Source organism: Thermostichus sp. MS-CIW-30, assembly GCF_054058015.1.
On the sequence record NZ_JBSRZW010000004.1, the window covers coordinates 1 to 115,343 of the forward strand.

The 115,343-nt window shown below is 57.6% G+C and carries 98 protein-coding genes, 1 tRNA gene, 1 rRNA gene, 2 pseudogenes, 1 CRISPR repeat array and 1 riboswitch (1 of these 104 running past the window's edge); of the genes and pseudogenes, 55 read left to right on the forward strand and 47 right to left on the reverse strand.

The features are described from left to right. Positions 1-211 (reverse strand): 16S ribosomal RNA (locus ACVWXW_RS02565); the annotation flags it as partial. Positions 212-496: 285 nt separating this feature from the next. Between ACVWXW_RS02565 and ACVWXW_RS02570 the strand changes: the two genes are divergently transcribed. Beyond that, the gene (locus ACVWXW_RS02570; RefSeq protein ID WP_011432999.1) at positions 497-964 is read left to right on the forward strand and encodes a peroxiredoxin family protein; all 468 of its coding nucleotides are present in this window, start codon (positions 497-499) and stop codon (positions 962-964) included. A gap of 223 nt (positions 965-1,187) precedes the next feature. Here ACVWXW_RS02570 and ACVWXW_RS02575 read toward each other — a convergent pair whose 3' ends face one another. Further along, on the reverse strand, positions 1,188-3,650 hold the full coding sequence (locus ACVWXW_RS02575) for a glycoside hydrolase family 31 protein (protein ID WP_457402615.1): 2,463 nt from the start codon (positions 3,648-3,650) through the stop codon (positions 1,188-1,190). 214 nt (positions 3,651-3,864) lie between these two features. Between ACVWXW_RS02575 and ACVWXW_RS02580 the strand changes: the two genes are divergently transcribed. After that, positions 3,865-4,953, forward strand: coding sequence for a PQQ-dependent sugar dehydrogenase (locus ACVWXW_RS02580; RefSeq protein WP_457402735.1), 1,089 nt, complete (start codon positions 3,865-3,867; stop codon positions 4,951-4,953). A gap of 94 nt (positions 4,954-5,047) precedes the next feature. On the opposite strand, the gene psbH is transcribed toward ACVWXW_RS02580, so the two are convergent. Continuing rightward, positions 5,048-5,251, reverse strand: a complete 204-nt coding sequence (gene psbH, locus ACVWXW_RS02585; RefSeq protein ID WP_414331336.1) for a photosystem II reaction center phosphoprotein PsbH — start codon at positions 5,249-5,251, stop codon at positions 5,048-5,050. A gap of 210 nt (positions 5,252-5,461) precedes the next feature. Between psbH and psbN the strand changes: the two genes are divergently transcribed. Together psbN and dapF are read left to right on the forward strand one after the other, a co-directional pair. Beyond that, entirely contained in the window at positions 5,462-5,593 is a 132-nt protein-coding gene (psbN, locus tag ACVWXW_RS02590; RefSeq protein ID WP_011432995.1) for a photosystem II reaction center protein PsbN, read from the forward strand. A gap of 26 nt (positions 5,594-5,619) precedes the next feature. Next, the gene (gene dapF / locus ACVWXW_RS02595) at positions 5,620-6,489 is read left to right on the forward strand and encodes a diaminopimelate epimerase (RefSeq protein ID WP_457402617.1); all 870 of its coding nucleotides are present in this window, start codon (positions 5,620-5,622) and stop codon (positions 6,487-6,489) included. Between the two features lie 3 nt (positions 6,490-6,492). Here the strand turns inward: dapF and ACVWXW_RS02600 are convergent, their stop codons facing one another. Then, positions 6,493-7,137, reverse strand: coding sequence for a hypothetical protein (locus ACVWXW_RS02600; protein ID WP_414375245.1), 645 nt, complete (start codon positions 7,135-7,137; stop codon positions 6,493-6,495). A gap of 130 nt (positions 7,138-7,267) precedes the next feature. Then, positions 7,268-7,900, reverse strand: a complete 633-nt coding sequence (locus ACVWXW_RS02605; RefSeq protein ID WP_457402619.1) for a hypothetical protein — start codon at positions 7,898-7,900, stop codon at positions 7,268-7,270. Between the two features lie 132 nt (positions 7,901-8,032). On the opposite strand from ACVWXW_RS02605, the gene pcrA reads away from it, so the two are divergent. Continuing rightward, positions 8,033-10,393: a DNA helicase PcrA gene (gene pcrA / locus ACVWXW_RS02610; RefSeq protein WP_457402621.1), complete on the forward strand. Its 2,361-nt coding sequence runs from the start codon at positions 8,033-8,035 to the stop codon at positions 10,391-10,393. Positions 10,394-10,644: 251 nt separating this feature from the next. Here pcrA and ACVWXW_RS02615 read toward each other — a convergent pair whose 3' ends face one another. Continuing rightward, entirely contained in the window at positions 10,645-10,959 is a 315-nt protein-coding gene (locus tag ACVWXW_RS02615; protein WP_457402623.1) for a hypothetical protein, read from the reverse strand. A 519-nt stretch (positions 10,960-11,478) separates the two neighbouring features. Between ACVWXW_RS02615 and ACVWXW_RS02620 the strand changes: the two genes are divergently transcribed. Beyond that, on the forward strand, positions 11,479-11,970 hold the full coding sequence (locus ACVWXW_RS02620) for a cytochrome c oxidase assembly factor Coa1 family protein (RefSeq protein ID WP_457391947.1): 492 nt from the start codon (positions 11,479-11,481) through the stop codon (positions 11,968-11,970). 83 nt (positions 11,971-12,053) lie between these two features. After that, on the forward strand, positions 12,054-13,601 hold the full coding sequence (locus ACVWXW_RS02625) for a YcjF family protein (protein ID WP_457402624.1): 1,548 nt from the start codon (positions 12,054-12,056) through the stop codon (positions 13,599-13,601). Here ACVWXW_RS02625 and ACVWXW_RS02630 read toward each other — a convergent pair. Further along, positions 13,598-13,912: a hypothetical protein gene (locus ACVWXW_RS02630; protein WP_414344672.1), complete on the reverse strand. Its 315-nt coding sequence runs from the start codon at positions 13,910-13,912 to the stop codon at positions 13,598-13,600. The genes ACVWXW_RS02625 and ACVWXW_RS02630 overlap by 4 nt on opposite strands. A 196-nt stretch (positions 13,913-14,108) precedes the next feature. Between ACVWXW_RS02630 and rpsN the strand changes: the two genes are divergently transcribed. From rpsN to ACVWXW_RS02650, 4 genes are all read left to right on the forward strand, one after another. Continuing rightward, complete coding sequence (rpsN, locus tag ACVWXW_RS02635; RefSeq protein ID WP_011432985.1) at positions 14,109-14,414, forward strand: 30S ribosomal protein S14; 306 nt, start codon at positions 14,109-14,111, stop codon at positions 14,412-14,414. Positions 14,415-14,471: 57 nt separating this feature from the next. Then, the gene (locus tag ACVWXW_RS02640) at positions 14,472-15,104 is read left to right on the forward strand and encodes a ribonuclease D (RefSeq protein WP_457402626.1); all 633 of its coding nucleotides are present in this window, start codon (positions 14,472-14,474) and stop codon (positions 15,102-15,104) included. Positions 15,105-15,542: 438 nt separating this feature from the next. Next, positions 15,543-16,379, forward strand: coding sequence for an ABC transporter ATP-binding protein (locus ACVWXW_RS02645; RefSeq protein WP_049749636.1), 837 nt, complete (start codon positions 15,543-15,545; stop codon positions 16,377-16,379). A 76-nt stretch (positions 16,380-16,455) separates the two neighbouring features. Next, positions 16,456-17,229 carry an ABC transporter permease gene (locus tag ACVWXW_RS02650; RefSeq protein ID WP_414356055.1) on the forward strand — a complete coding sequence of 258 codons (774 nt, stop codon included), beginning with the start codon at positions 16,456-16,458 and terminating at the stop codon, positions 17,227-17,229. A gap of 37 nt (positions 17,230-17,266) precedes the next feature. On the opposite strand, the gene ald is transcribed toward ACVWXW_RS02650, so the two are convergent. From ald to ACVWXW_RS02665, 3 genes are all read right to left on the reverse strand, one after another. Further along, the gene (gene ald / locus ACVWXW_RS02655) at positions 17,267-18,355 is read right to left on the reverse strand and encodes an alanine dehydrogenase (protein ID WP_457402629.1); all 1,089 of its coding nucleotides are present in this window, start codon (positions 18,353-18,355) and stop codon (positions 17,267-17,269) included. Positions 18,356-18,690: 335 nt separating this feature from the next. Further along, positions 18,691-20,316: a CRISPR direct-repeat array (repeat unit 37 nt; unit sequence GTTGATCCCTACCTTTTCCCCGCAAGGGGACGGAAAC). A gap of 100 nt (positions 20,317-20,416) precedes the next feature. Further along, a complete protein-coding gene (locus ACVWXW_RS02660) occupies positions 20,417-21,529 on the reverse strand; it encodes an LptF/LptG family permease (protein WP_457402631.1) in 1,113 nt (370 codons plus the stop codon). A 108-nt stretch (positions 21,530-21,637) separates the two neighbouring features. Further along, positions 21,638-22,861: a pentapeptide repeat-containing protein gene (locus ACVWXW_RS02665; protein WP_457402633.1), complete on the reverse strand. Its 1,224-nt coding sequence runs from the start codon at positions 22,859-22,861 to the stop codon at positions 21,638-21,640. Between the two features lie 165 nt (positions 22,862-23,026). Here ACVWXW_RS02665 and ACVWXW_RS02670 point away from each other — a divergent pair, with 165 nt between their 5' ends. After that, positions 23,027-24,856 carry a DUF1565 domain-containing protein gene (locus ACVWXW_RS02670; RefSeq protein WP_457402635.1) on the forward strand — a complete coding sequence of 610 codons (1,830 nt, stop codon included), beginning with the start codon at positions 23,027-23,029 and terminating at the stop codon, positions 24,854-24,856. A gap of 166 nt (positions 24,857-25,022) precedes the next feature. Here ACVWXW_RS02670 and ACVWXW_RS02675 read toward each other — a convergent pair whose 3' ends face one another. Then, complete coding sequence (locus ACVWXW_RS02675; protein WP_414343332.1) at positions 25,023-25,766, reverse strand: response regulator; 744 nt, start codon at positions 25,764-25,766, stop codon at positions 25,023-25,025. A 254-nt stretch (positions 25,767-26,020) separates the two neighbouring features. Further along, a complete protein-coding gene (rbsK, locus tag ACVWXW_RS02680; protein ID WP_457402637.1) occupies positions 26,021-26,938 on the reverse strand; it encodes a ribokinase in 918 nt (305 codons plus the stop codon). Positions 26,939-27,326: 388 nt separating this feature from the next. Between rbsK and ACVWXW_RS02685 the strand changes: the two genes are divergently transcribed. Next, positions 27,327-27,638 carry a YbjQ family protein gene (locus ACVWXW_RS02685; RefSeq protein ID WP_011431068.1) on the forward strand — a complete coding sequence of 104 codons (312 nt, stop codon included), beginning with the start codon at positions 27,327-27,329 and terminating at the stop codon, positions 27,636-27,638. A 5-nt stretch (positions 27,639-27,643) separates the two neighbouring features. Here ACVWXW_RS02685 and ACVWXW_RS02690 read toward each other — a convergent pair whose 3' ends face one another. Beyond that, on the reverse strand, positions 27,644-28,393 hold the full coding sequence (locus ACVWXW_RS02690; protein WP_457402639.1) for a YebC/PmpR family DNA-binding transcriptional regulator: 750 nt from the start codon (positions 28,391-28,393) through the stop codon (positions 27,644-27,646). 302 nt (positions 28,394-28,695) lie between these two features. Continuing rightward, entirely contained in the window at positions 28,696-29,448 is a 753-nt protein-coding gene (locus ACVWXW_RS02695; RefSeq protein WP_457402640.1) for a hypothetical protein, read from the reverse strand. 319 nt (positions 29,449-29,767) lie between these two features. On the opposite strand from ACVWXW_RS02695, the gene ACVWXW_RS02700 reads away from it, so the two are divergent. The 6 genes from ACVWXW_RS02700 (at position 29,768) to ACVWXW_RS02725 (ending at position 37,110) form a co-directional block, all read left to right on the forward strand. After that, on the forward strand, positions 29,768-30,685 hold the full coding sequence (locus tag ACVWXW_RS02700) for a CoB--CoM heterodisulfide reductase iron-sulfur subunit B family protein (protein ID WP_457402642.1): 918 nt from the start codon (positions 29,768-29,770) through the stop codon (positions 30,683-30,685). Between the two features lie 156 nt (positions 30,686-30,841). Further along, positions 30,842-32,401: a hypothetical protein gene (locus ACVWXW_RS02705; protein ID WP_457402643.1), complete on the forward strand. Its 1,560-nt coding sequence runs from the start codon at positions 30,842-30,844 to the stop codon at positions 32,399-32,401. 419 nt (positions 32,402-32,820) lie between these two features. Next, positions 32,821-33,807 (forward strand): pentapeptide repeat-containing protein, encoded by a 987-nt coding sequence (locus ACVWXW_RS02710; RefSeq protein ID WP_414407181.1) that lies wholly within the window; start codon positions 32,821-32,823, stop codon positions 33,805-33,807. A gap of 144 nt (positions 33,808-33,951) precedes the next feature. Then, positions 33,952-35,430, forward strand: a complete 1,479-nt coding sequence (locus tag ACVWXW_RS02715; RefSeq protein ID WP_414407180.1) for a sensor histidine kinase — start codon at positions 33,952-33,954, stop codon at positions 35,428-35,430. A gap of 109 nt (positions 35,431-35,539) precedes the next feature. Then, positions 35,540-36,298 (forward strand): sensor histidine kinase, encoded by a 759-nt coding sequence (locus tag ACVWXW_RS02720; protein WP_414400573.1) that lies wholly within the window; start codon positions 35,540-35,542, stop codon positions 36,296-36,298. Between the two features lie 68 nt (positions 36,299-36,366). Beyond that, positions 36,367-37,110: a response regulator gene (locus ACVWXW_RS02725; RefSeq protein ID WP_457402646.1), complete on the forward strand. Its 744-nt coding sequence runs from the start codon at positions 36,367-36,369 to the stop codon at positions 37,108-37,110. A gap of 45 nt (positions 37,111-37,155) precedes the next feature. Here ACVWXW_RS02725 and ACVWXW_RS02730 read toward each other — a convergent pair whose 3' ends face one another. Further along, positions 37,156-38,802 (reverse strand): DUF3352 domain-containing protein, encoded by a 1,647-nt coding sequence (locus ACVWXW_RS02730; RefSeq protein ID WP_457402648.1) that lies wholly within the window; start codon positions 38,800-38,802, stop codon positions 37,156-37,158. Positions 38,803-39,674: 872 nt separating this feature from the next. Between ACVWXW_RS02730 and ACVWXW_RS02735 the strand changes: the two genes are divergently transcribed. After that, complete coding sequence (locus ACVWXW_RS02735; protein WP_457402650.1) at positions 39,675-42,398, forward strand: glycosyltransferase; 2,724 nt, start codon at positions 39,675-39,677, stop codon at positions 42,396-42,398. Between the two features lie 60 nt (positions 42,399-42,458). Here ACVWXW_RS02735 and ACVWXW_RS02740 read toward each other — a convergent pair whose 3' ends face one another. From ACVWXW_RS02740 to rsmH, 15 genes are all read right to left on the reverse strand, one after another. Further along, on the reverse strand, positions 42,459-42,986 hold the full coding sequence (locus ACVWXW_RS02740) for a ribonuclease H family protein (protein WP_457402651.1): 528 nt from the start codon (positions 42,984-42,986) through the stop codon (positions 42,459-42,461). Between the two features lie 465 nt (positions 42,987-43,451). Continuing rightward, positions 43,452-44,558, reverse strand: a complete 1,107-nt coding sequence (locus tag ACVWXW_RS02745; RefSeq protein WP_414343695.1) for a phosphotransacetylase family protein — start codon at positions 44,556-44,558, stop codon at positions 43,452-43,454. Positions 44,559-44,636: 78 nt separating this feature from the next. Next, entirely contained in the window at positions 44,637-46,109 is a 1,473-nt protein-coding gene (locus ACVWXW_RS02750; RefSeq protein ID WP_457402653.1) for a TrkH family potassium uptake protein, read from the reverse strand. 11 nt (positions 46,110-46,120) lie between these two features. After that, on the reverse strand, positions 46,121-46,810 hold the full coding sequence (locus ACVWXW_RS02755; RefSeq protein WP_414356515.1) for a potassium channel family protein: 690 nt from the start codon (positions 46,808-46,810) through the stop codon (positions 46,121-46,123). Positions 46,811-46,880: 70 nt separating this feature from the next. Beyond that, positions 46,881-48,227 (reverse strand): ATP-dependent protease ATP-binding subunit ClpX, encoded by a 1,347-nt coding sequence (clpX, locus tag ACVWXW_RS02760; protein ID WP_457402654.1) that lies wholly within the window; start codon positions 48,225-48,227, stop codon positions 46,881-46,883. 794 nt (positions 48,228-49,021) lie between these two features. Continuing rightward, a complete protein-coding gene (ligA, locus tag ACVWXW_RS02765; protein WP_457402656.1) occupies positions 49,022-51,082 on the reverse strand; it encodes an NAD-dependent DNA ligase LigA in 2,061 nt (686 codons plus the stop codon). A gap of 32 nt (positions 51,083-51,114) precedes the next feature. Further along, complete coding sequence (locus ACVWXW_RS02770; RefSeq protein ID WP_457402658.1) at positions 51,115-53,130, reverse strand: ArsA family ATPase; 2,016 nt, start codon at positions 53,128-53,130, stop codon at positions 51,115-51,117. Beyond that, on the reverse strand, positions 53,131-54,330 hold the full coding sequence (locus tag ACVWXW_RS02775) for an RNA-guided endonuclease InsQ/TnpB family protein (RefSeq protein ID WP_457402737.1): 1,200 nt from the start codon (positions 54,328-54,330) through the stop codon (positions 53,131-53,133). Beyond that, complete coding sequence (locus tag ACVWXW_RS02780) at positions 54,218-54,811, reverse strand: IS607 family transposase (RefSeq protein ID WP_011431697.1); 594 nt, start codon at positions 54,809-54,811, stop codon at positions 54,218-54,220. The genes ACVWXW_RS02775 and ACVWXW_RS02780 overlap by 113 nt, the downstream gene beginning before the upstream one ends. Before the next feature lie 221 nt (positions 54,812-55,032). Continuing rightward, the gene (locus ACVWXW_RS02785) at positions 55,033-55,440 is read right to left on the reverse strand and encodes a hypothetical protein (protein WP_457402660.1); all 408 of its coding nucleotides are present in this window, start codon (positions 55,438-55,440) and stop codon (positions 55,033-55,035) included. A 237-nt stretch (positions 55,441-55,677) separates the two neighbouring features. After that, complete coding sequence (locus ACVWXW_RS02790; RefSeq protein ID WP_457402662.1) at positions 55,678-56,547, reverse strand: (2Fe-2S) ferredoxin domain-containing protein; 870 nt, start codon at positions 56,545-56,547, stop codon at positions 55,678-55,680. A gap of 11 nt (positions 56,548-56,558) precedes the next feature. Continuing rightward, positions 56,559-56,966: a DUF1636 domain-containing protein gene (locus ACVWXW_RS02795; RefSeq protein WP_414358364.1), complete on the reverse strand. Its 408-nt coding sequence runs from the start codon at positions 56,964-56,966 to the stop codon at positions 56,559-56,561. Positions 56,967-57,094: 128 nt separating this feature from the next. Then, positions 57,095-59,065: a TonB-dependent receptor plug domain-containing protein gene (locus tag ACVWXW_RS02800; protein WP_457402664.1), complete on the reverse strand. Its 1,971-nt coding sequence runs from the start codon at positions 59,063-59,065 to the stop codon at positions 57,095-57,097. A 42-nt stretch (positions 59,066-59,107) separates the two neighbouring features. Further along, positions 59,108-59,260: riboswitch (cobalamin riboswitch) on the reverse strand. Positions 59,261-59,604: 344 nt separating this feature from the next. After that, positions 59,605-60,129, reverse strand: coding sequence for a hypothetical protein (locus ACVWXW_RS02805; RefSeq protein ID WP_457384511.1), 525 nt, complete (start codon positions 60,127-60,129; stop codon positions 59,605-59,607). A gap of 176 nt (positions 60,130-60,305) precedes the next feature. Next, the gene (gene rsmH, locus ACVWXW_RS02810; RefSeq protein ID WP_457402665.1) at positions 60,306-61,217 is read right to left on the reverse strand and encodes a 16S rRNA (cytosine(1402)-N(4))-methyltransferase RsmH; all 912 of its coding nucleotides are present in this window, start codon (positions 61,215-61,217) and stop codon (positions 60,306-60,308) included. A 236-nt stretch (positions 61,218-61,453) separates the two neighbouring features. On the opposite strand from rsmH, the gene aroA reads away from it, so the two are divergent. Next, a complete protein-coding gene (gene aroA / locus ACVWXW_RS02815) occupies positions 61,454-62,788 on the forward strand; it encodes a 3-phosphoshikimate 1-carboxyvinyltransferase (protein WP_457402666.1) in 1,335 nt (444 codons plus the stop codon). A gap of 35 nt (positions 62,789-62,823) precedes the next feature. Then, positions 62,824-63,174, forward strand: a complete 351-nt coding sequence (locus tag ACVWXW_RS02820) for a TIGR03792 family protein (RefSeq protein WP_414417226.1) — start codon at positions 62,824-62,826, stop codon at positions 63,172-63,174. Here ACVWXW_RS02820 and ACVWXW_RS02825 read toward each other — a convergent pair. Continuing rightward, entirely contained in the window at positions 63,171-63,947 is a 777-nt protein-coding gene (locus ACVWXW_RS02825; protein ID WP_238376947.1) for a DUF502 domain-containing protein, read from the reverse strand. The genes ACVWXW_RS02820 and ACVWXW_RS02825 overlap by 4 nt on opposite strands. Before the next feature lie 294 nt (positions 63,948-64,241). On the opposite strand from ACVWXW_RS02825, the gene ACVWXW_RS02830 reads away from it, so the two are divergent. From ACVWXW_RS02830 to ACVWXW_RS02840, 3 genes are all read left to right on the forward strand, one after another. Further along, complete coding sequence (locus tag ACVWXW_RS02830; protein ID WP_414522411.1) at positions 64,242-64,709, forward strand: SRPBCC family protein; 468 nt, start codon at positions 64,242-64,244, stop codon at positions 64,707-64,709. 73 nt (positions 64,710-64,782) lie between these two features. Beyond that, positions 64,783-65,286 (forward strand): GNAT family N-acetyltransferase, encoded by a 504-nt coding sequence (locus ACVWXW_RS02835; RefSeq protein WP_457402668.1) that lies wholly within the window; start codon positions 64,783-64,785, stop codon positions 65,284-65,286. 106 nt (positions 65,287-65,392) lie between these two features. Further along, positions 65,393-67,498 (forward strand): thioredoxin domain-containing protein, encoded by a 2,106-nt coding sequence (locus ACVWXW_RS02840; protein ID WP_457402669.1) that lies wholly within the window; start codon positions 65,393-65,395, stop codon positions 67,496-67,498. Positions 67,499-67,545: 47 nt separating this feature from the next. Here the strand turns inward: ACVWXW_RS02840 and ACVWXW_RS02845 are convergent, their stop codons facing one another. Then, entirely contained in the window at positions 67,546-67,980 is a 435-nt protein-coding gene (locus ACVWXW_RS02845) for a Fur family transcriptional regulator (protein WP_414331897.1), read from the reverse strand. Positions 67,981-68,199: 219 nt separating this feature from the next. Between ACVWXW_RS02845 and ACVWXW_RS02850 the strand changes: the two genes are divergently transcribed. From ACVWXW_RS02850 to ACVWXW_RS02885, 8 genes and pseudogenes are all read left to right on the forward strand, one after another. Further along, on the forward strand, positions 68,200-69,393 hold the full coding sequence (locus ACVWXW_RS02850; RefSeq protein WP_041437268.1) for a metallophosphoesterase: 1,194 nt from the start codon (positions 68,200-68,202) through the stop codon (positions 69,391-69,393). A gap of 207 nt (positions 69,394-69,600) precedes the next feature. After that, positions 69,601-69,911, forward strand: a pseudogene (locus ACVWXW_RS02855) (zinc ribbon domain-containing protein); the annotation flags it as partial. A gap of 5 nt (positions 69,912-69,916) precedes the next feature. Continuing rightward, positions 69,917-70,120 carry a hypothetical protein gene (locus ACVWXW_RS02860; protein ID WP_414408983.1) on the forward strand — a complete coding sequence of 68 codons (204 nt, stop codon included), beginning with the start codon at positions 69,917-69,919 and terminating at the stop codon, positions 70,118-70,120. A gap of 93 nt (positions 70,121-70,213) precedes the next feature. Then, positions 70,214-70,558, forward strand: coding sequence for an ArsR/SmtB family transcription factor (locus ACVWXW_RS02865; RefSeq protein WP_414330075.1), 345 nt, complete (start codon positions 70,214-70,216; stop codon positions 70,556-70,558). A gap of 247 nt (positions 70,559-70,805) precedes the next feature. Continuing rightward, a complete protein-coding gene (locus ACVWXW_RS02870; RefSeq protein WP_457402671.1) occupies positions 70,806-71,057 on the forward strand; it encodes a hypothetical protein in 252 nt (83 codons plus the stop codon). Positions 71,058-71,170: 113 nt separating this feature from the next. Next, on the forward strand, positions 71,171-71,716 hold the full coding sequence (locus ACVWXW_RS02875) for a DUF3110 domain-containing protein (RefSeq protein WP_457402673.1): 546 nt from the start codon (positions 71,171-71,173) through the stop codon (positions 71,714-71,716). A gap of 41 nt (positions 71,717-71,757) precedes the next feature. Next, entirely contained in the window at positions 71,758-72,483 is a 726-nt protein-coding gene (locus ACVWXW_RS02880) for a hypothetical protein (RefSeq protein WP_457402675.1), read from the forward strand. A 31-nt stretch (positions 72,484-72,514) separates the two neighbouring features. After that, positions 72,515-72,904 (forward strand): hypothetical protein, encoded by a 390-nt coding sequence (locus ACVWXW_RS02885; RefSeq protein ID WP_414357066.1) that lies wholly within the window; start codon positions 72,515-72,517, stop codon positions 72,902-72,904. Between the two features lie 24 nt (positions 72,905-72,928). On the opposite strand, the gene ACVWXW_RS02890 is transcribed toward ACVWXW_RS02885, so the two are convergent. From ACVWXW_RS02890 to larE, 3 genes are all read right to left on the reverse strand, one after another. Then, positions 72,929-73,213 (reverse strand): DUF1830 domain-containing protein, encoded by a 285-nt coding sequence (locus ACVWXW_RS02890; protein ID WP_457402739.1) that lies wholly within the window; start codon positions 73,211-73,213, stop codon positions 72,929-72,931. A 278-nt stretch (positions 73,214-73,491) separates the two neighbouring features. After that, entirely contained in the window at positions 73,492-75,324 is a 1,833-nt protein-coding gene (locus ACVWXW_RS02895; protein ID WP_457402677.1) for a DUF3769 domain-containing protein, read from the reverse strand. A gap of 52 nt (positions 75,325-75,376) precedes the next feature. After that, positions 75,377-76,297 carry an ATP-dependent sacrificial sulfur transferase LarE gene (larE, locus tag ACVWXW_RS02900; protein WP_457402679.1) on the reverse strand — a complete coding sequence of 307 codons (921 nt, stop codon included), beginning with the start codon at positions 76,295-76,297 and terminating at the stop codon, positions 75,377-75,379. A gap of 468 nt (positions 76,298-76,765) precedes the next feature. Here larE and ebsA point away from each other — a divergent pair, with 468 nt between their 5' ends. The 9 genes from ebsA (at position 76,766) to ACVWXW_RS02945 (ending at position 86,872) form a co-directional block, all read left to right on the forward strand. Further along, complete coding sequence (ebsA, locus tag ACVWXW_RS02905; RefSeq protein WP_414343182.1) at positions 76,766-77,137, forward strand: type IV pilus biogenesis protein EbsA; 372 nt, start codon at positions 76,766-76,768, stop codon at positions 77,135-77,137. Beyond that, the gene (gene cimA / locus ACVWXW_RS02910) at positions 77,127-78,845 is read left to right on the forward strand and encodes a citramalate synthase (RefSeq protein WP_457402681.1); all 1,719 of its coding nucleotides are present in this window, start codon (positions 77,127-77,129) and stop codon (positions 78,843-78,845) included. The genes ebsA and cimA overlap by 11 nt, the downstream gene beginning before the upstream one ends. 17 nt (positions 78,846-78,862) lie before the next feature. Then, the gene (gene coaE, locus ACVWXW_RS02915; RefSeq protein WP_457402741.1) at positions 78,863-79,579 is read left to right on the forward strand and encodes a dephospho-CoA kinase; all 717 of its coding nucleotides are present in this window, start codon (positions 78,863-78,865) and stop codon (positions 79,577-79,579) included. Between the two features lie 36 nt (positions 79,580-79,615). Continuing rightward, positions 79,616-80,119: a hypothetical protein gene (locus ACVWXW_RS02920; protein ID WP_457402682.1), complete on the forward strand. Its 504-nt coding sequence runs from the start codon at positions 79,616-79,618 to the stop codon at positions 80,117-80,119. 122 nt (positions 80,120-80,241) lie between these two features. Beyond that, positions 80,242-82,575 carry a DNA polymerase III subunit gamma/tau gene (locus ACVWXW_RS02925; RefSeq protein ID WP_457402743.1) on the forward strand — a complete coding sequence of 778 codons (2,334 nt, stop codon included), beginning with the start codon at positions 80,242-80,244 and terminating at the stop codon, positions 82,573-82,575. Between the two features lie 53 nt (positions 82,576-82,628). Further along, a complete protein-coding gene (locus ACVWXW_RS02930) occupies positions 82,629-83,168 on the forward strand; it encodes a hypothetical protein (protein ID WP_457402684.1) in 540 nt (179 codons plus the stop codon). Between the two features lie 541 nt (positions 83,169-83,709). Then, positions 83,710-84,564, forward strand: a complete 855-nt coding sequence (locus ACVWXW_RS02935) for a PD-(D/E)XK nuclease family protein (protein WP_457402686.1) — start codon at positions 83,710-83,712, stop codon at positions 84,562-84,564. Between the two features lie 209 nt (positions 84,565-84,773). After that, entirely contained in the window at positions 84,774-85,928 is a 1,155-nt protein-coding gene (locus ACVWXW_RS02940) for an ABC transporter ATP-binding protein (RefSeq protein ID WP_457402687.1), read from the forward strand. Continuing rightward, entirely contained in the window at positions 85,922-86,872 is a 951-nt protein-coding gene (locus tag ACVWXW_RS02945; RefSeq protein WP_457402689.1) for an ABC transporter permease, read from the forward strand. The genes ACVWXW_RS02940 and ACVWXW_RS02945 overlap by 7 nt, the downstream gene beginning before the upstream one ends. On the opposite strand, the gene ACVWXW_RS02950 is transcribed toward ACVWXW_RS02945, so the two are convergent. Next, entirely contained in the window at positions 86,855-87,874 is a 1,020-nt protein-coding gene (locus tag ACVWXW_RS02950; protein WP_457402691.1) for an aromatic ring-hydroxylating dioxygenase subunit alpha, read from the reverse strand. The two genes, ACVWXW_RS02945 and ACVWXW_RS02950, sit on opposite strands and share 18 nt — an antisense overlap. Before the next feature lie 203 nt (positions 87,875-88,077). On the opposite strand from ACVWXW_RS02950, the gene crtH reads away from it, so the two are divergent. The 4 genes from crtH (at position 88,078) to ACVWXW_RS02970 (ending at position 95,935) form a co-directional block, all read left to right on the forward strand. Beyond that, complete coding sequence (gene crtH, locus ACVWXW_RS02955; RefSeq protein ID WP_457402692.1) at positions 88,078-89,634, forward strand: carotenoid isomerase; 1,557 nt, start codon at positions 88,078-88,080, stop codon at positions 89,632-89,634. 564 nt (positions 89,635-90,198) lie between these two features. After that, positions 90,199-90,894, forward strand: coding sequence for a hypothetical protein (locus ACVWXW_RS02960; protein ID WP_457402693.1), 696 nt, complete (start codon positions 90,199-90,201; stop codon positions 90,892-90,894). 216 nt (positions 90,895-91,110) lie between these two features. Then, entirely contained in the window at positions 91,111-93,243 is a 2,133-nt protein-coding gene (locus ACVWXW_RS02965; protein WP_457402695.1) for a glycosyltransferase family protein, read from the forward strand. Between the two features lie 4 nt (positions 93,244-93,247). Next, on the forward strand, positions 93,248-95,935 hold the full coding sequence (locus tag ACVWXW_RS02970; RefSeq protein WP_457402697.1) for a TylF/MycF/NovP-related O-methyltransferase: 2,688 nt from the start codon (positions 93,248-93,250) through the stop codon (positions 95,933-95,935). Between the two features lie 369 nt (positions 95,936-96,304). Here the strand turns inward: ACVWXW_RS02970 and ACVWXW_RS02975 are convergent, their stop codons facing one another. Further along, positions 96,305-97,030: a Uma2 family endonuclease gene (locus ACVWXW_RS02975; protein ID WP_457402699.1), complete on the reverse strand. Its 726-nt coding sequence runs from the start codon at positions 97,028-97,030 to the stop codon at positions 96,305-96,307. Positions 97,031-97,500: 470 nt separating this feature from the next. On the opposite strand from ACVWXW_RS02975, the gene ACVWXW_RS02980 reads away from it, so the two are divergent. Beyond that, a complete protein-coding gene (locus ACVWXW_RS02980; RefSeq protein ID WP_457402701.1) occupies positions 97,501-99,639 on the forward strand; it encodes an FkbM family methyltransferase in 2,139 nt (712 codons plus the stop codon). A 53-nt stretch (positions 99,640-99,692) separates the two neighbouring features. Here the strand turns inward: ACVWXW_RS02980 and lpxD are convergent, their stop codons facing one another. The 4 genes from lpxD to ACVWXW_RS03000 all read right to left on the reverse strand — a co-directional run bounded on the left by lpxD (position 99,693) and on the right by ACVWXW_RS03000 (position 104,508). Beyond that, the gene (lpxD, locus tag ACVWXW_RS02985; protein ID WP_457402744.1) at positions 99,693-100,784 is read right to left on the reverse strand and encodes a UDP-3-O-(3-hydroxymyristoyl)glucosamine N-acyltransferase; all 1,092 of its coding nucleotides are present in this window, start codon (positions 100,782-100,784) and stop codon (positions 99,693-99,695) included. Positions 100,785-101,078: 294 nt separating this feature from the next. Next, positions 101,079-101,597, reverse strand: a complete 519-nt coding sequence (locus ACVWXW_RS02990; protein WP_414421748.1) for a DUF4330 domain-containing protein — start codon at positions 101,595-101,597, stop codon at positions 101,079-101,081. A gap of 66 nt (positions 101,598-101,663) precedes the next feature. Continuing rightward, a complete protein-coding gene (locus ACVWXW_RS02995; protein WP_457402703.1) occupies positions 101,664-103,187 on the reverse strand; it encodes a hypothetical protein in 1,524 nt (507 codons plus the stop codon). Between the two features lie 58 nt (positions 103,188-103,245). Continuing rightward, positions 103,246-104,508, reverse strand: coding sequence for a class I SAM-dependent methyltransferase (locus ACVWXW_RS03000; protein WP_457402704.1), 1,263 nt, complete (start codon positions 104,506-104,508; stop codon positions 103,246-103,248). Positions 104,509-104,593: 85 nt separating this feature from the next. Here ACVWXW_RS03000 and ACVWXW_RS03005 point away from each other — a divergent pair, with 85 nt between their 5' ends. Next, on the forward strand, positions 104,594-105,412 hold the full coding sequence (locus tag ACVWXW_RS03005) for a hypothetical protein (protein WP_457402706.1): 819 nt from the start codon (positions 104,594-104,596) through the stop codon (positions 105,410-105,412). A gap of 327 nt (positions 105,413-105,739) precedes the next feature. Beyond that, entirely contained in the window at positions 105,740-106,717 is a 978-nt protein-coding gene (locus tag ACVWXW_RS03010) for a PspA/IM30 family protein (RefSeq protein ID WP_011432908.1), read from the forward strand. A gap of 70 nt (positions 106,718-106,787) precedes the next feature. On the opposite strand, the gene ACVWXW_RS03015 is transcribed toward ACVWXW_RS03010, so the two are convergent. After that, the gene (locus ACVWXW_RS03015; protein WP_457402708.1) at positions 106,788-107,543 is read right to left on the reverse strand and encodes a 5'-methylthioadenosine/adenosylhomocysteine nucleosidase; all 756 of its coding nucleotides are present in this window, start codon (positions 107,541-107,543) and stop codon (positions 106,788-106,790) included. A gap of 221 nt (positions 107,544-107,764) precedes the next feature. Here ACVWXW_RS03015 and ACVWXW_RS03020 point away from each other — a divergent pair, with 221 nt between their 5' ends. From ACVWXW_RS03020 to nuoK, 5 genes are all read left to right on the forward strand, one after another. Beyond that, entirely contained in the window at positions 107,765-108,229 is a 465-nt protein-coding gene (locus tag ACVWXW_RS03020) for a YbjN domain-containing protein (RefSeq protein WP_414328810.1), read from the forward strand. Positions 108,230-108,246: 17 nt separating this feature from the next. Next, positions 108,247-108,978: a lipoyl protein ligase domain-containing protein gene (locus ACVWXW_RS03025; RefSeq protein WP_457402709.1), complete on the forward strand. Its 732-nt coding sequence runs from the start codon at positions 108,247-108,249 to the stop codon at positions 108,976-108,978. A gap of 145 nt (positions 108,979-109,123) precedes the next feature. Continuing rightward, positions 109,124-110,482 carry a TPM domain-containing protein gene (locus ACVWXW_RS03030; RefSeq protein WP_457402711.1) on the forward strand — a complete coding sequence of 453 codons (1,359 nt, stop codon included), beginning with the start codon at positions 109,124-109,126 and terminating at the stop codon, positions 110,480-110,482. A gap of 119 nt (positions 110,483-110,601) precedes the next feature. Beyond that, positions 110,602-111,210 (forward strand): NADH-quinone oxidoreductase subunit J, encoded by a 609-nt coding sequence (locus tag ACVWXW_RS03035; RefSeq protein ID WP_414342577.1) that lies wholly within the window; start codon positions 110,602-110,604, stop codon positions 111,208-111,210. Between the two features lie 81 nt (positions 111,211-111,291). Continuing rightward, complete coding sequence (gene nuoK / locus ACVWXW_RS03040) at positions 111,292-111,597, forward strand: NADH-quinone oxidoreductase subunit NuoK (protein WP_041437244.1); 306 nt, start codon at positions 111,292-111,294, stop codon at positions 111,595-111,597. Between the two features lie 452 nt (positions 111,598-112,049). Here the strand turns inward: nuoK and ACVWXW_RS03045 are convergent, their stop codons facing one another. Continuing rightward, on the reverse strand, positions 112,050-112,484 hold the full coding sequence (locus tag ACVWXW_RS03045; RefSeq protein WP_011432900.1) for a hypothetical protein: 435 nt from the start codon (positions 112,482-112,484) through the stop codon (positions 112,050-112,052). A gap of 201 nt (positions 112,485-112,685) precedes the next feature. On the opposite strand from ACVWXW_RS03045, the gene ACVWXW_RS03050 reads away from it, so the two are divergent. Then, positions 112,686-112,759: transfer RNA gene (locus ACVWXW_RS03050), tRNA-Arg, on the forward strand. Between the two features lie 34 nt (positions 112,760-112,793). Here the strand turns inward: ACVWXW_RS03050 and ACVWXW_RS03055 are convergent. From ACVWXW_RS03055 to ACVWXW_RS03070, 4 genes and pseudogenes are all read right to left on the reverse strand, one after another. Then, positions 112,794-113,303 carry a type IV pilin protein gene (locus ACVWXW_RS03055; protein ID WP_457398702.1) on the reverse strand — a complete coding sequence of 170 codons (510 nt, stop codon included), beginning with the start codon at positions 113,301-113,303 and terminating at the stop codon, positions 112,794-112,796. 536 nt (positions 113,304-113,839) lie between these two features. Beyond that, positions 113,840-114,604, reverse strand: coding sequence for an FAD binding domain-containing protein (locus ACVWXW_RS03060; protein WP_457402713.1), 765 nt, complete (start codon positions 114,602-114,604; stop codon positions 113,840-113,842). An 89-nt stretch (positions 114,605-114,693) separates the two neighbouring features. Continuing rightward, positions 114,694-115,125: a DUF1818 family protein gene (locus ACVWXW_RS03065; protein ID WP_457402715.1), complete on the reverse strand. Its 432-nt coding sequence runs from the start codon at positions 115,123-115,125 to the stop codon at positions 114,694-114,696. A 46-nt stretch (positions 115,126-115,171) separates the two neighbouring features. Continuing rightward, positions 115,172-115,343 (reverse strand): annotated as a pseudogene (locus ACVWXW_RS03070) (hypothetical protein) (its annotated part continues 12 nt past the right edge of the window); the annotation flags it as partial.

Below are 115,343 nucleotides of genomic sequence, written 5' to 3' on the forward strand. Positions count from 1 at the left end.
ACGCAGGCTCATCCTCAGGTGGATTGCTCCTTTCAGCTTCCGCCTGTATGGGGTATTAGCAGCCGTTTCCAGCTGTTATCCCCCGCCTGAGGGTAGATTCCTACGTGTTACTCACCCGTCCGCCACTAACACCCGAAGGTGTCCGTGCGACTTGCATGTGTTAAGCATACCGCCAGCGTTCATCCTGAGCCAGGATCAAACTCTCCGTGTCAATTCAAGAGCTTGTCTCTGGAAAAATGGAAACTTGACAGGGTTGAATGAGCAGCCACCAGCCGACTCAGGGAGCCTGCTGTGCTGCTTGGCGATGGTTGACTGAACGAGTTACTTGTCAAGGTTCTGGGGCGCCGGGGCTGGGTGGCCTCATCAGCGCTTTACTACCCTATCCCCACCACCACTCCCACGTCAAGATATCCAACCCAAAATTTTTTGAAGCCAGAAGGGATCCGGATCCACCGTTAGACTGTTGAAGTGAGCTCAGATTGGGTTAGACGGGTCTATGGGGATTGTGATTGGGGCTGTTGCTCCTGACTTTAGCTTGCCTGCGGTGGGGAAAGGGATCCAAAAGGGAGCCCAGATTTCACTGGCGGCCTACCGGGGCAAGAGCAAGGTGTTGCTGGCCTTTTACCCGGCGGATTTTTCCCCGGTATGCACGAGCGAGATGCGTTGCTTTCGGGAGGATTGGGAAGCTTTCCGGGCCGCGGGCTGCGAGATCTTGGGGATCAGCAGCGATCCCCTCTCCAGGCACCAAGCCTTTGCCGAGCAGCTTAAGCTGGAGTTTCCTTTGCTGAGCGATGTGGACAGAACCGTGAGCCAGCAGTACGGGGTGGACAGCCTGCTGGGGACGCGGCGGGCCTATTTTTTGGTGGATAGCCAAGGGATCCTACGCTACCAGCATGTGGAGTGGCTGCCCTTGTTCAAGCGAGACAACCGGGAGCTGCTGGAGGCCGTGAGGGCGATTAGCTAGCTCGCCGGGAAGCCCCGCACTCTCTGCAACAGCAGGAGGGTCGGGATGAAAGGCGGATATATTCTGTACTATAATCAACATGGTTGTACAAAACGGCGTTGCCGGAATCTGGTGCAACTACGCGGTGGGGCATCCCGTGTCTGCTCGCAGAGGGTTCTTGCAGTAGCTCCCCGATGAAGCGAGAAGCCCACGCTGTACCTGTAGGGTCAGTGATGGGAGTATGTCACCTAAACGGGGGATCCTCTGGGGTGGGCCAGAGAACCCGTTGCGGCTGTCCGGTGTCCGGCAGGGAGAGGGGAGTGTGGCCAAGGGGCTCCAGAAGCCAGCTACGCTGGGGCGGGCTCCAGTTGCCCTGGCGGGCCTCGATCTCCAGAATGAGCTGGCCATTTTGCTGTCGCAAGCGGAAGAGGGTGGTGGCCCAGGCTCCTGCTCGATGGGCGAGGGTTTCCCCGTCGTCTTCGTAGAGGGTGAAGCTGCCGTTGCCGGGGTAGAGTTTGAGGTGCGGTTGGTCACGGCGCAGGTGGGCGGTGGACGGGCAGGGGGGAGCTAAAGGCAGAACGGAGCCACCCCGCACAAACAGCGGCAGTTGTTCGAGAGGGGCAGGGACGAGAATGTAGCGGGGGCCGGTGTGGGCCTGACCTGTCCACCAATCAAACCAAGTGCCCTGGGGTAGGTAAACAGCGCGGCACCGCACGCCAGGCCGAACCACAGGGGCAGCTAGGAGGGCGGATCCCAGCATGGCTTGATCTGAGATCTCGTAGGTTTGCGGATCGTCGGGAAACTCGTAGAGAAGGGGGCGCAAGATGGGGGATCCGGTTTGGCTGGACTCCCAAAAGAGGCTGTAGAGGTAGGGCAGCAGCTGGTAACGCAACTGAATGGCCTGCCGGCAGATGGTTTCCACTTCGAGGCCAAAGCTCCAGGGCTCGTGGGGGCGGGTGCCCAGGGCGCTGTGGCCGCGCATGAGGGGGTAAAGAATTCCCATTTGCATCCAACGGGCAAACAGCTCGGGAGTGGCATTGCCACCGAAGCCGCCGATGTCCGCGCCGACAAAGCTAACTCCCGACAGGCCCAGGTTTAGGAGCATGGGCAGGGACATCTCCAGGTGTTCCCAGGAGGATTGGTTGTCGCCTGTCCAGACGGCAGCCCAGCGCTGGATCCCAGCAAAGCCGGAGCGGGTCAGCACGAAGGGGCGCCGGTTGGGGTTGAGCTGTTCCAAGCCTTCACGGGAAGCGCGTGTCATCAGCAGGCCGTACAGGTTGTGAACTTCGGCGTGGGTGGTGGGTTCGTCGGGTGGGCCTTGGGGGGCATCGAGGGGGATATCGACGATCTGGCCGCCGTCTCCAAAGGGGCGGTCGTTGAGGGCCGGCTCGTTCATGTCGTTCCAGATGCCATCCACACCGGCTTGGGTGAGAACCCGTTGCCAGGATCCCCACCACTGCCGCACTCCGGGGCGCAAGAAGTCGGGAAAGAGGACTTTGCCTGGCCAAACGTAGCCATGGAAGAGGTGGCCGTCGGCGCGGCGGATAAAGAAATCCTGGGCCAAGCCCTCGTCGAAGACGGCGTAGTCGGCTTCGGGCTCGAACTTGACGCCGGGATCCACAATGGCTACCACCCGGAAGCCAGCCTCGTGGAGTTGGGCCATGAGCCGGGCCGGTTCGGGGAAGCGGCGGGGATCCCAGGTGAAGACGCGGTAGCCGCGCATGTAGTCGATATCCAAGTAAATGACGTCGCAGGGGATCTGCCGCTGGCGAAATTGCTGCGCAACGGTTTGAACCTGAGCGGCGCTGGCGTAGCTCCAGCGGCACTGTTGGTAGCCCAAGGCCCAGAGGGGAGGAAGGGGAGGCCGCCCAGTGAGTTGGGTGTAGGTCTCGAGCACCAAGGCCGGGGTGGGGCCGTAGATCAGGTAGTAATCCAGCTCGGGGGCGCGCACCTCGATGGCCCACTGCTCGGGATCGATCTGGCCCAGGTCGAACTGGCTCCAGTGGGTGCAGTGCAGGAAGAGCCCGTAGCAGAGGTTGGGGCGAAGAAACAGGGCGAAGGGAATGGCCTGGTAGAGATTGTCGCTGTGGGCGTCGTAGTTCCAGCAGTCGCGAGTCCAGTGGCTGTAGCGCCGACCCCGTTTGTTGAGTAGCCCCGCCCGTTCCCCTAGGCCATAGATGTGCTCGGCAGGGTGGAGGTGTTTGACCAGGCGGATGCTATCGGATCCCCAGGTAAGCCCAGAGGAGACATCGGCGCAAAACTCTTGCCCTTGAGAGTCTTGAAAACTGAACCGGAGGGGATCCCGATCGATCTGAACTTGCACCTGGGAGGTGGACAGGTGGATTTGGGTGGAGCTTTCCTGCAGTTCAAAGGGAGCCGGCGGCCACTCTTCATCGGCTGGAGCCACATCCCAGGAACGACGGGGCAAAAACGCTCCGCTGGGGCTAAAGCGCAGCCGAAACAGACGGGGGGTGAGCACCTGCATAGACCAGCGGCCCTGGGCACAGATGAGGTGGATCCCTCTGGAGTGGGGCTGGAGCTGCTGCAGGGATCCGCAGGTTGGCCTTTGGGGCGGGCGGGCGGGGGATTGGCCGTTCGCGCCCGCGGGATCGAGTCCCAAGATCTCGCCAGGTTCCAGCATGCTTTGGAGACAGATTGCTGCTCTCAAGGCTAGCCTATGGCCGGGAGGGGACAGGGGGTTGCCCACTCTGGTCCGCAGTGGGTTTTACCCTCATCGGTACCCATCTCCAGAAGAGCAGCGGTAATAATCGACTAGCTCAGACCCCAGAATCCATCGCGAAAACGAGGCGGCAATGGCCATGAGGATCCCGGCGATCAAGCTTCTCTCCTCACTGCTGCTTTTTGGGGGGGTGTCCGTCCCCGCTGTCGTGGCGGCCTACCCGGTCAGCCCGGAGATGGTGATGACCCTGCAACAGGGGGATCATGCCCAAGCCTTGCCCAGGGCCAGAACGGAGCAAGCGTTTCGGGTGGTTACTTTGGCCCAGGGTTTGGAGCACCCTTGGGGGATGGCCTTTTTGCCGGATGGAACTCTCTTGGTTACCGAACGCCCAGGGCGGCTGCGCCGAGTTACCCCCCAGGGATTGGATCCCCAGCCCATAGCCGGTGTGCCAGAAGTATTTGCCCGCGGACAGGGGGGCCTGCTGGACATTGCCTTGCACCCTAATTACGCGGAGAACGGCTGGATTTACCTGTCCTATGCCGCTCCTGGGCCGGGCGGCGGGGGAACCCGAGTGGCGCGGGCCCGCTTGGGGGAGAAGGGACTCCAGGATCTGGAGGTGATTTTCGACATGGAGCGCAAGACCCCCGCTCAACAGCACTTTGGCTCCCGCCTGGCCTTTGATGAACAGGGATTTCTCTACATCAGCACCGGCGACCGGGGAGAACGGGATCGAGCCCAAGATTTGGGGGATTCTGCCGGTAAAGTGTTGCGCATTACGGATGCGGGCGGGATCCCGGCGGACAACCCATTTGTCGGCCAAGCAGGGGCTTTGCCGGAAACTTTTACCTATGGCCACCGCAACATTCAGGGAATGGCCCGCCACCCTGAAACAGGGGCAATTTGGTCCCATGAACATGGGCCGCAGGGTGGGGACGAGATCAACATCTTGGCCCCCGGCGTCAACTACGGCTGGCCCTTGATCACCCACGGTCGAGAATATACGGGGGAACCTATCGGCCAAGGACTGGCGGCAGCTCCTGGATTGGCTTCGCCCCTGCTGCACTGGACACCCTCAATTGCCCCTTCCGGCATGACTTTCTACACAGGGGAGGCTTTCCCCGAATGGCGGGGCAACCTATTTGTGGGGGCGCTGGCCGGGCAACACCTGGCGCGCTTGGTACTGGATGGAGAGCGCGTGGTGGCAGAAGAGCGTCTCTTAGAGGGGGCGGTGGGCCGCATTCGCGATGTGCGGCAGGGGCCGGATGGACTCCTTTACCTGTTGACGGACGCCCCGAATGGATCCCTGCTGCGCCTGGAGCCAGCACCCTGAAGGCATCGGCTTAGGAGATGACGGAAACTATCCTGCTCCCGCTGGGCAGCTCTTTGGCGGGACAGGGACTTTCCCCAGAGTAGGGCTGGGGAACTCAGAAGCTGAGGCTCTCCCAAGAAACGTTGATGTCTTCCAAAAGCAGCGACTTGTTGTAAATCTGCAGGATGATCAACAGGAAGACGGCGAATAGGGCCATGAAGACCGCCATCAGGGGCGTGGTGCCCCAGCCGGGAGCCACTTTACCGTATTCCGAGTTGAGGGGACGCAGCAGATCGCCCAGTTTGGTACGAATGGCCATAGGTTCTCGCTTAGAAACCGAACACGTTGACGAAGTCGAAGATAGCAGGCTCGAAGGCGGATCCCTGGTGCTCGGCACCGCCCAGACAGCCACCCCATTAAAATCACGCTATCAGAATCTGGCCAACCCCTTTTGCCTTGAGCAATGAATTGTAAACTTGTGTAATACTGTAGTCGAACGCTCTCAGGATCTGAGGACTCAGACTTAGATATGGAACCCACCTTTTCCCTAATTGTGGCGATTGCGGCAGTCACCATCTGCATCACCGCGTTTGCCATCTACACGGCCTTTGGCCCCCCTTCCAAGGACTTGCAGGATCCCTACGAGATGCACGAGGATTAAAGCTTGTCGTTGGGATATCTGGGTAAATGTCTGCTCGGCTGATCCCCCGTCTCTCCTTTCACAAGTACCAGGGATTGGGGAACGATTTTATCTTGGTGGACAACCGCCGGCAGTCTCAGCCCTGCTTGAGCCCAGAAGAGGCCGTTGCCCTTTGCAATCGCCGCTTTGGGGTGGGAGCCGATGGGGTTATCTTCCTGCTGCCAGGGCAGGAGGGGGCAGATTTCAGCATGCGCCTCTTCAACAGCGACGGTTCCGAGGCGGAGATGTGCGGCAATGGGATCCGCTGTTTGGCCCGCTTTCTGCAGGACTTGGGGATCCCAGGTCGGGATGGCGCCTACCAGATCCACACCTTGGCGGGGCGAATCGTGCCGCAGGTGCGGGCAGATGGGCTGGTCACAGTGGACATGGGGATCCCTCGCCTTTTGGCCAGGCAGATCCCCACCACCTTGGCCGAACCCGAGGAGAAGGTCATTCGGCAGCCGCTTGCAGTGGCCGGGCGAGAGTGGCGGGTGACGGCGGTGAGCATGGGCAACCCCCATTGTGTGGTCTTCCTGGAAGGAGAGGGATCCCTGGAGGAGCTGGACTTGGCAGCTGTGGGCCCCCTGTTTGAGCATCATCCGGCCTTTCCTGAGCGCACCAACACCGAATTTGTGCAGGTGCTCAGCCCGACTCGTCTGCGCCTACGGGTTTGGGAGCGGGGAGCGGGGGCAACGCTGGCTTGTGGGACGGGTGCCTGTGCTGTTTTGGTGGCTGCTGTTTTGGAGGAGCGCGCAGAATCGCAAGCTACAGTAGAACTGCCGGGAGGAAATCTGGAAATTCGCTGGGATCCGAGCACACAGCACGTGTGGATGACCGGCCCTGCCCTACACGTCTTCAGCGGCACCACTGCCGGTTGAGAACTAGGCTCCCAGACCCAACAGGAGGATGGCCAGGAGGCCGAGGATCCCATAGGCAACGCTCCAGCCCTGCCGCCAGATCAGCGCCACTGCCAGGCCCAATAAGACCAAGCCCAAGCCCAGGCCAAGGCGGAGAAATAGAGGGTGTACAAACTGGCTGAGGGAGCGTTTGAGCCAGGGGAAGATCACCCCCAAGGCGAAGGCCAGTCCTACGGGGATCCAATCGATCCAACCTGTCTGCTCCCAGCCCCCCAACAGGTAAAAGCCGCCCAGACAAAGGCCCAGGCAGAAAAACAGCACCCGCATGCCGGGATAGTCTTGTCGATAGTTGAAAGCAAGGCTTCGGAGCTCCTTGGGGTGGGCCAAGACCAATGGCTCTACAGCAAAGCTTTCGCTCCACTCCGGCGCTTCTTCAGTTTGTCCGCGGCACCAAAGGTAAACGTTGACCTTGCGCAACCCTTGCAGCAGAGAGGCTTCCACCGCACTGCGCACCACCTCCATCACCTGCAGGGTATCCACCACATCGCCCGGCAGCCGTTCCAGCAGCACGTTGAGAACAGGCCCCTTCAGCTCGGCTCGGCCAAACAGCCGCAAGTTGGCAAGCTTGTAATCGAGGATTTGGTTCAAGATTTTGAGCTGGCGGCGCATGGGATCCCGCGAACAGAGAGCCGTCGTTCGACCGGTTGACTCAAAGCTTCAACATGACCGGTATGACCAGTCTAACGGTTGGGCCAGAGCGGCAGAAAAGAGACGTTCCCGGTGTGAAAAGGAGGTGGGACTATCCGATGAGGGTGCGAATGCACCGGCGAATGCTGAGGTTGGATCGCTCCAAGTCGGCAAATCCGCTCAGAAGAGTTCCCTGGCCGTCCAAAAGCAGCAAAGCGGCCTGTTGGCGAAAATTGATCCCAGGCAAGGTTGCAGCGGCTATTTCTTGCAGCTTCTGGATGGTTTCTCCCTCAAAATCGACCGAGACATACACAAACGGAGAAACCAGGCGGGGATCCGTCGGTACACTCTCCCGGATGGCCTGCAAAACCAAGTGGCGCACCAGCAGCAGCCCCCTGCCATCCACCAGCACGATCTGGCGCAGCCGAGGGTTTTGCCCAAACTCCAGGGCCAAACTTTTGGAGAGGGCTTCCGATTGCGAGCGGGTTTGGCTGTTGGTCAAGATCAACGCTTGAATGCCCTCATACCGACTTAGGTCAAGCTGCCCTCCGAAAACGCTCTCCACTTTGAAAGCCAGAGATTCATCACGGTTACCATTGCTGGGGCAGTTGCCGGCTTGAACGGGATCGAACGCACCTTGAGAAAGCAGGGCAAGGGTGGCAAACCCCAAAGCCACAAGTCTCTTTTGAACGCAAAGCCAGCAGCGGTTAGCCGGGGCACAGCAGCAGGACAGCACTCGGTTCATGGCGGGGAGCTCTGGAGCGGGCCGGCCAAATCTTAACCGATCTTCATCTTTGGTGCTCCAAAATGCCCTCTGGGCTTCTCATCCCCATTGGGTTGGTGCCCATAATGGAAGGCAGTTTCTGGTTTGCTGGCCATGACTCACGCCTCTTTGCTGGATGCCCTCAACCCTTCTCAACGGCAAGCGGTGCAACACTTTTGTGGCCCGCTGCTAGTGGTGGCGGGGGCAGGTTCCGGCAAGACGCGCGCCCTCACCCACCGCATTGCCTACCTGGTTCGCCACTATCGGGTGGATCCAGGAGAAATTTTGGCCGTGACCTTCACCAACAAGGCCGCCCGTGAGATGAAAGAGCGCATTGAGCAGCTCTTTGCCGAACAAGAAGCTCAAGAACAATTTGGGATCCCCTTAGAGGAATTGGAGCCGGCCCAGGCAACGCGACTAAAATCTGCTGTTTACCACCGCTGGATTAAGCCTCTTTGGATTGGCACGTTCCACAGCTTATTTGCCCAGATCCTGCGCCTGGAGATCGAAAAATATCAGGATCCCAAGGGGCGCAAGTGGACTCGCCACTTCTCGATCTTCGATGAATCAGATGCCCAATCTCTGGTGAAGGAGATTGTAACCAAGCAACTGAACTTGGATGAGCGCAAGTTTGACCCAAGGTCGGTACGCTACGCCATTAGCAATGCCAAAAACCAAGGTTGGACTCCTGCCGACCTGGAGCGCAATCAGCCCAACTTCCGTGGCCGTACCATTGCCCAAGTTTACGAAATCTATGAAGACCAACTGGCAGCCAACAATGCTCTGGACTTTGATAACTTGATTTGGATACCAGTGCAGCTTTTTCGACAAAACGAGCAGGTGTTGGCTTACTGGCACCAACGATTTCGACACATTTTGGTGGATGAATACCAAGACACCAACCGCACTCAGTATGAGTTGATTCGTCTGTTGGCCACCAACGGCGAGACCTGCAGATCTCGGTTGGATTGGAGAAACCGATCGATCTTTGTGGTGGGAGATGCCGATCAAAGCATCTATCGGTTTCGCGGGGCAGATTTTACCATCTTGCTGGAGTTTCAAGAGACCTTTGGCGATGGTCTTCCGGACGATGATACCCGCACCATGATCAAGCTGGAGGAGAACTATCGCTCTACAGCTACCATTCTGCAGGCGGCCAACGCCCTCATCGAGAAAAATACAGAGCGCATTGATAAAGTTCTCAGGCCAACCCGTCAGCAAGGAAATCCGATTTTTCTTCATCAGGCGGATGATGAGATTGCAGAGGCCGAGTTTGTTGTCAATACCATCCGACGATTACACGGCCAAAATGCCAATGCTTTTTCCTGGGGAGATTTTGCCATTCTCTACCGCATCAACGCTCAATCCCGTCCTTTTGAAGAGGTCTTGCTGCGGTGGGGGATCCCTTACACGGTGGTGGGCGGACTGCGATTTTACGACCGCAAAGAAATTAAGGATGTCCTAGCCTATTTACGGGTTGTGGCTAACCCTGCCGACTCCTTTAGCCTGCTGCGAATTATTAACGTGCCGCGCCGTGGCATTGGCAAATCCACCCTGGACAAGCTGACCGAAGCGGCGGCGGCTCTCAACGTGCCTTTGTGGGCAATTCTCAGCGACGAAACCTCTGTAAGTAGCTTGGTGGGTCGTTTGGCTAGGCCTGTCATTCAGTTTGCTCAGCTGATTCAGCATTGGCATCGACAGGCTTCTCAGACTTCAGCCGCCACCCTTATCGAAGGGTTGCTAAGGGATTCCGGCTATTTGGAGGATCTCAAGGCGCAGGGTACAGACGAAGCCGAAGAAAGAGCGGCCAACGTGATGGAACTTTACAATGCCGCTCGCCAATTCGAGGAAGAACAGGAGGATCCCAGCCTTGAGGCTTTTTTGAGCAATGTGTCTTTGGCTTCCGACTTAGATAACCTTCAGGAAGGCGCTGAGAAAGTTTCGCTAATGACGTTGCACTCTTCCAAAGGTTTGGAGTTTCCTGTTGTGTTCTTGGTGGGGGTAGAGCAGGGTCTGTTTCCCAATTTCCGGGCTTTGGAGGATCCCGCTGCCTTGGAAGAAGAACGACGCCTTTGCTATGTGGGCATTACCCGTGCCCGTGAGCAGTTGTATATCAGCCACGCCAGGGAAAGGATGCTCTACGGCAACCGCGAACCAGCTATTCCTTCGGTATTTTTAAGTGAACTGCCCCAAGAGTTAATCGAATTCGACAGACGCGGAGCCGTTTCTCGACAGCTCTCCCACGGCAGTGGACTGTCCCTTTCAGATGCACCCAAGGCCAGGCCCAATCGCCGCCAAAGCCGTTCAGAACAGTGGGCGATTGGAGATCGTTTGCAACATCCCCAATTCGGACAAGGCCAGATTACCCATGTGTTCGGCAGTGGTGAACGGGTCACGATTGCGGTGAGGTTTCCCGCTATCGGTCAACAGAAAATCTTGGATCCCCGTATCGCTCCTATTCAAAAGCTCAGCTAAGCGGCTGAACTCGGAAGGGCTCCAGCGATGAAGAGAGGCAAAGGGAAGTGCTGTAGAAGTCCGTAGCTCATTCGAGATTGCCTTGCCGTTGACGTCGTTGGTGATCCCTTGCTTTATATGTGTTTGCTTTATATGTGTTGCTGCACGACGGGGAAAGCAAAACCTCAGCTCCTCCTTTCCCTGATTTGACCGTTGCCCAACCCTCGACCTTACCTCTGCCCCCTCGTCACTAATTGCTTGTAATTGCTTGACTACCCGGTCTTGGGATCCCTCGCCAGGCTTAACCCAGTCGGCTGGGACTGAGTTGTCTCGGCTCTGTCCGGTACCAGGCGCAGGGGCGGGCCAAAGCGGCCAACCGCTATGGTGTTGTGCAAAGCCGGGATCTGGCGGATGGATCCCTGGCGTAGGCAGCGGTGTAGACGGCGCAGCAGGAAGAGGTCGGCTTCGGAGCACTCCTCTCGAAATAGCCTTACGTTAAGTTCGTGTTCCTGAGCAGCGGTGAGCAAACCGGTCATCATGGCGGTTTGAATGACCTGCTGCACGGTTATGGTTGTCGCTTCATCCATAGGTTTAGGCGATTGGATTGAGACCTTTTGCTGCTCTTATTCTCGACAAATCCCCCTGATATTGACTCCGCCAAATAGCGGATTCGATATGCGCGCTTTGTCATCTTTCCCAATGTTCAGGAAATAGGGCTTTCCAGGTATCCATTGACTTTCTGATCCATCCAGATCCTATTCAGGCGAAAAGCTTGAAATCCTTGCTTCACAAGCCTTTCTAATCGAAGTGGGAGCAGAGCTAACAATTGGATACGTAGGGATCCCATCCTCACTGCAGTACAAAATTAGACTCAACAGTGAGTTGCTTGAACTTGCCAAAGAGGTGCTGATCCCATGATTTTTCGAGCTGTTGTTTGAGGCCGTAACAGATATCTGTGGCAATACGGAACTGAGAAGCGATGTTCGTCACCGACAAATGGCGTAGGGTTGCTTGGCTTTTTGTCTGTACCTCGTCGGCAATGAAGGCATAGAGGATGAGCAACAGCCTTGTGTTAGGGTGGGGGCATTCTAGGGTGGCAATGGGCTGTGTCAGAAACTCCACAAAAAGTCGGCTGTGCTGTCCCTCTGGGCTGCTGTGGCTGCGGCTGTTTGGGCCTGCTGGCGGTGTTGGGCTTGGGGCTGGCGGGGGCAGGGATCCTAGTCTGGAATGGGATCCGTGCCTCAGGAGCCTATCGCACCTACCAATTGGCGGTGGAGCAGCTCGAACAAAATGCCGTGGTGGTGGAACGTTTGGGAGAGCCCCTGAGGCCGGGATGGCCCTCGCGGCTGCGTTTTCAGGAAGATGAGGAAGCCGGTTGGGTGTGTCTGTTCTTTTTGATTACAGGGGCCCAGCGCACCGGCGATGTGGTGGTGGAATCGGAGCGGGGCATGGCCGGCTCGGCATGGCAGTTGCGCCATCTGCAAGTGAAAGTTGACGGGGATCCGCAGGCCATTCAGGTCATCGAGGGGGAATCTCGGTGTGAAAAGGAAGAGTCGGATAGAGAAGCCCTGCCCCTGCAGCCAGAAGGCGACATCTAGGTAGCCGGATATGCTCAGCCGCGGGTAGAGTCAAAAGGACTCCGTCCCGCTGACGCGAACGGTTGTGGCCTTGTTGGATCCCTATGCGGTCGCTCCCTTACCTGCGCTTGCTGCTGTTGTTGGCGCTGTTGGCCTCGTTCACCGGGCTGATCGTCTGGCTGATCCAATCGTTTCTCGATCTGTACTACGCCACCCGCTACCACCCGATTTTGGGGGGGCTGTTGATTGGGGTGCTGCTGCTGCTGCTGCTGGTGTTTTTGGCCGCTGCCATCTACTACTTGTTTCTGTTTCGCCAACCCGCCCCCAGCAGGAGGGAAATTACCCAACCCCTTGCCTTGCCGGAGACGGCTTTGGAAAAGCGGAAAGCGGCGCAACAGAACTTGGCTCAACTGGAGGCGCAGCTAGCGCAAATCCAGGATGAAGTGGCGCGGGCAGCGCTGGCGGAGCGGTCGGCTCTGCTGGCCCAACAGTTGGCCCAGCCCCAGCTGAAGGTGGTGGTCTTCGGCACTGGGTCGGCGGGCAAGACTTCTTTGGTCAACGCGCTGCTGGGGCGGCGGGCGGGGGCGGTGGCGGCCACTCTGGGCACCACCCAGGCGGTGGCTTGTTACGATTGGAACTTGCCTGGGATCCCGCAGCCGGTGCAGATCCTGGATTGCCCCGGCATTTTGGAGATCGGCCCGGCAGGGGTGATGCGGGAACAGGAGGCGCAAGCCCAAGCCCAAGCTGCCGATCTGCTGCTGGTGGTGGTGGATGGGGATCTGCGCCAGTCAGAGGTGGATCCCTTGCGCCGGTTGATCGCCCTGGGCAAGCGGGCCCTGCTGATCCTGAACAAAGCGGATCGCTACACCTCAGAAGAACGGCAGATCCTCTTGCAACGCCTGCGGGAGCGGGTCTACCCCCTGATTCCACCTCAGGATGTGTTGATAGCTGCCGCTGCTCCAGCCCCTGTGCGGGTGGGATCCCAAACCTGGCGACCGGAGCCGGAGGTGGCGGCGGTGCGGGATCGCGTGCAGGCGGTGCTCTATGCCGAGGGGGGATCCCTGGCCTTGGACAATGCCCTGCTGCAATCGCAACAGTTGGGGGAAGAGGCCAAACGGATTCTCCAAGCCCAACTGCGCCGGCAGGCGGAGGAGGTGATCGATCGCTTTCAGTGGATTGTTACAGGAGTGGTGTTCGCCAACCCCATCCCGGCGGTGGATCTGCTGGCCATTGCCGCCATCAACGCCCAGATGGTGGTGGAACTGGGATCCCTTTACGGCTGCAAAATGAACCTGCAGCAGGGGCGGGAGCTGGCCTTGTCTCTGGCCAAAACCCTAGCGGGCTTGGGCTTGGTGGAAGGGGCGATCCAACTGACCACGGGGATCTTGGCCACCGTTGCCGAAGTGAGCGTCGTCGGTTTTCTGGCGACAGCCCCCATTCAGGCAGCCAGTGCTGGCTATCTCACCCGCATTGCCGGCAAGAGCTTCATTGAGTATTTCCAGCACAACCAAAGCTGGGGAGAAGGGGGGATGCAGGCGGTGGTCAAAGCCCAGGTGCAAAATACCCAAAAATCCGGTTGGCTCAAAGAGTTTGTCCGCGAGGCTTCCCGGCGCATCTTCCGAAATGGGATGGCCAACCCAAGGGATCCCTAATGGCCGCTCAGGGCAATATCCGTCGGCATGAAGGCCAGCTTCAGTTGCGCCACATAATCGGCGTAGCTCAGTGCCGGCCCAGTGTCCCAATCCGCCAAGCCATGCATGCACTTCGACCATTGAATGAAGGCGGCAGGATAGATATAGGCCAAACTGGGATCCTGCAAAACCTCTTTGGGCAGTGGAGAGGCCGACTTCAGCACTGCCAACAGAGCCGGCGGCTTGTGGAGAATCACGCGCGTGGCCTCAATCTGCTCTGGGGAAACCCTAAACTTGGTGGCGATAAACGGGATCACTCTGGAAATGGCCATCACCCAACACCAACCTCGCCTGTAGAGGTAGGTTGCCCCCAAGCCGAGGGGCTGGCCTCAGGGATCCTACGGAGAGCGGAAAAGGAGTGATGAACATTGGCGAGGATAGCCGTGGGCGGGCCTGGGATCCCCTTGCTTGGGGCCGCTGCTCCCCGTTATTCTAGTAAAGTTGAAAAATCTGGGGAAACAGTGAGCCGTGGCTAAAAAGAGCATGATCGAGCGGGAGAAAAAGCGCCAACGCTTGGTCGAGAAGTATCGGGAGAAGCGCCAACAACTGAAAGCGGCCATGGCCGATCCCAACATCGACCAGGCCACCCGCATGGAGCTGCACGCCCAACTGCAAAAACTCCCTCGGGCCAGCTCGCCCACACGCCTGCGCAACCGCTGCTGGAAAACCGGGCGTCCCCGGGGTTACTTCCGCGATTTCGGCCTGTGCCGCAACAGCCTGCGGGAAATGGCCCACAGAGGCTTATTGCCAGGTGTGGTCAAGTCTAGCTGGTAGTTGCCTGGCCTTCGCCGCTTGGTTATGCAGCCAAAACACCCTTTTGAGAGATCCTGAGTGGGCCTGCAACCTTTCCAGCTCTGCGACGAAGATCTCACCCCTGCAATGGCAAAGGCCCTGGCCGGGGAACCCCACTTGGCCGTGGATACGGAGACGATGGGGTTGATCCCGCAGCGGGACAGGCTCTGCGTGGTGCAAATCGCCAACCCTGCCGGCGAGGTGGTGTTGTTGCGGTTGAGCCGTGGAGTAAAGCAGGCCCCCCTTCTGGCGGGGCTGCTGACGGATCCCAACATTGAAAAGATTTTCCACTACGCCCGCTTTGACCTGGCGATGCTGCGCTATCACCTGGGAATCCGGGCGTGGCCCGTCTTTTGCACCAAAATTGCCAGCAAACTGGCCCGCACCTACACCAGCAAGCATGGCCTCAAAGATGTGGTGAGCGAGCTGTGCGGGGTCGAACTCAACAAAGCTGCCCAAAGCTCCGACTGGGGGGCCGTCCACGCGCTATCCGCCGAACAGCTGGAATATGCCGCCAACGATGTTCGCTATTTGATCCCGGTGCGCCACAAGTTGGCGGAGATGTTACGGCGGGAAGAACGCTGGGAGTTGGCGCAGCAGTGTTTCCAACATTTGCCTACTTTGGTAGAGCTGGATCTGTTGGGCTTCAGTAACGTCTTCGAACATCAGTAGTCGGAGTCTTATTTGATAGATAGTTATAGATAGTTATAGTCGTTTCAGGTTAGGTTGAGACGCCAGGGCTACTGAGAAAGGCTTTCTGGCTTCGTGCATTATTGCTCCGCAACGCTGGCGCGACGACGCGACCAACGTTTTAGTGTGGGTGCAGTGTCTTAGTTTGCATCGAAATGACCATATTCTTTTGGATGACCGGATTCTCAGGGATCCCCCCTCTCCCGAAGCTGAAAATGGGGATACGTCACCGGCGCATAAAGTATCTGCCAACACAGTTGGCCGCCCTTCTCTTTGATGTAGTGAGGATGGGGCTGGTCGTACCAATGGGCTTCTCGAGATAAACCGGCTTGCAGCCCCCATCGCTCCGGCCATCATCTGTCTGGATCAGGGGGATCAGCCCTCACTTGGGCCACTATGAAAATCATTGGAGTTGAGTCAATGTTGGAGTCGCAGAGGGTGGTTCAAAGTGGGTTATCTTCCCCCGCTGTTTCGGGCAAGCCCGTTCTGGAGTTGCGCCACGTCTCGCTGCAGTACCCCACCAAGGGATCCCCAGTCACGATCATCCGCGACGTCAGCTTTTCTGTTGCCCACTCGGAGTTTGTCTCCATTGTTGGGCCGAGCGGCTGTGGCAAGACTTCTCTTTTGAAGATGATGGCCGGCCTGAACACTGACCATGGCGGCACCCTCTACTTTCAGTTGCAGCCCATCGCCGGCCCCCTGAAGAGTGTGGGCATGGCCTTTCAAAACCCGGTGCTGCTGCCCTGGCGCACAACCCTGGAGAACGTGTTGCTGCCGTTGGAGGTGGTAGAGCCCTACAAGCGCACCTTCAAGCAAAACCTGGCCCAGCACGAGAAGTCGGCGCTGGAGCTGCTGGCCACCGTGGGCTTGGAGGGTTTTCAGAAAGCCTATCCTTGGCAGCTTTCTGGGGGAATGCGGCAGCGGGCTTCCCTGTGCCGCGCTTTGATCCATCAGCCGGAGCTGTTGTTGTTGGACGAACCTTTTGCCGCTTTGGATGCCTTTACCCGCGAGGATATGTGGGAAATGTTGCAGCGGCTGTGGCTGCGCACCGGCTGCACCGCCATTTTGATCACTCACGATTTGCGGGAGGCGGTTTTCCTCTCCGATACCATTTATGTGATGGGGCCACGGCCTAGCGAGATCATCTTTTCCCTCAAAGTGGATCTGCCCCGTCCACGCCCGCTGGAGATCTGCCTGACGGACGAGTTTCACCGCTTGGTCTCGGAAGTGCGCCAGCACATTCGGCGCAGCTATTAGGCCAAAGAGCCCTTGATCCAAAAAATCTGGAAAGGTTTGCTGGACAGGTTACCACGCATCTCTGCCGAGGGATCCCATGAAAAAATCATTTGACCGATTTTTGCAGACCCAAACGGCTTCTGTGGTCTTGCCCGCTGTCACCATCGTTTTGACCCTTGTGCTCTGGCAGGTGGGGGTGGGGCTGTTCAACGTTCCTCGCTTCATTCTGCCGGCGCCCACCCAGATCCTCGCAGCCATGAACCAGTGGAGCCCGGTGATTCTGCGTCACTCCCTAACCACCCTCACTTCGACGCTGCTGGCCTTTGCGCTGGCTTTGGTGGGGGGGATATTGCTGGGATCGATCATCGGCAGCTCCCGCCTGGCCCATCTGTGTTTGTACCCGCTGCTGGTGGGGTTTAACACCATCCCGAAGGTGGCTTTGGTGCCGCTGCTGGCGATTTGGTTTGGCTTGGGCCTGATCCCGGCGGTGATCACGGCCTTTTTGCTGGCCTTTTTCCCCATTGCGGTCAATGTGGCGGTGGGGCTGGAGACGGTGGAAGCCGAAATGCGGGATGTGCTGCGCTCGTTGGGGGCCAGCTCTTGGGAGATTTTCACCAAGGTGGGGCTACCCCACAGCATGCCCTACCTGTTTGCCTCGTTGAAGGTGGCCATCTCCTTTGCTTTTGTCGGCTCGGTGATCTCGGAGACGGTGGCTTCCAACCAGGGGCTGGGCTACCTGATCGTGTCGGCCAGCTCTTCTTTTGATGTGCCTTTGGCCTTTGCGGGTTTGGTTGCCCTCGGCATTATGGGCATTTTGCTCTACACCTTTTTTGCGGCTTTGGAGCGCTATGTCCTGTCCTGGCGACAGTAGCATCTGCTCCAGGGGATCCCACCGATGCCTGAACAAGCTAGCCCAAATCTGGAAAAGTGGCCCGCACTGCCGGGTGGACGATCTTTCCTGCCCTGATGTTGAGCCCTTTGGCCAAGGCCGAGTCTTGTTCCAAAGCAGCGGCCAGGCCAAGGTTGGCCAGCTTGAGGATGTAGGGGAGTGTGGCGTTGACCAGCGCTTGGGTCGAAGTCCAGGGAACGGCTCCGGGCATGTTGGGAACGCCGTAGTGCAACACCCCGTGGGCTTCGTAAACCGGCTGGGCATGGGTGGTAACCCGCGTGGTGGCGATGCACCCCCCCTGATCCACCGCCACATCCACAATGAGGGAGCGAGGACGCATTTGGGCCACCAGCTCTTCTCCCACCAAGACCGGGGCCCGCCTTCCCGGCACCAACACTGCCCCTACCACCAGGTCGGCCTCGCGAACACACTCTTCCACGCTTTGGGCCGTGCTGTAGAGCAGCTCTACCCGCGAGCCAAAAATCAGCTCCAGCTCGTTCAGCCGCTGCAGGTTGATGTCCAAAATCTGCACCCGCGCCCCCAAGCCTACGGCCATTTTGGCCGCCTCGGTGCCCACGGTTCCCCCGCCCAGGATCACCACCCGCCCCGGCGGCACCCCCGGGATCCCGCCCAGCAACACGCCCCGCCCCCCCTGCTGTCGGGTGAGGTAATGGGCGCCAAATTGCACCGAGAGCCGCCCGGCAATCATGCTCATGGGCATCAACAAGGGCAGGGATCCATCCGCCAATTCCACCGTTTCATAGGCAAGGCAGGTGGCCCCCGATTGCAACAGCGCCTGGGTCAGCTCGCGGCTGGCGGCCAAGTGCAAATAGGTAAACAGGATGAGGTCGGGATGGAGCAGAGAATACTCAGCCGGCAGGGGCTCCTTGACCTTCACCACCAACTGCTGCCGGTAGATCTCCTCAGGAGTGACAGCCAGCTTGGCCCCCGCTTTTTGGTAGTCCTCATCCGTGAAGCCCGCCCCCTGGCCTGCTTGGGTTTCCACCCACACCTGATGCCCCTGTTCGGTTAAGGCCCGCACCGCCGCCGGTGTCAGCCCGACACGGAACTCTTGCTCTTTGATCTCTTTGGGCACGCCAATTCGCATAGGGATCCCCGTAGGGCTGCTTTCCAGTCTAGACAGACTCTCTCCCCGATGGGATCCCTGGCCTGAGCAGGAGAGCGAAAATTGTAAAGTTTTGTGCGCGATCTGTCGGGGCAAGCAATCGCCAGGCTAATTTTGTTAGCTCAAGATTTCAAGGGCAAACCTAGATCTCTTGCCATGATTGGCACGAAAACAAGACATAACAGCCTCAGAAAGCCCAATTTTCTTGCTTGCGCTTATCCCCAAGAGCAATGTTAATATCTATGTCACGAAGTCTCCGTACTCCCTCGCGAACGCACCTTGAAAACTGCATGGATTCAAGCTTTTCCGGGGGTAGGGTTGATCCCTACCTTTTCCCCGCAAGGGGACGGAAACTTCGATCTCCGCGAGATCGATGAGATCTTCCAGACTGGTTGATCCCTACCTTTTCCCCGCAAGGGGACGGAAACGTTTTGTGGACAGATAGATGGCGTCGCCGCTTACCCGTTGATCCCTACCTTTTCCCCGCAAGGGGACGGAAACAGCTCCCCGGACTGCGTTTGGTTTAAGCGGGATAGGTTGATCCCTACCTTTTCCCCGCAAGGGGACGGAAACTGCTTTGCGTACAGCCCGGTTGAACCGCGAGCGTTTCGTTGATCCCTACCTTTTCCCCGCAAGGGGACGGAAACCCCTTCTCCAAAATCAACCAGTATCCACGATACTTGTGGTTTGATCCCTACCTTTTCCCCGCAAGGGGACGGAAACCCATCATATCCTTCGGGTATTTCAGGGCAGTCTAACTGTTGATCCCTACCTTTTCCCCGCAAGGGGACGGAAACAGCTCCTCCAGCAACTTAATGGAGAAATTGTAAGTGGAGTTGATCCCTACCTTTTCCCCGCAAGGGGACGGAAACCCGCAACGCAGCCAGGATCCGGTTCTTTAAGCTCTCGGAGTGTTGATCCCTACCTTTTCCCCGCAAGGGGACGGAAACTGTAGCGAATCACGTCGGACTTATTGAAAAGCTTGTTGGCGTTGATCCCTACCTTTTCCCCGCAAGGGGACGGAAACACGAGAGTTGATCTAGCTGGTTGATTTGTTCTTTTGTTGTTGATCCCTACCTTTTCCCCGCAAGGGGACGGAAACTAGAGGTATTGGACGACGGTGTCGTACCAACCTTCTTCGGTTGATCCCTACCTTTTCCCCGCAAGGGGACGGAAACCGCTGAATAGTTGCACGTGCAATGTGCTCCCAAGAAGTTGATCCCTACCTTTTCCCCGCAAGGGGACGGAAACGAGCATCCAGGATGTAGTTGAAGAACTCATCGTCCCCACAGTTGATCCCTACCTTTTCCCCGCAAGGGGACGGAAACTTGTACTGGTGATCATTGCTGGGATTTAAGACTGTAAGTTGATCCCTACCTTTTCCCCGCAAGGGGACAGAAACGGACCCGGGGTGGGCCTTACGGGTTTTGGCAACAAGGCAGGAAGTTGATCCCTACCTTTTCCCCGCAAGGGGACGGAAACTTATCCGTTGGACCAATGATCCAACGGTAACCCACTTTGTTGATCCCTACCTTTTCCCCGCAAGGGGACGGAAACAGTCCAGCTCTTCCACGGCTGCTTCATAGTTAAGTTCGGGCGGTTGATCCCTACCTTTTCCCCGCAAGGGGACGGAAACGTGGTACCAAACCCTACCTTTGACGTTATCATAGGCATGTTGATCCCTACCTTTTCCCCGCAAGGGGACGGAAACACGAAGATATACCCAACACCTCCTGGAATTGCGTACCAGTCCGTTGATCCCTACCTTTTCCCCGCAAGGGGACGGAAACGCCCTCAGGGATTTTGATACCAGTTAGGCTTTCATCATGTTGATCCCTACCTTTTCCCCGCAAGGGGACGGAAACCGTGGGATATCGCCTTTAGACCGAACGGTTTAGATAGGTTCGTTGATCCCTACCTTTTCCCCGCAAGGGGACGGAAACCTGAGCTACGCGAGGCGAGAGGAGAGAGAAAGGAAAGTTGATCCCTGCCTTCTTCGAGACATCCTTGAGAACTGAGACTGGCGGATTCTAGGGTGGATCCCTAGCGCAGGAAACGGGCCAGCAGCACCAGTCCGATGCCGCCGAACAAGATGTTGAAGCTCCAGGCTGCCGCCCAAGGGGGAAGGGCTCCCACTTCTCCCAAGCTGCGAGACACGCTGAGCACCACGTAGTAGCCAAACACCAACAGGATCCCGAAGACGACGCCCCCGTAGCGTCCCACCCGCCGGGCAGTGCTGGATCCCAGGGGTAGCGAAATCAGCACGGCAAAAAAGCTGGCCAAGGGCAGGGAGAAGCGCATGTGGAACTCGGTGCGCAGAGCCTGAGTATTGAGATTGGAGCGGGCCAGGCGGGAAATCCGCTCTGCCAGCTCCGGCAAGCTCAACTCGCTGGGGGGAACCGGCGGCTGCATCAGGGCAGCCAGATCCTGAGAAACTTGCAACGGCTTGCGATGAAACGTTTGCTCGGCAATGCTGAGGCCGGTGGGGCCGTAAAGGTGGGTCGCTCCTTCGCTGAGGCTCCACTCCAGTCCATTCCACACTGCCTGAGCGGCCAAGGTCACTTCCGCCAACTGGTATTTGCCCCCCGGCAAGGGATCCACCCGCAAAATCGTAACATCTTGCATCGTATTTAACCGGGGATCCACTTGGCGGATGAAGAACCAGAGGTTGTCTTCGGTTTTGAAAAAGACATCGTATTGCACTGGGGTGGCGGTCTGGGCCAGCAAAGCTTGCTGATCGATCTGGCGGATTTGCTGTTTACTGGCTGGCAGCAGCACGTTGCTAATGAAAAAAGCGCTCAAGCTCATGGCCAACCCCACCAGCAGCAGGGGCCGGAAAATCCGGCTAAACGGGATCCCGGCTGCCCGCATAGCGGTGATCTCACTGTTGCCGCTCAGCTTGCCCAAGGTGAGCATGGTGGCAAAGAAGGCGGCAATGGGCATACCCAGCACCACCATCTCCGGCAGATCCAAAACCAAGAGGCGCAACACCGTCAGGGGGGGGACGGATCCCTCGACCAGCCGCTCGGCCAGGGTAAACAGTCGGCCCACCAGCAGCAGCAGGGTTCCCCCCGCAACACCGGTCAGCACCGGGGTGAGCATCTGCCCAAATAGATAGCGCTCCAGCAGCCAGAACTTGGTGAGCAACCGTGCCATGTTTGAGAATCGAAGGGGATCGCCCTTCTCCCCAAGGGAGAGGCGAGTTGCAATAGCCGAAGAATCGGCGGCAAAAGCCCTGAACCAGGCTTATCGATTTATTCTCGCTCAAGGGCTTGGGGCAGGTGGGGGAAACGACTCCGTTTTGTCGGCAGGATCCAAACGCGGCTGAGGAGAGTTGAGGGGAGGTTCGGACGCGGGATCCAGCTCGGCCCCCCAGGCGGCCAGGTAGGCCCGTTGTTCGGGGGAAAGGCGGCGAGCCTGGCGGAAATCTGCTCCTGCCACGATAGCTCCGGTGTAGGCTCCGGTCTTAAAATCCGGCTTTTGCCCCGGCTGAGCGGGGGAAGCTGTCTGAGGGGATCCCACAAACAGCAAAGCGCGGTAAAGGTCTGCTCCCCGCAAATCGGCATCCCGCAAGTTAGCTCCGCACAGATTGGTGTGGCTGAGATCGCAGCCGCTCAGGTTGGCTCTCTCCAGGCTGGCTTCGCTGAAATCCACCGCTCGCAACAGGGTGCCATGCAGGTCGGCTCCCTCCAGCATCGTGCCCAGGTTGACCACTCGGATGCCGTTCACGCGATCCCGCTGGTAACCCCCTTTGCCGTCCAGAATGGGTCGGCCCAGGTGTTGATCCCGCCGCAGAGGGCTGAGCAGATTGGCAGTGGAGAGAAAGCGCAGGATCTTGGCTTTGCCGAAGCGATCCACCCCATTCAACAGAGCAGCCGTGCGCCCGGTAGCAATGGCCCGCTCCAGGGGCCAATCGTCCAACTGCCCATCGGGAGACAAGACCAAGTTGGAAATGCCTTCAAAGTAGGCGTCGATGGTCTGCTGCTGGGTGATGATATTCTGCTGAATGGTGAGATCGCGGGAGATAATGTACTGCCGCCAGGCAATGTAGGCAGCCAGGATGGCGATCAAGATCTGGCCTGTGGCCCCAAACACTTCTCCCAAAGCCCCAATCGCCTCCCAACTCAGGGATCCCAAGGCAGAAAACAGCCCGCTCCCGGCAATCCCTCCCATCACGGCCAAGCTGAGGGCCACTCCCGCCCAGGCCAATTGAGGCCAAGTGGTCAGCCACTGCCAAAGACGGCGTCCGATCTGAGCCCAAAGCGATCGCCCCCACCAGCCCGCCAGGCCCAGCCAAGCCAGCACCGCCCCCCAGCCCAAGACCGGCTGAGCCATCAGCTTTCCCAAGAGCAGCAAGAAGGCCGGGATCCCCAACAGCAGCAGATGAATCAGGGGTTGCCACGGTGAGACCGGAGACAGCAGGATCTCGGATTCAACCAGCGGCGGCTCTTGGGGCAGATGTTCGGGGACAAGGGTTTTGTAGGTCATGGCGCAAGCAGGGAGGTTACTCTAGGGCTAGTGTTAGACTTGCAAAAAAAGCCTGCGTTAGTCCGTATTTGGAGTTGGCGGATAGGGCAGGATCCCGCCTACTCAGTTTGGTAGGATAACCTCGGCCTTTCTTCTCTAGCCCAGCCTGGTGTGGGGATAACCACTATGATCTCTTCCTTACTGTTCATATTGCCTATTAGCCTGCAGCAATGTGGCGAACACCAATCTACAGCAGTCCTGCCCGGCTTGCGGGTGCAGCGTTACCGCTGGGCAATGCTGGTGCGGCTGGCGTCCTCTCTGCTACTCGGCACCACCTTACTGCTAGCAGCCAAATTGGATCCTGGCTGGGCGCAAACTTCCCTGGACACCGGCATTACCGGTGAGCAGACCCTGCCTCAAGCTCCCCCTCTCCCGGACAATCGCCCGGCTATTTTTGTGGATGCGGCCAACGGCAGCGATACCCGTGGGGATGGATCCCGCAATAACCCCTTCAAGACGATTACTTATGCCATTCAGCGGGCTGAGGCTGGCAGCGTCATTCAGCTTTTTCCCGGGGTATATAGCGAGGAGAGCGGCGAAACCTTCCCCATCCGTCTGAAAGCCGGCCTCACCTTGCGTGGGGACGAGTCCACCTTGGGAGAGGGCTATCTCATCACCGGCGGCGGTACCTACATGAGCCCGACCCTAGGCCGACAAAATGTTGCTCTGCTGGCAGAAACCGGCGCAGAAGTGCGAGGAGTTACCCTGCGCAACCAAGGGCGGCGCGGCTATGCCCTCTGGGTCGAATCGGCCTCCCCGCGCATTCTCAACAACAGCTTTGTGGGCAGCATCCACGATGGGATCTTCATCGCTGGCGCTTCCAATCCCTGGGTGGAGGGCAACCGCTTCTATAAAAACGGGGCCAACGGCATTTCCGTTTTGGGCACCTCCCAGCCCACCATCGTCAATAACCTGTTCCAAGAAACCGGCTTTGGCATCACCATCGACCAACGCTCGGCGCCTGTTGTGCGCAACAACCGCATTCTGCAGAACCGTACCGGCGTGATCGTCGGGGGCAGCTCCAGGCCCATCCTGCGCAACAATCTCATCGCCCAGAACTTGGAGACCGGCCTCACCGCCATCACCACTGCCCAGCCGGATTTGGGCACGGCCACGGATCCCGGCAACAACATCTTTGAGGGCAACGGCCAATACGATATCAACAACGCCACCCGCGGCCTGCGCATCAATGCCAACGGCAACCAACTGCGGGGCAAAGCCAAAGGGGATCTGGATCTGTCCGGTCAAACCACCGTTGCCGCCCTTCCCGACAGCGCTCCCCGCCCCATTGCCCCTGGCACTTTGGCTCTGCCCAGCGCTCCGGCCCAGCCGGCTACTCCCAGGGATCCCCGGCCAGCCGCTGAGACCCCCTCCACCTTACCGGTTGTGACGGTGCCGCAATCGACGGATCCCAGCCCAGTTGCCTCTCTATCGGGATCGGGGGGGCGCGTTTTGCCCAACGTTCCTGCCCAGCCGGCGGACACTCAACCCCAAGCGCAGGAGTTTGTTGCCGTCCCCTTCACGCCAGATGGCTCTACCGCACCTGCTCAGCCGGTTGGCCCTGCCCCCGCAGCTCCTGTTCCCAGGCCACCGTCGGCTCCCCTCACAGATATCACCACCCTTCTGCCCCCGCCGGCCCGTCGCTCATCGGCAGGGATCCCGGCCACTCCCTCTGCTCCCACTACAACTCCAGTTGCCCCCCCTGTGGTTGCTGTGGGTAACGACTCCGTTTCGCCAACGCGAACGGCAACTCAATTTCGCGTGTTGGTGACCCCCAAGAGCAGCGATGACTTGAACCGATTGCGGCAGCTCATCCCCGAGGCGGTGGAAACGGTTTTCAACGGCAGAACAGTGTTGCAGGCTGGCCTCTACGACAGTCGCAGCCAGGCCCAGTCGGTGTTGGATCAGCTGTTGGATGCCGGCTTTGAGGCGGTTGCCGAGATGATTTTCCGCTAGCGACCCTCCACACTGCCGGCTTGCTTCTCCATAGCGGTACGAGGGAGCTTTGATCCCAGTTCTTTGGCGGGGTGGCCAGCCATTGAGCCCAAGTCTCCTTGGTCGCTGGCAAGGGAATTGACTACAAGTGCTTGCCAAGAGCGATGACGGCTCGAACACCCCCTCTCTAGTCCAGCGGATCCAGTCGGTAGCGGCTGAGCCAGTGATCCAAATGCACTTCCTCCTCGTCCAGCAGTTGGGCGTTAATCAACCCCCGTTTGAAGGCAAGACGGATGGCTCGCGCCCGCAAGCTGAAGGTGGTTCCCCACTCGTCGCTCTCAATTTGGTCGTTGCTCACCTCTAGTTTGTCGTAGAGGTTGCGCAGACGGTTGGTTACCCCTCGGCGGGACAAAAAGCGCCGTGCAGCAATGGCCTGGTCGGTGAGGCCAAGGGCAATGTCGATCAGCACTTCGTACTCGGCATCGCTGAGACCGGTAATTTTGTTTTGTGAACGGGAATCGACCCCGCGCACCTCTCGGTCGATCACGCATTGCTCATCCTGCACCACCGCTTGGATGGCGCTGACCAATTTTTCATCGGTGCAATTTTTCAAAAGGTAGCCATAGACAGTTTGCGGAGGCACGATCTTGTGCAGCTCCCGCACATAGACTTCATCGGCAAAATGCGACCAAAAAATGATGCGCGTGCTGGGGCACTCTGACCAAACCTGTCGTGCTACCTCGATCCCGGTCATCTCAGGCATGCGAATGTCCATCAACACAAAGTTGGGGTGGTGCTGGCGGTAGAGTTCCAACGCCTCTCTACCATTCGAGGCTATATACACCGGGCCGAACTCAGGCAAATGTTGTGTTAGCAGGCTATGAACATGCTGACGGTAGAGAGCGTCATCTTCAGCAAGGAGGGTACTCACGGGCCTTTATCAGAATTACCGAATACTCTCTTTTCACTACCTAACTCTAAAGACACCCACAAGGGAAGACAAGGCACTATTGAGCAGTACTCAATGGAGCAAGGGATCCCCTCCGCCGGCGATGAGTAGCGGCTCAGGAAAAGGAGTTCGTCCCGCTCTCGTCCTGTGGAGGTTGCGGTTTCCCCATAGCGCTCACGCAAACGGCCAATGAACTTCTCCACCGCAGACGTCGAAAACTTTTGATAAGCAGCAGTCTATGCTGTTTCTACGGCAGAGGCCAAAAATGCCTCAATCTCAGAGCGCTGGGGCAAGCTAGGTTGGGCTCCCGCACGGGTTACGGCCAAAGCAGCGGCGGCATTGGCAAAACGCAGGGCTTCCCTCAGGGATCTGCCGGCAGCCAAACAGGCAGCTAAGGCCCCACAAAACCCATCTCCGGCAGCGGTGGTATCCACCACTTCCACAGGATGAGCTGGCCAATGGCCACTTTCTTCCCCATCTGCCCAGACCAGCCCTGCCCCTCCCAAGGTGAGGATAACGGCTGGGATCCCGTGCTTCTGGAGCTCCTGAGCGATCTTTTGGGCTTGTTCCGGCGTTTCCACAGGGGATTGGGCAAGGGCAGCCGCTTCGCTTTCGTTGAGCACCAAGTAGCGAACCCGGCGCAACAGGGATCCCGGCAATGGCGCGATGGGGGCGGGATTGAGCAAAATCGGGATCCCTTGGGCAAAGGCTTGTTCTGCTGCAGCCTGCACAGTGGGCAGGGGGATTTCCAGCTGCAGCAGGAGCAGGGCCGCTGGGGTAAAGGGAGGCAAATGCTCCGGCAGATAGCGACCATTGGCTCCAGGGCTGACCACAATTCTGTTTTGCCCGCCGGGATCCACTGTGATCAAAGCTAGGCCGCTGGGCCCCTCCAACTGCCTCAGGTGGCGGGTATCCACGCCGTTGTGCTCCAGGTTCTCTTGGAGCAGACGCCCAAACTCATCGGATCCCACTGCCCCCCACATCTCCACCTGGGCTCCCGCCCGTGCCGCTGCCACCGCTTGATTGGCTCCCTTACCGCCAGGGTAGGTGGCGTAGTCGGATCCCAGCACCGTTTCCCCAGGGCCGGGATGATGGGGCACCTGCACCACCAAATCCATGTTCAAGCTACCCACCACTCGGATCGGGCCTGCCATCGGGCTTGTGGGGAAATCCTGTTGGAAAAGCAGAGATCTAGAGATCTTTGGTTTGGATCCCTGGGCAGCTATTGTATCAGCCGCCGGTCTTGGCCAGGGATCCCCTTGAGCGCCCTACCACGCGGCAAGGGCTGATAGCAGTCGTGGTTTTTATTACCATCTATTTCAACTGATCGCGCTAGCGGGCCGGAGGCCTTAGCAGGAAGCAACCGGTCGTTTGTTTCACCTCAACGGTGAGATAAATGACTATGCGTTGTGGAACGGTTATCTGTAGGGATTGGTCGCCCTTCGACATATCGCCACTCTGCTGAAAACACAGGGCAAGAACCCGATTCCAAAGGTTGAGGATCCCGACTATCTTGGTGGGTGTTGACCCAGGAAGCAAGCCATGCTGCTGACCACTACAGACGTGCTCCAAGGTAGAGAGGTTGAGCGTTACTTGGGCATTGTTACCGCCGAGGTAGTTTATGGCACCAATGTTCTACGGGACTTCCTTGCTAGCCTCCGCAACATCATCGGGGGACGCACAAGAACCTATGAAGAAGTTCTCGAGAATGCCCAGAAAAAGGTTTTGGAAGAGTTGGAGCAGCGAGCCAAACGTTTGGGAGCAAATGGCATCCTAGGCGTTAGCATTCATACCAACATGAGCGCGACAATGATCCTCGTTACCGCCGCCGGCACCGCCGTCAAGCTGCGCTAGAACCTTTAGGCCAGGCTCTCCATCAATGCCTCGTCGATCTCAAAGTTGGCGTAGACATTTTGCACATCATCCAAGTGGTCCAGCCGCTCCATGAGGGTCAGTACCAGCTTGGCTGTCTCGGGGTCCTCCACATGCACCTCCGTAGAGGGGATCCAGCGGATGGCCGCATCTTGCACTGGGTAGCCCTCTTTTTTCAGGTAGGTGGCCACCTGCTCCAGCAAAGAGTAGTCGCAGTACACCTCTGCTCCTGTGCCTTCCACCTTGAAGTCGTCTCCTCCCGCTTCCGCCACCGCCAGCAACAGGGCTTCGGGATCCAACACCTCCTCCAGGCTGATCACCCCTTTTTGCCGGAACAGCCAGCTCACGCAGCCGGCTTCTCCCAAGCTGCCGCCGGTTTTGCTGAAGGCTTCTCGCACCTCGGCAGCCGTGCGGTTGCGGTTGTCGGTCATGGCCTCGATCAACACAGCCACCCCACCGGGGCCGTAGCCCTCGTAGCGAACTTCTTCCAGGGGGCTGTCGTCGCTCCAGTTGCCGGCTCCCTTGGCAATGGCTCGTTCAATGTTTTCGCTGGGCATCCCCGCTGCTTTGGCTTTTTCCACTGCCGCCCGCAACTGAAAATTCCCATCCGGATCTGGCAAGCCGTTGCGAGCTGCCACGATGATGGCCCGCGAGAGTTTGGTAAAGAGGCTGCCCTTTTTGGCATCTACACGGGCCTTTTGCCGTTTAATGTTGGCCCACTTGCTGTGTCCTGCCATGCCGCCACACACCAGTCAAGCAATGAATTGGAGGGATCCCTCCACTTTTGAAGCCTAGATCACCTCGGCTCAGGACTCAACCCCACGGCAACTGGGAGGGTACCGGCCTGGTCACAAATTATAGTTAGTTATTTCAAACAGCAGTGAAACGGTTCGTTATGTCGATTCCTAACTCCCTCTCCCAGAGAGAAACTGGGGGTAAGGGCAGCGGCGCGGAGCGCTTGGGGAGTATCTCAATCTGGTTTGAAATGACTATAACGAGGGATCCTTCACAACCCAGACTCAGCTACCCAACAAACCCATCAGGGCTGAATCGGCTGCCGCTGGATCACATCCCCTTGGGGCGGAGGCGGAGGGGCTGGGGTTTCTTGAGGGGTAGGCGTTGCCTCTATGGGAGGAGTTTCCCCAGGAGGCGGGGGCAGAGGGGGCACAGCTTCTCCAGGCACAGGCCCAGGTGTAGGCGTGGGGGTTGGAGATGGAGCTAGAAAGGGTGTCACCTGTCTCAACAGCTCGGCATAGAAAATCCCATCTTGCTCCGGCCCAAAGCGGCCCACTTCCCAACGGTGACGAGGCACAAACATTGTTTGCAGCAGCACTTCCCGGCTGACAAAAGCGGGAGTACCCGAGAAGACGTAGCCATCGACAATGACTCGATTCAAATCGGGCCGAGTTTGAAACACCCGATCCACCTCCCGCAGCATCTCCGTATCCAGCCGCCCCAGCAGAGTTTCCAGAGTGTCTTCAGGTCTGATCAGTACCCGCACCGAAAAGCGGTAATCTTCGCAACGATAGTCCCCACAGATCTTGACCAGCTCGTTACGCACCCGGATTTGTGCCCCAGGATCCAAATTGCGCCCTGGCACTAAGACTTCCTCCTGGGGTTGCTGTTCGACCGGCTGGGCCCACAGTTGGAGTTGACTTGCCCATCCTGCCCAAACTAGGGATCCGAAAAACAAGCCAAATCCCCAACCTTTTAGAGGAAGGCTCCAACCCAGACTGCCCTGCTTAGAGCGGGGTGAAAAGGGGAAATCGCGATCCTGGATCGGGCTGTTCATAAGGCGTTGACCGATTCCTCAGCGATGGCTACCGCCAAATCTACCCGACATCGGCCAGAGAGGCACTAGGCAGGGAGAAAAATAGGGTATCGGCTCCGAATGGTTTCAAAATAGGGGCAGATAAATAGGGAAGCTTTGACAAACTCCCTGTCCTGGGCAGCAACGGATGTGCTGTGGCAGCGCATGGGTGTAGGATCTTAAGCTCTGGGTTCCCGCTCTGCAGGCAGGCCAGTGCTCTGCTGTGTGGGCAATGGATCCATGGATTGTTATTACCGTTGAGATCGCAAACCCAATTCTCTTCTTCTTCTCACGTCTTCTCATGACCGCGGTTGTTCCTTCACCTTTGCGCTACGCCTACTACCCCGGCTGTGTGGCCCAGGGGGCCTGTCGTGAGCTGTATGACTCCACCGACCAGATTGCGCGGCATCTGGGCATTGAACTGGTGGAGCTGGAAGCCGCTTCCTGCTGTGGTTCGGGCACCTTCAAAGAAGAATCGGAGCTGCTGGAAGATACGGTGAATGCCCGCAACCTGGCTTTGGCGGAAGCGCTGGGGCTGCCGATGCTTACCCACTGCAGCACCTGTCAGGGAGTGCTGGGCCGCGTGAATGAAAAGTTGAAGGCTGCGAAAACCGCGAGTCCAGAGTACTTTCACCAGGTGCAGGCCCTGTGCCAGAAAGGAGGCTGCGAGAGCTGCTACCAGGGCACAGGCGATGTGCGCCATTTGCTGTGGGTGCTGGCTCATGACTACGGCCTGGAGCGATTGGCCCAACAGGTCAAACGGCCTCTCCTGGGACTGCGCTGCGCTGCCTTCTACGGGTGTTATCTGTTGCGGGCCTACGACATCTCCCGCTTCGATGTGGCACGGGATCCCCGTTTGATGGAGGATCTCTTCGAGCGTTTGGGGGCCACCCCTGTTTGGTATCGCGGGCGCACCCAGTGTTGCGGTTGGCCCATTTCCAGCTATGCCCCGCAGCAGTCTTTCTCGATGGCAGGCCGGCATCTCGTAGAGGCAATAGAGGCGGGAGCGGATTGTTTGGTCACCCCCTGTCCCCTGTGTCACCTCAACTTGGACTCTCGGCAGCCGGAGGTGGAAGAGGTGATCGGGCGCAAGCTGGGGATCCCGATCCTGCATTTGCCACAATTGGTGGGCCTGGCCCTGGGGATCCCAGCGGAAAACTTGGGACTGAACCGCCATGTAGTACAGGTGGAAAGAGCCCTGCAAAAAATAGGCCGCTAAATCCCACTTGATGGCTGGGGGATCCCTGGGCAAACATCAGGTGGGTTCTGCCTGGGAAGGATATGCTATTCTGCCCAGCAAGGTGCCCGTCCTTGTTCAAAAACCGCAAAGATCCTCGTAAGCTTAGATCCACCTACTCCTGCTTAGCAGCTCCCTATGGTTGTCTCGGATCCCTTTAGCCTTGTTGTGCAAGAAGTGCAGCAGGGCGGGTACGCAGACCGAGTGAAAAAGCTGGTTTACTTTGCCTGCACCAGCACTTGGGAAAGCGATGTCAGCAAGTTGAACCAAATAGACCTGAAAGCTCTGCTGGAGCAGCTCTGCCGCCAGCACGCTACCCTTGATGCTTTGGGCCAGCGCTTTCGAGATGCCATTAGCCGCATCAACAAAAAAGCCGAGTATGCTCGCATCGCCAAGATGCTGCTAAGCAAGCTACAGCCCCTGTATCAACAGCCCCAAGCGGATCCCTCTAGCCCACTCATGCCCTCGACCAAGGAGCCATCAGCTTGGGCCGCACCCTCGCCTATCTTGTCCTTGGAGTATGGAAGCCCACGACTGCAAAAGCAAGACTACGATCCCTTCGAGCTGCGGGCAGGGGTGATGCGGCAAACCAGCCCTTTGCGGGCCAAGCTGGTTCTGTTCACGGCTTTGTACCACAAAGTAGAGCCTACTCTGCAGGGGTTGGCGGCCCTGCGGCGCTACAGCCTGGACGAGCTGCTCAGAGCCCTCTACGATGCCTGCGCCTCCCCCCAAGAACTGGAAGCCCGGCTGAAGGAGGCGGTGCAGCAGTTGCAGGAGCCGGATCAGGATGGCCAAGCCGCCAATGCTGTGCTGCAGATGCTGAAGCCTCTTTACGTTGACGTGCCCCCAGCGACCCTCCCCGGCGGAGGATTGGCTGCTGAGCCTCTCTCCGCCAATCTGGATTGGCTGAATACCGAAGATGCCGCTCGCGCGGGCGAGGCAGAGTCCCTGGCCAGCCCCATGACTTGGATTGACGCTGGGATCCCAGAAGATGAGGAAGAACCTGCAGATCCTCTGGCTTTTGCAACCTGGACAACACCACCCGGCCCCTCTTCTGACCTGCGACAGGAGATCCCAGAGTCCTGCCGCCAACTGCTTCATCACAGCGCCGGATCCTTGATGGTTGCCATCGAGAACACCCTAAGCGAGTTGGGCAACGCCCTGGACGAAGGTCTGCAGGATGAGGATCCCGTCCAATATCTGACCCTCAAACACCAGGTGCTGCGCGGCTTCTTGAGGGATGTCGAGGGATCCGCTGCGATGTTCATGGGGATCTTGAAAAAGCTAGAACAATCGGAGTGGCGCCTGGTGCAGCCCCTGCGCGTCAGCAGTGGGGAATACGCTTTGCCGGAGGCGATCACTGAGGTGCCCACCAACCTTGCGGATCCCTATGCTTCCCTAAGACAGGTGTTGGCCAGCAGCGAGCTGGCCCAGCAAAAGCCGCAGTTGGAGCAGGAGGTGATGCGCTTGGTGCGGCGCAGCGTCGGCTCTGTCAAAACTGCTATCGAACAGGCCCTGAGCGAGTTGGGCAAGGCGTTGGATGAGCAGTTCCAAACCTGCACCCTAGAGGAAGCCTTGGTTCTCAAGTACCAAACACTACGCGCCTTTTTGCAGGAAGTGGGGGAGATCTCCACCAAATTTGCTGCTTTCTTGGATCGCATGGAGGAGGCAGAGCGCCGTCTGTTCGGGCTGGTTTGAAGCTCAAACCCGCTGTTTGGGGATCTCGTTCAACACTGGCGATCAGCTGCGCAGAGTGCTGGGGAAACGCCCGGATCCTTATCTAGAATAACCACCAGTGCAGCTCCTCTCTCACTTCTCTGAGCTGATACATTTACGCTGAACACTGCTGAACATCACTGTTCAACTATGCAGCGATAGCATTCTGTTTGTTTCCAAACAGAATGGCGGTATCCCGCAAAGCTTTGAGTAGAATACCCAAAGCGCAGTTTCCGTGTCGTCTTACTACCAATTTTCTGCTTTGCTTTGGCTACCATGTTGGCAGACTCGAAAGTAAACAGAAAGATCAACTGGTAGTAATCCGTACTGAACATATTATACATTATTTTCAGTATAGTTGAGCTTATTATTGACTAGAGTCATGCTCTCCCCTCTCTTCTATGGATGCCAAGGATCTGCTTCGGCTTTACCGGGCAGGACGGATCAACTTTGCCGGCGAGAACCTGGCCGCCCTTGACCTGAGCCGGGCCGATTTGATCGGGGTGGATCTCTCCCAAGCAAACCTGCACAGTGCCAATTTGATCTTCGCCTTCTTGGGGCGGGCCAAGCTGCAGAAGGCCAACCTCGTCGGGGCTAACCTTGGTGGGGCCAACCTCAGCCAGGCGGACTTGAGCGAGGCGGATCTCAGAGATGCCCAGTTGCACGGCGCCACCCTACAAGGAGCAGATTTGCATGGGGCCAACCTGACGCTGGCTCTGTTGATCGATGCCAACCTGCTGGATGCGGATTTGCGTTGGGCCAACCTCACCAGTGCCAACTTGGGGGGAGCTTGCTTGCGGGGGGCTAATCTCCGTTTCGATAGCCGCCGGGGAGCGGTACTGCGCAACGCCAACCTCAGCCGCGCCGATCTCAGCGGAGCCAACCTGTCGGGAGCGGATTTGACGCGGGCCGACCTGAGCGGGGCCAACCTAAAAGAGGCCAGTTTGATCAAGGCCAACTTGCAAGGGGCCAGCCTGCAGCAAGCCCGTTTGCAGGGAGCCATCCTGAGCGAGACCGACCTGAGGGGGGTTTCTTTTTTGGGGGCAGACCTGCAAGGGGTGCAGATGGCGCGGGCCAACTTGAAGGAGGCGATACTTCGCCAGGTGAATCTGACAGAGGCCAACTTGAGCGAGGCGGATCTGGCCGCAGCCGATCTTTCCGCCAGTTGTCTGTGCTCGGCCAAACTGGCGCGGGCAGATCTGAGTCGGGCCAATCTGGCCGGGGCCGATTTGCGGTGTGCCAACCTGGTGGATGCCTATTTGGGCCGCACCAACCTGGAAAATGCCGATCTCGGCGAGGCAATCCTAACCCGAGCCGATCTGAGCACAGCCAACCTCAGCGGGGCCAATTTGCGCGGGGCAACTCTGCCGGATGGACGGGTAGGCTGATTGGACAGACTCGCTACCGTATGAGGACGAGGATTCTTGTCCCTGAGTGAGACGGGGATCCGCCCCGGAAAAGGTGAGGTTTTCCCCTGCCCCAGAGGGGCCACAACCGCTACCCTACAAGGGAAGGATGGGTCAAAGAGATCCGTGAACAGCCGCCGATTTCTGTCCTTGATGGAAGCTTTGTGGGCCGATCTGCCCTTGCCGGAATGGTTGCCGGGGGCAGGAGAGCGCTCCTGGCAGCAGACGGTGGCAGCCCTGCTCCAGCTATGGCAAGAAGTTGGACAGTTTGGGGTGGTGATCGGTGGGCCGGTGTCTTGGTGGCCCCCCTGGGTGGTTCGGGATCCGCTGCCTCAACTGCCGTCGCCCATTGACGCTCCAGAACCGAACCTGAAGCTGCGGGAGCTGGCCCGTGAAGATCCCTGGCTGTTTACCCCTGACTTGTCCCCTGAGTCGATTCTGACCCCTGGCCAGACGGTGATCCCTCTCCTGCCGCAGGATCCCCTGGTGGAGGAGCCTTTTTTGCTGGTGCTCACCCCTGTTTTTTCGGCGGTGGCCGCCCAAGGGCATCACCCCCACACGCGGCAGAGGGGGATGATGGTGTCTTTTGAGCCGGAAGTGGTGCATCGGGCTTGGCAGATCCTAGAGCAGCGGGTTCAACAGGGTAGGCCGGATCGCTTGCCCTTCTGGCAGGAGCTGATCAAGCACCATCCCCTCATGGAGCCTCATGTGCGGGTGCTGGCCCGCTTCAGCAGCCTTCTCCTGCTGGGAAACCTGGCCGAGTCGGGATCCCCGCCCGCTCGCTTACCCCCCGCCAGAGCCGAGAACTCCCCTGCGCCCACAACCCGGCCAGAAGATTGGCAGAAGCGGCGGTCTCCTCCTTCCCATGGCCAGCCTGCCGGTCAAGGCCAACAGAACAGCCTTTCGGAGGCAGAACTGTTGCGGGCTCTCATCCACGAGATCCAGACGCCCCTCAGCACCATCCGCACCTTGGTTAGTCTCATCCTGAAGCGGCACGATCTGCCGTCGCGGGTACGGGAATACGTGGAGAAAATTGACCGCGAATGTACCGAGCAAATCAACCGCTTCGGGCTGTTTTTCCAGGCTACAGAAACGGTGATGCCCGCTGCTACCCCACAGGAGGGGCGTCGGCTTCAGCTAGAGCCCATTGCGCTGGTGGACTTGGTGCGGCAAAACCTGCCTCGCTGGCAGGAGCAGGTGGAACGGCGGGGATCCCAACTGGAGTTGGAGATTCCCGATGAGCTGCCGGATGTGGTCAGCGATCCCAAGGCGCTGGAAGCGGTGCTGTTTGGCATGGTCGACCGCATTGCCCGCAGCACGCCGGCTGGCAGCCACATTCGCGCCCAGTTGGTCAGCGCAGGGGAGCTGGTCAAACTTCAGTTTCAGGTCAACACACCTGAGGGCAGCGACGCCACTGTTGCCTCAGAGCCCAAATCCCCTCAGGCGATTGGGCAGTTGTTGGTCGTGCAGCCGGATACCGGTGCAGTGAGCCTCAGCCTTCCCGTCACCCAAACTCTGTTCCGCGCCTTGGGGGGCTACCTCACCGTGCGCCACCGCGCCCGTCGGGGGGAAGTTCTCAACATCTACCTGCCCCGCCAGCTATAAGCCACCCGGTTGGGATCCCGATAGCGTCTCAGGATTGATATGGCGGATTGCAGGGGAGGTAGGGCTAGGATCGATCTGCCAGCGCCGGGAGAGTCTAGAGATTGGATCCATGCCGAGAGCCAGAAAAGTTGCTGAACACCATCCAGAGCCTGAACCCGTCTGCGGAGCCGGAGAACCCAAGGTTAAGGGGGTCACTCTTTCTGCCCAGCAGCTTTCCACTTTGCTTCACGAAATGCGCAATCCTCTCACCGCCCTGAGCACGCTGGCCAAGTTATTGCAAAAACGCTTGCCCCCCGAGGATCGCAACCACTGGATTGGCCTGAGCATTGAACAGGAGTGCAAGCATTTGCAGGAGCTGCTGGCGGAGTTCGAGCGTTTGGACGGGATCCCGGCCCCCCTCCAGCTTCAGCCCCTCTCCTTGGCCGACCTGCTGCGGGAGTGGATTCCCATCTATCAAGCCTTGGCCGAAACCCAGGGACACCACTTTCAAGCCGTTCTGCCCCCTTCCCTACCCCCTGTACAAGCCGATCCGCGTGCCCTGCGCCAGGTGCTTGATAACCTGATCGACAACGCCTGCAAGTACACCCCGCCCCCGGGTGAGATCCGGCTGAGGGTGGAGTTGGGTGAAGATCCCTCAACTGCTTCGCAACGGGAAGTGTTCGTTGCCGTCTGTGACAACGGCCCCGGCATCCACCCTGAGAACCTGGAGCGGATCTTCGACCCCTTTTTTCGGGCAGATCTTTCTAAGCCGGGGCAGGGGCTGGGGTTGGCCATCAGCCGCGACTTGGCCACCCGGATGGGCGGAGATCTCCAGGTGGAAAGCTCCCCCCAAGGCTCCTGTTTTTGCCTGAGATTGCCCACAGGTTAGTAGGAAGATTGTAGAGATGTGGGATGGCAGGTGCCGCCAAACGCTTGAACGCTACCCAGGAGCTCCAGATGGCCTCTTCTCCCCAAGCCAAACCCGAACCCCCTGCTGCCAGTCCAGCAGCCTGCATTCTGCTAGTAGATGATGAACCCGGCTTACGGGAAGCGGTGCAAGCCTACCTCGAGGACAGCGGCTTTGAGGTGATCCCGGCGGCCAACGCCCAGCAGGCTCTGCAACTGCTCAGCACGGCCCAGCCTCAGTTGATCATCTCCGACATCATGATGCCGGGCATGGATGGCTATCAATTTTTGGCCCAACTGCGAAAACTCGAGCCCTACAGCCATCTGCCGGTGGTGTTCCTCACCGCCAAGGGGATGACCGCCGACCGCATCCAGGGTTACCGGGCCGGTGTCGATGCCTATTTGCCCAAGCCCTTCGATCCGGAGGAGCTGGTGGCCATCGTCTCCAATCTCATTGAGCGATCCCGCGCTGCCAGCCCTTCGGAGGTGGTGGCCCGCGAGCTGGCCTCGATTCGCGCCCTGCTGTCGGAGCGCACCCTTGCCACAGCCACGCCTGCCCAGACCTCTGCCCCCACCCCCCTGCCCCCACCCATCAAGGTAGAGCTGACGCCGCGGGAACAACAGGTGTTGGAGAAGGTGGCAGAAGGGCTGATGAACAAGGAGATTGCCAAGCAGCTGCAAACCAGCGTGCGCAACGTGGAAAAATACGTCACCCGCCTGCTGAACAAGACAGGCACCAGCAGCCGCACCGAGCTGGTGCGCTATGCTCTCACCTATGGCTTGATTCGGCTGTAGCTCTCACCCCCAGCCCCTCTCCCCAAGGGAGAAGGGGGAAAGAGCTTACGGCTGTGGCTTGGGCGGCACGGTGACCAGCAGCTCCACCCCAAAGGCGTGATCCCCGGCAGGGTAGCTGGTAATCCCCAGCCCATCGATGCGGGTCAGCAGCTCACGGGCCTCCGGCTCCAAGCCTGCCAAACCACCCGGTAGTGTGGCCTCCAGCACTGTTCGGATCCCTTGCCAATTCAGCAAAAAGTAGCCGTAGTTGGGCTTGGGCAACTGATCGTAGAGGGTTTTCAGCGGCTCGGTTTGGGGAAGCAAATTGCCCTGGCGTTGGGCGAGGGTTTGCAGCGCCGCCGTGCTGCTGGTCACGATCAAATAGTTGCCTTCCCAGGCGCGGGTCAAAAGCGGGCGGTTAAACAAGGGATCCGCCCACGTCACCTGTCCACCCGCCTCCGTTACCCCTACTCCCGATTCTTGGGCCAGCCGATCCAACTGAGTCAGGGCCGCGTTGGCCTTGTCTTTTTGGCTGGTCTCGATCACCAAGGCTGCTCCCATGCCCTGCAACAGGGGATGGGCCTGGGCATCCGGTGCCACCAGCAAGGCCATCTCCCCATCCATCCAAGCCAGCAGATCTTTTTCCAAGTCCAAACGGGTATTGGCGCGAAACTCAGCCCGCAGCTCCTCTAACGACTCTTTGACCGGCGGATCTTTTTCCAGCTCAGGCATAACGGCTTGCCAGCGCTGGGCAATCTGTTGGGTGGTCAGCACCGCCAAGGCATTGCCGGGCAGCCGCTGAATGAGTTCGCCGCGAGCCGTTTGCCACCCCCCCTGCACCTGGGTTTTCGGATCGGTCTGGGTCAACATGCGCAGCCGCAGGCCCTGCTCCTGCCAGTGGGCAGCCATGGCCAAAGAGCGCAGGGGTTGCAGGGATCCCAGCGTCGCCGGATCCAAATCCTGCATCCAGTCTTGGAAAGACTCGGGATCCTCCTGCAAAGCCTGGAAGTTGAAGTAGGCAAAGGCCAGCGTGCCGCTCTTCTTGTAGAGATTGCCAACGGCGGTGCGGAAACTTTCGGAGCGGCCAATCGGCTCTGCTTCGCCGCGATACACAGCAATCGCCTGCTGCATCACCCTCGGGTCGTTGGCCACCGCCACAAAGCGGTTGCCAAACTCAGCAGTCACCCACCGCTCGCCCGGCTCTCCGTTGGTTTGCACATACAAGGTGACCCCTTGCTCCTGGCGCTGCTCGAAGTTCGCCCCTTCTGCTGCTGCCTGTTGCCGCACCTGGGCCAAGAATTGCCCAGACAAATCAGCGTTGCGGGTGCTGGCTCCAAACAGGATCCCAGGCACCGGCTCGGCAGCTCCGGGCACCAGATTGGGAATCACCACTGCCATCGTGAATTGCTCGCCGGCCCAGGCTTGCATCTCTTCCCGAGAGAACTCCTTGCCGGTTTCAGCCAAAGCTTCTGCCGTCCAGCTCTCCCACTGGGCCAAAAGGTCAGGGTGAGTGCGAAAAGATTCTTCCGGTTGGGTAGAAAAAGTCAGCACCAAGGGTGCCGACTGAGGAACCAGCACGGTTTCCGGCATAACATCGCCGGGCAACTGCACTTGTGGCCCTCTGAGTTGGCAGGATCCCAGAAGCCAAGAGCCCCCCACCGCCATCAACGTCAGAGAGAGAGGGCGCAGCCGAGAATGAAGCTGGACTTGCATGGCGGCTACCTAAGCAGCTAGTGGATATAGCCAATCGTAGCATCTAGGCATGAGCCTGCAAACCCAAATTTTCTGTAAGTGAAAAAATAGCCCACTCTAGCACAAGTCAAGATAGTCTAACAAGATAGTCTAAATTGTGAGTAAACCTACGGCCTGTTCACAGATCAAGGGATACAAAACGTCGTGTTTCTGAGGCTTGATTCCGATGAGTCCAGAACAGGCAGGCTTACAGCTGTATCCTGTAGCCTCTTAATAGGCTGTAGCGTAATAAGATCCCAAACTCGGCCTGGAGGAGCTGTAGTGAACCAAAGTCCACGAAATGCTTGCCCCGCGGCGATAGCAGCCAAGACAGGAATAGTTATCAGTTGAACATTTCCTGCAACAAACTTGAAGCTTTCCTGTACATGTTGCTTTTCCCCAGGCAATGACACTTCTCCCTTTGACAGAAGTTGCAATTCTTGCTATGCTTGAGCTTAAGCAGAGCTACTCCTTCTCTCTAGCAGGAAGAGCAATGGGGGTCATTAGCTGTGACGCAAGCCACCAACTTTGAACAGCTGGGAACTTTATTTTGGCAAGGATCCTACTCTGCCTTTTTTGCCCAGGCCGAACAAGAAAGTATTCCCTCAATTCTCCTAGAGACCATTGCTCTTTCCATCGCTCCTGAGTTTGCAGAAAGGTACAGGGGTGGATCTCTAGAAGGGTTATTGTGGCCACAGACAAAGCGACTTTTGCAAGTTCTGTCGATTGTCTATCAACCTGTTGCAGAACGCATGCGGGAGGAAGCCCTAAAGCTTCCTGTACACCACCACCATAGACTTCAGCTGCTGGCGCACAGCCTTGACTGCTTCGCTAGAGCTGGGGAAGAGGATTGGGTGTGGTTAGTATTGAAGCAAATTCTAGAAGATTGGCCTCCAAATGCCTTTATCAACTCTCTTTACGATCCCCAGACAGGCGAGGAAGTGGCGCGCCTGTGGCTATTTCAGGTTACTCAATACCTTCGTGACCTCTCTCAGGAGGAGGCTGATGCCTTTTTACCCACAGCCAGTTCCTTCTATCATCGAGAAGCTGCTGCTGCGTATGGCCGCTGGGTCAATCAGAAACGGAACGGCGACTCCGCCTGGCCAGAGTGGTATATCCCACCAGAAATCCGGCTAGATGAGCCTTTTGGAGCAGCTCTTGCAGAAATTTGCAGGGATCCCTCCCTGCGGGTGGTGGTCGAGGTAGGGGCCAGTAGTGGAGAAGGATCCACAGCTGTTTTGCGCTACGCCCTTCCCAACTCTGTTCGCATCTACAGCATAGAAGCTCATCCTGAGCGCTACAAAGAGCTGGCTAGAAGGGTAAGCAAGGATCCCCGCTGTATCCCCATTCACGCTGCTGCCCAACCTAGGATCGCTACAGTGGAGGAGGTGGAAGAATGGCTGAAATCTTGCTCCAGCTTTTGGGCCCCCTATAGCCGAGAGCAGGCTCTGGAATGGCACCAGGAGGGACAAGATTTACTCAAGTCTGTTCCCACAGATGGGGCAAGCCGAGTTCCCGACCCCGACCTTCTTCTCATTGACGGCGGCGAGTTTACGGGCTGGTATGACCTCCAAGCTTTTTTGGAACAGGGCGCTCGCCCCAAGTATATTGCCCTGGATGACATCTTCGCTTTTAAGAACAGCCGTTGCTTGACGGAGCTCTCCAGCTATGGCTACCGACTCATTTGCTGGGGAAATGTCCGCAAAGGCTTTGCCATCTTTAAAGACAGCAGAGCCACTCTTCCCATTCACTTCTTCACCATTGTTTTAGACGGGGAGCCGTACATTGAGCGCCACTACTCCACCCTCTGCGAGTTGGATAAGCTAGGGATCCCCTGGCAGTGGGTGGTGGTCGAGGGCGTTGCTGCCTTACGCCATGACACAGGGTGGAGCTTAGCCAACGGCGGCCGCATCCCTGAGGAATACTCCCAGGGGCACAGCTTGGATGGTACGGTCGAATACTTGAGGGACTTGGCAGCCAAAGACAGCCGTGTTCGGCTTGTTCAGAAGCCCGATGGCCAGTTTTGGGATGGCAAAATTGAAATGGTCAGGGCAGCCCAACCTGACTATCCCTGCTTGCTGTGGCAGTTGGATGCAGACGAAATTTGGACAGTCGAACAAATCCGGCGGGTTCATCGACGCTTTGAAGCAGATCCCACTCTAGAGGCGGCCCAGTTCTACTGTCGTTACTTCGTGGGCCCCAATCTTGTCCTGGACAACAAAGGTAAGTGGGGCAACAACCCCCAGATGGAGTGGTGGCGGGTCTGGAGATGGGATCCCTCTGAGTGCGAGTGGCAAACTCACGAGCCACCTGTATTGATCCGAAAGGGACGACTTCCCGAGAGGGTTCTGACCGCAGACCAAACGGAAGCAGAGGGCTTAGTGTTTGACCACTATGCCTATGCATTGCGAAAGCAGGTGGAGTTTAAGGAATCCTACTACGGCTACCAAGGAGCTGTCAGAGCTTGGGAAGAGTTGCAAAAAGCGGAAAAGCCCTGCTCCCTGCAGCCCTTTTTCCCCTGGGCATACGGGGATCCCTTGGTGGTAGAGGTGCGGCAACGTCTTCACCTATTTGTGGACGGGGTGTTCTTCCAGATGCACCAAACTGGTATTGCTACAGTTTGGCGCAACTTACTGCGGGAATTGCCTCAGCTGGGGATTCGCATCACTTTCTACGATCGGGGTGGCATGGGAGAGCTACCCCAGGGTGTCGAGAGAATGCAGGGTCACCCCTTTAGCTACGCCCGCTGGGATGATCCTGAGTTGAGACAAGCTTTTATTTGGTCAGGGGCTGATGTTTTTATGAGCACCTACCATACATACCTGCCCTCTGACATTCCGCAGGTGCTCCTGCTCCATGACATGATCCCAGAAGTGCTGGGTTGGGATCTCTCAGATCCCATGTGGCGCCAAAAGCACGCAGCCCTTGAAGCAGCCGCTCGCATTGTAGCTGTTAGCCAAAACACGGCCTGTGACTTGCTGCGTCTAACTGGCAAAGAGGCAGTAGTAGCTTACCCTGGGGTTGACACCAGTGTATTCAAGCCGGATCCCTCAGCTATTCCCAAGCACTGGCTGCTGATTGGATGCCACCAAGGCGCTTACAAACGACAGGAGTTATTTTTTGAAGCTTATCAGCAGTGGTCCTATAAGCCTTTCCCTGTCCTTTGCACTCATTCCTGGTCGACTCCAGAGGCTTATCGACAGGCGGCAGCTCCGCAACCTGTTATGAATGCTTATCTAGATCTGCAGCAGTTGGTTCAAGCCTACCAGAATGCCGTGGCGCTGGTTTACCCAAGTGCATATGAGGGATTCGGGCTACCCGTATTGGAGGCCATGGCCTGTGGGACCCCTGTCATTATCTATCCCAACTCTGCCTTAGTGGAAGTAGGAGGAGAAGCTGCATTTTATGTAGAGGACTCTTTGTCGGACACCCTGGTTCAGGTTCTGGATCCCAAGTTGCGCGCTGAGAAAGTCAGGAAAGGCTTAGAGTGGGTTAAGTCTTTTACCTGGGAGCGCATGGCTAAAACCATCCAGGAAGTTCTGCACCTTGCAGTCAAGCCAAGCCTAACAGCCTTGTAGTCTTGGCAAGCATCTTGCTGCTAACCAGTTTCACAGTGCCCCCACTGCCGGTGTGGAACCTCAACCCCTAACTTCTGGAGGAACGGTCACTCTGGCTCGAGCCTGGGCAACCAACCCATCCACGTACTCGTTCCAGCGCAGACCTTGGTGGGCTGGGATCCAAACCACCTGCACCTGAGGGCACTGCTGCTTTAGTTGATACAGTTCCTGAACCAGATCCAAGTTTTCCACCGGCCCGGTGCGCCGCCGCCACCCCTGCGCTGCCCAGCGATCCATCCAGTCGTTGTAGGTCTGTACGCAAAGGTGGGAGTCGCTGTAGATGGTATCTACGCCGTTGCCCTGGGTGTGGCGGCAATATTGCAAGGCCCGGATGAGGCCGGTCAACTCCATGCGGTTGCTGGTGCTATCGGGATCCCCTCCCCAAAACTCTTCCACAACCCGATCATCTTGAACCACCACCACGGCCCATCCCCCTGGCCCCGGATTGGGAGAACATCCCCCGTCGGTGAAGATGCCACTGTGGGGGCAGGCAACCAGACGGCTGGGGCCCGCTCCTTTGCGGCCGTGCATCCGTGAAACCTTGGCCATGGTGCTCATCCGGCGCTAACGGCAACATTTGGGATCCCGGCTCGACAACAGACACTGCATCTTATTGCAGAAGGGCGTGCCGGCACCACTGTTTAGTGTATTCAGCTTCAGAAAAGCTTTGTTTCACACTATTAGCAGCATAAACCCCGTCAACATCAGCTTACGTGACACTGACGCACAAGGTTAAAAACAGTACGAACAAAAACCCCCAGAAAATCTGGGGGAGGAGTGGTGTGTTGAGGTGATGAATACTCGCATGATATCTCTCGAATTTGGTGAGTAGGCCAAACCGGCGAGAGATCCCTGCGTTTTTTTGCAGAAATCATTGCAGATACTGGAAAGCATCAGACACTAGAGACCAGCGCGTCAAAACTGAGCTTATTTCATCTTGATCAGGTATAGTGCTCAATCTCGAAGAAATATCTATTTAGACACCAAATATAGAGAAGCCAGTAATAACTTTTCTTATGCACCTACCGCCGACACTAGGGGTTGTGTCAAGCCCAAATGAGCATAGAGACGGGAAAAGTCAAAATTCGCTGACATTAGCTCTTGGATGCAGCGGACTTTCACCTCCTCGTGCAGGCGAATCTGCCCAAAAACCCGTTCGATGCGGTTGATGGTGGTGAAGGTGTCCAGATCCACCGAGAGGATCGGCACTTCCAGCTCTTCTGCTCGAGACTGAATGCGGGGATCCAGAGGGAGCTTGCCGGTCAAGATCAGGCAGAGGGTGGAAGTTTCTAGGGCGGCCAGTTGAATATCGGTGCGGTCTCCGCCGGTGATCACCGCCTTGTGATCCAGCTTACGGAAGTACTTCAAGGCCGAGTTGACGTTCATCGCCCCTACCGCAATGTCTTCAACCATCAGGTCCATCCGATCCGGACAGCAGAGCACCTCGGCATCCAGTTGCCGCACCAACTCCCCAACGCTGATGCTGCGCAAAATGCGATGGGAGGGCAAAATCCCCAGCACCGGGATCCCGTGTCCCTCCAAAAAAGGCCGAATGATCGTTTTTGCCGGTTGCATTTGGTCAGGTGGCACATCGTTCAGCAGCACGCCTGCCAAGCGGGATCCCAGTTGACGATGGACAAAGAGAAGAGAATCAACAGCCAAGGAGGAATGGTAGCGACTGATCAGCAGTACCGGAGCATCCAGGGCTTGGGCCATCTTGGCCAGCGACAGGCCAAACAATTCCCCCTCGTAAAGATCGGCTGGGCCTTCCAGCAGCACCAAATCGGCAGGGGAGCGCTGGACAAACTCCAACAGAGGGGCAACCGGGCACTCTGGAGCTGGATCCCCGGGAGCTCGCTTCATTTGAGCCAGCAAAGCCTCTTCGTTGAGCCGGAGCAGCATCGGCGGCATTTGATCCATCGTCAGCCGCAGAGACTCCGCCACAAAGCGCATATCCGGATCGCCCCCTTCCAGCGAGCAATCTTCCCGCTCGCAAGAACCGATGGGCTTCCCATAGGTGACTTTTATCCCTTGCTGCTGCAGGTGTTTGGCCAAACCCAAGATGGCAGCCGACTTACCGCTGAAGGGCTCGGTAGAACCGATCAAAAGAAACTTGGACACAGATGGCTCCCGGTAACGAGAGGGACGAAGGGATCCCTTACTCAGTCTAACGGAGGCTGCTCTCTCCTCAGTTCTGGACTAACCGATTAGGATCGACTCTTCAGGGTAGGTTACCAACGGGCGGGGCTGTTGTTGAGCCAAGGCCAAGACAATCGTCAATGCCCCCAACCGGCCCCAGAACATCACCAGCACAATGATCAGTTGGCCAAACCAGTTGAGCTCCCCGGTAAAGCCCGTCGAGAGGCCGCAGGTGGCAAAGGCGGAGATCACCTCAAACAACACCGGATCCAACCTACTGTTACTGTGGGTCAGCAAAATCAACCAAGCCGCCAACAACACCACAAACAGAGAAACCGTTAACACCGCTGCCGCCTTGCGCACCATGGAGGGATCCAAGCTGCGCCCGGCAATTTGAGCGCTGGGCAAACCGCGGGCATAGCCCCAGAGAGCCAACACCAACACCGCCAAGGTGCCGGTGGTCATGCCGCCCCCCATAGAAGCTGGGGCTGCCCCAATAAACATGAGAGCCATCAGCAGCAACTGGCTTGCCGGGGTCAAATCCTCAATGGGGATCGCGGCAAACCCAGCCGTTCGGGCAGAAACCGACTGAAAAAACGTCAGGCCCAAGCGGTGGGGCCAGCTTACCTCCAGCAGGGATCCGCCGGGCAAGCTCTCTCCCAAAAACAAGCCAATGCCGCCCGTGCAGAGCAAAACCACCACCACGCCCAGGGTAATCCGGGTGTGCAGAGAGGGGCGGTGGCCCCGTGGCCAGGTTAACAAATCCGACAAAACCGGGATGCCCAAACCGCCGATAAAAATCAGACCGGCCAAAATCGCCAGCGACAGACCGTCTGTAGGGATCCCTTCCCGGCCAAACAGGTCAAATCCTGCATTACAAAAGGCCGACACCGCGTGAAAAATAGCCAGAAAAACCGCCCGCTCCGGCCCATAGAGATCCCGCCAGTGCACCCAGAGCAGCAGAGCCCCCCCCAACTCAATGAGGGTGACCCCCAGCAGCACCCGCCGAGTCAATTCCAGGATCGCCCCCGGATCGATGAGCCCCAGCGAATTGCACAGCGCCAAGCGATTGAGGAGGGAAATGCGCCGCCCGATCAATTGAAACACCACCACCGCCAACACCATGAAGCCCACCCCGCCAATCTGAATCAGGATCAGCAGCACAATCTGGCCCAACAGGGTGAGATCCTCCGCCACCACAATCGTCGAGAGCCCCGTCACGCTCAGGGCCGACATGGCCGTAAACAGCGCCTCATTCCAGCTCAAGGGATCCCCGCGCCCGATCCCCGGCAACATGAGCACCAAAGTTCCCACCACTGCCAAGAGCCCCAACCCTGTGACCAGCCGCAATGGCGGCGGCAGCGGGCGACGCCTGTCCCCCCCAAAAAACCACTGCAGACGATTCCCAAAGGCCCTAGAGGACTGAGACAATGCCGAGCCCGGTGTCGGCAGGTGGCGGGCGCGGGATGGCACTGATGGAACCAAGCGCTCAGAGCCCTCCTCTCGCGGAAGCGGGGCGGAGCCCTCTCTCATCGGAGCCCTCCCTACATTTCATTCAGCCGCGAGATGTTGGTATTGGCCCCCAGAACCACCAGCAAATCCCCCTTTTCCAGCAGGTAGTCTGCGGGGGGAGAGACCACCAGCGATTGCTTTCGCTTCACCACCAGCACCGTGATGCCGAAGCGGCGACGCAGATCCGACTCCGCCAGCGTATGGCCCACCAACGCCTCCGGCACCTGTAATTCCGTAATGCTGTAGCCCGGCTCCAGCTCTAGCTGATCTAGGATCCCCGGTGCTGTCAACACCTGAGCCAAACGGCGCCCTGCCTCTTGCTCCGGCAACACCACCCGATCTGCCCCCACTCGCAGGAGAATAGAGCGTTGCCGCTCGGTCGACGCCTTACAGACCACATTGCGCACCCCCAGACTTTTCAGGGCCACCGTCGTCAGCAAATTGCTCTCGAAATCGCTGCCAATGGCCACCACCACCGTGTCGAAGGAGAGGATATCCACCGCTCGCAGCGCATCTTCATCGCTGGAATCGAGGGCCACCACCTGCGTCAGCTGATCCGCCAGGCGCTGCACAATCTCGCGGCTGCGGTCGATCCCCAAGACATTGTGCCCTCGCTCCATCAAGGTGAGAGCCAAGCTAGAACCAAAGCGCCCCAGACCAATTACCGCATATTCACGATCCACCCGCTGCCGTTCGCGCCAGCGGAACGTAGTCCCTGCCATGTGCTCTCCTGCCCCCTCTTTCAAGAACAGATCATAAGTTCATCCAGCAGGGATCGGAAGGGCCGCGACTCTAGGCCGACTCAGGCTTGGGCAGCGTAGAGGGGTGAGGAATCAGCTCGCGGGTGGAACGGCGCTCCACCATCTCTGCGGTGATGCGGATGTGCTTTAGGTCGCGGCGGGAGGGTGCCTCGTACATCACATCCAGCATTAGCTCTTCCACAATGGCCCGCAGGGCGCGAGCCCCGGTCTTGCGGCGATAAGCCTCTTTGGCAATGGCAGCAATGGCGGCAGGTTCAAACTCCAGTTCCACCCCGTCCATGCGCAACAGCTTCTGCGCCTGCTTGAGAATGGCGTTTTTGGGCTGCGTCAGGATCGCCTCCAGCGCCTTCTCATCCAGCGGATCCAAAGTCGCCACTACCGGGAGCCGCCCCGTGAATTCGGGAATCATGCCGTACTTGATCAAGTCTTCAGGCTCCAAAGCCTTGAGGGCATTGGCCATACGTTGCTCGCGGCTAACCGACAATTGCTCCCCTGGCTTGATAAAGCCCATCAATTTCTTGCCAATGCGCTGCTCGATTACTTTTTCCAGGCCAACAAAAGCCCCCCCGCAAATGAAGAGGATGTTGGAAGTGTCGATTTGAATGCAGTCTTGATAGGGGTGCTTGCGCCCTCCCTGGGGAGGCACGTTGGCTATTGTCCCTTCCAGCATCTTCAACAAAGCCTGCTGCACCCCCTCGCCGGAGACATCGCGGGTAATGGAGGGGTTCTCGCTTTTGCGGGCAATTTTGTCGATTTCGTCGATGTAGATGATGCCGCGCTGGGCCTCTTCTACGTCCATGTCCGCCACCTGCAGCAAGCGCAACAGGATGTTTTCCACATCCTCGCCCACATAGCCAGCTTCCGTAAGGGTGGTAGCATCTGCAACCGCAAAAGGCACATCCAACATGCGAGCCAGGGTTTCCGCCAGCAGGGTTTTGCCGGAGCCAGTGGGGCCAATGATCAAAATGTTGGACTTCTGTAGCTCCACCTCATCCAGTTCCGAAACTCCGACGCTACCGGGGTTGGCCTTGGCAGCCAGACGCTTGTAGTGGTTGTAAACCGCCACCGACAAAACCTTCTTAGCTTTTTCTTGGCCAATCACATATTGGTCGAGATAGCGCATGATCTCCTGCGGCTTGGGCAACTGCGCCAAAGAAGGCAGGCTGCGGGAGGATTTTTTAGGAGCTTCACGCCGGCCGCCGGCAGGGGCGGCAGCAGGAGGAGTGTTGCCGTCGTAGAGTTCCTCATCCAAAATCTCGTTGCAGAGCTCCACGCACTCGTCACAGATGTAGACCCCCGGCCCCGCAATCAACTTACGCACCTGATCCTGTGACTTGTTGCAGAAGGAGCACTTTAGATGGGAGTCATATTTGGCCATGGGATCCTCGTTGCTGCTTGCTCTTGGCTATCCTAATCCGGCAAAAGCCAGAAGAAAACTAAACCTTCCAATCCAGTCGCAAATTGGCTGCGAAAGCGTAAGGAGGCCGAAGTTGGTGGAATCTCACTGACCTACTAGTCTAGCATCTCCACTGGGCTCGTAGGGCTTGTTTCCGGATCCCCAAGGGGGCAGGGTGCCAAGAGATTCCCATGGGGATCAACTGGAAAGACTGGAGATATAGTCATTTCAAACTGGATTGAGACACTTCCCAAGCGCTCCGTGCCGCTTCCGCGACCACCCACTCTTCAAAGGGGAGCTGGGAAGCAATGCAACGGAGGTGTTTCATTCTTGCTTCTCCAGCGCTCTGCGCTACCCGTGCAAACGCCACAGCCTCGGTTCTCCCCAAGTGTCTTACAAGGAGGAAAACTGGAAATGGAAGGGGTGAGCCGTTTCGCTGCTATCGGGAATGGTCATACATCCTTTGGACGGATTTATAGAAAAACCGCCCGACTTGACGCCGAGCGGAAGATGGTGTGAGGAGTGAACGGAAACATGCGTCTCCGCTGATCCCATCATAGTTGAACTTATTTGGCACTGGCAAAGGAATCCTTCAGTTAAGTTGGATACTTTTTGGAGGTGTGGCCGCGCCTTTTTGTAACCAAAAAGGGGAAGGAACTGTCCGTGTTTCGTTCGCTTCCCCCTATTGGCGTCCACTCCTCACTAGAGGTGAATCATAAATTATCCCTGCCGCTAAGACAACCCACCCTACCCAAGTTTTTCGGGGATCCACCCTGTCAAGGATGCAGATCACCGGATTCCACGGTGGGATCCAGCGCCAACAGCTCCGCTTCGGTCAGCAGGGGGATCCCCAGTTGTTGGGCTTGCTCCAGCTTGGAGCCGGGGTCAGAGCCCACCACCACGTAGTCGGTTTGGCGGCTGACGCTGGCGGTGACTTTGCCCCCCCGACTCTCAATCCAAGCCTTGGCCTGCTGGCGGGAGAGGGTGGGCAAGGTGCCGGTGATTACGAATTTTTTCCCGGCCAGGATCTGGGAGACGGCAGGGTTCTCCTGCTGAGGAAGAGCGGGGATCCCTAGCGCCTGCAACTCCTGCAACAGGCGACGATGGGCCGGCTCGGCAAACCAGGCCACCACCGCTTCCGCCACTTCCGCGCCTATCCCATAGATCTGGGCGATGGTTTCTGCGCTGGCTTGGGCCAAAAGCTCAGGGGTGGGAAAATGGCCGGCCAAAATCTGGGCGGTGACCACCCCCACATGGGGGATCCCCAGCCCGTAGAGCACCCGTTCCCAGGGCTGCTGGCGAGAGCGCTGAATGGCTTGCACCAGCTTTTGGCTGGAGCGGGATCCCATTCCCTCCAAACCCTGCAACTGCTCTGGGGTGAGGCGGTAGAGATCGGCTACGGTGCGCACCCCCAAGCTCTCCACCAATTGGGCTGCCCGCTTTTCCCCTAAGCCTTCGATATCCAAAGCATCACGGCTGGCCCAGTGCTGCAATTGGCCCCGCAGCTTGGCCGGGCACTCGGGGTTGGGGCAGCGGGTCACGGCTTCGCCAGGGGGACGAACCAAAGGGGCGTGGCATTCGGGGCACTGGCTGGGCAGGCTGTAGGGAACAGCGTCGGCAGGGCGCAATTCCTTCAGGATCCCGACCACCTCCGGGATGATCTCCCCGGCTTTGCGCACGATGGCAGTATCGCCAATGTGCACATCCAGCTCCCGCAGGCGATCGGCATTGTGCAGGCTGGCGCGGCTGACAAGGGTGCCGGCCAAAGGAACCGGCTCCAGCTCTGCCACTGGAGTGACGGCGCCGGTACGGCCCACGCTGGCGAGGATGGCGCGGATGCGGGTGGGGACTTCCTGGGCAGGGTATTTGAGGGCAATGGCCCAGCGGGGAAATTTTTGCGTAAAGCCGGCCTCCTCCTGCAGCCGCAAGGAGTTCAATTTCACCACCACCCCGTCGCTGGCGTAGGGGAGCTGGGCACCCCGCCATCGCTCATAAAATTGGATCACTTCTCCCAAGCCCCGACAGACCTGGGAAAGGGGGTTGACTGGAAATCCCAATTCCTTGAGCTGCTGCAGACACTGCCACTGGGTTTGCGGGGGATCCCCGGCAGGCCATCCCTCCGGCCAGTGGAGGGCGTAGGCGAAGAAGCTGAGCTTGCGGGCGGCCACAACGCGGCTATCCAACTGCCGCAGGGTACCGGCAGCACAGTTGCGCGGGTTGGCAAAGGGGGGATCCCCAGCGGAACGACGCTCTTGGTTGATCCGTTCAAACTCGGCTAGGGCCAGATAGACTTCCCCCCGCACCTCCAAAACGGGAGGCGGATCTGCTGTCGCCAGCCGCAGGGGAATCGAACGAATGGCGCGCACGTTGGGGGTGATGTCCTCTCCGGCCTGTCCGTCCCCCCGAGTAGCACCCCGCTCCAAAAGACCCTCGATGTAGGTTAGGGCCAAGGCGGCGCCATCAATCTTCAGCTCACATACATATTCCAGCTCTCCCTCTGTCCCGCCGTCGGGAACAGGGGCACGGCCCAAAACTCGCAGCAGACGCTCTTGCCACTCCTCTAGCTCTTCTGGGTTGAAAGCGTTTTCCAAGCTGTAGAGGGGGATGCGGTGGAAGACGGTGGGAAAATGCTCTGCAGGTTTTTCTCCCACCCGCTGAGTAGGGCTATCGGGAGTGACCAGTTCAGGGTAAGCCCGCTCCAGCTCTTGCAGCTCGCGGTAGAGGCGGTCGTAAACGCTGTCTTCCAGGATGGGCGCATCGTGGACATAGTAGGCAATGCTGGCCTTCTGCAGCAGGGTGCGCAGCTCGCGGGCGCGTTCTTCCAGATGGGGATCCATAACTCCTTGGGTGAGCAAGGTCTACCCCTAGGTTAGGGCTCCTGAGGAGCCAATAAGTAGGAGCCGATATTCTCCAAGCTGGGAGGATGTAGGAAGGGGATGGTCAAGATGGCCTGCTGGGAAAATGGCTGGGGGAGCTGGGCCAGAAGAGTCTGGTGACGACGGCGGAGGGCCTCTCCAAAGGGGGTAGAATCCTCTAACCACACCCGATTGAGAACGGCGTAGGGATGAGGGATCCCCAAAGCATCCAGTTCCGCCAAGAGACGCTCGGTTTCCGCCAGAACTGCTTGCTCGGGGTTAAAGACGGGGATAAAGGTAACAAACTGGGGATCCTGGAGCTGCTGCCGGAGCTGTCGCACCTGGGCCAAGAGCTCCCGCATCCGCTGCGCCCATTCCGACCTGCCCACCACATCCCGATATTTCAGCCACAGCTTCAGGGCCAAGCTCACCCAACCTTCCAGAGCCTGGGGCATCTGCAGAAACCGCAAGAGATGGCCTGTGGGAGCCGTGTCCAGCACCACCAGGTCAAACTGCCCGCTCGTCTCCTGTCGGAGAACACTCAACAGGGCCATCACCTCATCCAAGCCGGGTGGGGGCATCTGCAGCAGTTGCCGCCACGCCTGTGGGTCGTATTGGACTTCCACCCCTGCCGTCCCCTCCCCTGCCAAGATGGCCGCCACCTCCTCCAGATAATCCTGCCGGAATTGCTCCAGCACCGCCGCCGCATCGACCTCCTGCCCCAGCAGGTTGGGCAGCAGGGGGATGGGATCCTGACCCAGTTTCGTCTGAAACAGATCCCCCAGCGAGTGAGCCGGATCGATGGAGACCAGCAAGAGCTGCTTGTCGGGATGGCGCTTGGCCAAGTTCCAAGCCAGGGCCCCGGCCACCGTCGTCTTGCCCACACCCCCTTTGCCCCCCACCAACACCAGTCGGATCCCTTGGGCCAAAAAGTCCGGTAGGGACGGGATCCCCCTGAAGGAAGGGAAGAGGGTAGAGAAGGGAGACTCTCTCTCCGCTCTCTGCTCTGGGATCCCTTCCAACTCCAGCAGCACCTCTGGCAAGGGGCGAAGCTGCTGCACCAGCCCATCTAGGGCCGCCAACCCAACCGGCTCCTGCAGTTGATAAGGACAGACCCAGATAGAGTATCCGGGCAGCTCCTCCTGTAGGGCTTTGAGCACGCGCCGCTGTTCCTGTTGCCGCGCCGAGTAGAGAGGAGAGGGGAGAGCAGCGGGCAGCGAAGGTTGGCTGTTATTCTCTCTTGCAAGCAGCACCTGATTGACCAGAAGACCGCCGATGGGCACGCGGCGGTTTTGCAGTTGCTGACAAAAGCGGCGGGTTTCCGCCACGCTCAACTGCTCCGGGATCATCACCAGCCAAGCAGAGGTGCTCTCCGGAGTGGTCAAGCGGGCTTTGCCCCCCTCCAGTTCCCTCTGCAACTGGGCTAAAAATGCATCCGCCTCATCCGGTCGATAGGTGCCTGTCAGGGCTTGGGCGATCTCCCGATGCTTGGCCTGAAAGGTGGCAAACACAGCCAGAAGATTATCTAAAAAGTCGGGCAGCTCCAACAGCCGCAGGGTGTGCCCGGTGGGGGCCGTGTCCAAGATAACGGTATCCACCTCCTCCCCAGCCAGCAGCCGGTTGACCTCCAGAATCGCCATCAGCTCATCCACCCCCGGCCAGGCTAAATCCCAGATCGGCAGCAGATCCTCTCGGCCAAACCAACTGCCCCGCTCGGCAATGAGCTCCAGGGCCGGCCCATAGGTTTGCCGAAAAGACCGCAGCAAAATCTCCGCCTGCAAAGCCCGCACCTGTAAATTGGGGCGATCCGGCAAGGGTTGGGCCACATCCGTAACCGAGATTTGCAGCACGTCCCCCAACGAGTGGGCGGGATCTGTGGACATCAGGAGCAGACGGCGCTGGGGATCCACCTGGGCCAGTTGGCGAGCCAGCGCGCAGGTCAAGGTTGTTTTGCCCACTCCTCCCTTGCCGCTGAACAGCAAGAGGCGTTGGGAAGCCAAGAGCAGAGGATGGCAGGAATGCTGATACATTTACGCTGAACACTGCTGACCATTACTGCTCAACGGTGAAGCGATAGCATTCTGTCCATTTCCGAACAGAAAGGCGGTATCCCGCAAAGCTCTGAGCATAACACCCAGAGCGCCTTGCCAATCTCGTGGTAGCCTATGGCTGCACTTTGGGCATCTAAACACCTTTGCGCCACCCAACTTGGTGTGGATGTGCCCGCACTTAGTACAGGTTTTACTGGTGTACGCCTCCGATACTTCCACGACGACCACGTTTTTCTTTTGGGCTTGAAACTTCAGGAACTGCTTGAACCGATAGTGCGCCCAGGTGAGCATCGCCCTTGCCGTCTTGCTACCAAACTTCCTCCCTGCCTTGGCAACCATCTTGGCTGACTCGAAAGTGGGGAGGAATATCAATCGGTAGTTATCCGTCAGGAACGCCGCTACCTTGCGATGGCACTCGTCCACCAAGTTCCTGATTCTCTCCCGCAGACGAAACACCGCTTGCCGCATTCGCCTACGTTTGAGTCTCGGTGCTTTACTCAGCCTGGACTGTAGATCGTCTAGGTGGTAGCACAGCCGAACGATCCTGCCAAAGTCTCCCTTGGCGATATCTACAAAGCCCGCCCCATCAAACCCTGTAAAGAAACTTCTTACCCCAGGGTCAAGCGCAACCACCCCCTTTGCTAACGAACACTGCTCGTTCACGGGCTCAGGAAAGATGGCATACCATCTGTCTTTCACCCGCATTAGTTCAGTCCCACGTGCCCATTCTCTGGGCATCTCCTCGGATGCACGAAACGCCAAACCTCGGGTGAGTTTCGGATACCACGTTCCATTGCGAAAGTTGCCGGCGTTGAACTGCAGCGTATGTGACCTGTCCCGCACACTGCGAAACCTCGCGTCTTTGCTTCGGCGAAACGCCAGCCACGCCTCGACGACCGCGTTCTGTTTGATGTGGCAGGGGGCGTCCTTTACCCACTGGGGCAGGTCGGAGTGCAGGATGATGTCCCGCAGCTTTCTGGCCGTTCTTGGAACACCATGCCGGCGCTGATAGGCAGTCGCTTGGTTGTAGCAGTACCGGCACGCCGCTTGCCACCGCTTCCAAACTTTAGCCAGCGCTGGCTCCGGATAAATCCGTATCTTTCTCGATTGCAGCCCGGTATTTTCTGAGTCCGTAGAGCCGACTGCTGAAGCAGTGCAGGATGGTGAGGATGTCCTCAACCAGTTCCTGTTGGGGAGAAAGGTGATCGTCATCGAGAACCAAGATTTCGCAGCCGTATTGACGGCAGTACCACTCAACGAACTCAAATCCAAACCGGCAGAGTCGATCCCGGTGAGCGACCACAATTGTTCCGACATCTCCCGCACGAACTCGTTCCAATAAGGCAAGGAACTTTGGTCTTTTGAAGTCGAGACCGCCGCCAACCTCTCCGACCACTTCGGCTCCAGGATAGAGGTTAACCAGTCTTGCAATCTGTCTCTCCAAGTCTGGTTTCTGCCCTCGACTGCTGACTCGGGCGTACAAAACGACTCGTTTGACTTTTCTTGGCGTTTTGATGTAGCTGTCGAGGTCATACCTTCTCGCCCTGCCGGATGGTGTACGTATTGCCTTGATCCAGCCTTTCTGTTCCCATCGCCTCAAAGTGTGGAGACACACCCCAAAATAATCCGCCGCTTCTCTCGGTTTTACATACCTAGCCATACCAAGCAGCCATACTGAACACACTGTACATTATTTTCAGTATAGTCCAGCGTATCATTGACTAGAGTCATGCTCACTGTTAACGCGACTGAGTTGCAAAGGGATCCCCTCCCACATAGGTCGCCCCTATTTTGGCCTGGATCCCTCTTGGGGATGTTCCAGATCACTGCAAAAGTGCTCCGCACCGCTGACGGGATGGGAAGAGCTTGTACGGGAGCGGCTTACCGAAGTTTCCCCTCTCCCAGCCACACCCGGCGACGTCCTCTATCCCACACCAGCAGGGTGTGGATCCCAATCCAAAGTCCTGTCCACAGCCAGTTGTGCAACCAGATTTTGCCCAGGATGGACAGGGTCAAGCCCTCCGTTCCCCCCAAGACCAGGCCGGCTGCCAAAATCAGCCCTTCAAAAGCCAGAAACCCCAAGATGAGCATGGCCGGGATCCAGAGATAGTTCAGCAGCAGTTGCCTTGGCCGAAGCGGCTTGGACTGAGAAAACAGAGGTCGGTAACCGCCAGCAAGAGCAATCCCCACCGTGCCGATCCCCAGCACCAACCCCCAGGCAAACGAATCGGGAGTGCGGGGATAGTTGTGCCAGGTGTAGCCAAAGATTTGGTTGGCCAGCCAAATCATCAAAGCACTAATGATTGCCCTTTGGCGGGTTAAAGTTGTGCCTGCAACAATACCAACAGTTACAAAGGGAAGGGTACATGTATAAGCAATATTGCTGAGACAGCCGACGGTGGTAAACAAGCTGGGCCAGAACCAGCCTTGGGCCAAATCTTGAGCAGCTTGTATCCAAAGTGGGGCTGAGATCAAGCGGCAAGATCTGGGGATAGGTTGAGCACTCGATTGCAGGCCAATCATGCTTTAATCTCCTGGAAAAAGGTGGTCTTTCAGAGGACAGCTATTAAGCAAATGCTCAAAAACAATTTGTCGAGCTACTTGGGGAGTAACCCGCTTGTACCAGGTGCAATCTCCGGAGTAAAAAACCACCGGCCCCTGTTGGCAAACTTCCAAGCAGCCTGAGGTGATAACCTGTACGTCCAGGTTGGCTTCTCGAAGGGCGGATTCCAGAGCTTCTACAACCGGTTGGTAGTTGCGGGAAGGATAACAACGGCTGGAACGACAAACAGCAAGGTAGGGACGTTTAAGAGGGTTATCCTCATAGGGGATCCGCTCTTTCCCCTGCACATAGATGGCGCGGATGCGCTCGTAAAGAGAAAGCTTTTGGTAATCTGCTTTGCCTTCCGGCAGGTAGTCTTCCTCTGGCCCCAAAAAGGGGCTGGGCAGAAAAATCTGCAGCAAAGGCTCTTCTGCTCCATTCCAGAATTGGATCCCCCACATGCGGGGCTGACCTTGGGGATTGAGGCGCCGGTAGAGAGCAGCACGGCTAACCAATCTTTTGCGGCGCAGCTCGGGTGGGGTCTTGCGATGGGGGCCGCCTTGGTGCTCCTCCAGGCACAAATGCAGGTGCCAAGTTTCGGTGGCAACGGTTAGATAGCCATCGTAGAGCACGCACAAAGCTGGAGGTTTCTTGAAAGCCAGCTCCAGCACCCCGCCTTCCGCCACATGGCCCACCTGGATCTCGGCCCAGTGCTCTTGAAACAGCTCGTAGAGCAACGGCCCCAAGCAGTCGATGTGGGCAGGGATCCCTTCATAAAGGGTTGTCCAACCCGTCAGAGAAACTTCCTGCCAAGCTTGATGGAGGGGGGTTATCCAGGGGGTAAAAGTGGCCATGAGAAAGCTCCTCAGTGCAGTGGTGGAATACGAGCAATCACCCCTTTTTTGAGAGGGCGCTCGGCCCAGGGTAGGATCCCATCTGGCTTGGTGAGGTAGAGCTCTGCTGTCTGCAGAATCAGCTCCACATCTTTTGGATCCAGATCTCCAAAAACATAGGTCATCTTTTGAGGTGCTGCCAACGCAACAACGCAAGCATGGCTGCAGCCGCTCATACAGGCAACCGGCTTCAGGGTCAGTTGAGGATTGAGGGTTTGAGATTGCAGGGCAGACAGCAGCATTTCTCCCTTGCTAATCCCTTCTTTTTGGCCGTTAACCCACCGAGATCCGCAGGTGATGCAAACCCAGAGATAATGACCGCTGGGTTGCTGAGCAGCGCTGCCAGCTTGGATGGGCAACTGGGAAGTTGATCGAGACATGGTGCTCCTTGATATAGTCATAGGTTTCTGTCCAAGCAAAGGGTGTGAGAAGAGGCAAAGACGATCTCAATGTCTTGGCCAAGGATTCAGCAGTGAGTTAGACAGCTAAAAGTCAGCCTCAAGTCGCTCTAAAATTGGCCCCTTAAATTAAGCCGAACGGTGCGACCCACTCCTGGGTAGCCGGGGAAAACCTCATATTGCTCATCCAGCAGGTTATCGACTCCCACCTCGAGAGCGAGATTTTCTGCAACCGGGATCCCTCCCCGCAGAGCCAGGTTGGTGTAGCCGGGCAGAGATTGGGTATTGGCGTTGTTGGTAAAGAAAGTGCCAATGTGATGCAGGAAAACTGAGGCATACCGATCCTCTGCATCGCGGTAGCTCAGGCCCAGGTTGAAGCTGTCTGCTCCCACGAAGGCTAGCTGTTTGCCAACCGCTTTGGGATCCAGCGCCGAGCGGATGATGGGATCGTTCAGGGTGTAGTTGGCAAAAAGAGTCCAGTTTTCCCCCAATCGCAAATCCAGGGCTGCTTCTATGCCTGTGTATTCCACGAGCTCAATGTTTTCGTAGGTTCCCCTGCTCGGGCCGGTGCTGACAAAGGTGATGCCATCGCGGATGCGGTTATGGGCAAAGGTCAAGCGCAGCAGGCCAAAATCTCCCAGAGCCTGATCCAGGCCAATGTCAAAACTCTCTCCCCGCTCCGGGCGCAAATTGGGGTTGCCGTCGACTTCAAAAAAGCCCCGCAAACGAAAGAATAAGTTTGAGATCAAGGGGGTGCGAAAGCTGCCGGCATAATTGGCCCTCAGGGTGGTGCCTTCTGCCAAAACCCAGCGGATCCCTGCGGCAGGAGAGGTGGCCGAACCGTTGACCAGATTGCTCGAATCTTGGCGAACACCTAAGTTGAGATAAAAGTTGGGCTGTGGCCTGTAATCCAGGCGGGCAAAGAGGGCCCCTTGGTTCACGGTATTGTCATAGTTGACGTTGGTGGATCCCCTGGCAAAGGAGAAGGTGGTGTTGCGAGCTGAAATGGATCGGTAGTCTGCTCCTAGAGTAAGCTCCAGGTTTTCAGCAGCCTTCCAGGTGTATTGCAGTTGGGATCCCCACCCCGTTCGCGAGATCTCATCCCGGGATCCCTGGCTTTGTGGGGCGCTGAAGCGATAGTTGAGGTCGTCAAAAAATACCCTAGCTTGCAGGGATCCCCTCTCTTGATCCCACAGCCAACTGAGATCTAACAGCAGGTCGTTGGTGTTTTGCACTGCATCGGGGGAGGGAAACTCGGTGCTGCCGGGCACCTGAAACGCTTTATTGAGATAAAGGGCATTTCCGGTTAGGACCTGGCCTTCTGCCAGTTGCCAGGTGAGTTTGGCTTGTAGGTTGTGGTACTCCACCGCCGAGTTTTCCCGCCTGCCGGCTTTGCCCAAACGCCTAATTTCAAAAGGAAAGTCGTTGTTGCTCTGCAGACGGCGATAGCTGACCACCCAGCCCAGATCCTGCACCTGGCCGCGGTTCTGGATCCCTTGCTCGTTGAGGCCGTAGCTGCCGATAGCCGCTTCCAGCACGGTCTCGGATCCCGGCTTTGGCTCCAGGGTTACGATGTTCATGACCCCGCCAACCGCGTCCGATCCATACAAAGTGGAGCCCCCACCTGGAGAGATCTCAATACGCTCGACCACATCTGTAGTGATCTGAGACAGATCGAACCCGCCAAAAAAGCCCAGGTCGTTAATGGGGCGGCCATCCAAGAGCACCAACACCTGGGCCGTTCGTCCTCCCCGCATAAACTGGGAGCTAAGGGCTCCCAACTGGGTTCCTGCCGTGCCGTCGCTGAGGATCCCGGGCAGGTAGCGCAGGGCCTCCTGAACCGTTCTTGCCCCTTGCTCTCGAATTTGCTGGCGGGTAATGACGTAAACCGGGCGGGAAGAATCCCGCAGCAAACCAGGACGGCGAAAAGGTGTGGTGACGGGTTGATTTAAAATCTCGGCGCTAACACCGGTTTCCAACACCTCTTGAGCTGAAGGTGAAGAGGCCGCCGGCTGCGCCCACGCTGGGATCCCCAAAACAAGACCCCCCAGCGCCAGGCTGAGACCTAGAATGGGATTCATTTTCTTTCTTGAAGCTCCTGATTCCGTGCGACGCGGAAGAAAGACGAGCCAGAACCGCAGGCGGTCATCCTGACTGAGGGCATGGGTCTAGCCCAAGCCCATCACAGTTGCGGCACAGCGCCGGATTTGCACCGGACTTTCCCCTTTACATGCCCTGGCTGATCCCCAGGACAACCTGTCGGTACAGCTTTCTCTGCGATTGCTCCGAAAAAGCCGTGCTAGGCATCATACATCCCCTGCTCTGGAGTTCCTATCCTGCCAGGGGGGATGTCATCTCCAGGGGTGAACGGGATCCCAACGGCAATCCCAGGGCTTCGGATGGGCCACATCCCATTTAGGCCAGATTTCTTCACTGCTTTGTAAGCAGTTGAAGGATAGCCCGCTGCTACTCCAGATCGCGAGGCCCAGGGATCCCTTGACTTTTGAAGAATTTGAAGGATAGGGAGGATAGAGATACGCTGAGATCTTGCAAAATCCACAGCCTTTGGGAGAGTAAGAGGGGAGCAGTGGCTTGGCTGCTGTCCACGGGATTCATTGGACTAGTACCCAACCGGGTAGAAAAGAGGAGCTTTTTCGATTTCAGGCGGGGCTGTCGTCTGGTGGGCTGGATCCGGTTTAACTTGGCTGGGAGAGGCAATCGGCACCTCGATCATCCGATCCGGTACCAGCGGCACCATTTCGGAGCGGTCGGCAATTTCCCGCAGAGAATTGGCAATGGATTCTTGAGTCAGCAGAAACTGTCGTTCGTTGCGCTGCATCTGCTGCCACACCTGGTAACGCTGGCTCCACCGGCTTTGGGTATGCACAGTCCAACTGTAAAGGCTTAACACTGAAACCCCAGAGAGGATAGCCATCCCTGTGGAGATCTGCTTCCACCAAGCTAGGTGTTCTGCCCAAGCCGAATGTTGGCTGCGAGGATGGGCTGATTTCAACTTCAAATCCAAAGGCTGGGTGCGGCTGGCTTGAACTGTACCGGAGAGGGGTCGGCTCAGAGCAGAAGGCTGTCTGTGGCGACGAGGGCTTTTGGGACGATCAAGACCTGCGTTCAAAGGCTGGCTAACCATAGGGCTTAACCTCACACACACCAAGGGATCCGACGGTGCAGGACTGCCGGTTCCGCTTCACCCTAGTTCCCCGCATCCCCCAATAGCAACCCCCTTCTCCCGATTCCCGGCCTCAGCAGGACAGCTGTCCGCTTCACGGTAGCCGATCTCTTGAGAGCGGGAGAACCAACCTAAACCTACATCTGACTGCTGCGGGCAGCCACTCGCAGTTTGGCAGAGCGGGCCCGTGGATTGCGTTGCCGTTCCAGTTCGGAAGGGGACAAGGGCCTGGGGGTGAGCACCTGCCAACGGGGATCCCTGCGAAAGGCCCATTTCACCAGGCGATCTTCAAGGCTATGGAAGCTGATCACGGCCAACCTGCCGCCGGGTTTCAACCAAGTGGGAGCTTGGGCCAGCAAGGTTTCTAAAGCCTCCAGTTCTCGGTTCACGGCAATGCGCAACGCCTGAAAGACCCGAGTGGCCGGGTGAATGCGGCCTCGCCGAGCTGCCGGAGGTACCGCCTGCCAAACCACCTGGGCCAACTGGGTAGTTGTGGCGAGGGGACGAGCCTGCTCGATGTGATGGGCAATGCGGCGGGCAAATCGCTCTTCGCCGTAACGGGTGAAAATCTCGATCAACTCTTCGACCGGGCGATGATTAACCCAATCGGCGGCAGTCTCCTGAGCTGTACTGGGATCCATGCGCATATCCAGCGGCCCCTCTCCGCGAAAGCTAAATCCCCGCTCAGGGCAGTCCAGTTGCGGCGAACTCACCCCCAAGTCGGCCACGATGCCATCGAAGGGAATCCCCTGCCCCTGCTCATCCCGAAAGCCATGCTGCTGCAGATCGAAATCGGCAAAATTGAGGTGCCACAGTTGGATGCGACTACTGGGGATCCCTTCTGCTGCAAAACGCGCTTGCGCCGCCTGCAGAGCCGCCGGATCCCGATCCAACCCCACCACTCGGGCAGCTCCCCCCCGCAGCAGCGCCAAGCTGTGCCCACCCCCTCCCAACGTCACATCCAGAAAAGTGCCGCCCCCCTGGGGTTGCAGGTAGGCCATCACCTCCTCGGTCAAAACAGAGTCGTGTTGATACACCTTGCCAAGCACGGTCTGCGGGGGTTCTATTTCTGCTGCTACAAAGTTCAGTATCTGCAAAAAAAAAAGGCCGAGGCCAGGCCCCGACCGAGGAATCCATGTTGTTAAGGTGATCCTCTGGGAAAAGAGGGGTTGCCGTCAAAAGACAGGCTGTCTTGGGATCCCTGGTAAGATCTCTGGGGCATGAGTCCGGGCCTGAGTAAGATGAGACTGCTGCCGCTTTTGCCCAGTCTGCCATCAGAGTTGCTGTGTTGACTCACTCTTCTTCTACCGATATCCTCACTCTCTCGCCGGCCAAGGGCCTGCGCGGCCAAGTGAGCATCCCCGGCGACAAGTCCATTTCCCACCGCGCCCTGATGCTGGGATCCCTGGCCGAAGGAGAAACCACCATCCAAGGGCTGTTGCTGGGAGAGGATCCCCGCAGGACGGCAGCCTGTTTTCGGGCGCTGGGGGCAGATATTTCGGAGCTTAACAGCGAGTGTGTTCGCATTCGGGGAGTTGGCCTGGGCCAGCTGCAAGAACCGGCAGACGTGTTGGATGCAGGTAACTCCGGCACCACCTTGCGCCTGATGCTGGGGATCCTGGCTGGCCAGGCCGGGCGCTTTTTTGCCGTCACCGGCGATCGCTCCCTGCGCTCGCGGCCCATGGGGCGGGTGGTAGAACCGCTGCGGCAGATGGGGGCCAGCATTTGGGGACGGGCCGGTGGGACGTTGGCACCTTTGGCCGTACAAGGGGGATCCCTCAAGGGCATTCACTACCGCTCCCCGGTGGCTTCGGCGCAGGTGAAATCCTGCCTCTTGCTGGCGGGCCTGCTGGCAGAAGGCACCACCCAAGTCACCGAGCCGGCTCTCTCTCGGGACCACTCGGAACGGATGTTGCGGGCCTTCGGAGCCGACATTCACGTGGATCCAGAGGCGAAAACCGTGGCCGTGGTGGGGGGATCCCGCCTGGTGGGCCAGAGAGTTCAGGTGCCGGGAGATATCAGCTCGGCAGCCTTTTGGCTGGTGGCCGCCTCCATTGTGCCCGAGAGCGAATTGCTGCTCCGGGATGTGGGCCTCAACCCCACCCGTACCGGTGCACTACGGGTGTTGCAGGAGATGGGGGCTGACATCCAAATTGAGAACCTCCGGGAAATGGCCGGCGAGCCCCTGGGAGATCTGCGGGTGCGTTCGGCCCGCTTGCGCGGCTGCACCATCGCCGGCGATCTCATCCCCACCCTGATCGACGAGATCCCGGTTTTGGCGGTGGCGGCGGCCTTTGCCGAGGGGATCACGGTGATTCGCGATGCCGCAGAGCTGCGGGTGAAAGAAAGCGACCGTCTGGCTGCCATAGCCCAAGAGCTGAGCCGCATGGGAGCCCAGGTCACTGAATATCCTGATGGCCTGGAAATCAAGGGAGGGATCCCTCTTCACGGGGCCGAGGTCGACAGCCACGAGGATCACCGCATCGCCATGAGCCTGATGGTGGCAGCTCTAGGAGCGCAGGGATCCACCCTCCTCAGGGGAGCCGACTGTGCCCGCATCTCCTACCCCGACTTCATTCCCACCCTGCAACGATTGACTGCTTCCCCCCTGGAGTCTTGAGAGGGCCCATCTTTAACTTTGCCGCCTCTGCTCCTATGTCGACCTGCCCCAGCCCGCCCGGCCCTATCGCCATCGAACATCTCTGCTTCCGGGTTCCTCCCGGTGGGCAAGCAGCCTTTCTTGAGCAAGACGAGCGGGTTTGGGGATCCGCCCTGCGCCGGCATCCGGGTTTTCTGGGCAAAGAAGTTTGGCTGGATCAGCAGGATCCTGAACTTGTCCACCTCATCCTCCGCTGGGCCAGCCGCGCTGATTGGAAAGCCTTTTCCCCCGAGCAAGTGGAGGCATTGGATCGGCAAATGCGGCCTTTTTATGTGCGCTTGGAACAGGCCAAAGAATACCAGCTCTGGCAGCCCGGCCCTTCTGCAGGGACAGGAAAGCAGGATTAAGGGATCCCTTCAGTCTCAAAACCTACCTCAGAGCCCACCGAGTCAGCCCTGGGGGATCCTGCCACCCGCTCCTGCTCCACCAGCTCCCGCAAACTGGGCATGGTCACGGCCAAAGCTCCTTCTCGCCGCTGCAGCCCCGCTTCAAAACTCTCAGGGGTGACAATGCCGCCGGAAATGAGCATCTTAAAAGCATCTTCCACCGGCATGAACACTTCCACCACCTGGTCTTCCGGCACAATGGCGTACCAGCCCGTCGTTGGATTGGGGGTGGTGGGCACAAACAGGCCAAGGGAGCGCTGCGGCCCATCGGGCCGAATGGGAGTTTGAATGGTGCCCGTCACAAAGGCCAGCGCCCAAGCTCCTGGTCGGGGATATTCCACCAGCACCACCCGCCGAAAGCGCTGATTGTTGGGGGCAAACAAAACACTGACCAATTGCTTCAAGGTCTTGTACACCAGCCCCGCCACCGGAATCGCATGGAGCAACTGTTCGCTGAGATTGAGCAGCCACTGGCCGACAATGTTGCGGGCCATGAAGCCAATCAACAGGATGAGCACAATCGGCGTCAACAGGCCCACCGCCAGATCGATGAGGTTGATCAAGATCGGGTGCAAACCCTGGATGGGATTGAACTGCTTCGGAATGCTGGTCAGAAAGCCAATGCTCCAGGTGGCCACCTCCACCGTCAGCCAAATGGTAGTTGCCAGAGGGATCACCACCAGCAACCCCGCCACGAAGTAGTTCTTAAGATGCTGTTTCCATTGTGAAACCATGGTGAGGTCGTTCCGTCAAGTCAACCGAGTGGATGCACCGAACCTTTGCAAGTGGAGCTTGCAGATGGCAATCATGATACCTGCCTTCTGCATTGCCCTCATGGGGGGCAGCCGCAACTTGCTCGAAAAAGAAACCGGGCTGCCAAAAAGCGCAGAGCCCCAAACTTTCACGAGGCCGATAATGCTATCTTAGGTCGATATAAAATTTTGTAAAGGCAGGGATCCCGTCCCGAGGCGTTGTGGCCAAGCCCCTGGATGGTTTGTGTTTCTGCTGGGTGTTGCGTGGGAGGCCCTATGTCAGAGTCAGATTGGCTAGAGCATACCTGTCAGGTGGAGGTGCCTGTTCCCATTGAGCAGGTATGGGATTTGTGGGCCAACCTCACCCTCATGCCCCGCTGGATGAAGTGGATCCGCTCGGTGGAATTGCTGGATCAGGAGCTGTCCCGGTGGACACTGGATACCCGCGGCCTCACCTTCAGTTGGATCTCCCGCACCCACACGGTGGTGAAACACCAACACATCGGCTGGAGTTCGGTGGAGGGGCTGCCCAATCGGGGCGCGCTGCGCTTTTACGACCGCAAAGGCAGTACCATTGTGAAGCTGTCGGTGGCCTACAAGCTCCCGGGGATCCTCGGCAAAATCTTGGATGGCCTGTTTGTGGGCAAAGTGGTGGAGAGCACCATCCAGGCGGACCTGGAGCGCTTCAAGGCCTATGCCCTGGAGCATGCGGGGCCAACCGCCGAAGGTGCCTCGGCCAGCTAGCCTCAGTTTGTCAGGCCTAAGCGTTTTGTTGAACTTCCCCTTGCCAACCCTCACTGCTGCAAAGGTTTTCTTCATGCCCGATCCCTCTCCTGAGCCTGTCATCGCCCTCTCTCGTCAGCCGGTGGACAACCGCAACATTCGCTTCTCTCTGGAGCGGGGCGAGCTGGATCTGGATCAACTTCTCCTGCTGTTGAACCGCAACGCCTTTTGGGCGCAGAATCGCCGGCGGCAGGAGATGGAGCGGGCCGTTGCCCACAGCCATCCGGTGGTCAGCGCCTGGGATGGGGAGCGCCTGATTGGCTTTGGCCGCGCCACTTCCGATGGGGTTTACCGAGCCGTCCTCTGGGATATCGTGGTTGATCACGATTACCGACGTCAGGGCATTGGGCGCAAGTTGGTGGAAACCCTGATCAGCCATCCCCACCTGCAGTCGGTGGAGCGCATCTACCTGTTCACAACCCATCAGCGTGGCTTTTACGAGCGAATCGGCTTTGTGGAAAATCCCAGCACCACCTTGGTTTTACACGGGCGCCCTCTGGAGTTTTTAGTCCCGGCTGCCGAGCAGGAGCAGGCTTGACCGACAGGGATCCTGGGTGAGTGTATCTTGAACAACAGTGGGTTGGCTCTGCCTTGGGAGGAGGACGCGCTAGCCTGAAAAGCAAAAAGGGTGAGAGGGTGTACTCATGGCCAATCGCCTCGCCACAAGTTCCAGCCTTTATTTGCGCAAGCACGCCGAGAACCCGGTGGACTGGTGGCCTTGGATCCCAGAAGCTCTGGAGAAAGCGCGGGCCGAGGATAGGCCGATTTTTCTGTCCATCGGCTATTCCAGTTGCCACTGGTGTACGGTCATGGAGGGCGAGGCTTTTTCCAACCCTGAAATTGCCGCCTTTTTGAATGCCCATTTTTTGCCCATCAAGGTGGATCGCGAGGAGCGGCCCGATCTCGACAGCATCTACATGCAGGCGTTGCAGCTTATGAGCGGGCAGGGGGGGTGGCCCCTCAATGTTTTCCTCACGCCCGATGACCTGGTGCCCTTTTACGCCGGCACCTATTTTCCTGTAGAGCCCCGCTTTGGCCGCCCGGGGTTTCTGGCCTTGCTGCAGCGCATCCTGCAGTTTTACCGGCAGGAAAAGGAAAAAATAGAGGAGATGAAAGGCCAGATTTTGACGGCTCTGACCACCCTCAGCGACTTAGTGCCGGAAGACCACATTCCTGCCGACCTGCTGCGCTCTGGGATCCCCAAGATCCAGCCTTTGCTCTCCAATGCCGGGGCGGTGCAGCAATTTCCCATGATGCCCTACGCTCAGTTGGTATTGCGTTCGGCCCGCTTCGACCCACCAGAAGGGATCCCCGGCTCCATGAGCGCTCTGGAACGGGCCAAAGAGCGAGGCATGGCCTTGGTGCTGGGAGGGATCTTCGACCATGTGGCCGGCGGCTTTCACCGCTACACCGTGGATCCCACCTGGACGGTGCCCCACTTTGAAAAGATGCTCTACGACAACGGGCAGATCCTAGAGTTTCTCTCCGATCTGTGGGCGCACGGTATCCAAGATCCGGCCATCGAGCGGGCGGTGCGGCTGACGGTGGAGTGGGTGGCGCGAGAGATGACCGCCCCTGCCGGATACTTCTACGCCGCTCAAGATGCCGACAGCTTTGCCCGGGCAGAGGATCGGGAGCCGGAAGAGGGAGAGTTCTACGTCTGGCGCTGGCAGGAGCTGCAGGATCTCTTGGGGGAAGAAACCTTCCGCGCCTTGCAGCAGGCGTTTGACCTATCGCCGGGGGGCAATTTCCCCGATCGGCCCGGCTGCATCGTCTTGCAGCGCCAACAGGGAGGAGCGTTGCCGCCAGAAGTTGAAGCCGCCTTGACCACCCATCTGTTTCAGGCACGCTATGGCTCTGCGGAGCGACGAGTTCCCTTCCCTCCGGCAGTGGATGCCCAGTCGGCCCGTCTGCAATCCTGGCCGGGGCGGATCCCACCCGTCACCGACACCAAGATGATCGTCTCTTGGAACGCCTTGATGATCTCCGGCCTGGCGCGGGCCTATCAAGTGTTCGGCAACGCAGACTATCTGCAATTGGCTCTGCGGGCAGCCCAATTCATCCTCAGCCGGCAACGCCACCCTGAGACCGGATCCCTGTTGCGCCTGAACTACGATGGCACAGCTCAGGTGCCCGCCAAATCGGAAGATTACGCCCTGCTGATCAAGGCCCTGTTGGACTTGCAGCAAGCCTGCCTGCCCCTGGTGGGGGATCCCACCCCTCAAGACTGGTTGCAGGCTGCCCTCCAGCTCCAGCAGGAGATGGATACGCAACTGTGGGATCCGGCCAGGGGGGGATACTTTGTCAGCGATGCCCAGAGTGCCCCTGAGCTGTTGGTGCGAGAGAAGGAGTTCCAGGACAACGCTACCCCTGCAGCCAATGGGGTGGCCATTGCCAACCTGGTGCGCCTTGCCGCCCTCACTGGAGATCTGGACTACCTGGAGCGGGCAGAGCAGGCCTTGAAAACCTTTGCCCACATCATGAGCACCCAGCCGCGCACCTGCCCCAGCCTTTTTGCCGGACTGGATTGGTATAGCAATTGGGTGAAAGTCACCCTGGAGGCCGATTCCATTCCCGCCTTTCAGCAACGATCTTGGCCCACCACCGTCTTTGCTCTCCCCACCGAGACCGAACCTCTGCCGGAAGGAGCTCTAGGGCTGGTGTGCTGGGGCAACAAATGCCTGGCCCCTGCCAGTTCTCTCGAGCAAATCCAGTCGCAAATCGGCAAAGGCCAAAATCGAGCTTACTGACCTTTGCCCAACTTTTGCTCAGGGCAGCAGGGATCCCTTTGCCAAGGTTACTGCTGGGGCTCCGCAGGCTTTTCCACCCCAAAAAACTCAATGCGGTAACTTTGGATGCGGGTGCCCGTTTGTTGCTCCACCTGGGCCAGCAGTTCAGGCGGCAGCTCCACGTCCACATCCAAGATGCGGTTGCTATCCAGACAGTTCACGTGGCTGTGGGGATGGGTGCGGTTGCCGTAGCGGCGCCCATCGGCACGATCCAAGCACTCGACAATGTTGTGGCTGGCCAAAGCTTCCAGGTTTTGATAAACGGACGTGTGGCCAATCGGTTTGCCCTGCTGATTTAGGCGATCGTAAATCTCGCGGGCGGAGAGGTGCTCGCCACACTGCCACAGCAGCTCCAGGATGTAACGGCGCTGTCGGCTCAAACGCAGATTGCACTCCCGGCACCGTTCCAAAGCAGCTTCCAAAGAATCCAAGGGGCGAGGCATGGAAAACCTCAAGTCATACCGAGTCTGAGATAGGTAGTTGCTCATCTCTACCAAGGTAGCATTTGTGCGTCAACAGTTGTTCAAAAAACACCCCGAACTCTACAAGAGCTGCCGCGCATAGCCATCTTCGAGCCGAGTCCAGGCCGTGCGCAGATGGAAGAGCCCAACATCAGCCTTTTGATTTTCTACAATACCGCTGGAGTGTTGGGGGCAAAGATCATGCAGCGGCGCAAGGTAATTCTGGGTTTGTTGGGGTTGGCCAGCAGCAGTGGATTGGCAGGAGCCTATTGGGCCAGTCGGCAGCAGCCCTCTCATCTAGCCCCAGGGATGGGATCCCCTAGAGCCGCTCTCCCCTCTCCTACCCCCCAGCCCACCCCCACCGTCGTCCCCCATCCAGATGCCCCCCATGGCCTCTACATCCCCCCCCGCCGAGATCTGCGCCTCTTGGTCATCAGTGACATGAACGGCATCTACGGCTCGGTGGAATACGACCCAGAGGTGGATCGGGGCATCGGCCTCATCCCCTATCTTCAGCCGGATATTGTTTTGGGAGGAGGAGATATGGTGGCCGGTCAGGATCCCCGCCTGTCGGAGGAGCGCATTCGCGCCATGTGGGCAGCCTTCGACCGGCATGTGGCTGGCCCAATCCGTGCGGCCAAACTTCCCTACGGCTTTACCTTGGGCAATCACGATGCTTCCTGTGCCCGCACCACGCGGGGCGGCTTTCTCTTTCAAAAAGAACGGGATCTGGCCCGCGAGTTTTGGAACGATCCGGCCCACGACCCAGGTTTGAACTTTGTGGATCGGGGGGACTTTCCCTTCTACTACACCTTTGAAAAAGACGATGTGTTTTACCTAGTCTGGGATGCCACCTGCAATTACATCCCGCCCGAACAAATGGCCTGGGCGGAAGCGGCTCTGGCCAGCGAACGGGCTCAGAAGGCCAAGTTGCGCATTGTCATCGGCCATCTGCCCCTCTACGCCATCACTGTCGGGCGCGACGATCCGGGAGAAGTGCTGCTGGAGGCGGATGCCAAACGGGCTCTGCTGGAGAAGTACCGCGTCCACACCTACATCAGCGGCCACGACCACGGCTACTACCCTGGCCACAAAGGGCAACTGCAACTGCTTCACTGCGGCATTCTCGGCTCTGGCCCTCGTCCCCTCTTGGGCAGCCCTCTGCCCCCCCGCAAGACCCTCACCCTTATCGACGTGGATTTCGAGAGCCCAGATGTTACCTATTACACTACCTATCACATGCGGGATCTGAGCGTGATCGACCAAGCAGAGCTGCCCCGTTTCATCACTGGGCACAATGGCTTGGTGCTGCGCCGCGACGTCAATTGGGACAACCTCACCCCCCAAGAAATCGCCACCTGCCAAGCTCGTATTGGATCCCTGTGTCGGGATTAACGTCTCCGTCTTGGCAAAAGATTGATGAGCCGTTTGTAGATGCTCTCGCGAGGGTTCTGCACACTTCGCGAGCAGCCCAGGCTTTTCAACAGATGATTCAAAGCAGCTTTTTCCAGCAACACCAGCCATAGCCGGTGCAACTGTGTCTCTCGCATAACGGATCCCAGTGATTGATTTCAGCGAAACTGTGGAGAGCTTGTGAAGAAAGTGGTAACTGTACCACCGGCCTATACCTCACAGACTTGCCACAAATGCTTGCCCATTCATCCCGACTCTGGTAAGTCGTACCGGGATGGGAAGGGATTTAAGTGCGGGCATTGTGGTTGGGAAGGGGATGCTGATTTTAACGGTGCAAATGTGATTGCGCTTTTGGGGGCTGCTGTAAACCAGCCTAGAGGTCAAGCCTACGGCTCGCTTCGCGAACGTGGTTGGCTTGCCAACTACAGGGCTACCGTTCGCGCCAGCGGGCCGGAGGCCTTAAGCCTGCCCTGTACTGCGAAGCAGTCAGGGTCGGGTAGTTTACATGACCTATTTCCGAGAGCTGGACAAATCTTGGTACCTGACTCAAGCGGGCTTGGCGGAGTACCTCGATACCCTCAGCGAACTCACGGAACGCTTGGAAGGTTTGCAGTCTTTTGCGAATCTCTGTGAACAGGCCAATCAGAAAGATCCGTATCAACTGATCCCTTCTGAACCGGAAGGTCTGTATTTGCTTGCCTTCGAGTGAGATGCTGCCAAACTGGTTGATTGTCGCGCCTTTCCCCTGCCATCGAATCCATCAGCAGCCGCAGCGCAAAACTCCTGCTACCCTGGTTGGATGATGGTTTCGTTCCTGGTTGAGGTAGAGGGGAATTTGACAGATGAGCAGGTGCGGGAGGGATTCCACGCCCTCTCTGACCCGATTCGTCTGCGCGTGCTGCAACTGCTGCAGGGGCGTGAGTTGTGTGTTTGTGATCTCTGCGAGGAGCTGAAGGTGAGCCAATCCAAGCTCTCGTTTCACCTAAAAACCCTGCGGGATGCGAAATTGGTCAATGCTCGCCAGCAGGGGCGCTGGATTTACTACAGCCTCAACCCACCCGGTTTTCAGCTCCTGCAGCATTTTTTGGATAGATTGGGGCAAGCTGGCCCTGTCAAGGCCGCAGTTCCCTGTGTGGAAGACCTCTAAGGCGAGCAGGGATCCCAAAATGTCCCTAGAAAAACTGTCGGATCCCGCCCTTGTACATTCCGAAGACGGGCTTGCTGCAACACAAGAAATTACAGATGTGAATGGTGTTCCCTGCTGGCAACCCCAGGGATCCCGGCGGGTCAACTCGGAGAAAATGAGGATCCCATCTCCTAAAATCCATCAAAGTTCCCTGACACCGGCTCCCCTGTTGCTTAGTTAGGATTGATACAAGAGAGGTGGGAACAACATGATACGTGAACAGCGAGAAGAGTTGGAACGCATCCACCGAGCACACCTGTGGAATCGTCTCAAAGAGCGGGTGAAACGCGCCCAGTTAAATCCATCTCTGCTGGCTTTGCTGGCACGAGAGGCTTTTGAGTTGGGCTTTCCCCTTCCCTCTTTATCCGACCAACCCAAAGCCGATTCCCCTGCCGAGCAGCCAAAAGATGGAAGTAATCATCGCCGCACAAGGCCTCCGGCCCGCTGGCGCGAACGGTGAGCCCACCCTCTCGTCTGGCCGAGAAAACGGGCAGCCACGATCATCGCAGAACTTCTCTCCAGGGACTCTCAGAACAGCTAGTCTAGGCAATGATTTTGAATAAATCAGAGCCCATGATGAACACCGCCGAAGCCCTTCAGATTCTCAACCTTCCGCCGGACGCAACCGAGCGGCAGATCCGGGGGCGACTGTTTCAGGAATACCAAACCCTCAGTACTGCCCTCGCAGAACTGGAGGACGAGCGACAAAGACCCTTGCTAGAGGCGCAACTGGCGCGGCTGAATGAGGCGCGGGATGTATTGCTTAGCGGGGGATCCCAGGCTGAGAAGGGTTTGTCTTGGGTCAGCCCAGGAGACTTGCCCCCCCAGGTGATCGTGCTGCTTTACCAAGCCAATGGGCAGGAGGGAATCTGCACGCGCCAGGTTGGGGGTCAAGATATCGTCATTGCTTTCGAGAGCTCGTTTGCGGCAAGAAAATATGCGCAGCGGTTGGCTCAACAGGGACTGCCCAAGCCCGTGGCAGAACGCTTTGACACGCAGGAGATCGTCGATTTTTGCCGCAGCGGAGGGTATGGGTTGATGGTGGTTCCGGCCAGCGAAACGCTGGAGCCCCTACAAGAAAGCACGGAAGCTGCCCGTGATTGGCAGGGCAGGTCTTGATGCCGTTTGGCCTCGATCCACTTGCGTTAAGGGTGCCCTCGATGATTAGTGTGGAACCGATCTCCGCGGACGAGTTTCGCCAGCTCATGGCCGCCGATCTGGACGCTTGCTGCGAGGCCTTTGATTTGCGGGCGGAGTACCTGCGTTTGCAGCAACAGCGGCTACGCTCCTGGGGCATGCTGGCCTTTGGTTTGATAGCAATAGCCTTGGTCATCTTCTTGGGGATGCGGGATCCCGGCTCTTGGGTGTCCTATGCCGCAGCTACCGGGATCCTACTGCTGCTCCTGTTGGGGATCCTGAGAGCCAACTTGCGCTTGGGAAAAAGCCTGCATCGCATCCGGCAGCGTTGGCAGGAGGCCCACCTGCTCAACAGCACCCCCGAGGTGATGAAGTTTGCCACCGATCTGGCCCGCAAAGTAAAAGACTACAACCACTGGGTCAACGAGCTCCAACAATCCCTGCAGGGGGGGCAGCATTGGCGGGATTTTCGGCAACTCAGTGAGGCTGAGCAAAAGTACATCCAGTCGCTGTTTTTGCAGGTGCGGGCCCAACTGGTGATGGCCCTACAGGTGTGCCGAGCTTTGATCGAGGATCCACAAGCCTCTGTGGCTCAGTATCTCAACCAAATGGTTGCCCGGGATCAGCAACTGCTGGAGCAGTTTACCGCCAAAAACCTGACCGCCAACCGCTACGTGACCTTGGCTCGCCAGCTATCTGTGCTGGAGGAAGATTTGCAAGCCCAGCTCAGAGCCTTGGGATCCCGATGATACCCTGTTGGAGGTGTCCAGCAGCGTACTCATGGGCAGTAGAGGCACTCGAAAATTGTACGGCCTGTTGCTTGCCGGCGGACTGGGCTTGCTGGGATGCGGGGATCCGAATGTACCCCTGACCCAACCGCCCCCCGATGCTTTTCGGGTCAGCACCCCACGGCCACCGCGCCTGGATCTCTATCCCACCCCACCACCCACGCCAACTCCTACGCCGACACCACCCCCCAGCTTGCTGGAGCTCACGGCCCGTTGGTTGGGGATCCCTTGGCCGCCCCAAGAGACCAGCCTGGTGAGATTGAGCGCCCGTTTCCTGGAGATCCCCCTACCTCCCAAGCCGCGCCGCTCCGCCAGCCCCTCACCTCAGCCTTCCCCCAGTTCGGAAAGAGAAGAGAGAAAGCAGCAAGGCCGCGAAACCTAGTCCGCACCCCTGGCCTCTGGAGATCTAGGCGCCCGCAGTCACCGGCTCCGTTTCTCGAACGCGCAGCTTTTCACAGGGGATGGTGTCTGCCAGAATGGAGCTGGCCATCATACCCGTGTGAATCTCTAGCTTGGCTCCAGGCACCGCTTCAAAGAGCAGCCGCTGGCCTGGAAAGACCACCCGCTCAAAGTACCAGTTTTCGATATTCGTGATGCGAACCACCTGAATGGAGCTGGTCGCATTGATGTAGCTACAGGTTATTCGCTCTGCTCGTTTTTTATCGGGGATTGCATCGAGTGTTTGCATAATTCAGATTACCAGCCCACGTTGCTCAGCCTATCATCTACCCTAACACCGTCTGGGGATCACTGCGGTAGTCTGCGATACGGCGATCCCAACTGGCAGAAATCAATCCTGGAAAAAATGACTTCTGTATTTTACCTTACTGTTTCGATTTCCAAGAGGGTTCTGCAATTCGAGGAAGATTTGAATTAGGATTTTTCCCCAATATGGGACAATTTCTCATAGAAAATCTCCACAGAGTAGTAGTCAGGATTACATTTTTCCGTTCCCTTGGAGTTTGGGGATCAGGGCTCTTGGATCCTCGATCCCGTCGTCGGCTGCGGCGAGGATTGGCCGGGATCCCAGTTCAGGCCCTCCACCCGCAGCTCCAGAGCCCCCGACTGGCGCACCGAATTGTACTGCAGGCTGAAGCCATAGGTGCGGCGGTCATAGCCCAGGCGATAGACGACATCCACCTGCTGGCCTGACTGCAAATCTACCGTCGTCTCTGCCCCCACCCGCAGCGGGCCGTACAGTTGTTGCAAAAAGCCCAGGACGAGCTGTTCCCGCGTGGTGATGCGGTCGAACAAAAATGGCGAGGCTCCGGCCAAAAAACCGTTGGAGTAGGTCACCCTCAGGTTGGTGTAGTCGAAGGTATCGGCCACAAAAGCCCCAATCACCGCATCAATGCCAATACTGCCGGCAGTATAGCTCTGGGCTCGGCCATTGGAGTAAAAAGACTGGCTGCTGCTCACACCGGTGCTGAGCCAGATCCCTTGCTCGATGGGCAGAGCGGAAAAGCGGGGTGGGGGATCCGCCGCCGTCTTGGGAGGGCTCCAGAGGGGAAAGGAGCGATTCAAGGTTGCCCCCAGTTGCAGGCGGGAGAGCTGAATGCGGTCGGTGGTGTTGGCTAAGGCCAACTCCGGATCCGTGTCGATTTCATCCGGCTGCCCCAAGGCATCAATGTAGTCGACGGCTATGCGGTAGCTGAGATCCAAGCCGGTATTCCCTAGGCGCAGGGTGGGTGAGCGGTAGCTGGCACCGAGGCGGTTTTCCACAATTTGAAACCCCAGGCGACCGCTGAAGAAGCGTTCCCGATAGGCGTAGGTGTAGGCGACTTCTCCACCATCGCCGGTGGTGATGCGGTGTTCGACCTGGGCTCGCAAGCGCTGAGCAAACTCCTGGAAGACGATCCCCCGCAGCTCGGCAAACAGCGAGGTTTGAGCGTTGGCTTCCGGTTGCCGCCAACGAAAATCGGCCCGCAGCCCGATCCCATCCAAAAGGCCCTGCTCACTGCCCCAAAGACGTTGTGGATACAGTTGCGGGGAGAGCACCAAGCTCACGTTGGGATCCCGCAGCAGCTCGAAGTTGGGTTGCAGGATCAGGCCCCGTCGCAATTCTTCTCGGTCGAAATCGTCGTAGAAGATGCTGACCGGAGGCTGACGGTTCAACGAGTCGAAGCGCAGCCGAATGGGCAGGGGCAGAAACAAGACCTGGTCGAAAACCAATTGCCCCGCCTCGGCAATCAGCAGGCTGGAACCATCTGCCTGAAGAGTGGAGGTCACCCGTGGGCTGCGAATCTCCAACTCCGGCGGATCCAGCGGGTCGTTGGTCAGCCGCACCTGTTCTCCTTCCCAGGTGGTGGCATCGAAGCGGATGCGAACGGCACGAAAGCGCACCAGCCGCTGCGGAGAGAGGGCGGCTGCCGGGGATCCACTGGCCTGCAACTGGCCAATATCCACCTGCCCGAAGGCCTCTTCCAAAAATCCCCGCTCTTGCTCAAAGTCGTATTCTAGGCGGGATCCCTGAATGCGCTGCCGATCCAGTTGAATAGAAACATTGCCCTCGGCCACAGCCCGCCGCTGTCGCAGCTCAATGCGCAGGCGATCCGCCCGCAACACAGAGCGGCCCAGCCGCATCTCCACATTGCCTTCTGCTTGGAAGACTTCCGCCCGTTGATCGAAGGTTTGCCGGTCAGAACGCAGCCGTAACGTTCGGTCGGCAACGGCGCTGAGGTCAGTCGTATCCATGGGCTGAGCGCCCCCCTTCTTCTGGGACTCCACCTGAGCCGCAGTAGGGCCGGCAACTGCCAACCCCAGCACCCCCAAGCAGAGCCAGAGCAACCGCAACCCTCTCATAATCACCCGGCGCAAAACTTCAACACAGATCCCCTACGGCTTCCCCAGCCCGCTAGCTTGTGGCCAACTGGGAAAGGTTGAGGACTCGGTTGAGCTTGCCGCTGCGGTAGCCCTCCAAATCGAGACTGACATAGAGATAGCCGAAGGATTTCAGGGCCTTGACCAGCGCTTCCAGATTGGTTTTCTGCACAAACTCCACGATCTGATCCGGAGGAAGTTCGATGCGGGCGGTGTCCTTCTCCGAGCGCACCCTGACCTGCCGCCAACCCAAGCTGCGCAAGTAGCGCTCCGCCGCTCCCACCCGACGCAGCTTCTCAGGGGTGATTGCCTCCCCGTAGGGAAAGCGAGAGCTGAGGCAGGGTTGGGCCGGTTTATCCCACCAAGACAGCCCCAGGTGGCGAGACAATTGCCGCACCTCCAGCTTGCTCATCCCCACCTCCGCCAAAGGGGAACGCACGCCGCGCTCCCGAGCTGCCTGTGTCCCCGGTCGGTAATCGGCCAGATCGTCGGCATTGAGGCCATCCACCACATGGTCATATCCCTGGGCTTGGGCCAACAGGCGCAAGGTATCGTGCAAGTGGCTTTTGCAGAAGTAACACCGGTTAACGGGGTTGGCGGCGTAGCTCGGATCCTCCAGCTCGTGGGTTTCGACGATCTGATGGCGGATCCCGATTTGCCGAGCCTGCTGAATTGCCTCCTCCAAATCTTCCGGCAGCAGCGAAGGAGAAGCAGCGGTGACGGCCAGGGCCCGCTCCCCCAGCTGATCGCAGGCCAACTTGGCCACCAGGCTGCTATCAACCCCCCCAGAGTAGGCCACCAAGACCTGCTCCATCTCGGCGAAGATCTGGACAAGCTGCTGGAACTTGCGCTGCAGGACGGGATCCCACTCCAGCAGGGGGTTGGCCGCTATTCCTCCCTCTCCGGGGGGGAGAGGGTCGAGACGAGAAGCGGTTGGGTCTTGGGTTGTGTTCATGAAGCCAGGAGATGCCAAACGTTTGGAGAACCAAGCAAGGGCACCGTCTCGCCACCGCCGGCAGGAGAAAAGCCGGTTGCTATCAGGGGCAGGGATCCCCCCTCTTTCTATTCTTTCCCAGAGATCCCCGACTTTCCAACGCTTCTCCCCAGCATGGGATGCGGGATCCCTCAAGGAAAAGTAGACAATTGGGCAATCTATCCGTAGTCCGCTCACCTGCTGTCGCGATGGTGCTATGCCTCCGGCACCCTACCGGGAACCGCACCGCTTCGCGATACGCTGAATGAAATGGGTTGCAGTGGCCCCTTATAATTTTTTCTGGGCTCTCTGCCGCAATTGACCTCACAGCTTTTTCCGGCGACACTTGCTACAGCCAATGCAGAGATATCTACTTGGTTATAGGGATCCCACCTATCTTGCAGAACTTCATGAAACTTAGAAAAAGCGGTACCCCTCTCCTAGCGCACCATGGCTTTGCAACTTGAACCCGCTAGCCCGCCAGAAGTGGCCGTTTATCAGCCCTATTACGCCGTTGCCCGCCGACAGTACCTAGCCCTCGCGGTGGGCCTCTACAAAAAAGCCAGCCTGGAAGGGCAGAGGGCCATCGAGGGGGAAGAGCCTGTCCGCTTCTTGGCCAGCTGGCATACGTCCCCGTTGCCTTCGGATCTGACGGTGGTTCAGGTCATCTTTGCTCAGGATGCAGATCTCACCTATCAGCTCTCCATCGCCAACTACGAGTTTGTGGATTATCTGATTGATGTCGTCTCTTTGGTGCAGCGCGGACAACAGCCGGATTTCTCCACCGCCTTTTACAAGAAACTGATGCGATATGAAGATTGATCTGGGTTGCTCAGCCACCATCACCCTCTACGACACCACATTGCGGGATGGGGCCCAGCGAGAGGGTCTATCGCTGTCGGTGCAAGACAAGTTACAGATTGCCAAGCTGCTGGATCGGCTGGGGATCCCGTTTATTGAAGGGGGCTGGCCAGGAGCCAATCCCAAGGATGTGCAGTTTTTCTGGCAGATGCGGGAAGAGCCCCTAGAGCAAGCCGAGCTGGTGGCTTTTTGTTCTACCCGCAAGCCGGGGCGGCGGGCGGCAGACGATCCCATGCTGCAGGCCATTTTGGCGGCGGGCACCCGCTATATAACCGTCTTCGGCAAGTCTTGGGATCTCCACGTCACCGAGGGCCTGGGCACCACGCTGCAGGAAAACCTGGCCATGATCCGCGACACCATTGCCTACTTGGGATCCCAGGGGCGGCGGGTCATCTACGATGCCGAGCACTGGTTCGACGCCTATCGCCACAACCCCGACTATGCCCTGCAAACCCTAGCGGCAGCGGCGGCGGCGGGGGCGGAGTGGCTGGTTCTCTGCGATACCAACGGCGGATCCCTGCCCCATGAGATCGCCCAGATTACCGCAGCCGTCTTGGCAGAATCCCATCACCTGCGGCATTTGCCTCTGGGCATTCACACCCACAACGACTCCGGCACTGCTGTGGCCAATGCCCTGGCGGCGGTGCAGGCAGGGGCGCGCATGGTTCAGGGCACTATCAACGGCTATGGGGAACGCTGCGGCAATGCCGACCTGTGCAGTGTCATCCCCAACCTGCAATTGAAGCTGGGCTATCGCTGTCTGCCGCAAGAGAAGCTGCAACACCTGACGGAGATCTCCCGCTCCATCAGCGAGGTGGTCAATTTGGCCCCGGATGACCATGCTCCGTTTGTGGGCCTATCGGCCTTTGCCCACAAGGGTGGGATCCACGTCAGCGCCGTTCAGAAAAACCCCCTCACCTACGAGCACATCGCCCCGGAGCAAGTGGGCAACTGTCGCCGCATTGTGGTCTCGGAACAGGCGGGGCTGAGCAACATCCTCCACAAAATGGCCGGATTCGGGATCCGGCTGGAGAAGTCGGATCCGCAGGTGCGCTTGATTTTGGAGCGGCTGAAAACCCTGGAGCTGCAGGGCTACCAGTTTGAGGCGGCTGAGGCCAGCTTTGAGCTGTTGGTGAGGGGCTTGCTGGGACAACGCTCCCATCCTTTTGAGGTGCTCAGCTTCAACGTGACGACCACCACACGCTCCGATTGGAACAGCAAAGACCGGGATCCCAGTGGCGAAGCAACGGATGTGCAATCGTTGGCAGCGGTGAAAATCGCGGTGCAGGGGCAGACTCGGGTGACGGCGGCGGAAGGCAATGGGCCGGTGGCCGCTCTGGATGGGGCGTTGCGCAAGGCGCTGCTGGAGTTCTATCCCCAACTGGAGGCGATTCACCTGTCTGATTACAAGGTGCGCATTTTGGATGGGCGAGCCGGCACCTCGGCCAAAACGCGCGTGCTGGTGGAGTTTAGCGACGGTCACCGCCGTTGGACAACGGTGGGGGTTTCCACCAACATCATCGAGGCCTCCTGTCGGGCTTTGGTGGAGGGCTTTGAGTATAGCCTGCTGCCGCCCAGCTCTCCTTTGCCGGCTGCGGCAGAGCACCGTTCTAACGACTCCGTCCGAGTAGCGCAAACGGCAATGGCCGCACCAGCGGCCTCTTCTTGACTATGGCCTACAGCTCGATGAGGATCATCGGCCTGACGGGCGGAGTGGGCACGGGCAAATCCACGGTGGCCCGCATCCTGGAGCAGCACGGGATCCCGGTGGCCGATGCCGATCAAATGGCCCGCCAGGCCTTGGCGGTGGGATCCCCTATTCGAGACAGGGTGCTGGAACGCTATGGGAAGGCCATCCAAACACCCTCCGGGGATCTGGATCGCCGGCGGTTGGGCCAGATCGTGTTTGCAGATGCCGCTGAGCGGGCTTGGCTAGAGGCCCAAATCCACCCTTTTGTTAAAGCTCAACTGCAAGATTTTCTGTCCGCGTTGGCGGAGCAGAGCTCTAAAGTCCATGGGGTGCCGCTTGAGGAAGAGCCTGCCTCCCAAAAGCGTAGCGGGGTAGGATTTTCTTCTGGGCAGGGATCCCAAACCGTTTGTCTGATGATCCCGTTGCTGTTTGAAGCCCACATGGAAAATTGGGCCAGCGAGATTTGGGTGGTGACTTGCACCCCAGAGCAGCAGCGGCAACGCCTTGCCCGCCGGGATCCCCTGACGCCGGAAGAAATCGAAGCTCGCATCGCCAGCCAGTGGCCTTTGGCGGAAAAAGTGCGCCGTGCCGATGTGGTGCTGGACAACTCCGGATCCCTGGCTGAGCTGGAAGCCCAGGTGAAGCAAGCTTTGGCGTCGGCGGGCCAGAGGCCATTTGCCTCACCCCCGCGGGCCGGATACAGTGACGGGTAGGGGATCCCCTACGCCCCGGTGGGACGGAGGGTAGCCATGTACGGGTGGGTTGAGGGAGAAACGATGCAGGAAGCAGGCTGCGTTGGCGAGACGGAGTTTGCTCAAGCTCTGGCTGCGCGGGAGCAGGAAATCCAGCTTTTGCGAGAGCGCAATCGCATCTTGCAGGGCCAGGTAGACCTTCTGGAGCTGCGCCAAGAAAAGCAACACCGACAAATTCGCAGCTATGAGGCGGAGATTGAGCAGCTTTACCAAGAGAAGCAGTTGCTGGAGCAGATGATTCAAGAGTTGCCAGAGCTCTACCGGCGCAAGCTGCAAGCCCGCCTGCAGCCCATCCGCCAGCGCATCGCCGCCATCCAGGCAGAGAATCGCCAGCTCAGGAAGGAGGTGTATCAGCTCAGCTACCGCGTGCAGCACATAGATCAGCTCGACTCGCCCGGCTGGAGAGTGCAACTGCCCCAGCTTCCCTCTCTGCGTCGCCGGGATCCCAAGTCCTCAGCGGAGCGGAGCACAAAAGCTCTGCCCGCCCAGCCCCACTCTTGATGGGCAAAGAGGGATCCCGCCATCGAGAAGCCAGAATAGGGGAGCCCCGGTGGGATCGCGTCAGCAGAGCAGAGCTCTTGCGCGGTTCCGGTTGGGGCGCTGCTTGCTTGGAGATCCCGGAAATGGCCACCGCTGGCAACTATGAACCCCTGCATTTAAAATACCGCCCGCAGCGCTTTGCCGATGTGGTCGGCCAAGGAGCGGTGGTGCAAACGCTGGCCAATGCCATCCGGCTGGGGCGGGTGGCACCTGCCTATTTGTTCTGCGGGCCGAGGGGCACGGGAAAAACCTCCAGCGCCCGCATCTTGGCCAAGTCCTTGAATTGTGAACAGGGGCCGACGCCGGATCCCTGCCAGGCGTGCAGCCAATGCCGCGCCATCACTGCGGGAGCCTCCCTGGATGTTCTCGAGATTGACGCGGCCAGCAACACCGGCGTAGACAACATCCGCGAGCTGATCGAGCGGGCCCAGTTTGCCCCGGTGAACAGCCGCTACAAAGTCTATGTCATCGACGAGTGCCACATGCTCAGCAATGCGGCCTTCAACGCCTTGCTGAAAACTCTTGAAGAGCCGCCCCCCCGCGTGGTATTTGTCCTGGCCACCACTGACCCGCAGCGGGTTTTGCCCACCATTGTTTCCCGCTGTCAGCGGTTTGACTTCCGCCGCATCCCCCTCGACGACATGGTGGCCCACCTGGGCAAGATCGCCGCCCAAGAAGGGATCCCTATCACGCCGGAGGCGCTGCAACTGGTGGCCCAACTTTCCCAAGGGGGCCTGAGGGACGCCGAACGCCTGCTGGACCAGCTCAGCCTCTTGGAAGGATCCATCACCCCGGAGGCGGTTTGGGACTTGGTGGGCGGGATCCCGGAACAGCAGCTTTTGGCTCTGATGGATGCGCTGCTGGCTCAGGATGTGCAGGCGGTGCTCAGCCAAACTCGGCAATTGTTGGAGCGGGGCAAAGAGCCCTTAGCCCTGTTGCAGAACTTGGTGGCCCTTTACCGGGATCTGCTGCTGGTCAAGACAGCCCCCCAGCAACGGGAGTTGGTGGCTGTAACGGACTCCACCTGGGCAGCCCTGCAGCAACGGGCCCCTCGCTACTCGGTGGAGATACTGCTGGCAGCCCAGAGCCATCTGCGCCAGTGTGAGCCGCAAATTCGTCAAAGCGGACAGCCCCAACTGTGGTTGGAAATTGCCCTAGTGGATCTGCTGGGCCAGCTGCGCCCAAGCATGGTGGCTGAGGATTCAGCGGAACGGAGTCCTTTCCCAGCCCTTGACCTATCTCCTGCACCCCAGAGAACTCCCCCGGACGGGACAGCCCCTCCGGCCCCTGCTGCGACCATCAGCCCATCAAGCCCATCAACTGTTGGTGAGATAGATGAATTAACTGTTGGGCCTTCAGCCTCCCCTGCTGTTGCGTCGAGCCAGAAGGCAGATCGCGCTACTCGGACGGAGTCCTCGGAGCAGCCCAGAGAACCGGCAAGGGACGCCGCCACAGTCAAGCTGCTGCGCCCCCACTGGGACGAGTTCCTCAAGCGCCTCTCTCCCCTCACCAAGGCTCTGATGGGATCCGGCCACCTGCACCAAGAGACTCCTGAAGCAATTACCCTCGCCTTTCCCAGCAAGGGTCTGGTGGAAAAAGTGCGCAGCAAAGAAGCCGAACTGCGGTCGGTGCTCCACAACCTGCTGCAGCGCCCTGTGCAGCTCAACTTGATTGTGCAGCGGGGGCCGGATGTTTCCATTCGCGTCAGCGGTGCGGAGTCCTCGGCACTGCTCAGCCGAGAAACAGACCTGCCCCCCGCCCCCGTGGCCCCGGATCCTGTCACCACGCCGGGGTTGCAGAGCGATAGCACCAACAGTCGTGCTTCCTCAAGGGAGCCCAGAGCAGAACCGCAGAGCCACGGCCTTGCCCGGCGACAGCAACATTCCCCTTCTGACTCCAGCCCACCTTCGCCAGAGCCTGAGCGGGACAATCCTATGGGTGGCCCCAAGGTGGCCGGCTTGGCAACCCAAGGACTTTCTCCCGCCGGTGCGAACAAAGTGCTCCGCACCGCTGTCGCGACCGATTCTCCAAGTCGTGCAGAGCGCCGCGACACCCTGCACGGTGGGCAGTCCTTCGAGCTAACCCAGGAGCTGGCGGAGATTGCCCGCCGTTTTGCCGACCACTTCAACGGCAGCTTGGTGGATTTGGAAGGGGTGTTGGGGGCTGACGTGACGGGATCCACGGAAGAGCTCTCCTCAATAGAGGCTATAGAAGCCGAGGGATCCCCTGACCTGCTCTCCGGTGAGACCTACGGCTCGCCAACAGGAGCAGAGCCGTCCGCGTCAGCGGGGCGGAGTCCTCATCCCGTAGACTTTCCCAATGCAGTAAGGAATCCGTCCTACCGGCGTGAGCAGTCTTCTCAGCTTGCCGTTCGCCTCAGCGGGACGGAGTCCTTGGAGGAGGAGGTGCCTTTTTAAGCGCTATCTAGCGCTATCTTAAGTTTGATAAAGCCAGCCTCATCTTGCCGACGATGACCTTCCCCATCTCCCCCCTAATTCGCTACGCTGTGCAGGCTCTGTACTGGGGACTGGTTCTGCCCCTACCCATCCTGCTGGCTCGGCAACAGGCAACACCTCTTGAGCTGGGATCCCTTTGGATTGCTCTGCTGCTGGGATGGGGGGTAGTCCTGGGATCCCTGAGCCAGCAGATTCAGTTGGACGAAGAGGGCATGCAGGCCACCTACCCCAGTTGGGTGCCGCCTTTTGTGCGGCAGGAGTGGCAGATCCGGTGGGCCGATATCGAGCGCATTGAGCCCCGCTCCACCAGCCAGGGTGGTATGGTGTATTACTTGGTCAGCCGAGGGGGGGATCGCGTACTTTTGCCGATGCGGGTGACCAGGTTCAAGCAGCTGTTGGCTGAGATTCGACGGCACGCTCAACTGGAGATTGGCGGGCTGCGCCCCTACGTTCAGCCTTGGATGTACGGGCTCCTAGGATGTTTTGCTCTGCTTCTGTTGCTCTGGGATGGGATGGTCGCCATCTGGGTCTGGGCAAGTCCGGTGGGAACCTAGCGCAACCACAGACGGTTCCGGGTCTAGCCATCCCGACAGGGATCCCAGCTCCAGCGGGCGGTTGCAGTCCAGCTCCCGCCCACGCCCTTCTGCGCAAGCGTTGCGGAGCAGCAGGATGGAAATTTGGAGCAGGTTGGAAATGAGCTGATACATTTACGCTGAACACTGCTGAACATCACTGTTCAACTATGCAGCGATAGCATTCTGTTTGTTTCCATTCGCGTTAGCGGGACGGAGTCCAAACAGAATGGCGGTATCCCGCAAAGCTTTGAGTAGAATACCCAAAGCGCAGTTTCCGTGTCGTCTTACTACCAATTTTCTGCTTTGCTTTGGCTACCATGTTGGCAGACTCGAAAGTAAACAGAAAGATCAACTGGTAGTAATCCGTACTGAACATATTATACATTATTTTCAGTATAGTTGAGCTTATTATTGACTAGAGTCATGCTCCTCCGCTGGGCGACCCCTGGTGGCGGTGGGGGTATCCTGAGAGCAGTGGAACTTAGCCCCCTCTTGCCAGCTCTTCCCCTTCGCGACAGCGGTGCGGAGCACTTTGTCTGGGATCCCTGCTGCCCCTTCTCTGGAGAGGTTGAGTTTTGAGCAGGTCAACCTCTCCGCCTCTTCACTGGCCCTGCTGGACCATTGCCCCCGCCTGTTTCGCTATGTGTACCTGGAGCGGTTGATCTGGCCCGCTGCCAGTGTTTTTGAGCACGAGCTGGAGCAGAGGCGCGGACGGCAGTTTCACCGTTTGGTGGAGTGGCACAGCCGCGGGCGGCAGGTGGAGCCGCGTTTGTCCGGCCTGGATGAAGGGGTGCAGCAGTGGTGGCAGGTGTTCTTGGCCAGCTCCCATGCCCATCCCCAGGGACGGGTGTTGGCGGAGTTGCCCCTGTGGCAACGGATTGAGGGCTTTAAGTTGATAGCCCGTTTGGATCGGCTGGTGATTATCCCCGGATCCCTGCACATCCTGGACTGGAAAACTGAGCGTCAACGTCCTCGCGATGAACAGTTGGCCCAAGACTGGCAGGTGCGCCTTTACCCTCTGCTGCTCTGCGAGGTGGCCCAGCAGCTGCCCCTGGAAGGCCCTTTTGAGCCGGAGCAGGTGCAACTGACCTTTTGGTATGTGCAACATCCGCAGCAGCCCTTCCACCGGTATTACAGCGCCGCCGCCTATGAGCAAGACCTGGCCCACCTAAGAGCCACTCTGAACCACCTGCGGCAACTGGAGGCGCAAGACTTTCCCATGACCCCCCACACTGAGCGCTGCAACAGTTGTCTGTTTCGCTCCCGCTGCCATGGGCTGCTACCGGAAGGGATCCCTTCCCAAGACCTCACAGATTGGGTTTGGCCCATGCAAGAGCCTGCGCCGCCTGAGGATCCCATCCCTGATACCTATTGAGGGCCGGGGCAGGAGCTGTTTTGGCAGCAACCCATGCATACCCTATTATGGGGTCGTTCGCGATAGCGAGACGGAGTCCTTTGTTCCCAACGTTTCCCATCTGGAAAGGCTACGGCCAGGGATCCCCGGTTGCAGGGCTTGGCCTGGAACTTGTGCCCCTGGTGTGGAGGATAACTGCAATTTTCTCGGAGACTTGCATACTGGGTTAGATGGTTTTATCAGCGCTGTCAACTGTGATCGCGGGTGTCATCTCCAGTATTTCTACCCTCCGGGATCCCGACTGGGATGTGGAAGTAACCGGCCTCCACAAGCGTTTTGGCGATTTTGTGGCTCTCAATGGCATTGAGCTGAACATCCGGCGGGGGGAGTTTTTCGGCCTGCTGGGCCCTTCCGGCTGTGGCAAGACCACCCTGCTGCGCATCCTGGCCGGCCTGGAGATGGCCGATGCTGGGGAAGTGGTGATTCGAGGTCGCCCGGTAGGCCACTTGCCCGCCCACAAGCGCAATGTCAACACCGTGTTCCAGAGCTATGCCCTTTTCCCTTTTATGACGGTGGAGGACAACATCGCCTTCGGCCTGCGCATGCGGGGTGTGCGGGGGGAAGCTCTGCGCAAGCGGGTGGCCGCTGCTATGGAATTGGTGGAGATTGCAGCTCTGGCCAAGCGGAAGCCCCATGAGCTGTCGGGGGGACAGCAGCAGCGGGTGGCCTTGGCTCGGGCTTTGGTGAACGAGCCGGAAGTGCTCTTGTTGGATGAGCCGCTGTCGGCGTTGGATGCCAAGTTGCGCAAGCAGCTTCAGGTGCAGTTGTGCGAGTTGCAGCGCCGCCTGGGCATGACCTTTATTTTCGTTACCCACGACCAAGAAGAGGCTTTGGTGACCAGCGACCGGGTGGCGGTGATGCGGGCGGGGCGCATTGAGCAAGTGGGCCTTATCGATGAGGTGTACGAGCGCCCGGCGACGGCCTTCGTAGCCGACTTTTTAGGGGCCAGCAACCTGATCGAGGGGATCGCCTGTGGGACGGACTGTGTGGATACGCCCTTGGGAAAGCTGAAGGTCTTGGGGATCCCGGCCAGCTCGGAACCGGTGCAATTGGCTATTCGCCCGGAAAAGATCCAGCTCTCTCGCAGCGGCTGGGATCTGCTGCCCAACCAGGTGCCGGTGCGGGTGGAAAACCTCATCTACACTGGGGCTGAGAACCAATACCTGTTGCGGACAAACCAAGGTCAGCAGCTCAAGGCCACGGCCCTCAACACCGATATTGAGGATGCAGGGTTTGAGATCGGCGCAGCGCTGGTGGCCCACCTACCCCCGAAAAGCCTAATCCGTTTGCGACCGGATCCCCGTCAGGAGGAGACTGGATGTTGAAGCTGCCATCTCCTGTGGGCAAGTGGATCCCTGGCCAAGCCCAGGTGCGATTTGGGGAGCTGCTCACCCCTTGGCAGGAGTTGGGGCGCAGCCTAATTTTTGCTGGGCCAGGGGTGCTGTGGGTGATGTTTTTTCTGGTGCTGCCGGGGCTGTTGCTGTTGGTGTGCAGCTTTCTCAGCCGTGGGGAGTTTGGCCAGGTTCAACTGCCCCTGACCCTGGAGAACTATCTGCGCATTCTCGGCTTTGGCCCCCTAGGATGGACGCCCATCTACTGGCAGATCTTGGGCCGCAGCCTGCTGGTGGCGGGGGTGACCACCTTTTTTTGCGTGCTGCTGGCCTACCCGTTGGCTTTTTTCATTGCCGCCCACCCACCCCGACAACGGGATCTGTTGCTCACCTTGGTGGTGGTGCCCTTTTGGACGAACCTGGTGATCCGCACCTACGCCTGGATGGTGGTGCTGGCCCCGGAAGGGTGGCCGGCTCGCTTGGCGGCCTGGCTGGGCTGGATCCCACCGCAAACGGCTCTGTATCCCAGTTGGCTGGCGGTTTATCTGGGCATGGTCTACACGTTTTTGCCCTACATGGTCTTGCCCCTGTACACGGCGGTGGAGCGCATCGATTGGCGGCTGGCGGAAGCGGCACGGGATCTCTATGCCAAGGGTTGGCAGGTCTTTTGGTGGGTGCTTCTGCCCCAGACCTTGCCTGGACTGGCGGCGGGCCTCATTCTGGTGGGGATCCCGGCTTTCGGCATGTTCGTAGTGCCGGATCTGTTGGGGGGCAGCAAAACGCTGTTGATCGGGAATGTGATTCAGTTGCAGTTTGGCTCCAGCCTGGACTATCCTTTCGGGGCGGCCCTCAGCTTTTTGGTCACCGGCCTCACCCTGGGGTTGATCTACGCCTACAGCCGCTACGCTGGCACCCGCAGCCTAGAAAATCTGGTTTGAGGAGCTGCTGTGGGCTTTGAGCAGAGCCGCCAATTGCTTGCGCATCAGGATCCCGGGCTTATCGGTGAGCATGTGCTGTTCGGTGCTGAGGGTGAGAGGAACGTCGGGATCCGTGGTCTCCAAAATGGCTTTATCTTCCAAAGTTACAGCCCGGTCAAAGCGGATAACCTCGGCGGCTGGGGTATCGGCTTCGGTGTCGTTGCGCAAACAAAACTGCACCACTTGGGAGGCTCGGTCGTTGATGGGGGTGGGGATGTTGACGATGACATGGCTGCGGCCATTGGGGTAGCGGATGTGAAGGTGGTTGGTGAAGGGCAAATGCCAGGTTGAAGTGGTGGTGCGCTCGGTTTTGGCGGCAGCAATGCCCAGGTTTTTTTGTTGCAGCTCTGGGTTGGCTACACCGAGCACTGTGCGGGTGCGGATCCCGTAGTCCAGCTCCTCGACCTCGAAGTGGCTGGGTACCAAGTCTTCCATACTGCCAAAGGTGTTCTGGTGTACAAAGCTGATGTGGGCGGCATCGAACTCGTTCTCGCAGATGCGCAAGCTGGCACATTCCCAGCGTTCGTAGAACTCGTGGATGAGCCGGTAACTGGAATCCTCGGCTTCTGGGATGACCGGGATCCCCCGTAGAGGCTGGGGATGCAAGCACACCCAAGCATAGCCATAGCGGGCCTGGCAGAGATAGGCGGGAATGCGGTAGCTCTCCGGGATGCGGGACTGATCCGGCAGTTGCGGCACCTTGACACAGGCTCCCGTGCCATCGAACTCCCACCCATGGTAGGGGCAGCGGATATGGTCATCACAGACGATTCCCTTGGACAATTGTGCCGACCGATGACAGCAGCGATCTGCGGCTGCCTGGGGCTGTCCGGCTTTGTCCAGCCAAAGGACGATCCTCTCTCCCAGCAGCTCGAAAGGTTGCGGGGATCCCTGCTCCAATCGGCTGAGGGGCATCACCGGGTACCAAAAGCGCCGAAAGACAGGATGCTGGGTCACCAACATGGCAAAACCATCTGTGTCGTGTGGCCGGATTCTGTATAGCAAATTCGTGAATTCGGTTCCGTAGCCCGCGCCACAATCTCTATTTGGGGATCTTGCAGATCTGGGCAAACTCATTCCCAGGGGAGCTCAACTCATGGGGAAACCCTAGAACCTCTGGTACGGTAAAGATACTGATCTTGCGTTTGAGTTTCCAGAGGGATCCCTTGACCTCAACTTTGCCTTCTCAGACCTTCTTGCAGGCTCTGCACACCCCTTCCCCTGCTTGGGATGCCATCGTCATCGGTGCTGGGATCGGGGGATTGGTCGCGGCCAGCCAGTTGGCTGCCAAAGGATACCGTGTGCTGGTGCTGGAAAAATACCTCATTCCAGGGGGCAGCGCCGGCTATTTTGAGCGTCCGGATCCCTTAGGCAAGGGGAGCTACCGCTTCGACGTGGGCGCTTCCATGATCTTTGGGTTGGGCACCCAAGGCACCGCTAACTTGCTGACACGGGCTTTGGCAGCGGTGGGCCAATCCCTGGAGTCCATCCCCGATCCGGTGCAGATTGCCTACCACCTGCCCAAGGGGCTGAATCCCCGAGTACACCGGGATTACGAGCAGTTTTTGCAGGAGCTATCCGGCTACTTTCCCCGGGAAGCCGCCGGCATTCGCCGGTTCTACGATAGCCTGTGGCCCATCTTCAACAGCCTCAACGCCATGGAGCTGCTCTCGTTGGAGGAGTGGGGCTATCTATTTCGTTCTTTTGTGAGCAATCCCCTCGGCTGCCTGACCTTGGCGCGCTATTTGCCGGTGAATGTGGGCCAGGTAGCGCGGCGCTGTCTGCGGGATCCGGATTTGCTGCGCTTTGTGGATATGGAGTGCTACTGCTGGTCGGTGGTGCCGGCGGATCGCACGCCCATCATCAATGCCGGGATGGTGTTTTGTGACCGACACTACGGCGGTATTAACTATCCCAAAGGGGGGGTGGGGCAGATCGCCCAAAAGTTGGCCCAGGGGCTAGAGGCCCATGGCGGGCAGATCCGCTACAAAGCACCCGTGCGGCGGATCCTGGAAGAAAGAGGTCGGGCGGTGGGTGTAGAGCTGGCCAGCGGGGAAAAGCTCTTTGCCCGCACGATCATTTCCAATGCCACCCGCTGGGACACCTTTGAGCGCCTATGGCCGGGATCCCTGCCCACGGCAGAGCGGCAGTGGCAAAAACGCTACCAACAATCCCCCAGCTTCTTGAGCTTGCACCTGGGGGTGCGGGCCGAGGCCCTGGCCGGCGAATGCCATTGTCACCACATTCTCCTGGAAGACTGGGATCAGATGGAGGCTGAGCAGGGCACCCTTTTTGTCTCCGTCCCCACCCTGTTGGATCCCGACCTGGCTCCCCCGGGCCGCCACATTGTTCATGCCTTTACCCCCAGTTGGATGTCCACCTGGCAAGGGTTGAACCCAAGCCAGTACCAGATCCAAAAACAGCAAGCCGCCGACCGCCTCATCCGCCGCCTGGAGGCCCTTTGGCCCCAACTGGGATCCCACATTGAACTGAAGGAGATAGGCACCCCCCGCACCCACCGCCGCTTTTTGAGCCGCAGCAACGGCACCTATGGGCCTATCCCCAGCCGGGATCCCTGGGGCTTGCTGGGCATGCCTTTCAATCGCACCGCCATCCCCAACCTATACTGCGTGGGGGATAGCACATTCCCCGGCCAAGGGCTCAATGCCGTTGCCTTCTCCGGCTTTGCCTGCGCCCACCGGGTGGCAGCGGATTTGGTTTAGGTTGCCCTTATCCTTGCTACTCCCTTCTCCCTCTGGGAGAGGGGCAGGGGATGAGGGTTGAGCGGCGCAGAGGGTTTGGGAGGCAGTTGATGGTCAATTCAAACAACAATGAGACGCTAGCCAGTAAGATAGCGTCCGTTCCCGAAAGCAGGCTGTAGGCCTTTGAATCAGGACATTGTCCAGAATCAACACAGATGTCCTCTTCAAACTCGGTATTCAGTATCTGATACATTTACGCTGAACACTGCTGAACATCACTGTTCAACTATGCAGCGATAGCATTCTGTTTGTTTCCAAACAGAATGGCGGTATCCCGCAAAGCTTTGAGTAGAATACCCAAAGCGCAGTTTCCGTGTCGTCTTACTACCAATTTTCTGCTTTGGCTACCATGTTGGCAGACTCGAAAGTAAACAGAAAGATCAACTGGTAGTAATCCGTACTGAACATATTATACATTATTTTCAGTATAGTTGAGCTTATTATTGACTAGAGTCATGCTCTCCAGCCACCCCTCAAATCCTTATTGGCTATAGTTGCGGCTGTCCGGAAGTGATAGCAGCAGACTTGCTGGACCTGCCGCGGCTGGAGCTGTATGTGGAAGAGGAGTTTGGGGATCCCTGTGCCCTGCTGCAGCAGAAGGGAGTGCCGGAGCGAATTCACGAGGTGAGAGGGGAGCCAGCCAGTTGGCCTAGTTTTGATGCTGTGGTGTGCACAGCTGAGGACTTGCAGCGGCTGGGGCGGTTTGTGAGGGCTAACTTTGCTTTTGTCTTGGCAGAGGACCACCAACTTCTTTTGGCCAATGCCAGTAAGTTAATGGAAGCAGTGTTGACTGGCTTTGACTTTGGCAAACTCAGGTTTTCGGTAAAGCTCTACCCAGACACCGTTTTTTACGAGAGGACGTATCTTAACTTTCCTGTGTTTCTGTCTAGTCAGGTGCAGACGGTTATCGACATCGGAGCTGGGGTAGGCCTTGGTAGCGTTTGTTTTCGGGGTTTCTGCCCTGAGGCGGCCATTCATTGTTTTGAGGTGGATCCCTTGGCCTTGCACCTGCTGCAGCAGAATGCTTTGTGCATCCAGTGGGGCTGGCGGGGCAGAATAGCTGCAGAACTTGTCGGCTCTGGCCGGAGGATCCTCAAGCGAAGTGGGGAGTGGAGCAGCCGCTCCCTTTCCGGGAAGCCAGGGCAGCTCTCAAGGAGCTGGGTCTGGAGTTCATCGATGTGCTCAGGGTGGCTACAGGTGGAGAGGAGGTGGAGGTGTTGACCAGCTTGCAAGAGCAGCTCGAAGATATCAAGGTCATCTATGTGGAGTTTTGCTCAGAACAAGACCGCAAACAGATTGATCATAGGTATAATCAGCACTTGGCTCCTGACTTTGTCATTATGGATGCACGTAGGGCAGGATAGTGCAAAACTAGCCCTCTTTGTAGCCTGGGCAGAAGCTACACTTTGTCAGCAGCACTGATTAGAAGGACGAGCTATGGAAAATTCCAACAAAGAAACTCTGCAACCGCGAGTTCTCCTGAGCTGGCCAATTCCGCCAGACTACATCCCACCGCCGCAGCTTTCAGATCGGCAAGTAACTGTCTGTCCCAAAAAAAGAGTGGGGGGCTGTGGACTAGGCTATGTCAACCGTCGTGAAGGCTTGGTGGAGTGTCCGGAAGGAGATTATGACCCCTATGACTTTGTCCAGCAGTCTGAGCAGATTGTGGATAAAGAGTTTGACTTGGTGATTGTACGAGCTGCCAGCTGCGAATACAGCAACCCCTTCAACACGAAAAAATTTGGCTGTCCAACCGTCTTACTAGCCGGAGATACGCATCAGTGGCACTTCCCCATCAAACATCTTTTGACCTACTGGGCCGTTGAAGCCTTTGATTATGTTGTTACTGATTACAACCGCCAGCACCTGCACTGGTTTGCCGCGGCGGGCGCGGAAAACCTGGCCTGGCTACCTCTCATCTCCATGCATACGGTTGTCCACAAGTGGGTAGAAGCAAGAGAAAGCCAAGTTGTCTTTATTGGCCATCAGGGATCCGACCATCCCAGACGTTCCCGTCTGGTCGAAGCCATAAAGAGGGCACACTTGCCCATTCTTGCCAAAACTGCCAACCGTCAAGAGGCAGCCCGCCTATTTGCCGAATCGCTGATTTCGTTTAACTGCAGCCTGAATGGGGATCTGAACCTTAGGAACCTGGAAGTGATTTCTGCGGGTGGCTTTCTGCTTACTGACCAGCTCTCCTTCGCCTCAGGATTGGACGAACTTTTGGCGACCGGCACCTACTGCGACACCTACAACTCCGAAGCCCAACTCCTGGAGAAAATCCGCTACTACCTAGACCATCCCCAGGAGGCCATTCAAATTGCCCGCCGCGCTTACCACACCTTTGATGAAAAGTGGCATCCCCGCCACCGCATTCAGAACCTGCTGGACTGGGTGTTTGGGGGAGAGCTGCCGGAGCCCTTTCGTTACTCGCCCCGCTCTGATGTGCGCTACTTTGTCAGCACGGCCAGCTCTGCCTGGATAGACACACGACTAGGAATCTACGAGCCCATCCAAGATCTGCATCGAGTGCAAGAGCGGCTGCAGGTGCTGGTTAGCCAAGGTTGTCCGGAAGTGATAGCAGCAGACTTGCTGGACCTGCCGCGGCTGGAGCTGTATGTGGAAGAGGAGTTTGGGGATCCCTGTGCCCTGCTGCAGCAGAAGGGAGTGCCCGAGCGAATTCACGAGGTGAGAGGGGAGCCAGCCAGTTGGCCTAGTTTTGATGCTGTGGTGTGCACAGCTGAGGACTTGCAGCGGCTGGGGCGGTCTGTGAGGGCTAACTTTGCTTTTGTCTTGGCAGAGGACCACCAACTTCTTTTGGCCAATGCCAGTAAGTTAATGGAAGCAGTGTTGACTGGCTTTGACTTTGGCAAACTCAGGTTTTCGGTAAAGCTCTACCCAGACACCGTTTTTTACGAGAGGACGTATCTTAACTTTCCTGTGTTTCTGTCTAGTCAGGTGCAGACGGTTATCGACATCGGAGCTGGGGTAGGCCTTGGTAGCGTTTGTTTTCGGGGTTTCTGCCCTGAGGCGGCCATTCATTGTTTTGAGGTGGATCCCCTAGCTCTACACCTGCTGCGGCAGAATATTCTCAGCTTGGGCAACTGCTTTGTGCATTCGGTAGCTCTACGCCTGCTGCGGCAGAATATTCTCAGCTTGGGCAACTGCTTTGTGCATTCGGTGGGGCTGGCGGGGCAGAATAGCTGCAGAACCCGTCGCCTCTGGCCGGAGGATCCTCAGGCCGAGTGGGGAGTGGAGCAGCCGCTCCCTTTCCGGGAAGCCGGGGCAGCTCTCAAGGAGCTGGGTCTGGAGTTCATCGATGTGCTCAGGGTGGCTACAGGTGGAGATGAGGTGGAGGTGTTGACCAGCTTGCAAGAGCAGCTCAAAGACATCAAGGTGATTTACGTGGAGTTTACTTCTGAGCAAGACCGCAAACAGATTGATCAGATGTTGGACCCTACCCATCTCCTCTGGCAGGGAGAAGTTGTAGCAGGCCAAAGAGGAGTCCTTTGCTATCTAAGCAGGGCTTGCTTTGTCGACAACAATTCAAGCCTTGGAGGAGAGACTTAAGGTTATGAACTCAACCATTATCGTTACGGCTGCTGACAGCAAGTTTTTTGAATTGGTTCAGGGGACTATTCTCTCCATCCGAGAGAAACCTCAGGGGCACTCTGTAGATATTGGATTCTTGGATGTAGGCTGTACACCGGAGCAGTTGCAATGGATAGGTCAGTACGTTGACCACATCGTTGAGCCAGGTTGGAACTATGATATTCCCGACATTGATAGACAACCCAAGTATCTCAAGGCACTAGTTTCTAGGCCTTTCCTTCCTGAATACTTTCCAGGCTATGAAGTTTATATTTGGATTGATGCAGATGCTTGGGTGCAAGATTGGTCTGCAATTTATCTTCTTGCTTTGGGAGCAAAAAGAAAGGGCTTTGCAATAGTCCCGGGGTTATTTGCTAAACACAGCACCAAATCCGTGAGACACGCTTGGATAACTTTGCAATATAGTCGCTACTTTCACTACACGGATTTTGCTGGTTTAGAGATAGAGCCTTTGCTGAATGCCGGTGTGTTTTCTGGTGCCAGACAGTCTATTCATTGGTCAATATGGGGCAAAAGATTAGGTCAAGCTATTTCTAAGCGCCTTGATTTGTTGACAGACCAGTTTGCTCTAAACGTGGCTATTTATAGAGATATAGGTCTGGATAGAGTTGAACTTTTGCCATTAAATTGCAACTGGCTAGCCCATTGGGAGATGCCCCAATGGGATTTGCAAAGGAAGATTTGGGTGGATCCTTTTCCACCTCACAATCCAGTAGGAATCATACATCTTGTAGCCGACGTTAAGGTGAGACCAACTCATATTGCGCTTACAACTGAAGGTTTTAAGATTGAAGCTAGCTTGCGGTATGCAGGCATCATCTCCACTCCGGTCAAGAGGTACGACTACGTATCGCCTAACCAGATTAGAATACATCTTGACCATAGCTTTCCTTCAATGATTGCGGCCGAGCCAAGCTCTCACCCCTGGCCTTATCTACGGAAAGAAGTTCCTCACCTTTGGCATACGGATCTACGTCAACCTACCATCGGCTTTGTTAGTCGGGACGAGGCACACATTCTGTACAATACTGCGCTAAAGTTTCGAGGAAAATCTGCTCTGGAGATCGGCTGTTGGTTGGGCTGGTCAACCGCTCACTTGGCAGCAGGAGGAGTTGCCCTTGATGTGGTGGACCCTGCTCTGGCTGATCCTCAAGTCTATGCAAGCGTTGATCAGTCTCTCCGCTCAGCTGGAGTCCGCTCCAACGTCAGCCTCTACCCTGGCTACAGCCCAGGGAAGGTGGAGGAGATTGCCCAGCAAGAGGATTGTCGCTGGTCTCTGATTTTCATCGATGGGAATCATGACTCACCAGCCCCCTTGCAGGATGCTCAAGTGGCAGAGCGCTATGCTGCTGAGGATGCCTTGATTCTGTTTCATGATCTAGCCTCGCCGGATGTGGCTGAAGGTTTGAATTACTTGAGAGACAGGGGCTGGAACACGATGATTTACCAGACCATGCAAATTATGGGAGTGGCTTGGCGAGGCAATGTTAAGCCTGTTGAGCACATTCCAGACCCTGCTGTCAATTGGACTCTGCCAGAGCACCTCAAGGACTATCCGGTCTGTAACCTTGAGTTGTCTAGGGTGCTAGAGAAAGTTAAATCTTTTACCTTGCTGAGCTTTGAGCGTCTTTGGAGCCTTTATTCACTGGCTAAGCAGGTTTGTGAAGAAGACATTCCTGGGAACTTTGTAGAATGTGGTGTTTGCAGGGGTGGAAGCTCAGCTTTGCTGGCCTGGGTGATTAAGAACTACAGCCGTCGACCTCGCAAGCTATATGCTTTCGATACCTTCTCAGGTATGCCTGATCCAACAGAGGTGGATCGAGATTATCGAGGAGTTGCTGCCAACGATACGGGTTTTGGATCCGGTGCTTTAGCGGCACCCATTTCGGAGAACTTAGAGGTGATTGCCAGGGAACTAGGGGTCTGGGATCTCATTGTCCCCGTGCCGGGGCTGTTTGCCGACACCTTGCCTACCTATCGAGAGCAAGTGAGCGAGGTTGCTCTGCTGCATGCAGATGCTGACTGGTATCAGTCAACGATGGATATTTTGCGTCATCTCTATCATCAAGTTCATCCCAGAGGGTTTATCCAGGTCGATGACTATCAACACTGGCAAGGATGCGCAAAGGCTGTCCATGACTTTGAGCAGGAAGTTGGAGTTTTCTTTCGACTGCACAGTGTAGCTGAGCCCTATGGTTGGAAGATCGATAGCTTAGAGCTGCAAGAATGGCCTAGTCCCGCGTGGTTAAGTCCTTCAGAAAACCTGGTAGTGATTAGAGTTAGAGATAGCATAACAGAAACCTCCAAACCACAAGGGATCCGCCTGAGCAAGATCAACGTGGGCCTTTTCCCCTACTGGCAAATGGAGACAGAGCAGCTTATCCAAGAATTGGAGAGCTTGCTGGAGCCAATTCTGCGCAGTCCTCAGCCAGAAGACTATGCTCTGATCTTCCTAGGGGATCCGGATCCGCAACTGGCCAATCAAACTCTGGAGATAGCTGCAGGCAACATAGCTCTCAGGCTCATGGAAGAGGGGTTAGAGCTCAGTAGAGAGCCGTTCTGTTCAGTGGTAGCTGGCTTGAACCCCTATCAATGGGAGAGCATGACTCTAGTCAATAATAAGCTCAACTATGCTGAAAATAATGTATAATATGTTCAGTACGGATTACTACCAGTTGATCTTTCTGTTTACTTTCGAGTCTGCCAACATGGTAGCCAAAGCAAAGCAGAAAATTGGTAGTAAGACGACACGGAAACTGCGCTTTGGGTATTCTACTCAAAGCTTTGCGGGATACCGCCATTCTGTTTGGAAACAAACAGAATGCTGTCGCTGCATAGTTGAACAGTGATGTTCAGCAGTGTTCAGCGTAAATGTATCAGACTTATTCCCCAACTCAACTATCGCTATCCCTTGAAGCGGGAGCGCTTTCCCAAGGGATTACGGCCTGCTATTCAAAAGCTACCTGTGTTGCTGTTGGCCTCCTAGGGATCCATCTGTTGTCTTGAGTTACTTGGCTGTCTACAGGGCGTCTGGATCTACCCCTAGCTCTCGTAGCTTCCGGGCCAGGCGCCCTGCCCGTTGTTCGGCCTGCTCAGCCCTTTGCCGCTCCAGTTCGGCCTCGGTGGGTACCAGTTCCCCAGCAGCAGTGGCCCAGCGAATCCAGGTGGCCTCGATGTCCCGAAACCTGCCCTCCCACTTCACTAGGCACAATCCCAAAACCTCGCTCGGCAAGCAACCCTCGGCATCCTCTTGAATTGGCTCATAGCGGCCGCCCCTCAGCCGAAACCCTGCCCAGTCCTCTGGCTCAAACGGGTCAAACCAAAAGTACTCCGGCACCCGGATAATCTGCTCATAAAGTTGCTTTTTGCTTGTTTTATCCTCCTGGGCAGTGCTGGGAGAAAGAAGCTCAATCACCACGTCCGGCCCTTTGCCCTGCTCCCAAATCACCCAGCTTTTGCGCTCGCCTTTAGGCACGCCCAACACCACAAAATAATCCGGCCCTTTGAAATTGCGGCCGCTGGTCTGCTCCAAGCTGTAGTAGAGAAACATATTGCCACCGACAAAGCCATCAGGGCGCTGCTGCAACCAGGTTTGGGTAGTGGAGATGAGCAAGTCCATCTGGCACCTGTGCCGCCAGCTTTCCATAGGTTCGCTGTCGTCGTAGGGGAGCTCGTCTTGGGTGGGGGGCAACTCGGGTAGATAAACCGGATCCAGCACCTCAGTAATTGGGTTCGGGTTAGTCATTGCCAGTTCTCCTCTCTTTACCCTTACAAGGTATCGGGATCCACCCCCAGCTCCCGCAGCTTCTGGGCCAGGCGCTCTGCTCGCTGTCGCTCTTGCTCAGCCCTTTGCCGCTCCAGTTCGGCCTCGGTGGGCACCAATTCCCCAGAAGCAGTGGCCCAGCAAACCCACGCGGCCTCAATGTCTGGAAACCTTCCCCCATCTCATTGTTGCCAGCAAAGCAGCTGGGGCGCTGCTGCGACCAGGCTTGGGTAACGCAGATGAGTGAGTCCATTTGGCACTTGCGCTGCCAGCTTTCCGCGAATGCACCGTCTAACTTGGTAGGTGTGTAGGTATAATCAGCAATAATCAGCACTTGACTCCTGACTTTGTCATTATGGATGCACGTAGGGCAGGATAGTGCAAAACTAGCCCTCTTTGTAGCCTGGGCAGAAGCTACACTTTGTCAGCAGCACTGATTAGAAGGACGAGCTATGGAAAATTCCAACAAAGAAACTCTGCAACCGCGAGTTCTCCTGAGCTGGCCAATTCCGCCAGACTACGTCCCACCGCCGCAGTTTTCAGATCGGCAAGTAACTGTCTGTCCCAAAGAAAAAGTGAGGGGCTATGGACTAGGCTATGTCAACCGTCGTGAAGGCTTGGTGGAGTGTCCGGAAGGAGATTATGACCTCTATGACTTTGTCCAGCAGTCTGAGCAGATTGTGGATAAAGAGTTTGACTTGGTGATTGTACGAGCTGCCAGCTGCGAATACAGCAACCCCTTCAACACGAAAAAATTTGGCTGTCCAACCGTCTTACTAGCCGGAACCACGCATCATCGCCACTTCCCCATCGAACATCTTTTGGCCTACTGGGCCGTTGAAGCCTTTGATTATGTTGTTACTGCTCACAACCGCCAGCACCTGCACTGGTTTGCCGCGGCGGGTGCGGAAAACCTGGCCTGGCTACCTCTCATCTCCATGCATACGGTTGTCCACAAGTGGGTAGAAGCAAGAGAAAGCCAAGTTGTCTTTATTGGCCATCAGGAATCCGAGCATCCCAGACGTTCCCGTCTGGTCGAAGCCATAAAGAGGGCACACTTGCCCATTCTTGCCAAAACTGCCAACCGTCAAGAGGCAGCCCGCCTATTTGCCGAATCGCTGATTTCGTTTAACTGCAGCCTGAATGGGGATCTGAACTTTAGGAACCTGGAAGTGATTTCTGCGGGTGGCTTTTTGCTGACAGACAAGCTCTCCTTTGCATCCGGCTTTGATGAGTATCTGAGCCCCGGCTTATACTGCGACGTCTATAGTTCTGAGCTGGAGCTAGTTGAGAAAATCAAGTTTTACCTAGAAAATCCAGGGCTGGCTCTAGAGATAGCTAAAAGAGCTTATGAAAAGTTTCTTGTGGACTGGCATCCCAAGCATCGGATAGCCGATCTGATGAATTGGGTTTTCAAGGGAGAGCTACCCAACTTTTACGCAGCTAAGTCCGATCCCAGATTTTTCATTAGCACTGCCTACAGAGATCTTGTCAATACACGCCTTGCTATCTACGAACCTGTTCAGGAGTTACACCGTGTAGAGGAGCAACTTAAGGTACTGGTTAGCAAAGACTGCCCAGTAGCAGTTGTGGCAGATCTCCTGGATCTGCCGAGACTAGAAGTCTATGTTGAGGCCGGGTTCCCAGTGTCTGAGCTTCCCAAGGACGAGAGGGTCGTTTCCAGAGTACATGTCTGGGAGGAAGAGTCCAGCCACTTAGGTACTGCGACTTGGGATGTTCTGATTGCCAGATCCAACAGCCATCTTACTTCTCGACTCCTGCCCTACTCAAAATTTGTTTTTGTCCTTGATGAACAAAATCAATTGGTGTTCTCGAACGCAACAAAGTTAGCGAGCGTTGAAAGATTTTCCTTGGGCGCGACTAGAGCGGATGGATCTTCTTGGACACCACGTCTCAATTTTTATAAGGAGGAAGAAGGCGCAGCGCTATTCACGATTGACGAAATCTTTAGTAAGCAGTCATATCCTTTTTTAAACTTCGTCGATGGCGTATCAATAATTGTTGATGTAGGAGCAAACATAGGCATCGCAAGCGCCTACTTTCGAATGCTTTATCCAAATGCTACTATTCTTTGCTTCGAGCCTGACCCTGTAGCTCTTCACTTGCTGAAGCTAAACAGCCTAGTTATAGGCGGCTGCACTGTATACCCTTTTGGGCTGTACAGTGATGATATCACCAAGACTTTCTACAGTAGTCTTGTAACGGCCTGTTATAGTTCGATACACAAGAACCAATATGCTGACTTTCCAAGAGTTGTACAGCTTGTAAAGGCAAGCTCATTCCTAGGCTCATTTCTAAAGAGTGTTGGCGCTTACAACATCGATATTCTCAAGATAGATACTGAAGGTAGTGAGACCCAAATATTAAAGGATTTGTTCGAAATTCTAGTCGACATTAAGATAATATACCTAGAGTTTCACTCTGAAGAAGATAGACGATTAATAGACCAGATCCTATGCCCTACCCATGTTTTGTACAAGGGAAACATAGTTCACACACATCTAGGTACTCTTTGCTACTTGAGTAGAAGGTATATCCTTCATGACGTTTCACGAGAACCTCTTCGGTAAAAAGTTCTCCCAGTCAGCAGCTAAGGCCACTGGGGAAGTTGACAAAGGAGGTTCTAGCTAGAGCATGTAGTTTCAGGATCCACGCCTACTTCGAGCATTTTTGCGTTGGGGGCTCTATCCGTGCTGTTCTGTTCCAGCTTGGCCACACGAGCTTCCAGCTTGCGCAAGGTACGTTGCAGCTCAGGCAAGTGCCGCTGGACGGCCATGCTCTTGCGCCATTCGGCAATGGGTTGGTGGGGGTAGCCGGCCACCGTTTGACCAGCAGGGATATCGCTGGTTACACCTGTCTGGGCGGCTACACGCACGCCATCGCCGATGTGAAGATGCCCGGCCAAGCCACATTGCCCGGCCAAAATGACATGGTGGCCCAATTGGGTACTGCCGGCAATGCCCACCTGAGCGATGATCAGGCAGTGGGATCCGGTGCGCACGCCGTGGCCAATTTGCACCAGATTGTCGATCTTGGTGCCCCGGCCAATGCGGGTTTCCCCAACAGCAGCCCGATCGATGGTGGTGTTGCTGCCCACATCTACGTTATCCTCTAGCACCACCCGTCCCGCTTGGAGCATGCGCCGCCAGGAGCCATCTGCCAGAGGAATGTGGCCAAAGCCGTCGTCGCCAATGACAGCGCCGCTGTGGATGAGGCAATCATCCCCAATCTCCGTGCGCTCGTGAATAACGCAGTTGGCGAAAAGCTGACACCGGGATCCAATCCGCACCTGGGGATAAATCGTGACATTGGGATGAATTTGGGTGTGGTCGCCAATTTTCACTCCCTCCATCACCACTGCGTGCGGCCCGATGGCCACCCCCTCCCCCAGCTCGACGCTGGGATCGATCACAGCGGTGGGGTGGATGCCAACGGGCAGGCGGTAGGGTTGGTAGAACAGCTCAATGGCCTGGGCAAAGAGCAGACGGGGATCCCTGCCCCGCAAGCAGGCAATGGAACAGGGCAAAGCCAGCCCTTCCTCCACGATGACGGCGCTGGCCTGGGTTTGCTCCAAGAGAGGTAGGTAGCGGGCCTCGCTGAGAAAGCTCAGCTCCCCTGGGCGAGCCTCCGCCAGGCTGGCCACGCTGTGAATTTCCAGGGTGGGATCCCCCTCGTAGGCACACCCCAATTTTTGGGCAATCTCCTGTAGCTGCATTGGGGTTGACATCCTGATACATTTACGCTGAACACTGCTGAACATCACTGTTCAACTATGCAGCGATAGCATTCTGTTTGTTTCCAAACAGAATGGCGGTATCCCGCAAAGCTTTGAGTAGAATACCCAAAGCGCAGTTTCCGTGTCGTCTTACTACCAATTTTCTGCTTTGCTTTGGCTACCATGTTGGCAGACTCGAAAGTAAACAGAAAGATCAACTGGTAGTAATCCGTACTGAACATGTTATACATTATTTTCAGTATAGTTGAGCTTATTATTGACTAGAGTCATGCTCTACGATTGCAGCAGCCGCACGTCCATCACGGTGCCGCGCAAGTTGTAGCCAAAGGTCTCTAGCTCTAGGGGAACACCGATTTTGACGCGATTGTTGCCCAGGACGATGCCATTCTCGGTGCGCTGGCCCCGCCCCCGCAAGGTAAACACCAGATCGAGGCGATAGGCTTCGGGATCGGGCAAGTTCTGCACCCGCCCATCGGGGAAAACCACCGGCACCGTGCGGCTGACATTTTCCACTCGCACCACCTCCACCTGGCCGTAGGGCTGGTTGCGGATGATCAGGTCAGCCTTCTGCCCCGCCTGAAAAGGTTCCATAGAGCGGCTGCTGACCCCGCGCACAATCATGTCCACTTCCACCGGCAGCGTGGGGCCACCTCCCACCTGGACGACACTGCCCGCCTGCCGACCCGGAAAGAACAAGACGGCGACAATGGCCACCACCACAATTGCCAGAGCTCCCAGATCCAAGAGGCTGACCTTTCCCAAAAGCCGCCCCTGCTCGTCAATGAGCCGCATATCACCTCTCCTCGCACACCCTGTCTTGATTCTAGGCAGGTTTGTTCTCCAAGTGGCTTTCCCGCTCTAGGGGATCCAAGCCAGCGTGCTGCTGCCCAGCAGTAGGCGGCGTTCCCGCCAGCGGTGCGAACCACTTTGTCCATCAGGAATGGGCAGCCCGTCCTGCAAATCCACCAACCACACTTGCGAGGCCATGATGGCTTGCCCGCTACGGCTAAGGGGAGCCGAGGGATCCGGGATCCCTGGGAACGGTTCCAAGAGCGTGTAGGCCAGCATGCGTCCATCCGGGGAAATGCTGAAGTCCAGATCGACGGGATAGGTGGCTCGAACCACCTCTATGGCGTTGCCTGCTTCAGTGCCGAGCGTTATCGCCAGCAGGCGGGGCGACTCGGTGTAGCTGGGGGAGTCCATCGCGACCTCGCCAACAGAATAATGCTCCGCACCGCTAACGTGAGAGACCTCACTGACCAAGGCGTAGAAGATGGGCGCCCGAGGGGAAAAAGCCCCTTTCAGGATGGATCCCTGGGTTCTCAAAATCTCCTCGCTGTTGCCGGTATTGCTGACGATGGAGAGGCTGCGGGTGTAGTCGGGATTGAAGCGCAGCAAAGCCCCGAAAGCCCCATCAGGGCGGATGGCTAAGGTTTGGCCGAACTGGGCTAGAAAGCTCTCCGCTGCCGCCCGTGGATGCAAGGGTACGATCCCCACCCCCTGTCCCTGCGAGATGAGCAGGCTGCTCTCATCGGGGCTAATGAAAAAATCTCCCCCCACCGCCGTATCCAGCTCTAGACGTTCAAAGGGATCCCGGCTCGTTTTCTGGATCCACAGCTCCGTCTGGACGGCAGCCATGGGATCCCGTTGCAGCGGGATCCGCTCTGCCACCACCAGTTCCCCCGTCGGCGAGACTTGGAAGCGCAGGTTTTGGTAACCCTGATGATCCAGCAGCAACAGCGAAGACAGATCCTCCAGATCCAGCCGGTACAGATCCTGGTGCTGTAGGTTGGTGGCCGTGGCGAAATAGTACACGAAGCGGCCATCGGCACTGGGCTGCATTTGGGTTACCTTGAGCCCAGCCGGAGTCAGCAGGGTAGCGGCTCCCGTCTCCAAATTGAACAGAAACATTCGCCCTCGCTGGGCAGGTTCGGTGCTGATCCCCAGCAACTGCCGATCCGGCGTGCGGAATTCCCCCTCAAAGGGCTGGGCCATGGGCTGGCCCCGTTCATCCACGGCTGCCTGCAGGCGCACCCGGTAGGTCTGGCCGTAAGGGGCTGGTTCTGTCAGCGTCCAAAAAAAGCGGCGACCCAGCTTGCGCATTCGGCCTGGCAGAGGGGGCTGGATCTCCAAATGCTCTTCAACACTGACGGGATCCATCGGGCGGTTGAAGGTGAGCACCATCTGCACTTCTTGCGCCCCCACCCGTTGCTGTTGCCAGTTAAAGTCCCGCACGTAAGGAGCTGTGTGGTTGCCCAACACCACCAGGATCACCCCGATGGCCAGGTTGCAGAGGGTAATCCGGGCAACCCAGCGATCCAGAGGCTGTGGGAACCACCGCGTCAGGGTTGCGCGCCAGTAAGATCCCGACCGGGCAGACATCTGACTCATAGGTTACAAACAACAGACAGGTATGGGCAGCCAGAACTTGGGGAGCTGCCTATTGCAGCATCAAAAAAAGAAAGTCTTCTAGGTTGGTTAGGAAGGTCAGCACCTCAGCGGTTGTTCGTTCTTCATCTGGGGATCCCAACTGGACGGCCTGTTGAATCAGCTCTCGAACCGGCGTTGGCCCTTGGAGCAGTGGCGCCAACCAGCTCACGTTCTCGGCAGGGATGCTGATCCGCCCGTGGGTGGCTCCTGTCCACTGCATTTCGTAGGGCCGCTTCTCTTGCAGGGCTTTGCTGTACTCCTGGCGAAAGCGGAGGTTGTCCATCAACAGGGGATTGAATTGTACGGATCCCGACAGCCAATCTTCGTCGCTCCAGGGCAGCACCGGCGAAGAGCCGGCATGCTCCGCCCAAAAGTCGATGAGGCGATGGACAGGGCGAAGGAGTTCATACAGATGCAGCCGCTCCATGATGCTGAGGGTTGCCAACCGCTGCCGCACAAACTCAGGCACCTCTTTAAACAAAGACTCCACCGACCAGTCGGGCCTATCCACCAAGCTCAAAAAGCTCAACCCCGCCTGCTGCAACATGCGAAACAGGTCGGGGATCGTGAACCCCTTGTCGTTGGAGAGTAGGTAATTATTCATAATGGCCGCATCTTCGGCATAGTTGGCCGGGTTCCAGAGCACCGCCTGGGCCACTTCTTCCCGAAGGGATCCCATAAACTCCCGCACATTTTGCGCCCCTACAGCCGGTGGAACGTCAAATTGGCCCACTTTTTGAAAGGCTTCCTGCAAGCGGAAAAACACCTGCCGTTGGTGGCGGCTGTGGAGATTGGCCCGGATGATGCCATCGGGCTTGAGGACATTTTTCATGGCCCGCAGGCCCTCGGTGGGATCCTCCAGCAAATACAAAACATCATTGAGGCTAATGAAATCAAACTGGATCCCCAGACGCTCCAGCTCCAGCAGATTGAGGACATAAAACTCGGCATCTGCGAAGCCGTGGTGGCGCAGGCGTTCCTCGGTAAGCTTGACCGAAGCAGGAGACAGATCACAGGCAACGATCTGGGCCCCTGGATTGGCCTCGGCCATCATCAACGTTTCCCAACCGGAGCCACAGCCGGCATTCAACAACACCTTGCCCTCTGGCGGGACGATGGTATGGGTGCGCAGGTACTGAGCCGTGGTATAGCTCATCTTGAACATCTCCGGCAGGGCATTGCGAGCCGTCTGCGAGAGGGGCACATTGGGGTAGGGCAGAGCCTCGTAAAGGCTCAAGGCTCGTTCCGAAGCGGAGAGGGCAGAGCTGGCCATGGGCAGGGGAAAGGCTCAACGGTTCAACTTATGATTGAGTGTAGCCCTGTTCGCGACAGCCTCAGGGATCCGCAAAAAACTTGCCATGGCTACTGCTTCCTTGCCCCGTCGTCGCTCTCGCTTCTCCCTGGCAGGCACTCTGGCCGCCGTTGGGGGGGCGTTTCTGTGTGGGATCCTGGTGGTGCGGCTGCAGTTGCCGATGCTGGAGCGGATCAATCTGGGAGAATTGGAAAATGCCGAGGCCCGCAAAAACCGCAACATTGCCCTGGCCAATACGCTGGGGTGGCTGGGCTACCGTAACTTGGGGGCTTCCTGGCTGTGGCTGGAGCTGATCCAGTACTACGGGGATGCACCGGCTCGCACCCAGACTGGCTATGGCCTGGCCTACGACTACTTCGATCACATGCTGCGGCTGGATCCCCGTTTCTTCTTGGGCTACCGGCTCTCCAGTTTGGTGTTGGCCTATCGGGCCGGCCAGCCGGAAAAAGCCGTCGAGATTTTGGATCGCGGCCTGCAGCAGTTCAACCCCCAAAACAACCCTGACGCCTGGCGACTTTATGTGGATCGCGCCCTACTTAACTTTATGTTTCTGGGGGACGCGGAAGCGGGCCGCAATGACTACTACCAAGCTGCTGCCTGGCGAGAGCAGGTGGGCCTGCCTGGAGATGAATTTCGTCAACTAGGAGATAACATCGCCCGCAGTCCTCTCAGCCGCCGTGTCCAATTCGATGTTTGGCTGAGCGTGTATAACTCCACCACCGACCGGGATACCCGCCTGTTTGTCTTGGAACAACTGGTCCAGTTGGGTACCGTGCTGCAAACGCTGCCTACGGGGGAGATCGAGATCCTGCCCCCTCCTCTGCCCGACTTCCCCGACGAAGAACCCTATCGCTTGCGCCTGTGATTTGATCCGGGGGACAAAGATTGCGCCTTAGGGCTGTGACGTTGCCCCAAAAGGTGAGCTAAACTCTAACCCAAATTAAGCCAACCCAACGGGCCGACTCTTCAAGAGCCGCAGCTTTCCGCTGGAATCCGCTGGAAAAGTTTGCCTCTCTCACGTGGAGAGTAGCTGGCCCTGCTGACTTTGCAATGAGAAATTGCAATGCGAAAACAGTGGCCAGCCCCGTAGCAAGTCCTGGAGACGGTCTGGGGTTCCGGTTGGTTCCCGAAACTTCCCTATCTTATTATTTCTTAACTTTTGTTCTTGTTCTGCACAATAGGAGTGACCCCCATGACCTCAAGAACTTCCCTTCTGATGACTGTGGCTGTCCTTTCGGGCAGTTGGCTTGTTCTTCCAGCGGCAGCACAATCTTCCGGGACGGCCCGGGTGCGGTCGGTGGTAGATGGGGACACCTTTTGGGCGGACTTGAACGGCAGGCCAACCCGTTTCCGTCTGGCCTATGTGGATGCGCCGGAGCTGACCCAAGGGCGCTGGGGGCGGCTATCCCAAGAGGCTCTGCAAAACTTGCTCCCGACGGGATCCCTGGTGCAGGTGGATACCCTCTATGTCACACCGGAAGGGCTTCACATTGCCCAGGTGTACAACGCCGATGGTTTGGTGAATTTGGAGATGTTGCGCCAGGGTCAGGCGGTGGTTTACGAGCGCTTTTTGCACGGGGCCAATCGGCAACGCTACCTAGAAGCCCAAGAGGCGGCCCAAGCGGCGCGGTTAGGCTTCTGGCAGCAACGCAATCCGGTGATGCCTTGGGAGTTTCGGGAGACGGCCACGCAAACCTCGGCCTTTGCGGGGGTCAATGTTTTGGATGGTTCTTTGATTCGTGAAAATCCGGCGGCGGCTGCGGGTGTGGGGATTGCTACTGCGGTGGTGATGGTGGGTCTGAGCAAGGTGCTGTGGAGAAAGCCCAGCCGACAGAGGGTGAGCATCCGGCAGATGGAGCGGGATCTGAAACAATTGCAGCGCAGCCTGACCACAACCCTGGCCAGTCGCAAGCAACTGGAACGGCGGTACGACGAAATTTTGCAAAAGGCCGAAGATTGGTTTGTCAGGGCTGAGAAAGCCAGCCAACAGAACCAGGATGACCTTGCCCGCGAGGCTTTGGTTCGGCGCAACCAGCACATGAGCGCAGCAGAAGCGGTTCGCAAATCTTTGGATGAAGTTGAAGCACAGGTGGCAACCCTTCGCGAAGGCATTTCCCGCCTGGAAAGCCAGATCTCGATGGCCAAGCTGGAGCGGGAGATGAACAACTGACGCGAACGCAACCATGCCCAACTCCTCTTTTGCGTCTTTTGCGCTAGAGGAGGGGATCTGCGCACTTGGGCTAAGGCAAGGAGGGGGGCAGGTTTTGCAGGATGGTGCGGACAACTGCTGCTGAGTTGAGCGCTGCTGTTTGAAAAAAGCTCAAGAAATCCGTATCGTCCCCTGCATCGCTAACCGAGCGCACCAGCAAACAAGGGATCCCGGCTTCTTGCGCTACTCGCACCACGGCTGCCCCCTCCATCTCCACCACCAAAGCGCCGGTGCGTTCTCGGATTTGTCGGCGTAGGTCTGCGTCGGCCACAAACACATCGCCGGTGGCCACCAAGCCTTGATGAATGACGGGATCCCGGCCTTGTAGGGGGTGGAGAGGGATCCGCTCGGGATGGGCCACAATCAGGTCGTAGAGGGCGCTATCGGCCTCGGCCAGTGGGTGGCGCAGCTCTGGGATAAAGTCGATCCCCAAGACAAAGCCCTCGGGTCGTCCGGTGCCAAAGTCGTGCTCGATCGCCGCATGGGCCAGCACCACATCTCCCATGTGCAGGTGATCGGCCAAGGCCCCGGCCACACCGGTAAAAATGATCCCCTGCAAAGGGAAATGGGCCACCAACAAAGCCGCTGTGGTTGCCGCCCGCACCTTGCCCACCCCACCTTGTACCACCACCACCGGTTGCCCCGACAGGGATCCCTGGTGGAACTGTCGCCCCAGATGGGTATGGATGGAGCAGGTTTCCATTGCTGCGGTGAGCATGGCCACTTCCTCGGGCAGGGCTCCAAGAATACCAATGGCTTTCTGGGGGAGATGAGATGGAGATTCCATAGAGCTTCCCTCAGGTTCTTCGAAAGACTTTTGAACAGGCTCTCTCTCCAGTTGGCGGGGGGGATCGCTTGCCCTCACCTGTCCGGCCACTTAGTGAACCATTGCCAACGGTTTCATTCTCGCCTGAGTTGAGGATCCCAAAGCGATGACCGGATAGGTCGGAGTCTTAGGCGGTATAGCGGTATAGTTGAGGTGGTTGGATAGGGAATAGGGGAAAGATCATGGTTTACAGTGAGCCGCTCATGAGCACCTTTAACCCTTCGCCAGAGGTTTTTCCAGAGCCCCTTCGCTGCGTTGAGGTTGTCTCGGCGGTGGTTTCCAGCCTCAAAGAGGATGCGGCCTACGAAAACCATGAGCAAGGTCACACCTGGAAATTCACCTACGGCACGGCAGAAGTGTTCGTCCATCTGAGCGGCGAATCGCCAGAAGACACTCTTTTGGTATGGTCTCCCGTTCTCTCTCTGCCGGTGGCAGAACCGGCCAAGCTGATGCAGAAGCTCCTGGAGAAGAATTGGAGCGACACCCTAGAGGCGCGCTTTTGCATCTGGAACAACCAGGTGGTGCTGAACCACTACCGCACCTTGGAAGGGATCACAGCGGGCGAAATTTCCCGGGCCATCACCATTGTGGCCAGCTTGGCCGATGAATACGATGAGCCCCTCCAGGCCGAGTTTCCCAAAGTTTAGGGTCTGGCTTTGCCGGGATGGGATCCCAGGGATACTGGCTCCCCTACCGCGTGGCCTCTGGGGCCCGGCAAATGGAGCAGGATGCCTGGCTTCTGCAGCGGCTGCGCCATGACCCTCACCCCTGCCTGCGCTTTTATGGCTGGGATCGGCTCACCCTCTCGCTGGGGCGGCACCAGGTTTGGCCAGATCCCCTGCCAGGGATCCCGATTGTGCGCCGACCCACGGGGGGAAGGGCGGTGCTCCATCAGGCGGCTGAGGATGCAGCAGAGCTGACCTACAGCTTGGTGTTGCCCCTTTCTTACTTGCAAGCCAGGTTGCCCAGTTTGCAGCGGGCCTGGGTGTACGACTTCTGCTGCCGCTTTTGGGTGCAGGGGTTGGCGGAGCTGGGTATTGCCATAGATGGGCCTGCTTTTGCTCGCGGCCAAGGCCACCAAGATCCCGGCTACCGCAACAAGACCAGTTGCTTTGCCTCCCGTACCCGTGCTGACTTGAGCTGGCAGGGCAAAAAGCTGATGGGCAACGCCCAACTGTGGCAACCTTGGGGGATCCTGCAACAGGGATCCCTCCTATTGCAACCCAATCTAGAGCTGTGGGAACGGTATCTGCCCGGCTCGCAGGTGATTGGTATCTACGACATTTGCCCCACGGCGCCAGGGATCCCTGCTTTGATCGAACATTTTCTCCAGGCCGCCCGGGAGTGCTTTGAAGTGGAATGGCAAGAAGAAGCCTGGCTCCCTTGGCCGGACTGAGGGCCGGTTGCTGTTAACAATTACTAGCAACAAGAAGCGGCTTGTCTCAACCGTTCCCCAACTCCCCTCTCTCCCTGGGAAAAGGACTGCCAGTCTAGCCGAGACAGCTGTGCTAGAACCTAGGCAGCGCTCAGCCAGGTAAGCCATGCCGAAAGTTTGGGCGGCAGTTTTGCTAGTTGTATCCCTGCTGCCGCAGCCCGCTTGGGCCATTACCCTTGAACAAGTGCCCAACCCCCGCCGTCAGTATGGAGGGTGGGTTTCCGATACCGCCAACATCCTCAGCAGCAGCACCGAAAACGAGCTCAACCGTCTTATCACTCAGCTTGAGCAGCGCACCAGTGCCGAGATGGCAGTGGTTACCGTGCCGAATACTCAGGGATATGCAACACCAAAAGACTTCACCACGCAGCTATTTAACTACTGGGGGATCGGCAAGGCAGGCCAAAACAACGGGGTTTTGTTTCTCATCTCGGTAGGGGATCGGCGGGTGGAAATCGAAACGGGCAGGGGCCTGGTCGCTATCCTCCCCGACAGCCGAGTCCAGCAGATTATCGACCAGCAGATCCTGCCTCGGTTTCGCAATGGGGATTTTGATGGCGGCACTCTGGCGGGGGTGCGGCAGTTGACCTCGGTGTTGCAGGGCCAGCCCGTTGCAAATGTTCCTGCGGCAGCTTCTGGAGTTACCACCTCAACGATTGCAACTTCTTCTGGGGCAGTGGCCCAGGGCATTGATTCTTCCCTGGTGGAAGGGATCCTGCTGCTGCTGGGGATCATCATTTTGGGACTGGGGTGGCAGCGCTCTCGCATGCCCGTCTCTCTAAGGGCTGAGCGAGGGGGAAGACAAGTCCTCTCCCTGACACGCAGAGATCCAAGAACAGGTGCTGTGCTCTCTTCGGTTCAGAGCGACCCCATTCGTCTCTTCCTCTATTCGGGATCCCTCTGCCTTGGCGTGTTCCTAGGATTGTCCAGCGGCAACTGGCTGGGGTTCGCTCTGCCGGTTGTGGCTGCTATGGCCACTGACGGCACCTTGGGCCGGAAGCGTGGGATCCCTTTTCAGCCAGTGGTCTGTCAAGCCTGTGGTCGACCCATGCGACTCATCCAGCCCCAGCTTCTGGATAAGTACCTTCCCCAAGAGCATCGCCTGGCCAGGAGCCGCGGCAGAGCTCGCTACTACGGCTGGTTTTGTCCTACCTGTCAAGGAATAGCTGTGGTTGTGCGCGAAGGCACGCTCTCCCGACACCTTTACTGCCCTCGGTGCCAAGCCCTCACTTTGGATCTCTCCACGGAGATCCTTGTGGAGGCTACCTATTCCCAGAGCGGTTTGAAGCGGGAAATCTTTAGCTGCCCTTTGTGCTCCTACCGCACTGAGCGAGAGGTGGTCATCCCCGAGCTCAGCCACACAAGCGATCGCGACACAAGCGATTGGCACACAAACGATAGCAGCAGAGATTCAGACTTCGGTGGCGGCAGCAGCGGAGGTGGCGGAGCGGGCGGCAGTTGGTGAGACCCAACTCTAGAGATTTCTCTATCGATCTGAAAAAGGAGTCGGGCTTCTCTTAAATCCGCCAGGACAGTACAGTGGTAAGGGAGCAGCAATAGAAACTGGCTAAGGACGGATCTCTCATGACCCTCGGAGAAGGCGTACAACTGGTTACGTTTGTGGTGCTATCGGCGATGGCCATTGGCTTCGCGCTAGGCGTGGTTTGGGCCCCCAGCATTGTCTATTCCGGTTTTCTGCTCGGGGGCGTTTTCCTGAGCATGGCCGGGTTGTATCTCCTCTTGAATGCCGATTTTGTGGCCGCAGCCCAAGTTCTGATCTACGTCGGCGCGGTTAATGTGTTGATCCTGTTTGCCATCATGTTGGTGAATCGGCGCTACACCTTTGCCCCCCTGAAGCTGGGCTGGCTGCGCAACGGAGTGACGGCAGTCGTGTGCTTGGGGTTGTTTGCCCTTCTGACGGCGATGGCCCTGAATACCCCCTGGCAGTTAGAGCCAATCCAACCCATGAGCAGTGTTTTGGTGATGGGTGGGCATTTCTTCAGGGAGTATCTGTTGCCTTTCGAGCTGGCCTCTATCCTGCTGTTGATGGCTCTGATCGGTGCTATTGTGCTGGCGCGTCGAGAGTTTGTCATTCCCCAAGCCGGAGAAGGGGATCTGAGCTTGCTGGAGCGGGCCCGACCCCAGCTTGAATCGGAGTCGGAACGGCAAGCAGAGCTGGTGAGCACCCGCTAAAGCTGACTGCTCTCGGCCATAAAACCTAGAGCTTTCCCGAGGCCCCTGTCATTGTGTATCTACATGGAGCTCATCGCGATGTTGCAACTGCAGTTTTTCTTGGTGGTGGCAGCGGTTCTTTTTTGTATTGGCATCTACGGCCTGATCGTCAGCCGCAATGCGATTCGCGTGCTGATGTCGATTGAGCTGATGCTCAATGCGGTGAACCTGAACTTCATGGCTTTCTCCAACTTTGTCGATTCAGCGATGATTCGCGGCCAGGTGTTCTCGGTGTTTGTCATCACTGTGGCGGCTGCCGAGGCCGCAGTGGGCTTGGCCATCGTGTTGGGGATCTACCGCAACCGCGCCACTATCGATATGGAGAGCTTCAACTTGCTTAAGTGGTAGCCTTTTTCCGTTGCTTATTTTGCATCAAGGCAAGGCTAGCAAGCTGAAGTCAAGTGAAGCCAGAATGCCTAAGTAAAGGAAAAGGATAGAGGGGTCAAGTGGTAATTTTTTCTGGGAAAAATAGGAGGGTGGCGAGAGATTGTAACCAGTATAGTCATTTTAAACAGGGATGAAACATTTCCGTTGTATTGCTTTCTAGCTCCCCTCTCCTCTGGGAGCGGTCACGGAGGCGAGGCGGAACGCTTGGGGAGTGTCCCAGTCTAGTTTGGAATGACTATAATTTGTAATTTTTTACAGAAAGAGGCGTTTTTCAAAAGCTGAGCTGGCACTTGTTCTCTCGTTTTAACAAGTTGGCCAGAAACTTCTTAAGCTTTCTCTACTCTGTAGGCACGCTCTTCTGGATCCAGCTGATCCAGCTAGACCAGGGCATGGGGTAAGACTACTCCAAGATCCTATTCTCCCTCGGGGGGTGCTGCCGCCTCAGAATCCAAAATGGCCCCTGCTCCGTAAGAGTCAATATCGATGGCCTGGGATCCACCGGCAGCCAACAGAGCCATCAGGGATCCCAACTGCCACCACACCAAGCCTGCCGTGCTCAACACTAGGATCCCACCGACGCAGGCGGCCAAGGCCATAGACAGGCCAAACACGTTCAGACACGCGGCCACAAACCCAGAGGTAAACAGGCAGCAGAGACTGTAGGTGAGGATCACCCCAGGAGTGCGGTAGCGAATTTGCGCTTGGCTATCCCGGTTGAGCTGCCAAAGGGCCACCTGGTATTCCAAATTGTCCTTGAAAATGATGCCAAAGATAACAGCAAAAAAGCTGAATAAGGCGATGGCAGAGTAAATGGGGGGATTGACGAAGGGATCAGAAAGGGATTCCATAGGGCTGACCTCGGTTTGGGATCCAAGTCCTTAGCTTAACACTTCTTAGCATCACAGAAGATGTCTAGCAGGTCAATGTCAACAACACAACCGATAACGCCAGACCCAGTTGGGGCATGATGAGAACTGGTCGGGTATCACCTCATCTGCAAAAGGGCTGTAATCTGAGATGGGGGCTAAGAGCAGTAGGATGTTCGACAAGGGGCTGTAGCTCAGATGGATAGAGCAAGCGCCTCCTAAGCGCTAGGTCGGCGGTTCAAGTCCGCCCAGTCCCGCTTCCTCAAGCCGCCAGACTCCTGCCTGGGCAGGTCAACGATAGAGGTTGCAGGAGTTGTGTAGGTTGTAGCCGGAGACCAAAACCTCTTGCTGGCGATCCCCAAGGCCGATGTCACAGCGCAGGGGATTCCCACCAGCAGCTGTGTAGGTGTGAGACTCCGTCATCCAACGCATGCCAGCTGGGCCAGGAGTGGGAGGAACAACTTCGGGGAGACGATAGTTGGGGGCTTGCCAGGGATCTTGCAGATAACGATCCCCTTGGATCCCTCCGAATTGAATATCGGCGTAGCTGGAAGGATAAACCGTAAAATCCATGCGGAAGATTTCTGAAGCGCGGCCAATGGTCGCCAAAGCTGTTTGGGCTTCAGCAACTCTGGAACGGCGAATGTGGTTAAGCAGGTTGGGAATGGCCACCGCGCAGAGAGTACCGACAATCACAATGACCACCAGCAACTCGATCAATGTCATGCCACGAGGAGCCGCAGTGGCCAGACGGAAAAGGATTCTCCTGAGATAGACTTCATGAAGGGAAAACCGATTCATGACAGCCTCAGCCCCACTTTGGGAGAAATCAGGCACCCGGCTAAACCCGAAGGATCTTGCCCTGGTATTCAAGCCTTTTCTTGGTCTCAGGTTACCCTTCGCAGACCCAAAACTTTCCTCATCAAATCATGTGAACTCCTGAATCCAAAACCCCACTGGATATCAACTGTAGGTAAATTTTTTGTAAACTGGCTTCAAGTTTTAAGGCCAGATAAATCTGAGTTCACTGTGAACTGTTTTCGCGGCTGTCTATGGGGTGACACTGCCAGTTGCTACTGCCCCAAACTTTTTATGTGTTACCCATTTTTGGAACAGCAACAGATGAATTTTTGCCTGTGGCTATCTCAATCCTATGGACGGGAATGTCAGACTTATGGTCATTTCGATTCAAACCGGGGCACTGACCCACGCCTAAAACCTTTACTTTCAGAGCGGCGGGAGCTTTGGCAGGATGAGTACGTTGTTCTCAGCCCCCTGTTGGGATGGGGCAATACCCCGATTAGCCCAAGATGTCTATACAGCGGCGAATCAATACCTCACTCATGCGTTGGCGGTAAAGGGCGCTGGCCCGAAAATCCGCGATCCAGCCGTGGGCTTGCTCTGCCAAAAGTTGGGGAAGATGTTCTGGATCGGGCCGGGATCCCATCTGGATCAGTTGTGGGGGTGAAAGGGCAGCATTGAGTCCGAAGCGATAATCGCCTGAGTCGGGATCGCGCGATCCGGCAACGATCACCAAGGCGGGATCCGTTTGGGTGATGCCGAGCCGCTGAAAGGTGCTGGGGCTGCGCAGGCGTTGGGCCGGGATCCAATCGCAAGGCTTCCCCCGGCTGCAGCAGAGTTTGTTGGGGGCCGGTTTGAAAGTCCTGAGCGGGGATGTGGCGCAGGGATCCCTGCAGATCGATCAGCGTGTAGGTGGCCTCAAGGGCGATCAACACGGGTGCTACGACACCGACACTCAGGGCCAGGCAGAGATTTCCCCCTATCGTTGCCAAGTGGGCCACCTTAAAAGAGGCCAAAGACGCCATTCCCTCGCACAGGGCGCGGATCCCTGGCCAATGGGGTGGCCAATCGTATTGCAACAGTTGCTGGAAGGTACAGGTTGCCCCCAGTTTTAACCCTTCTGCACTGATTTCCAGCTCGTTCCAGTCCAGAGGATGCAAATCGATCAGTCCCCGCAGGTGGGGTTGCGGCTGTGAGAAGAGCCAAGTCCCCCCGGCCAGCCAGTTCCAGCCGGGATCCCATGCGGTCAAGTCCTCAAGCTGTTGGGGACGAATGTAGGTGTGCAGATGGTGCAGATCCATCGGTTCTCTCAGGCGCTGAAGGGAATCAAGGGGTTGTAGCTTCGCCCCAAAAACCCTGGGCAGGGATCCAGACTGCAGGCTTCAGGGGGCTAGAGAGCTTCCTGAAAGCATTGGGCGAGGGCCTGGCATAGCTCAGGGACAACATCAGCAGGCCAAAAACCTTCTCCGCGCCGGCCTTGATGCAATTGCACGTAGAGGCCCCAGGCGGTGGCGCTGCCGCTGGCAATCAACGTCAAAGCAGGGCAAGTCTGCTCCAGCGTAATGCTCTCCTCCGCCATCAGTTGGGAGGCGATGGCCTCCATATCCTGCTGCAGGCGCTGCACCCCCTGCACAAACGCTTGCCACTCCTCCTGAGTGAGCTCCAGCGCCCAGGCTTCTCCCCCCACCAGCGCAACAAAAGGGGAACGGGTGGGATCCCAGCCCAGCCTCCAGCCGGATCCCTTGTGCAAAGAGGGGCGGCGTCCCGCCGTGGCGATTGGGAACCCGTCGTCGGGAACAGACATGCGAGGAAAAGCATCCATGGTGCTGATACATTTACGCTGAACACTGCTGAACATCACTGTTCAACTATGCAGCGATAGCATTCTGTTTGTTTCCAACCAGAATGGCGGTATCCCGCAAAGCTTTGAGTAGAATACCCAAAGCGCAGTTTCCGTGTCGTCTTACTACCAATTTTCTGCTTTGCTTTGGCTACCATGTTGGCAGACTCGAAAGTAAACAGAAAGATCAACTGGTAGTA

Bases quoted from the DNA above. Each gene is read 5' to 3' on its own strand.
- ACVWXW_RS02625 (WP_457402624.1), top strand. From the start codon at position 12,054: ATGCGGTCGCTCCCTTACCTGCGCTTGCTGCTGTTGTTGGCGCTGTTG.
- ligA (WP_457402656.1), bottom strand. From the start codon at position 51,082: ATGGATCCCCATCTGGAAGAACGCGCCCGCGAGCTGCGCACCCTGCTG.
- ACVWXW_RS03020 (WP_414328810.1), top strand. From the start codon at position 107,765: ATGGTTTACAGTGAGCCGCTCATGAGCACCTTTAACCCTTCGCCAGAG.
- ACVWXW_RS02645 (WP_049749636.1), top strand. From the start codon at position 15,543: ATGTTGGAGTCGCAGAGGGTGGTTCAAAGTGGGTTATCTTCCCCCGCT.
- ACVWXW_RS02870 (WP_457402671.1), top strand. From the start codon at position 70,806: ATGATACGTGAACAGCGAGAAGAGTTGGAACGCATCCACCGAGCACAC.
- larE (WP_457402679.1), bottom strand. From the start codon at position 76,297: ATGAACACAACCCAAGACCCAACCGCTTCTCGTCTCGACCCTCTCCCC.
- ACVWXW_RS02730 (WP_457402648.1), bottom strand. From the start codon at position 38,802: ATGCAAGTCCAGCTTCATTCTCGGCTGCGCCCTCTCTCTCTGACGTTG.
- ACVWXW_RS02845 (WP_414331897.1), bottom strand. From the start codon at position 67,980: ATGCCTCGCCCCTTGGATTCTTTGGAAGCTGCTTTGGAACGGTGCCGG.
- ACVWXW_RS02605 (WP_457402619.1), bottom strand. From the start codon at position 7,900: ATGAACCGAGTGCTGTCCTGCTGCTGTGCCCCGGCTAACCGCTGCTGG.
- ACVWXW_RS02700 (WP_457402642.1), top strand. From the start codon at position 29,768: ATGACCGCGGTTGTTCCTTCACCTTTGCGCTACGCCTACTACCCCGGC.
- ACVWXW_RS02995 (WP_457402703.1), bottom strand. From the start codon at position 103,187: ATGTCTGCCCGGTCGGGATCTTACTGGCGCGCAACCCTGACGCGGTGG.
- ACVWXW_RS03035 (WP_414342577.1), top strand. From the start codon at position 110,602: ATGACCCTCGGAGAAGGCGTACAACTGGTTACGTTTGTGGTGCTATCG.
- pcrA (WP_457402621.1), top strand. From the start codon at position 8,033: ATGACTCACGCCTCTTTGCTGGATGCCCTCAACCCTTCTCAACGGCAA.
- ACVWXW_RS02725 (WP_457402646.1), top strand. From the start codon at position 36,367: ATGGCCTCTTCTCCCCAAGCCAAACCCGAACCCCCTGCTGCCAGTCCA.
- ACVWXW_RS02670 (WP_457402635.1), top strand. From the start codon at position 23,027: ATGATCTCTTCCTTACTGTTCATATTGCCTATTAGCCTGCAGCAATGT.
- coaE (WP_457402741.1), top strand. From the start codon at position 78,863: ATGAGGATCATCGGCCTGACGGGCGGAGTGGGCACGGGCAAATCCACG.
- ACVWXW_RS02795 (WP_414358364.1), bottom strand. From the start codon at position 56,966: ATGTCTCGATCAACTTCCCAGTTGCCCATCCAAGCTGGCAGCGCTGCT.
- ACVWXW_RS02850 (WP_041437268.1), top strand. From the start codon at position 68,200: ATGCAGCGGCGCAAGGTAATTCTGGGTTTGTTGGGGTTGGCCAGCAGC.
- ACVWXW_RS02790 (WP_457402662.1), bottom strand. From the start codon at position 56,547: ATGGCCACTTTTACCCCCTGGATAACCCCCCTCCATCAAGCTTGGCAG.
- ACVWXW_RS03060 (WP_457402713.1), bottom strand. From the start codon at position 114,604: ATGGATCTGCACCATCTGCACACCTACATTCGTCCCCAACAGCTTGAG.
- clpX (WP_457402654.1), bottom strand. From the start codon at position 48,227: ATGGCCAAATATGACTCCCATCTAAAGTGCTCCTTCTGCAACAAGTCA.
- ACVWXW_RS02750 (WP_457402653.1), bottom strand. From the start codon at position 46,109: ATGAGAGAGGGCTCCGCCCCGCTTCCGCGAGAGGAGGGCTCTGAGCGC.
- ACVWXW_RS02770 (WP_457402658.1), bottom strand. From the start codon at position 53,130: ATGTATCAGCATTCCTGCCATCCTCTGCTCTTGGCTTCCCAACGCCTC.
- ACVWXW_RS02825 (WP_238376947.1), bottom strand. From the start codon at position 63,947: ATGGTTTCACAATGGAAACAGCATCTTAAGAACTACTTCGTGGCGGGG.
- ACVWXW_RS03065 (WP_457402715.1), bottom strand. From the start codon at position 115,125: ATGGATGCTTTTCCTCGCATGTCTGTTCCCGACGACGGGTTCCCAATC.
- ACVWXW_RS02895 (WP_457402677.1), bottom strand. From the start codon at position 75,324: ATGAGAGGGTTGCGGTTGCTCTGGCTCTGCTTGGGGGTGCTGGGGTTG.
- ACVWXW_RS02705 (WP_457402643.1), top strand. From the start codon at position 30,842: ATGGTTGTCTCGGATCCCTTTAGCCTTGTTGTGCAAGAAGTGCAGCAG.
- ACVWXW_RS02965 (WP_457402695.1), top strand. From the start codon at position 91,111: ATGGAAAATTCCAACAAAGAAACTCTGCAACCGCGAGTTCTCCTGAGC.
- dapF (WP_457402617.1), top strand. From the start codon at position 5,620: ATGTCTGCTCGGCTGATCCCCCGTCTCTCCTTTCACAAGTACCAGGGA.
- ACVWXW_RS02975 (WP_457402699.1), bottom strand. From the start codon at position 97,030: ATGACTAACCCGAACCCAATTACTGAGGTGCTGGATCCGGTTTATCTA.
- ACVWXW_RS03000 (WP_457402704.1), bottom strand. From the start codon at position 104,508: ATGGCCAGCTCTGCCCTCTCCGCTTCGGAACGAGCCTTGAGCCTTTAC.
- ACVWXW_RS02695 (WP_457402640.1), bottom strand. From the start codon at position 29,448: ATGAACAGCCCGATCCAGGATCGCGATTTCCCCTTTTCACCCCGCTCT.
- ACVWXW_RS02990 (WP_414421748.1), bottom strand. From the start codon at position 101,597: ATGCGGCTCATTGACGAGCAGGGGCGGCTTTTGGGAAAGGTCAGCCTC.
- ACVWXW_RS02805 (WP_457384511.1), bottom strand. From the start codon at position 60,129: ATGGTTAGCCAGCCTTTGAACGCAGGTCTTGATCGTCCCAAAAGCCCT.
- ACVWXW_RS02660 (WP_457402631.1), bottom strand. From the start codon at position 21,529: ATGGCACGGTTGCTCACCAAGTTCTGGCTGCTGGAGCGCTATCTATTT.
- ACVWXW_RS02920 (WP_457402682.1), top strand. From the start codon at position 79,616: ATGTACGGGTGGGTTGAGGGAGAAACGATGCAGGAAGCAGGCTGCGTT.
- ebsA (WP_414343182.1), top strand. From the start codon at position 76,766: ATGGCTTTGCAACTTGAACCCGCTAGCCCGCCAGAAGTGGCCGTTTAT.
- ACVWXW_RS02980 (WP_457402701.1), top strand. From the start codon at position 97,501: ATGGAAAATTCCAACAAAGAAACTCTGCAACCGCGAGTTCTCCTGAGC.
- ACVWXW_RS02740 (WP_457402651.1), bottom strand. From the start codon at position 42,986: ATGGCCAAGGTTTCACGGATGCACGGCCGCAAAGGAGCGGGCCCCAGC.
- rbsK (WP_457402637.1), bottom strand. From the start codon at position 26,938: ATGGCAGGCCCGATCCGAGTGGTGGGTAGCTTGAACATGGATTTGGTG.
- ACVWXW_RS03055 (WP_457398702.1), bottom strand. From the start codon at position 113,303: ATGAATCGGTTTTCCCTTCATGAAGTCTATCTCAGGAGAATCCTTTTC.
- ACVWXW_RS02950 (WP_457402691.1), bottom strand. From the start codon at position 87,874: ATGTTGGTGACCCAGCATCCTGTCTTTCGGCGCTTTTGGTACCCGGTG.
- lpxD (WP_457402744.1), bottom strand. From the start codon at position 100,784: ATGCAGCTACAGGAGATTGCCCAAAAATTGGGGTGTGCCTACGAGGGG.
- ACVWXW_RS02820 (WP_414417226.1), top strand. From the start codon at position 62,824: ATGTCGACCTGCCCCAGCCCGCCCGGCCCTATCGCCATCGAACATCTC.
- ald (WP_457402629.1), bottom strand. From the start codon at position 18,355: ATGCGAATTGGCGTGCCCAAAGAGATCAAAGAGCAAGAGTTCCGTGTC.
- ACVWXW_RS03025 (WP_457402709.1), top strand. From the start codon at position 108,247: ATGGGATCCCAGGGATACTGGCTCCCCTACCGCGTGGCCTCTGGGGCC.
- ACVWXW_RS02835 (WP_457402668.1), top strand. From the start codon at position 64,783: ATGCCCGATCCCTCTCCTGAGCCTGTCATCGCCCTCTCTCGTCAGCCG.
- ACVWXW_RS03030 (WP_457402711.1), top strand. From the start codon at position 109,124: ATGCCGAAAGTTTGGGCGGCAGTTTTGCTAGTTGTATCCCTGCTGCCG.
- psbH (WP_414331336.1), bottom strand. From the start codon at position 5,251: ATGGCCATTCGTACCAAACTGGGCGATCTGCTGCGTCCCCTCAACTCG.
- ACVWXW_RS02830 (WP_414522411.1), top strand. From the start codon at position 64,242: ATGTCAGAGTCAGATTGGCTAGAGCATACCTGTCAGGTGGAGGTGCCT.
- cimA (WP_457402681.1), top strand. From the start codon at position 77,127: ATGAAGATTGATCTGGGTTGCTCAGCCACCATCACCCTCTACGACACC.
- ACVWXW_RS02840 (WP_457402669.1), top strand. From the start codon at position 65,393: ATGGCCAATCGCCTCGCCACAAGTTCCAGCCTTTATTTGCGCAAGCAC.
- ACVWXW_RS02940 (WP_457402687.1), top strand. From the start codon at position 84,774: ATGGTTTTATCAGCGCTGTCAACTGTGATCGCGGGTGTCATCTCCAGT.
- ACVWXW_RS02650 (WP_414356055.1), top strand. From the start codon at position 16,456: ATGAAAAAATCATTTGACCGATTTTTGCAGACCCAAACGGCTTCTGTG.
- ACVWXW_RS02600 (WP_414375245.1), bottom strand. From the start codon at position 7,137: ATGCGCCGCCAGCTCAAAATCTTGAACCAAATCCTCGATTACAAGCTT.
- ACVWXW_RS03045 (WP_011432900.1), bottom strand. From the start codon at position 112,484: ATGGAATCCCTTTCTGATCCCTTCGTCAATCCCCCCATTTACTCTGCC.
- psbN (WP_011432995.1), top strand. From the start codon at position 5,462: ATGGAACCCACCTTTTCCCTAATTGTGGCGATTGCGGCAGTCACCATC.
- ACVWXW_RS02800 (WP_457402664.1), bottom strand. From the start codon at position 59,065: ATGAATCCCATTCTAGGTCTCAGCCTGGCGCTGGGGGGTCTTGTTTTG.
- ACVWXW_RS03005 (WP_457402706.1), top strand. From the start codon at position 104,594: ATGGCTACTGCTTCCTTGCCCCGTCGTCGCTCTCGCTTCTCCCTGGCA.
- ACVWXW_RS02785 (WP_457402660.1), bottom strand. From the start codon at position 55,440: ATGATTTGGCTGGCCAACCAAATCTTTGGCTACACCTGGCACAACTAT.
- ACVWXW_RS02710 (WP_414407181.1), top strand. From the start codon at position 32,821: ATGGATGCCAAGGATCTGCTTCGGCTTTACCGGGCAGGACGGATCAAC.
- ACVWXW_RS02665 (WP_457402633.1), bottom strand. From the start codon at position 22,861: ATGACCTACAAAACCCTTGTCCCCGAACATCTGCCCCAAGAGCCGCCG.
- ACVWXW_RS02930 (WP_457402684.1), top strand. From the start codon at position 82,629: ATGACCTTCCCCATCTCCCCCCTAATTCGCTACGCTGTGCAGGCTCTG.
- ACVWXW_RS02860 (WP_414408983.1), top strand. From the start codon at position 69,917: ATGACCTATTTCCGAGAGCTGGACAAATCTTGGTACCTGACTCAAGCG.
- ACVWXW_RS02720 (WP_414400573.1), top strand. From the start codon at position 35,540: ATGCCGAGAGCCAGAAAAGTTGCTGAACACCATCCAGAGCCTGAACCC.
- ACVWXW_RS02580 (WP_457402735.1), top strand. From the start codon at position 3,865: ATGACCCTGCAACAGGGGGATCATGCCCAAGCCTTGCCCAGGGCCAGA.
- ACVWXW_RS02885 (WP_414357066.1), top strand. From the start codon at position 72,515: ATGGGCAGTAGAGGCACTCGAAAATTGTACGGCCTGTTGCTTGCCGGC.
- ACVWXW_RS02945 (WP_457402689.1), top strand. From the start codon at position 85,922: ATGTTGAAGCTGCCATCTCCTGTGGGCAAGTGGATCCCTGGCCAAGCC.
- ACVWXW_RS03015 (WP_457402708.1), bottom strand. From the start codon at position 107,543: ATGGAATCTCCATCTCATCTCCCCCAGAAAGCCATTGGTATTCTTGGA.
- ACVWXW_RS02690 (WP_457402639.1), bottom strand. From the start codon at position 28,393: ATGGCAGGACACAGCAAGTGGGCCAACATTAAACGGCAAAAGGCCCGT.
- ACVWXW_RS02780 (WP_011431697.1), bottom strand. From the start codon at position 54,811: ATGGCTAGGTATGTAAAACCGAGAGAAGCGGCGGATTATTTTGGGGTG.
- ACVWXW_RS02875 (WP_457402673.1), top strand. From the start codon at position 71,171: ATGATGAACACCGCCGAAGCCCTTCAGATTCTCAACCTTCCGCCGGAC.
- ACVWXW_RS02755 (WP_414356515.1), bottom strand. From the start codon at position 46,810: ATGGCAGGGACTACGTTCCGCTGGCGCGAACGGCAGCGGGTGGATCGT.
- ACVWXW_RS02630 (WP_414344672.1), bottom strand. From the start codon at position 13,912: ATGGCCATTTCCAGAGTGATCCCGTTTATCGCCACCAAGTTTAGGGTT.
- ACVWXW_RS02925 (WP_457402743.1), top strand. From the start codon at position 80,242: ATGGCCACCGCTGGCAACTATGAACCCCTGCATTTAAAATACCGCCCG.
- ACVWXW_RS02615 (WP_457402623.1), bottom strand. From the start codon at position 10,959: ATGGATGAAGCGACAACCATAACCGTGCAGCAGGTCATTCAAACCGCC.
- ACVWXW_RS02865 (WP_414330075.1), top strand. From the start codon at position 70,214: ATGGTTTCGTTCCTGGTTGAGGTAGAGGGGAATTTGACAGATGAGCAG.
- ACVWXW_RS03010 (WP_011432908.1), top strand. From the start codon at position 105,740: ATGACCTCAAGAACTTCCCTTCTGATGACTGTGGCTGTCCTTTCGGGC.
- ACVWXW_RS02880 (WP_457402675.1), top strand. From the start codon at position 71,758: ATGATTAGTGTGGAACCGATCTCCGCGGACGAGTTTCGCCAGCTCATG.
- ACVWXW_RS02970 (WP_457402697.1), top strand. From the start codon at position 93,248: ATGAACTCAACCATTATCGTTACGGCTGCTGACAGCAAGTTTTTTGAA.
- ACVWXW_RS02685 (WP_011431068.1), top strand. From the start codon at position 27,327: ATGCTGCTGACCACTACAGACGTGCTCCAAGGTAGAGAGGTTGAGCGT.
- ACVWXW_RS02570 (WP_011432999.1), top strand. From the start codon at position 497: ATGGGGATTGTGATTGGGGCTGTTGCTCCTGACTTTAGCTTGCCTGCG.